Genomic DNA, 113,818 nt, shown 5'->3' with positions numbered 1-113,818 from the left:
GGCTGCGCTTCGTCTGCGAAAACGACCGCACGCCGCCGACCGACGCGCAGATCCGCGCCGCGCGCCGCGCATATTACGGCGCGACGTCGTACGTGGACACGCAGTTCGGCAGCGTGCTGGCCGCGCTCGAGCAATGCGGGTTCGCCGACGACACGATCGTGATCGTCACGTCCGACCACGGCGACATGCTCGGCGAGCGCGGGCTCTGGTACAAGATGACGTTTTTCGAGGGCGGCTGCCGCGTGCCGCTGATCGTGCATGCGCCGGGCCGCTTCGGCGCCGCGCGCGTGCGCGGGCCCGTGTCGCACGTCGACCTGCTGCCGACGCTCGTCGATCTGGCCGGCGCGGCGCCGGCCGGCGGCTGGCCGGACCCGGTCGATGGCGCGAGCCTCGTGCCGCACCTGCAGGGCACGCCCGCGCACGACGTCGCGCTCGGCGAATACCTCGCGGAAGGCGCGCTCGCGCCGGTGGTGATGATTCGGCGCGGCGACTGGAAATATGTGCATTGCCCGGCCGATCCCGACCAGCTCTACCACCTGTCGGACGACCCGCGCGAGCTGACGAACCTGGCCGGGCAGCCGGAAGCCGCCGACGTGCTCGCCGCGTTCCGCGCGGAGGCCGCGCAGCGCTGGAACCTGCCCGAGCTGGACCGGCAGGTGCGCGCGAGCCAGCGACGCCGGCGCTTCCATTACGCGGCGACGACGCAGGGCCGCATCCACGCGTGGGACTGGCAGCCGTTCACCGACGCGAGCCAGCGCTACATGCGCAATCACATCGAACTCGATACGCTCGAAGCGATGGCGCGTTTTCCGCGCGTCGGGCGTTGAACGTCCCGCAGCGATCATTGAAGAACGACGGAGGAAGCGAACCATGAAACGGCAACGCAATGCAGCATTCCGAAGGATCGGCGCGGCGTTCGCCGCCGCCGCGTGCGTGGCGGCGACGCAGCCTGCGTCCGCCGCCGATCCGCAGACCTGCGGCGACGTGAAGATGGCGGCGCCCGGCTGGACCGACATCGACGCGACGAACGCGATGGCGGGCGTCGTGCTGAAGGCGCTCGGCTACCGGCAGGACGTCGCGAACCTGTCGGTGCCGATCACGTACCAGGGGTTGAAGAAAGGGCAGGTCGACGTGTTCCTCGGCAACTGGATGCCCGCGCAGGCGCCGCTCGTGAAGCCGTTCGTCGACGAGAAATCGATCGACGTGCTGCACGCGAACCTGAGCGGTGCGAAGTTCACGCTCGCGGTGCCCGACTATGTGGCCGCGGCCGGCGTGCACACGTTCGCCGATCTCGCGCGCTACGCGGACCGCTTCGGCGGCAAGATCTACGGGATCGAGCCCGGCGCGCCCGCGAACCAGAACATCAAGCGGATGCTGTCCGACCACGCGCTGGGGTCCGCGAACTGGTCGCTCGTCGAATCGAGCGAGACGGGCATGCTCACGCAGGTCGAGCGCGCGGTGCGCGACAAGCGCTGGATCGTGTTTCTCGCGTGGGAACCGCATCTGATGAACACGAAGTTTCATCTGACGTATCTGTCGGGCGGCGATGCGTACTTTGGACCGAACTACGGCGGTGCGACGGTCAACACGGTCACGCGTGCCGGGTTCGCCGGCCAGTGCACGAACCTCGCGCGGCTGTTCCGGCAGATGACGTTCTCCGTCGACGTCGAGAACCGGATGATCGCCGACATGCTCGACCACAAGACGTCGCCCGCGCTCGCGGCGCAGCATGCGCTGAAGGCCGAGCCCGCGCTGCTCGCCGGCTGGCTCGACGGCGTGACGACGGCGACCGGCGCACCGGGCCTGCCGGCCGTGCGCGCGGCCCTCGACGGCCGCTGATTGCCTTCCTCCTGGCGGCCGGTTTTTGCCGTGCCGCCCGTCTACGTGTTTTCCCGACCCGTCGCATCGTGACCATTTAGTGTCGCCTTCAGACGGGTGACCGGAAATATGGGTTTGTATTTTTCGCCAATGGCTGCGTTATTGCGGAAAACGAAATAGCGGAGCCAGCAGACGTACCGAATTCGAATCAGCCGGCGTATTGCGGCACGCGCCAGGCCACGGTTCTTTCCATCGAACGGTTCAGGGAGGGTGGTCGACAATGAAGCAAAAGAAAGTCGCCGTAGCCGCCGCGCTTGCATGCGCGGCCTGTATTCCCGCCATCGGGCATGCGCAGAGCAGCGTGACGCTGTACGGGATTCTCGACGCGGGCATCACGTACGTGAACAACACGGGCGGCTCGCACGTGGTCAAGTTCGACGACGGCATCGCCTACGGAAACCGCTTCGGCCTCAAGGGCACCGAAGACCTGGGCGGCGGCCTGAAGGCCGTGTTCACGCTCGAGAGCGGCTTCCACCTCGGCAACGGGCAACTCGGCTTCGGCGGCGCGGAATTCGGCCGGCAGGCGTATGTCGGCCTGCAGAACGACTGGGGCACGCTGTCGTTCGGCAACCAGCTCGACATCACGAACGAACTCGTGTCGATCTACAACATCTCGGCGTGGGGCAGCGGCTATGCGATCCACCAGGGCGACTTCGACCGCTTCAACGGCGACCGCCTGCCGAACTCGGTGAAGTTCCTGTCGAACGACCTGAGCGGCTTCAAGTTCGGCGCGATGTATTCGTTCGGCAACGTCGCGGGCAACTTCCATCGCAACAGCGCCTGGAGCGCGGGCGCGAGCTTCACGAAGGGCGACTTCTCGATCGGCGCCGCGTACACGCGCCTGAACAACCCGAACGGCATCTACGCGTTCGACCCGTACGCGATGATCGGCACGCATACGTTCCTCGGCCAGCAGACCGTTACCGTCGATCCGGCGACCGGCGCCCGCACCGACCTGTTCTCGAACACCGCGATGGACGTCGACAGCCAGGGCACGTTCGGCATCGGCACCAGCTACACGATCGGCAAGCTGACGCTCGACGCGAACTACTCGTACACGACGATCAAGGGCTTCGGCCAGTCGTCGCACATGCAGGTGTACGAAGGCGGCGGCCTGTACCAGTTCACGCCGGCGCTGAGCTTCATCGCGGGCTACCAGCACACGCGCTTCGAAGGCCATCACTGGAACCAGGGCACGGCCGGCCTGCACTACCTGCTGTCGAAGCGCACCGACATCTACATCTCCGGCGATTACCTGCGTGCGTCGCAGGGCGTCGATGCGGTGATCGGCTACAGCTTCACGCCGTCGACGACGCAGACGCAGGCCGACGTGCGGATCGGGATGCGGCATTCGTTCTAAGCGGCGTGGCAGGATGATGTGACGTCTTCAGCGAGGTCTCTCTTTGGCGCGAACCACGGTTCGCGCTTTTTTTGTTCGATGCGCCGGCTTCATCGGGCGCGCGGCCGACTGCCGGCCGGTTTTTCGTGGTTGGCATATCATCGCGGTTTGGCCGCGTCCGCACCGTCGCCGCGCGCACGCACTCGCGTGTGTCGTCGTTTCCCGAACGGTTGCGGTGCGCAGCGCCAACCGCCGAGATCCCGATGACCACCCCCGTGCCCGATTCCCGTCCTTTATCCCCGTTACCCGCCAATCTGTTCCGCCACGCACCGTTCCAGCGTTTCTGGGGCACGCGCGTGATGTCTTCCCTGGCTTTCCAGATCCTGTCGGTCGCAATCGGCTGGTATGTGTACGCGCTCACGCACAGCGCGTTCGCGCTCGGTCTCGTCGGCCTCGCGCAGTTCGTGCCGATGTTCGCGCTGACGCTCGTCGTCGGGCAGGTGGCCGACCGCTACGACCGCCGGCGCATCGCGACGATCTGCCAGAGCGTCGAGGCGCTGGCCGCCGGCGTGTTCCTGATCGGCGGGGTGCAAGGGTGGCTGGCCGCGCCGGCCGTGTATGCGCTCGCGGCGATCGTCGGCACGGCGCGCGCGTTCGAGTCGCCGTCGGTGTCGTCTTTGTTGCCGGCCGTCGTGCCGCGCACCGACCTGCCGCGCGCGACCGCGCTGTCGACGTCCGCGAACCAGGCCGCGCAGATTCTCGGGCCCGCGTTCGGCGGGCTGCTCTACGGTGTCGGCGCGCCCGTCGCGTTCGGCACGAGCGTCGCGGCCTTCGCGATCGCGGCGATGCTGAGCGGCACGATTCCGCTGCGTACCGCGCCGCCGGCGCGCGAGCCGGTCACGCTGCGCTCGGTGTTTTCGGGCATCGCGTTCATCCGGCGCGAGCCGGCGATCCTCGGCGCGCTGTCGCTCGACCTGTTCGCGGTACTGTTCGGCGGCGCGACCGCGCTGCTGCCGATCTACGCGCGCGACATCCTGCAGGTCGGCCCGTGGGGGCTCGGCGCATTGCGCGCGGCGCCGGCGGTCGGCGCGCTCGCGGGCACGCTGTGGCTCACGCGTTTCCCGTTGACGGGGCGGCCGGGCCGCGCGATGTTCGGCGGCGTGATCGCGTTCGGCATCGCGACGATCGTGTTCGGATTGTCGCGGCACTTCGCGTTGTCGCTCGTGGCGCTGGCCGCGCTCGGCGCATCGGACGTGATCAGCGTCGTCGTACGACTGTCGCTCGTGCAACTGCGCACACCGGACGACATGCTCGGCCGCGTGAGCGCGGTCAACTCGCTGTTCATCGGCACGTCGAACCAGCTCGGCGAATTCGAATCGGGCGTGACGGCTGCGTGGTGGGGCGCGCCGGCCGCGATCGTCGTCGGCGGCGCGGCGACGATCGCCGTCGCGCTCGCATGGATGCGGCTCTTTCCGCAGCTCACGAACATGAAGTCGCTCGAACGCGACGCATGACGCGCATCACGCGTCATGCATCCTGCGTCACGCGCACGGCCGTGCCGTAGCAGATGACTTCGGTCACGCCCGCGCCGATCTCGGTCGAGTCGTAGCGCATCGCGACGATCGCGTTCGCGCCGAGCTTGCGCGCGTCGGCGAGCATCTTGTCGAACGCCTGCTCGCGCGCCTTCTCGCACAGCGACGTATAGAGCGTGATGTTGCCGCCGAAGATCGTCTGCAGCGACGCGCCGAACGAGCCGACGATCGAGCGCGAGCGCACGACGATGCCTTGGGCGACGCCGAGCGAGCGGACGGTCGTATGGCCGGGCAGGTCGAAGGCGGTCGTGACGCGGGCGGGCGACAGGTCGTCGATGGAGCGGATGGGTTCGGTCATGGTGGGCAAGCGTGTGGCGAGTGGTCGAACGACGATTCTAGCCGGACCGAGACAACGCATTCGAACGGGCGCCCCCAAAAGCAGACGGGCGCCCGTGTCGTTGCCGAACGCGAGAGCCGCTCGGCGACGCACGCTCAGCGCTCGATCGTCGCGCCGGCAATGCCGCCGAGATCGACCGCATAGGCGAGCGCGAGCTTGCCGAACTTCAGCGCATGGTTCGCCTGTCGATCCGAGTTCTCCAGCGTGTCGTTCACCGTGTGGATGTATGGGCTGTCGTTCTGGTCGGCTTCGAACGGGAACGATGCCGGGTACCCCTGCGCATTCCACGACGCATGATCGGAGCACGCATAGCCGCACTGCGACGTGCCGATCGCGAGCTCCGGCAGGTAGGTCGCCGCCAGGTTCTTCACATAGGTGTTCTGCGCGGCGTTCGTGTAGTCGGTGATCAGGTAGATGTCCTTCGGATCGCCCTTGTAGTTCGTCATGTCGAGCTGCAGCACGCCGACCACGTTCGCATTCTGCGTGCGGAACTGCTTTGCGATCGCCTTCGAGCCGAGCAGGCCGGCTTCCTCGGCCGCATACCCGACGAACTTGATGGTCCGTTTCGGCCTGTAGTTGTTCGCGAGCAGCACGCGCAGCGCCTCGGTCAGGCTGGCGATGCCCGACGCGTCGTCGTCGGCGCCGGGCGAGCGCGAGTTCTCCGTCGTGCGGCCGACGGTCGAATCGAGGTGGCCGCCGAGCACGACCGTGCCCGCGGCCGGATCGCTGCCGCGGATCGTCAGGATCACGGATTTCTGCGGAAAGCCCGTGTGCGCGAACTGTTCGACGGTGATGTCGGCGCGTGATCCCGCCAGCTGCTTCCACTGCAGCGCGAGCCAGTCGGACGCGGCGACGCCGTGCGACGTCGTGTAGTAGCGGTTCGTGAAGCCGGACAGCGACGTGATCGTGCCGACGATGTTGCTCGCTTGCAGTTGCTGGACCCACGTGCCGATCTGCGGCACGTTGGACACCGTGTACGCGGGGGCGGCTGCCTGTTTCGCGAGCGTCTCCGGTAACGGCTGCAGCGCCTGCCGCGCGTCGTCGAACGAATCGTGCACGACGTAGCCGGGCCCGTGGCCGCGCGTGTGGTGGACGGCGTGGGCCAGCTCGCCGAGCCGGGCATCGTCGATCTCGACGACGTGAACGGTTTCGCGGCGCGCGGCGCCGTCGGCCGCCTTGCCGGCATCGACGGTCGTGCTGTACTGCGCGGTTGCGGTCGCATCGATGCGTTGAAGCTGGCGGAACGCGGTGTCGCCGAGCGTGATCCAGACGGGTGTCGCGTGCGCGGCGGCGCTCAGCAGCATGCCGCCCAGCGCGGCGCTCAGGCAGGTTGGTGTCAGAGTGGGCATGTTCGATCTCGTGAGGATGGCGATGTCGATGAAGGGAGCGCGCCGCAGGTCGTGCGATGCGCTCCCGCCTGCTGCGGTATTACGACTTCTGCGGAACGGTCACGCCGTACGTGCAGCTCTTGTTGTACGCGTTGCCGATCGCGGTGAGCTGCGCGCTGCTGTAGCCGAGCGCGGAGGCAGCCGTCAGCACGGCCTGCGCGGCGGCCTTCTGGTTGGTCGAGCTGTTGGTCATCGACAGCCCCTTCAGGAACGCCTTGTCCATCGCCTGCGCGCCGATCGCGTCGCGCGCGACGAGGTTGCACGACGCCCAGTACTGGCCGGCCGTGTGGATCTCCGCGCCGCGCGCCTGCGCGTAGGTGCGCCCGACGTTCCAGTTGGTCACGCGGCCGCCCCAGAACTCGTTGTGACCGTCCCAGTTGTAGACCCAGTGATACTGCGCATCCGACGGGCTCCACTGGTTGAAGTCGCGGCTGTACGCGGCGGCGAGATAGTCGCCGGTGCCTTCCGACAAGCCTTCCTGTTGCGACAGGCCGCCGTTGGTGACCCAGTCGTGGATGCCGTGGCCGAGTTCGTGGATCACGACGTCCGCGTCTTCCGCGTCGTCGACGCCGCCTTGCCCGAACGTCAGCCGGCCGCTGCTCGACGAATACGACGAGTTGTCGTCGCCCGATTCGCCGTGCGGGTCGTACTGCACGCCGCCCGTGTACTGGTACGGCAGCGCCTTGATGCCGAGCGTCTGGTTCACGTAGCGCAGGAACGTGTCGATGTGGTAGTACACGTTCACGGCTTCGAAATACAGGTTGCCGCGCGTGAACTCGAACGCGGGCGTGGACTGCGACGGGCAGGCCTTGTCGAGCGGCGCATCGAAATCGATGCACGACGCGTACGGGCCCGTCAGCGTGTAGCGCGTGCCCGACTGCGCGAGATCCTTCAGCGTCACGCGCACGCGCGCGGCCGCGAGCTGCGTCGAATCGGCGTCGTTGCTGTCCTTGTAGCCGGTGCTGCCGTAGCTGCTTTTCGTCGGCGACAGCGGATCGGGGCGGAACACGAAGCCGGTGCCGTCGGTCGCGTAGAACGCCTTGTCCTCCGCGCGCAGCACTTCGCCGCTTGCCGAGTCGATCAGCAGTTCCCAGTCGCCTTTCGGGCCGTCCTGCGGACGGCCGCGCACCTTCCACGCGGTGTGCGTGCCGGCCTTGTCGACGAACGCGACGAGCTGCGCGTCGAGATGCGTGAAGCCGCTCACGCCGAGATACGCGCGGGCGCGGTCGAGCGCCTGCTGCTGGTCGACGGCCTGCGACTTGCGCGTCGTCGCGACCACGCCGTTGATCGTGTTGCTCGCGACGTACAGGATGCGGCCGTCCTTCGCGACGGTCACCGCGATGTCGCTGCCGTACACGGGCAGCCCGGCGGCCTGCTGCTGCAGGCGCACGACGGTGAAGTCGGCGTCGTTGCGCTCCGACGTGACGACGAGGCTCGCGAGCGCGGCCGCGTCGAGCCCGAGCTGCGCCGCCTGCGACGCGACGAAGTCGCGCGCGGTGGCGGCGGGCGTCGCGGCAGCTTTCTTGACGCGATAGGCCGGGTTGTACAGCGTGACGGCGACGCCGTCCGCGCGGAATTGCCCGGCGGCCGTGTCGGCCTTCGCGGCCGGCGGCGCGACGCCGCGCGTCAGGCTTTCGCGCAGGCTCGCGGCCTGCGGATTCGGCACTTTCGTATCGGCCTGGGTGCCGCCGACGATGCCGAAACCGAGCACGAGACCCAGGACGAGCGGCAATGCTTTGCGTGATGTCTGCATACGTGATCCTCATCTCAACGGTTGGACACGCCCGCGCGCTCGTGGCGAGCAGGCACGACACGGCCCGCGCGCCGGTTCGATGGGACCGGTGCGGCGAAGCGGTGTGGGAATGTCGACTGACTAAGGAGCGCTAAATGTCAGGTCGAAAAGAAGCGGGCAGGCGAAGCGGAGAAGAAGCGAACGGCAGGCAGGTGCGGCGACGGCGAATCGAGCATCGTCATGTCATACCCCTCGGATCGATCGTGATATCGGTGGGCAGCCTGCGTGGCACGACGCGCGCGAGATGAAGCAGGCGTATCGTTAGGCTGCCTATCTAACTTTTTTTGGTATGTTACAGAATATTTTCAACGACATTCCAGATTATTTTCGACGACCGCTTCGGTTCGTCGACCAGTTGCCGACATTGTTCAGCGAACGGACGGAAACGCCGCCGGAACGCGCAATACCGCGCCGGATTGTGATCAAAAGCCGAGACGATCAGCGCGTCGCCCGCCGGTCGCTGCGCGGGCTCATTCCGAATCGTGCGCGATAGGTGCGCGAGAAATGCGACGGCGATTCGAAGCCGCACGCGACGCACACCGACGTGATGCTCATGTCGGTCTGCTGCAGCAGTTCGCGTGCGCGATCGAGGCGCAGGTTCAGGTAGAAGTGCGTCGGCGTGTCGTTCAGCGTCGCGCTGAACAGCCGTTCGAGCTGGCGCCGCGTGATCGACACCTCCTGCGCGAGCGCGTCGGAGCCGAGCGGGTTCTCCATGTGCCGCTGCATCGTGCCGATCACCTGGATCAGCTTGCGGTTGTGCACGCCGTAGCGCGCGGCGATCTCGAGCCGCTGGCTGTCCGAGCGCTGCCGGATGCGGCTGACGACGAACTGCTCGGAGATTGCGGCCGCGAGATCGGCGCCGTGCCGGCGGCCGATCAGGTCGAGCATCATGTCGATCGACGCGGTGCCGCCCGCGCACGTGATGCGCCGGTCGTCGATCTCGAACAGCTCCTGCGTCGCGTTCAGGCCGGGATAGCGCTCGCGGAACGCGGCCAGCGCTTCCCAGTGCAGCGTGAGCGATTGCGACGCGTCGAACAGCCCGGCCTCCGCGAGCACGAAGCTGCCCGTATCGATGCCGCCGAGCGTGGCGCCGTGCCGGTGCTGGCGGCGCAGCCAGTCGCCGAGCGTGCGCGTGTAGCACACGAGCGGATCGAAGCCGGCGACGACGAACACCGTATCGACCTGCGGGACGTCCGCGCACGCGGCTTCGGCGGCGACCGGAATGCCGTTGCTCGCGGCGACGGGCGCGCCGTCCGCGCTGATCACGTGCCAGCGATACAGCTCGGTGCGAAAGCGGTTCGCGACGCGCAGCGGCTCGACCGCGGACATGAAGCCGAGCGCGGAGAAGCCGGGCAGCAGCAGGAAGTGGAAATCCTCGGGCATCGGGGCGTGGGGTGGAAGCAGGGGGGCGCTGCGCACCGCGCGGGCCGGCGCGCAGTGCGCCGAACGTTCAAGCCGGGATTATCGCGGTTTTTTGCCGGCGCTCAGCGCGTTTTTGCACCACTCACCGTGCGGCGCGCCGTCGTCGACGGCAATTCGCCGAATTGGGCCTTGTACGCGTTCGCGAAATGCCCGAGATGCATGAAGCCCCAGCGTGCGGCCGCTTCGCTGATCGGCAGGTCCGATTGCCGCGTGTCGAGCAGCAGGCGTCGGACCTGCGCGAGGCGCAGCGCGCGCGTGTAGTTGAGCGGGCTCGTCTGGACGACCGACTGAAAGCTGTTCTGCATCGTGCGCCGGCTCACGCGCAGTTGCGTGCACAGGCTCAGGATGTCGACGGGCGCTTCCGGGTGCTCGATCACGTAGTCGTGCACGCGGCGCACGATGTCGGCGTGACAGGCATGCGTGAGCCGGTTCGACGGCTCGGGCATCCGGTACGTGAGGAGATCGACGAGCACGTTGCCGACGTCGGCGCGCAGCGCGTGTTGCGCGGGCGCCGCGTCGAACGCATCGGGCGCCGACAGCACGCGTTCGAGCAGCGTCGCGAGCTGCATGCTCGCACGGTCGCGCGCGGCGACCGGCACCTCGACGACGCCGCGCCGCAGCGCGCGTGCGTCCAGCCGCACGTCGGCCGCATCCTCGATCTGCTGCATCAATTCGGGTTCGACAACCACGCCGATCAGCGACATGTCGTCGGGTGAATGGAGTTCGAACGGCGCGCCGCCGCGCGCCATCACGATCGTGCCGCGCTCGAGGCGCGCATCGCCGAACGCGAAGGTGCCCGAGCCGGTGAGCGGCATGCCGAACACCGTATGGCCGTGCGGCAAACATCCGCGCTGGATGATGCGCACGTTCGCCGCTTCCTGGAACAGTTGCGCGCCGTCGAACACCGCGTTTTTGACCGCGCTGCGATACGCGCCGGACCCGATCTGGTCGTAACGCTGATTCCAGCCGCGCAGCGCCTCGGCATGTCGGTCTGCGTCGTCGAACCTCTGATGAAACGCGAGCACGGCCCCTCCGGCGATCGTTCGAACCGCGCAAGATTAAACCGACCGAATAGTCGGCGCAATACGGGGCAGCGCTATTCCGTGTGCATGTTTCAGAGGGTCGGAAGGGGCGGTACAGCGAGGCTTTCACGCGCATTTCCAATATCCCGAATCGGCACGTACGCGTTGCCGGTCCGGGTGCTGACGGGATTTATTGTCGAACTACAGTCGCCCCACATAACGTGAATTCCCCACTGGAGGCGGCATGAGGACAAGGCGACGAACCGCGGCGCTCGCGGCGACGCTGGCGTTGGCGGCGGCATCGGCCGGCAGCGCGAACGCGACGGAAAAACCCGAAGAGCTGGTCGTGCAGAAGATGCCGCCGTGGCATCCGCACGAGGTCTATGTCGTCGACATCTCGATGCCGTCGATGACCGACGGGCGCATCCACGTGTACGACGCGGATGCGAAGAAGCTGCTCGGCCAGATCGACGGCGGCTTCGCCCCCGGCTTCGCGATCTCGCCCGACCGCAAGACGAGCTTCGTCGCGACGACCTATTTCTCGCGCGGCTCGCACGGCACGCGCACCGACGTCGTCGAGATGATCGACAACACGACGCTCGATCACGCGGGCGAGATCGTGATTCCGGCGAAGCACGGGCAACATGTGCCGTCGCCGTACAACACCGCGTTCAGCGCCGACGGCAAGCGGCTGTACGTCGCGAACGTCACGCCGGCCGCGTCGGTGACGGTGATCGACGCCGTCTCGAAGCAGGTGCTGTCGGAGATCGACATGGCTGCGTGCGTGCTCGCGTATCCGTCGGGCAACGACCGCTTCACCGCGCTGTGCGAAAGCGGCAAGGCGCTGACCGTCACGCTCGACGCGAACGGCAAGGAAACGAAGCGCACGATGTCGGACGCGTTCATCGACGTCGACAAGGATCCGGCGTTCGTGAACGCGTCGCGGTACAACGACGGCTATCTGTTCACCACGTACGGTGGCACCGTGCGCAGCGCCGATTTCAGCGGCGACAAGCCGGCGTTCGGCACGCCGTGGCCACTGCTGACGGACGCCGAGCGCGCCGAAGGCTGGCGTCCGGGCGGCCTGCAGCAGACGGCCGTGCACGCGAAGCAGCACCGTTACTACGTGCTGATGCACAAGGGCGCCGACGGCTCGCACAAGGATCCCGGCACGCAGGTGTGGGTGTACGACCTGAAGACGAAGCAGCGCGTTGCGCGCTGGGATCTCGCGCAGCTGAAGGTCGAGCCGCTCGTGTCGATCCAGATCAGCGAGGACGACAAGCCGCTGTTCTACGGGCTGACGGCGACCTCCGATCTCGTCGTGATGGACGCGCGTACCGGCACGCTGCGGCACGTCGAGAAGCAGATCGGCAATACGTCGTCGCTGCTCGTCAACCCGTGAGGCCGCGATGACCGTCGATCCCGTACTCGCCACCAGCGCGCAGGCCGGCGCGGCCGCCGTCGTGCTGCTCGGCGCCTTCGCGAAGATGCGCCGCCCCGCCGCGTTTCGCCACGCGCTCGCCGGCTACCGGCTGCTGTCCGATGCGCTGACCGCGCCCGTCGCGTTCGCGATTCCGCTCGCGGAAGTCGTCGCCGCCGTGGCGCTGCTGTTTCCCGACACGCGCGCGGCCGGCGCGACCGGCCTGATCGCGTTGCTCCTGGCGTTCGCGGCCGGCCTCGCGATCAACCTGCTGCGCGGCCACACCGACATCGACTGCGGCTGTTCCGGCTTCACCGCCGCCCGTGCGGACGCGCCGCGCGGCATCGGCTGGCTCCATGTCGGCCGCGTGCTGTTGCTCGTCGCGCTGGCCGCGACCGCGTTCGTCGAGCCGGGCACGCGCGCCGTCGTGTGGTTCGACTACCTGACGCTGTTCTTCTCCGTGCTGCTGATCGTCTGCGCGCTGCTTACCGTCGACGTGCTGCTCGCCAACGTCCCGCGCCTTTCTCATCTGAGGAATTCATGATGCAAACCGCTCTTACCGTTTCCACCGCCCTGTTGTGGGTGGCCGTCCTCGCGCTCGGCGCGATCTGCCTCGCGCTGGTGCGCCAGATCGGCATCCTGTACGAACGCATCATGCCGGCCGGCGCGCTGATGATCGACAAGGGGCCGGCGGTCGGCACGATCGCGCCGACGTTCGAACTGACCGACCTTCGCGGCTCGCACGTGAAAGTCGGCGGCATCGATGCAGCGGGCAAGGCGACGCTGCTGTTCTTCCTGTCGCCGACGTGCCCGGTCTGCAAGAAGCTGCTGCCGCTGCTGCCGTCGCTGCAGGCCAGCGAGGCGACGCCGGTGAACATCGTGCTTGCGAGCGACGGCGATGCCGACGAACATGCGCGCTTCGCGCGAAAGCACGACCTCGGGCGCTTCCCGTACGTGCTGTCGCAGGAGCTCGGCCTTGCGTACCAGATCGGCAAGCTGCCGTATGCGGTGCTGCTCGACGAAACGGGCGCCGTGCGCGCGAAGGGGCTCGTCAACACGCGCGAGCACCTCGAGAGCCTGTTCGAGGCGAAGGAGCGCGGCGTCGCGTCGCTGCAGCAGTTCGTGCACGGCGATCACAGCCACGATGCGCACGACGCGCACGCGCAGCACGCATGACCGGCCGGACCTTTTTCAACGTCATTGGAGAACGACGACATGGGCGTGTTTGATTCATGGTTCGAGCGGTCGGCGCGCGGCGTCGCGCAGCATAGTTCGCGGCGCAGCGCGATGGCGAAGCTCGGCAAGGTGCTGGTGGGGTCGGCGCTGCTGCCGCTGCTGCCCGTCGATCGCACCGCGTATGCGGCCGATGCGGCATCCGGGGCATCGGCGGCGCCGGGTGCATCCGGTGCCGCCGCGGCGGGCGCGAGCGACGACCCGACGAGCTGCGACTACTGGAAATACTGCGCGATCGACGGCTGGCTTTGCAGCTGCTGCGGCGGCACGTCGAGCAGTTGCCCGCCGGGCACGACGCCGTCGCCGATCACGTGGATCGGCACCTGCCGCAATCCGCACGACGGTTCGGACTACATCGTGTCGTACAACGACTGCTGCGGCAAGACCTCGTGCGGCAAGTGCTTCTGCAACCGCAACGAGCGCGAGAAGCCGCTGTACAAGCTGTCGCTGAACAACGACATCAACTGGTGCATGGCGAACGGTAATTCGAATTACCACTGTTCGGTTTCGGTTCTGCTAGGGGCGGCTAAGCAATGAAAGTGAAGCAGGCAGGAAGGATCGTCGTTGCATGCATGGCGGCCGTGGGGACCTTCGCATTACCCGGCGCGGCCAGCGCACAGGATGCCGTGCATCACCCGGCCGGAAAAAGCCTGTTCGACGCACAGTGCGCGGTGTGTCATCAGGCGGGCGGAAAAGGGCAGGACGGGCTGGCGCCGCCGCTGACCGAGTACCCGGGCAAGTACGCGGCGGCGGAAGCCGGCCGGGCGCAGCTGATCGCGACGCTGCTGCACGGCATGTTCGGCGAGATCGAGGTGCACGACAAGCGCTACAACTTCAAGATGCCGTCGTTCGCCAGCGCGAGCGACGACGACATCGCGCACGTGCTGAACTACGTCGTGTTCGACCTCAACGCGCAGCACGGCGACGCGAAGCCGTTCACCGCGGCCGATATCCGCGCGGCGCGCGCGAAGCAGATGGACGGCACGGCCGTGCACGCGCAGCGCGCGGTGGTGATCAAGGGGCTCGGCCTGTGAACGGCGTGCGCGCGTCCGTGCACGGCACGCGGTGCGCGTCGTCGTCATCGCGGTTCGGCGGCCTGCCGCGTCGCCTGTCGTGCTGGCTGCTGCTGTCGGGCGCCGCGGCCTGCGCGTTCGTCGTGTCCGCACCCGCACAGGCCGACGGCGCGGCCGACGCCGCGCTTGCCCGGCAACACTGGGTGCTCAACTGCATGGGTTGCCACACGGCGACGGGCGGCGGCATTCCCGGCAAGGTGCCGCCGCTCGCGAATTCGCTCGGCTATTTCACGCATCTGCCGGCCGGGCGCGAGTACGTGATGCGCGTGCCCGGTGCGTCTAACTCGGCGCTGTCGGATCGGGAGCTGGCCGACGTGCTGAACTGGGTGCTCACGACGATGAACCGCGACGCGCTGCCGCGCGACTTCAAGCCGTATACGGCCGCCGAAGTCGCCGCGCATCGCCGCCCCGCGCTGTCCGACGTCGCGACCGTGCGCACCGGGCTCGTCCGCGCGTTGCAGGCGCGCGGGATCGACGGCGTCACGGAGCGCTACTGACCGACTCACTCAACGAATCAGGGAAACAGGAACATGGAGACGAACGAAACCTTTGCGCTGCTCGACGCGACGCGTGCGTTTCTCGCGAAGCCGAAGAAGATGCTGATCGGCGCCGAATGGAGCGACGCCGCGTCGGGCCGCCAGCTCGATGTCGTGAACCCGGCCGACGGCGCCGTGATCGCGCACGTGCCCGAAGCCGACGAGCGCGACGTGCAGCAGGCGGTCGCCGCCGCGCGCCGTGCATTCGATGCTGGCCCGTGGCGCACCGCGAAGACCACCGACCGCGAGCGCCTGATGCTCGTGCTCGCCGACCTGATCGAAGCGAACGCGCGCGAGCTGGCCGAGATCGAATCGCTCGACAACGGCAAGCCGGTGACGGTCGCGCAGGGGCTCGACGTCGCGATGGCCGCGCAGTGCTTCCGCTACATGGCCGGCTGGGCGACGAAGATCGAAGGCAGCGTGATCGACGCCGGCATGCCGTACCTGCCGGACAGCGAAATTTTCGCTTATACGCGCAAGGAACCCGTCGGCGTGGTCGGCGCGATCATCCCGTGGAATTTTCCGTTGCTGATGGCTGCGTGGAAAATCGCGCCGGCGCTCGCGACGGGCTGTACCGTCGTGCTGAAGCCTGCCGAAGACACGCCGCTGAGCGCCTTGCGGCTGGGCGAGCTGATCCAGGCGGCCGGCTTCCCGGACGGCGTCGTCAATATCGTCACCGGCTACGGTCACACGGCCGGCGCGGCGTTGTCGCGCGATCCGCGCATCGACAAGATCGCGTTTACCGGGTCGACGCAGACGGGCAAGACGATCGGCCACGTGGCGCTCGACAACATGACGCGGATGTCGCTGGAACTCGGCGGCAAGTCGCCGGTGATCGTGCTGCCCGACGTCGATCTCGACAAGGCCGCGCAGGGCGTGGCGAACGCGATCTTCTTCAACCAGGGGCAGGTGTGCACGGCCGGCTCGCGCGCGTACATCCACGCGAAAGTGTTCGACGGCGTGATCGAGCGCGTCGCGAAGCTCGCCGCGAGCCTGAAGATCGGCCCGGGGATGGACCCGGCGACGCAGATCGGCCCGCTCGTATCGGCGAAGCAGCGCGAGCGCGTGTGCGGTTACATCGACTCGGGGTTCGGCGAGGGCGCGCGCGCGGCGGCGGGAGGCCGCGCGCTCGACGGCCCCGGCTTCTTCGTCGAACCGACGGTGCTGGTCGATACGACGCAGGCGATGCGCGTGGTGCGCGAGGAAATCTTCGGGCCGGTGCTCGTCGCGATGCCGTTCGACGACGTCGATACGGCCGTGCAGCTCGCGAACGACACGCCGTACGGGCTCGGCGCAAGCATCTGGTCGAACGATCTTGCGGCGATCCACAAGCTGATTCCGCGTATTGCCGCGGGCACCGTGTGGGTCAACTGCCATTCGCTGCTCGACAACGCGTTGCCGTTCGGCGGGATGAAGCAGTCGGGCTTCGGCCGCGAACTCGGCCGCGCGGTGATCGACCAGTACACGGAGAGCAAGTCGGTGATGATGAACTACGCGTGAGCGTCGCGGCGCGTGCGTGCGCGGCCGGCATATCGGCCACGCACGCGCCGCCGTCACGCGCGGATCAGCACGACCCCGACGATGAGGCACGCCGCGCCGGCGATGCGGATCGCGCTCGCCGAATGCTGCGGGATGCCGAGCACGCCGAAGTGGTCGAACACGAGCGCGCCGGTCATCTGCCCGACGACGATCAGCGCGAGCGTCGTCGCCGCGCCCAATCGCGGCACCATCAGGATCGCGACGCCGACGAATACCGCGCCGAAGAATCCGCCCGTCCAGCTGAACCACGACCCGGCGCCGGACAACGTGCCGCTCACGCGCGGGTGAGGCGACAGCAGCGCGACCGCCAGCATCGCGGCGAGGCCGACGACGTAGCTGACCGACCCGGCCCACCACGGTGAACCGATCTGCGTGCGCAGGTTCGCGTTGAGCACCTGCTGCAACGCAACACTGATGCCGGCCGCCGCGACCAGCAAATAAGAGAGGACGGTAGTCACGAAGATGAACGCGCCGAAAGCGTGGCCGCCACGGTGGTGCGGGCACGGAAGGCTTTCATTCTGCGCAGCGCGCCGGTATAACACAAATATCGAATCTGGCGCTCATCCATCTCGTTTCGGCATGCCATCACTCCGGCAAATCCAGTATTTCCTGACCGTGGCGGACCTCGGCGGCTTCACGCCGGCCGCGGGTGCGCTCCATGTCGCGCAGTCGGCGCTCAGCCGGCAGATCGGCCAGCTCGAGGACGAACTCGGGTTCCTGCTGTTCGACCGCGAACCGAGAGGCGTGCGGCTCACGCCGGCCGGCGCGCTCTACCGCGAACGCGTGGCGTCGATCCCGGCCACGCTGACGGCGGCCGCCGACGAAGGCGCGCAGTTCTCGCGCGGGGAGGCCGGCGTGCTGCGGCTGCTGCATTCCAGTACCGTGCCCGTCAGCAGCCTGATGCCGGATCTCGACCGCCTCATGCGCGATTGTCCGGGCGCGCGCATCGATCTCGACCGCGCGTCGTCCGAGGATCAGGTGACGGACATCGCGAACGGCCAGGCCGATGTCGGGATCGTTCGGTTGCCGGTGCTGCGGCGCGATGCACGCGTGCGTTTCGTCGAGCTGGCGGCCGAACGCCTGTGCGTGGCGGTGCCGGCCGATCATCCGCTCGCGCACCGCAAGCGCGTCGCGATCGCGCGGTTGCGGCGCGAGCCGTTCGTCTCGGCCGTGTATCGGGAGCGGGGCGGCCTCGCGCGCGTCGTGATCGATCTGTGCCTGAAGCGCGGCTTCGTGCCGTCGGCCGCGCGGATCGTGTCGCCGAAGACGTCGATGCTGAATCTCGTCGCGGCCGGCCACGGCGTGGCGATCGTGCCGGCGCGGATGGCGAGCATCGGGATCGACGGCGTCGTGTTCGTGCCGATTTCGGACGAGGATGCGAGATCGGTGTGCGCGCTGGTGTTGCCGATCGAGCCTACGGTGCTCGCGGACGCGTTCGTGCGGGTGGTGACGGCGGGCTGAACGCGCCGCATCGCCACCGGGCCCGACGTCGATATTCAGACGCGGTACCCCGCATCGTGCATCAACCGGCGCGACGCGTCTCCGCGCGGGCCTTCCGCATCGAATTGCGCACGAAGTTTCGCATCGGCGCTGCGCATCACGCGGCGGCGCATGGGCACGACGAGGGCGACGAGGGCGACGACGAAGAAAGCGGCAAGCATCATGGTGTTCCTTGGCGGAAAGACCGGAGACGGACATCGCGACGGCCGGCCGTGTCCGTCCGCATCCGTTCGAGCGACGCGCAACGGCCGGACGATACGAGTCGGCACGGCAACGGGCAGGCCGCGCGCGATCGCTCGGCGACTGCCAGCATAGGGCCGGCCCACGGCCTCCGGCGACCTGTCGGAAATCCGTCAGCATGGCCATGGAAGAATCGAAAGGTGCGCGCCGCATCCGGGCAATCCCGCCGCTCCCCGGAGAAACCCGAAACCCCCGTCAGTCAAGCCTCAGACGAAACATAGTGGTTTCCACTCATAGTCGCAAACAGGCAAGAACAGGTCGCCGCCGGTCTTCTCGCGGCGAATATGGCTCGTTACTTTTACTCCCACGATGCAGGCCGGCGCACACTCCGCGCACCGGCTGCCGCGAGACCAACCGGGAGGAATCGAACCATGAAGTCGACGAAGATCGCCGCGCTTGCCGCGGCCGTGCTGGCGACCGGCGCGTTCACGCAAGCCGCGCTGGCCGAGACGGAGGCCGCGACCTGCCGCACCGTGCGCTTCGCGGATATCGGCTGGACCGACATCACGTCGACCACGGCGCTCGCGTCGACCGTGTTCGAGGCGCTCGGCTACAAGCCGACCACGACGATCGCGTCGGTGCCGATCTCGTTCGCCGGTCTCAAGAGCAAGCAGCTCGACGTGTCGCTCGGCTACTGGTGGCCCGTGCAGCAGAAGCAGCTGCAGCCGTTCCTCGACAGCAAGTCGATCAACGTCGTCGAGCCGCCGAACCTGTCCGGTGCGAAGGCGACGCTCGCGGTGCCGAGCTACGCGTACCAGGCCGGCCTGAAGACCTTCGACGACATCGCGAAACACCGTGCGGAACTCGACGGCAAGATCTACGGGATCGAGCCGGGCAGCAGCGCGAACGCGACGATCCAGAAAATGATCGACACGAACCAGTACGGGCTGGGCGGCTTCAAGCTCGTCGAATCGAGCGAGGCCGGGATGCTCGTGACGGTCGAGCGCGCGGCCCGCGAGAAGAAGTGGGTTGTGTTCCTTGGCTGGGAGCCGCATCCGATGAACATCCAGCTCAGCATGAACTACCTGTCCGGCGGCGACGCGGCGTTCGGCCCGAACTACGGCGAAGCGCGCGTGTACACGCTCACCGCGCCCGACTTCATCGCGCGCTGCCCGAACGCGGGCAAGCTCGTGACGAACCTGCGCTTCTCGACGCAGCTCGAGAACCAGCTGATGCAGACGGTGATGAACAAGACCAAGCCGGCCGATGCCGCGAAGGCGTACCTGAAGAAGAACCCGCAGGTGCTCGATCCGTGGCTCGCGGGCGTCAAGACGTTCGACGGCAAGGACGGCCTGCCTGCGGTGAAGGCGTATCTCGGGCTGTAACGGCCCGCGCCCCTATGCCATTAGCAATGCGACACAACCCGAATCAAGCGAGGCACCCATCATGAATCACGAAGTCATCATCACCTGCGCGGTCACCGGCGCGGGCGATACGGTCGGCAAGCATCCGGCGATTCCGGTCACGCCGAAGGAGATCGCGGCCGCCGCGATCGAAGCCGCGAAGGCCGGCGCGACGGTCGCCCACTGCCACGTGCGCGATCCGCAGACGGGGCGCGGCAGCCGCGACCCGAACCTGTATCGCGAAGTGGTCGACCGCATCCGCTCGGCCGACGTCGACGTGATCATCAACCTCACGGCCGGCATGGGCGGCGATCTCGAGATCGGCCCGGGCGAGGACCCGATGCGCTTCGGCAAGGGCACCGACCTCGTCGGCGGCCTCACGCGCCTCGCGCACGTCGAGGAGCTGTTGCCCGAGATCTGCACGCTCGACTGCGGCACGCTGAATTTCGGCGACGGCGACTACATCTACGTGTCGACGCCCGCGCAGTTGCGCGCCGGCGCGAAACGCATCCAGGAACTCGGCGTGAAGCCGGAGCTGGAGATCTTCGATACGGGCCATCTGTGGTTCGCGAAGCAGTTGCTGAAGGAAGGGCTGCTCGACGATCCGCCGCTGTTCCAGCTGTGCCTCGGCATTCCGTGGGGCGCGCCGGCCGACACGGGCACGATGAAGGCGATGGTCGACAACCTGCCGCCGGGCGCGCACTGGGCCGGCTTCGGGATCGGCCGCATGCAAATGCCAATGGTCGCGCAGGCGATGCTGCTCGGCGGCCACGTGCGGGTCGGTCTCGAGGACAACATCTGGCTCGACCGCGGCGTGCATGCGACCAACGGCACGCTCGTCGAGCGCGCCCGCGAGATCGTCGAACGGCTCGGCGGCCGCGTGCTGACGCCGGCCGAAGGCCGCCGCAAGCTCGGCCTGCCGGCGCGCGGCGAACGTCCGCTCGAACGTCGCGCGCTCGCCGAATTCGCGTGAGTTTTTCGCCGACTGACTGACATGACAGGGTGGCCTGCGCGCACGCGAGACCACCCACCGATTTCCCCTGATTCGAAGGATGCGTTGACATGGCATTGAAGACCGACATCAACACGTTTGCCGCGATCGGCACCGGCGTGATCGGCAGCGGATGGATTGCCCGCGCGCTCGCACACGGTCTCGACGTGGTTGTGTGGGACCCGGCGCCGGGCGCCGAAGCGCAGTTGCGCGCGAGCGTCGCGAACGCGTGGCCCGCGCTCGAACGCGTCGGCCTCGCGCCGGGCGCCGATCCCGCGCGGCTGCGGTTCGTGTCGACGATCGAAGCATGCGTCGCCGATGCCGATTTCATCCAGGAAAGCGCGCCCGAGCGCGAGGCGCTAAAGCTCGAGCTGCACGAGCAGATCAGCCGCGCGGCGAAGCCCGACGCGATCATCGCGTCGTCGACGTCGGGGCTGCTGCCGACCGATTTCTACGCGCGGGCGACGCATCCGGAGCGCTGCGTGGTCGGCCACCCGTTCAACCCCGTCTACCTGCTGCCGCTCGTCGAGGTGCTCGGCGGCGCGCGCACGTCGCCGGAAGCGGTCGAAGGCGCGATGGAGGTCTATCGCACCCTCGGCATGCGGCCGCTGCACGTGCGCAAGGAAGTGCCGGGCTTCATCGCGGACCGTCTGCTCGAAGCGTTGTGGCGCGAGGCGCTGCATCTGGTCGACGAAGGCGTCGCGACGACCGGCGAGATCGACGATGCGATCCGCTTCGGCGCGGGCATCCGCTGGTCGTTCATGGGTACGTTCCTGACCTACACGCTGGCCGGCGGCGATGCGGGCATGCGACACTTCATGCAGCAATTCGGCCCTGCGCTCGAACTGCCGTGGACGAAGCTGGTCGCGCCGACGCTGACCGACGCACTGATCGACCGCGTCGTCGAAGGCACGACCGAACAGCAGGGCACGCGCAGCATCAAGGAGCTCGAACGCTATCGCGACGAGTGCATCACCGAGGTGCTGAAATCGATCGCCGCGGTGAAGGCGCGGCACGGGATGCGATTCGACGAATAAAGGACAGGCGATGACGGGCGATACCCCGCTGACGATTTACCGCGACGTGGTGCGGCCCGAATGGGTCGACTACAACGGCCACCTGCGCGATGCGTTCTACTTGCTGATCTTCAGCTTCGCGACCGATGCGTTGCTGGATCGCATCGGCCTCGACGACGCCGCGCGTCGCGAACGAGGGCGCTCGGTCTACACGCTCGAAGCGCACGTGAACTACCTGCGCGAGATCAAGGAGGGCACGCCGGTGCGCGTCGATGCGCGTGTGCTCGCGCACGACGCGAAGCGCATGCACCTGTATCTCGAACTGTTCGCCGACGGGCATGACGACGCGGTATCGGCGAGCGAGCAGATGCTGTTGCACGTCGATACGCGCGACGGTGCGAAATCGGCGCCGTTCGACGACGACGTGGCCGCGCGCGTGGCCGAACTGCATGCGTTGCAGCGCGAGTGCGCGGCGCCCGCTTATGCGGGCCGCGTGATCGGGCTGCCGCCGCGCCGCTAGCGGCGCGCTTCATTTCACGATCTTCTACCTTCGGTCTTCGACCGCGGAGCGCACACGATGCTCGAACCGGAAATCGCGGCGTTCGTCGCGGCCGTCGACGCGTGGTATCCGGCCGATGCGGCGGCGCGTTCGCCCGACGAGCAGCGCCGCCTGTACGACCGCTTCGCGGCCGAATGGACGCCGGCCGCGCTGCCCGCCGGCATCGTGCAGCAGGACGCCGTGTGGCGCGCGCCGGACGGCCGCGCGATCGCGCTGCGGCGCTATACGTCCGCGCACGGCACGCCGCGCGGCACGGTGCTGTTTTTTCATGGCGGCGGTTTCGTCGTCGGCTCGCTCGGCAGCCATGCGCTGATCACCGCGCAACTGGCGGCCGATACGGGCCTCGACGTGATTGCCGTCGACTATCGCCTCGCGCCCGAACACCGCGCGCCGGCCGCGCTCGAGGATTGCGTGGCAGTCACGCGTGCCGCACGCGATGCACGCTGGTCGTTCGGGCCGTGCGTGCATCCGTTGACGCTCGCGGGCGACAGCGCGGGCGGGATGCTCGCGGCGGCGGTGGCGACCGCGCTGCGCGATGCGGGCGAAGGCAGCGTGGACGGCATCGCGCTCGTTTATCCGATGCTCGGTTTCGAACCGCAGTCGCCCGCGCGCGAAACAGACGCGCACGCGCCGATGCTGACGCTCGACGACGTGCATCGCTATCGCGCGCTGTACTGGGGCGGTGACTTGTCCAATGTGCTGCGAAACGGCAACCCGTTGCTGCGCGCGTCGGTGCCGCTCGAAGCCGGGCGGTTCGACGGCTTGCCGCCGGTGCTCGCGATCGGCGCGGAGCACGATCCGCTGCGCGACGATGCGCGCGTGTACGTCGAACGGGTTCGCGCGGCGGGCGGCGTCGCGAACTACTGGATGGGAGAGGGGCTGGTGCACGGCTGCTGGCGCGCGCTCGGGACGAGCCCGCAGGCCGCACGGATGCACCGGATGGTCGGCAGGTTCTTGCTCGCACCACACGCGTAGCGGGCGTTTTCCGGGAGGCAACGATGCAGGCGGCAGCGCAACACCGTATCGAGGACTGGCGGACATTTTCGGCCGACGCGGCGATCGCGGCGGCGACGATTGGCGACGGCAAGGTGGACGTCGAATGGAGCGACGCGCGACGATCGCCGTTCCATTTCGACTGGCTGCGCGACAATTGCGCGTGTTCCGCGTGCGTGCATGCGATCACGCGCGAACAGGTCTTCGAGATCGCCGATGCGCGCGCGGATCTGTCCGCGCTTACCGTGCACGTCGAAACCGACGGCGCGCTGCATGTCGAATGGAACGACGGACACCGCAGCGCGTGGTCGCCGGGCTGGTTGCGTGCGCATGCATATGACGACGCGTCGCGCGCGGAGCGCGTGGCCGCGCACGGGCGGCACATATGGACCGGCGACGATGCGACGGCGATCGGCGTGTTCGCGTGGCGCGACGTGATGGAGGACGATCACGCGTTGCTCGCATGGCTCGGCGCATTGCAGCGCACGGGGCTGACGCTCGTCGAAGGCGTGCCGGCCGAGCGGGGCCGCGTCGACGAGGTCGCGCGCCGCGTCGGCCTGATCCGCGAAAGCAATTTCGGCGTGCTGTTCGACGTCGAATCGAAGCCGCGCCCGGACAGCAATGCGTATACGTCGCTGAATCTTCCGCCGCACACCGACCTGCCGACGCGCGAATTGCAGCCGGGCGTGCAATTCCTGCATTGCCTCGCGAACGACGCGACGGGCGGCGACAGCATCTTCCTCGACGGCTTCGCGCTCGCGGACGCGCTGCGGCGCGAACATCCGGACGATTTCGAGCAGCTCGCATCGACGCCGTTCGAGTTCTGGAACAAGAGCGCGAACAGCGACTACCGCTGTTCGGCGCCGGTGATCGGGCGCGATGCGCGCGGCAACGTGACGGAAGTGCGCGTCGCGAACTTCCTGCGCGGGCCGCTCGATGCGCCGGCCGGCTCGGTCGCGGCCGTCTATCGCGCGTACCGGCGGTTCCTTGCGTTGGCGCGCGAGCCGCGCTTTCGCGTGCAGCGCCGGCTGCGGGCCGGCGACATGTGGGCGTTCGACAACCGGCGCGTGCTGCATGCGCGCACCGGGTTCGATCCGTCGACGGGCCGCCGGCATTTGCAGGGCTGTTACGTCGATCGCGACGAATTGCTGTCGCGGTGGCGCGTGTTGTCGCGGGCGGTGCCGGCCGACGCTGCGCGCTGATCGACACACACGGCGTCTTCACGCACGACCTCTTGGGGAAAAAGCACCCGGACGCTAGGCGTCCGGGCGAAGCCACCCGCTGCCGGGCGGCGGAGGTATGCGTTTCACAAAACAGACGAGCCCCGCGAAGGGGCTCGTCCGGACTGCGTGACTTCATCGCGCGACGCGCGGCGCCCGCCGGGGGCGCATCGGCTTACTGGCCGAAGAAGATCGAGTCGCGTGCGTTCGACGAAGCGGCTGCCGGCGCGCCCGAATGGACGAGCGGAGCCGGTTGTGCGCCGTAGCCGCTGGTGTCGGCGCCATGAACGCGCGCTTCGGCGCTCTGGATGTCGTTCGGGTAGTACGGGCTCGACACGCCCGGCTTGTAGCCGGCTTGTTCGAGCTGGACCAGTTCGTTGCGCACTTGAGCGCGCGTCACGGTGCTTTGAGCGAATGCGCCGAACGAAGCGGACAGGGCGGCAGCGGCAACGACTGCGGAAACGAGCGATTTCATGGTGACCTCCGGTGTTTTATTGGGTTCGCTCCCGACACCATGTCTTGAGCGATTGATCCAATCTTAGTCACCGGCGGGTTCAGGGTAAACGCTGATTTTGACGATAAATTGTTTCCTGACCGGTAACAGTGCGGCGGCGCATCAGTCTTTCAACGGGCTTTCTTTTCGGTCAGCGTAATAAGTATGAGGAATATTGCGATCGCCGGCGCACGACTCAGCGCGCTTCGGCCGCCGTATCGAGCGGCCGACCCGGCGAGCGGCCGGCGGGTGCCCCGGCGCTGAGGAAGCGCACGCCGGTCGCGGCTTCCGATGCTTCCCACAGCAGCGCCGCCGCCGCCACGCTGCGCGCCGCGCGCGGCACGCTCGCCGGCGCCGGCAGCCCGCGCGATTCGAACCAGCCGGACGGGCCGATGTACGCGCCGCCGGCCAGATCGGGCGACGTGGCCGCATGAATCGCCGGCAGCGCGCCCTGGTCGGCCGGTTGCGCGAGATAACGGTTCGCGGCGCGCATCAACGCGGCGCGGGCGGGCGAGCGGTCCATCGCCGGGCCCGCGAACTGCAGGTTGGTCGCCGCATAGCCGGGATGCGCGGCGACGCTGATGCCCGCGAATGCCGCGCGCGCGAAGCGGCGCTGCAACTCGATCGCGAACACGAGGTTCGCGAGCTTGCTGTCGCAATAGGCGAGATAACGGTTGTAGCGCTGCGCGGCGCGCAGGTCGTCCACGCGAATCCGGCCACCGCGGTTGAAGCCGCTCGACATCGTGACGACGCGCGCCCGGTGCGCGGCGCGCAGCGCCGGCAGCAGATGGCCGGTCAGCGCGAAATGGCCGAGGTGGTTGGTGCCGAACTGCATCTCGAAGCCGTCGCGCGTGTGCCGCAGCGGCAGGAACATCACGCCGGCGTTGTTGCAGAGGATGTCGACGCGGCCGTGGCGTTCGCCGACGTCGGCCGCGAAGCGTGCAATCGATGCGAGATCGGCGAGGTCGAGCGGATCGACTTCGACGCGTGCATGAGGATGAAGCCGGCGGATCGCGTTGGCGGCCTGCGCGCCGCGTGCGCCGTCGCGGCAGCCCATCACGACCGTCGCGCCTTTCGCGGCCAGCGTTTCCGCGAGATGCCAGCCGAGGCCGCTGTTGGCGCCGGTCACGACCGCGACCTTGCCGCCTTGTGCCGGGACGTGGCGCGCGCTCCATGCATGCATGTCTGCCTCCATCGGCGCGGCCGGTCGGCCGCGGCACTTAATCGTTACATTGAGTGGTGTAACGATAGTGCGGGCGGACGGAGCAGACAAGCGGAGGAATTAGACCGGCGCTTCTAGGGATTCGGGGCTCAGGGTGTGGCGCCGCGAGTCCGGCGCAGGACCGGCGGGTGTTACCTGCCGCCGGCCAGCGCGAGCACCTCGGCGGCGGAGATCATGGCGGCGGCGTTCGCGGGGGCCGGGCGCTCGGCCGGGCGGAACACTTCGTCGCCGCGGTGGATGACCTGGCGCGACAGCGCGCAGGTGCCGGTGCGTTGCGCGAAGCGGCGGCGCCAGCGTTGTTCGCCGTAATGACAGCGGCCGGGTTCGACCCAGCGGACGACGAGCAGCGTATCGGAACGTTCGAGGATTTCGACGTGGACGTCGGCGGGATCGAGCGCAGGCAGGGATTTGGAGGCCTTCATTTTGCCGTTTCCTAAAGCCCGTGCGGGTTCGGCCATGGCAGTGGGTGTCACTACCCAAGGGGGAATCCGTAGGGGTTTCCATGAGTGGTGCGCTAAATGTAAGCGTCTGTGACCGGAAAAAACATCCTGTCCGGCTCGAATTACCTTTTGCCGATTTAGAAACAATCGACGCTTATTTTCTTGGAAAACCAAAGACAAAAAGCCCCGGACAAGAAGCCCGGGGCGGAAAATCGGCCCGCACACCGTGTCTGCTCGCCCAGTCACGGGATACATCGCCGGGGGACGGAGGTGCCCGCTCGGGATCCGGAGCGGGCGGGGGGCGATGTACCGGAAGCGCGGTCCGGCAACGCCATGATGGCGTGCGGCACCCGTTGGCACCCTGACGCGAACATGACTTTTTTGTCAGTTTCGCCCGTGCGCGGTACGGGACGCGCCTGAAGAATCGGCTGGAACGCCGGTATTGGGTTTGAACGGATCGCGGGGCAGCACTTCAACGCCGGTCGCGCGCCGCATTCTCGTGCGCCGCACGGATTGACCCGCCCCGGGTAAATACTGAATCCCAATTTCGTGACAAACGCGCGATCCGTTCCTATGATTGGTTGGACCTTTAGTCCTTTGTGCCAATCGGCCGACTGGCGGCCGGCTTTTTCGGAGAGAAGCTCATGAGATTGCAGGGCAAACGCGCGCTGGTGACGGCGGCCGGGCAGGGCATCGGCCGCGCGACCGCGCTGCGGTTCGCGAGCGAGGGCGCCGACGTGCTGGCGACCGACATCAACGAAGCCGCGCTGGTGCGGCTCGAAGCCGATGCCGAGCGCGCGGGCGGCCGGCTGGCCACGCGGCGGCTCGACGTGACCGACGCGAACGAGGTGGCCGCGCTCGCCGCGAGCGAACGCGCGTTCGACGTGCTGTTCAACTGCGCGGGCTACGTGCATCACGGCTCGATCCTCGAGTGCGACGAAGACGCGTGGGCGTTCTCGCTGAACCTGAACGTCACGTCGATGTACCGGCTGATCCGCGCGCTGCTGCCCGCGATGCTCGAAGCCGGCGGCGCGTCGATCGTCAACATGGCGTCGGCCGCGTCGAGCGTGAAGGGCGTGCCGAACCGCTTCGTGTACGGCACGACCAAGGCGGCCGTGATCGGGCTGACCAAGTCGGTGGCCGCCGATTTCGTCGAGCGCGGTATCCGCTGCAATGCGATCTGCCCGGGCACGATCGAATCGCCGTCGCTGGCGCAGCGGATCGCCGACCAGGCGCGCACGCGCCACGTGTCCGCCGACGAGGTGCGCCAGGCGTTCGTCGCGCGCCAGCCGATCGGCCGCATCGGCAGCGCGGACGAAGTGGCCGCGCTCGCGCTCTATCTGGCGTCCGACGAAGCGTCGTTCACCACCGGCACGATTCACCTGATCGATGGCGGCTGGTCAAACTGACCGTGTCGAACTGACCGCGCCTTCCTATTTACCTTCCGATTCCATTCAGACAACGCTATGAAACTGCTGAGATTTGGCGACAAACACCATGAAAAGCCGGGCCTGCTCGATGCGCACGGCCAGATTCGCGACCTGTCCGGCGTGATCGACGATATCGCCGGCGACGCGCTGACCCCTGCATCGCTCGCGCGGCTGCGCGACATTCCGCCGTCGTCGCTGCCGCTCGTCGAAGGCATGCCGCGGCTCGGCGCGTGCGTCGGCCGCGTCGGCAAGTTCATCTGCATCGGGCTCAATTATTCGGATCACGCAGCCGAATCCGGGATGGAGGTGCCGAAGGAGCCCGTCGTGTTCGGCAAGTGGACGAGCGCGATCTCGGGCCCGAACGACGACGTCGAAATTCCGCGCGGCTCGGAAAAGACCGACTGGGAAGTCGAACTCGGCGTGGTGATCGGCCAGGGCGGCCGCTATATCGACGAAGCCGATGCGCTGTCGCACGTCGCCGGCTACTGCGTGGTGAACGACGTGTCGGAGCGCGAATACCAGCTCGAACGCGGCGGTACGTGGGACAAGGGCAAGGGCAACGACACGTTCGGCCCGATCGGCCCGTGGCTCGTGACGGCCGACGAAGTGCCCGATCCGCACGCGCTGCGACTGTGGCTGGAAGTGGACGGCCACCGCTACCAGAACGGCACGACCGCGACGATGGTGTTCCGCGTGCCCCACCTGATCAGCTACCTGAGCCGCTTCATGAGCCTGCAGCCGGGCGACGTGATCTCGACCGGCACGCCGCCGGGCGTCGGCCTCGGGCAGAAACCGCCCGTCTACCTGCGCGCCGGACAGGTGATCACGCTCGGCATCGACGGGCTCGGCGAGCAGCGCCAGCGCACCGTGCAGGCCTGATTCCCTTCAACGGACGGTTCGTCATGCCTATCATTCGATCGATGCGCGTCCTCGACGTGCGCTTTCCGACCTCGCGCCAGCTCGACGGTTCCGACGCGATGAATCCGGACCCCGATTATTCGGCGGCCTACGTCATCCTCGAAACCGATCGCGACGGGCTCGCAGGTCACGGGCTCACGTTCACCATCGGGCGCGGCAACGAAATCTGCTGCGCGGCGATCGACGCGATGCGCCACCTCGTCGTCGGCCTCGACCTCGACTGGATTCGCGAGGACATGGGCCGTTTCTGGCGGCACGTCACGTCGGACAGCCAGTTGCGCTGGATCGGCCCCGACAAGGGCGCGATCCACCTGGCGACGGGCGCCGTCGTCAACGCGGTGTGGGATTTGTGGGCGAAGGCCGTCGGCAAGCCACTGTGGCGGCTCGTTGCCGACATGAGCCCGGAGGAGCTGGTGCGGGCGATCGACTTCCGCTACCTGACCGACTGCCTGAGCCCGGACGAAGCGCTCGACCTGCTGCGCCGGCAGGCGCCCGGCAAGGCCGCGCGGATCGCCGCGCTGGAGCGTGACGGCTATCCGTGCTACACGACGTCGGCCGGCTGGCTCGGCTACAGCGACGACAAGCTGCGCCGGCTGTGCCGCGAGGCGGTGGAAGCAGGTTTCGAGTACGTGAAGCTGAAAGTCGGCGCGAACCTCGCCGACGACATCCGCCGCGTGACGATCGCGCGCGAGGTGATCGGCCCCGACCGCAAGCTGATGATCGACGCGAACCAGGTGTGGGAAGTCGACGAGGCGATCGACTGGGTGCGCGCGCTCGCGTTCGCGCGGCCGTGGTTCATCGAGGAGCCGACGAGCCCCGACGACGTCGAAGGGCATCGCAAGATCCGCGAGGCGATCGCGCCGGTGCAGGTCGCGACCGGCGAGATGTGCCAGAACCGCGTGCTGTTCAAGCAGTTCATCGCGCGCGGCGCGATCGACGTCGTGCAGATCGACGCGTGCCGGCTCGGCGGCGTGAACGAGATTCTCGCGGTGATGCTGATGGCCGCGAAGTACGGGCTGCCGGTGTGCCCGCATGCGGGCGGCGTCGGGCTGTGCGAATACGTGCAGCACCTGTCGATGATCGACTACGTGTGCATTTCCGGCACGAAGGAAGGGCGCGTGACCGAATACGTCGATCACCTGCACGAGCATTTCGTCGAACCGTGCGTGGTGCGCGGCGCGGCGTACATGCCGCCGACGGCGCCCGGTTTCTCGATCGAGATGAAGCCCGAATCGCTGGAGCAGTACCGGTTCCGCGGCTGACGCACGGCAACGCACGACGGCGCGCCATTTGCGTGGTGCGCGTGGTGCGCACCGTGCGCGGCGACAACATGAACGACGGAGACGCGAAGTGGATTTGAACCTGCAAGACAAGGTCGTGATCGTGACCGGCGGCGCGTCGGGCATCGGCGCCGCGATCTCGATGCGGCTGGCCGGCGAAGGCGCGATTCCCGTGGTGTTCGCGCGCCACGCGCCCGACGATGCGTTCTGGCGTGCACTTGCACAGAAACAGCCGCGCGCCGCGTGCGTCACTGTCGAACTGCAGGACGACGCGCAGTGCCGCGACGCGGTCGCGCAGACCGTCGCGCGCTTCGGCCGCATCGACGGCCTCGTCAACAACGCGGGCATCAACGACAGCATCGGGCTCGACGCGGGGCGCGACGCGTTCGTTGCGTCGCTCGAACGCAACCTGATCCATTACTACGTGATGGCGCATTACTGCGTGCCGCACCTGAAGGCGACGCGCGGCGCGATCGTCAACATCTCGTCGAAGACGGCCGTGACCGGGCAGGGCAACACGAGCGGCTATTGCGCGTCGAAGGGTGCGCAGCTCGCGCTGACGCGCGAATGGGCGGTCGCGTTGCGTAACGACGGCGTGCGCGTGAACGCGGTGATTCCCGCGGAGGTGATGACGCCGCTCTACCAGAACTGGATCGCCGGCTTCGACGATCCGCAAGCGAAAGTCGCGGCAATCGCCGGCAAGGTGCCGCTCGGCCAGCGTTTCACCACGGCCGGCGAGATCGCCGATACGACCGTGTTCCTGCTGTCGGATCGCGCATCGCACACGACGGGCCAGTGGCTGTTCGTCGACGGCGGATATACGCATCTCGATCGTGCGATCAGCTGAGGGCCGCGTTCCATGCAACCCGACCTGAACCCGAACACCGCGCCGCCGTTGATCGCGCTGACCGGCATCGGCAAGCGCTTTCCGGGCGTGCAGGCGCTCGACGATTGCCGTTTCGACCTGCGTGCGGGCGAAGTGCATGCGCTGATGGGCGAGAACGGCGCCGGCAAGTCGACGCTGATGAAGATTCTCGCGGGCGTCTACCCGCGCGACGCGGGCGAGATCCGGATGGACGGCCGCCCGGTGGAGATCGTCGACCCGCGTGCCGCGCAGGCGCTCGGCATCGGCATCATCCATCAGGAGCTGAACCTGATGAACCACCTGAGCGTCGCGCAGAACATCTTCATCGGTCGCGAGCCGCGCGGCCGCTTCGGCGTGTTCGTCGACGAAGACCGGCTGAATCGGGACGCTGCCGCGATCTTCCAGCGGATGCGGCTCGATCTCGACCCGCGCACGCTCGTGGGCCGGCTGACGGTCGCGAAGCAGCAGATGGTCGAGATCGCGAAGGCGCTGTCGTTCGACTCGCGCGTGCTGATCATGGACGAGCCGACCGCCGCGCTGAACAACGCGGAGATCGCCGAGCTGTTCCGCATCATCGGCGACCTGCGCGCGCACGGCGTCGGCATCGTCTACATCTCGCACAAGATGGACGAGCTGCGCCAGATCGCCGATCGCGTGACCGTGATGCGCGACGGCAAGTACGTCGCGACCGTGCCGATGGCGGGCACGTCGATGGACACGATCATCGCGATGATGGTCGGCCGCCAGCTCGATGCGGACACCCGCACGCCGCCCGATACGTCCGCGAACGAGATTGCGCTCGAAGTGCGCGGGCTGTCGCGCGGCCGCGCGATCCGCGACGTCGGCTTCACGCTGCGGCGCGGCGAGATCCTCGGCTTCGCCGGGCTGATGGGCGCGGGCCGCACCGAGGTCGCGCGCGCGGTGTTCGGCGCGGATCCGGTCGATGCGGGCGAGATCCGCGTGCACGGCCGGGCCGTGACGATCCGCACGCCGGCCGACGCAGTGAAATACGGGATCGGCTACCTGTCCGAGGATCGCAAGCACTTCGGGCTCGCGGTCGGGATGGACGTGCAGAACAACATCGCGCTGTCGAGCATGCGCCGCTTCGTGCGCCGCGGCCTGTTCCTCGACGCGCGCGCGATGCGCGACGCCGCGCAGTCGTACGTGCGCCAGCTCGCGATCCGCACGCCGTCGGTCGCGCAGCCCGCGCGGCTCTTGTCGGGCGGCAACCAGCAGAAGATCGTGATCGCGAAGTGGCTGCTGCGCGACTGCGACATCCTGTTCTTCGACGAGCCGACGCGCGGCATCGACATCGGCGCGAAAAGCGAGATCTACAAGCTGCTCGATGCGCTCGCCGCCGACGGCAAGGCGATCGTGATGATCTCGTCGGAATTGCCCGAGGTGCTGCGCATGAGCCACCGGATTCTCGTGATGTGCGAAGGCCGCGTGACCGGCGAGTTGCGCGCGGCCGACGCCACGCAGGAAAAGATCATGCAGCTCGCGACGCAGCGCGAGTCGACCGTGTTGTCCTGATTGTCCCGATTCAGACGCCTAACGATCATGTCCAACGATACGCATCCCGTTCCGCCCCTTGCCACCGGCGACACGCCGGCGGCCGCATCGAGCCTGAAAGCGCGCTTTTTCAACCCGGCCGCGCGGCAGAAGCTGCTCGCGTTCGCGAGCCTCGTGCTGCTGATCGCGTTCTTCAGCTTCGCGTCGTCGAACTTCCTCGACGTCGACAACCTCGTGTCGATCCTGCAGGCGACTGCCGTGAACGGCGTGCTGGCCGTCGCCTGCACGTACGTGATCATCACGTCCGGCATCGATCTGTCGGTCGGCACGCTGATGACGTTCTGCGCGGTGATGGCCGGCGTCGTGCTGACGAAATGGGGGATGCCGCTGCCGCTCGGCATCCTGGCCGCGTTGTGCTTCGGTGCGCTGTCCGGCTGCGTGTCGGGCTTCGTGATCGCGAAGATGAAGGTGCCGCCGTTCATCGCGACGCTCGGCATGATGATGCTGCTCAAGGGGCTGTCGCTCGTGATCTCGGGCACGCGGCCGATCTACTTCAACGACACGCCGGGCTTCACGTCGATCGCGCAGGATTCGCTGATCGGCAACCTGATTCCCGCGCTGCCGATTCCGAACGCGGTGCTGATCCTGTTCCTCGTGGCGATCGGCGCGTCGATCGTGCTGAACCGGACGATCTTCGGCCGCTACACGTTCGCGCTCGGCAGCAACGAGGAGGCGCTCAGGCTATCCGGCGTGAACGTCGATGCGTGGAAGATCGCGGTCTACACGTTCAGCGGCGCGGTGTGCGGGATCGCCGGGCTGCTGATCGCGTCGCGGCTGAACTCCGCGCAGCCGGCGCTCGGGCAGGGCTACGAGCTCGATGCGATCGCGGCCGTCGTGATCGGCGGCACGTCGCTGTCGGGCGGCGCGGGCAGCATCGTCGGCACCATCATCGGCGCGTTCATCATGAGCGTGCTGACCAACGGCCTGCGCATCATGTCGGTCGCGCAGGAATGGCAGACGGTCGTGACGGGCGTGATCATCATCCTCGCCGTCTACGTGGACATCCTGCGCCGGCGCCGCCGTTGACACACGCAGGCATGCGCTTCACCGCCGGTTTCGGCCGGCATTTCATTCGATACGAAAAAAGGAGACGCGAAGTGATCAGGAGCAAGGTGTTGAACGCGATCGTCGGGCTGACGTTCGCCGTCGGCGTCACGGCCGGCGCGCACGCGCAGGAAACCTACATCCCGCTGATCTCGAAGGGCTTCCAGCATCAGTTCTGGCAGGCCGTGAAATCGGGCGCGACGCAGGCCGCGAAGGACTACAAGGTGAAGGTGACGTTCGAAGGGCCCGAAACCGAGGCGATGGTCGACAAGCAGATCGACATGCTGTCGGCCGCGATCGCGAAGAAGCCGGCCGCGCTCGGCTTCGCGGCGCTCGACAGCAAGGCCGCGCTGCCGCTGCTGAAGAAGGCGCAGGCCGAGAAGATCCCGGTGATCGCGTTCGACTCGGGCGTGGACAGCGACATTCCGGTGACGACGGCCGCGACCAACAACAAGGCGGCCGCCGCGCTCGCCGCCGACAAGCTCGCCGCGCTGATCGGCGACGAAGGGCAGGTGGCCGTGGTCGCGCACGACCAGACGAGCCGCACCGGCATCGACCGCCGCGACGGCTTCCTCGACCGGATGAAGTCGGCGCACCCGAAGGTGCAGGTCGTGACCGTGCAGTACGGCGAAGGCGATCAGCTGAAGTCGACCGAAGTGACGAAGTCGATCCTGCAGGCATATCCGAAGCTCAAGGGGCTGTTCGGCACCAACGAGGGGTCGGCGATCGGCGTGGTCAACGGCGTGCGCGAGATGAAGCGCAAGGTCGTGATCGTCGGCTACGATTCCGGCAAGCAGCAGAAGGACGCGATCCGCAGCGGGCTGATGGCCGGCGCGATCACGCAGAACCCGATCGGCATCGGCTACAAGACGGTTGAGGCGGCCGTGAAGGCGATCAAGGGCGAGAAGCTGCCGAAGGTGATCGATACCGGGTTCTACTGGTACGACAAGACCAATATCGACGATCCGAAGATCGCGGCGGTGTTGTACGACTGAACGTGGCGGACGTGCGGCGGCGGCGATGACCGTCGCCGCCGCGATGATCGAACACGAGGGCATCATGGGCGCAGTGCGTATCGATTCGCATCAGCACTTCTGGCGTTATCGCGCGGCCGACTATCCGTGGATCGGCCCCGGGATGGGCGTGCTCGCGCGCGACTACCTGCCCGACGCACTGTGGCCGCAAATGCATGCGCAGGCGCTCGGCGCGTCGATCGCGGTGCAGGCGCGCGCCGGGCGCGACGAGACGGCGTTCCTGCTCGATCTGGCGCGCGACGACGCACGCATCGCGGCCGTGGTCGGCTGGGAGGATCTCGGTGCGCCGGCGCTGGCCGACCACGTTGCCGAGTGGCGCAGCCCGAAGCTGCGCGGTTTCCGTCATCAGGTGCAGGACGAAGCCGACGTCGGCGCGTTCGTCGCGGATCCCGGCTTCAATCGCGGCGTCGCATGGCTGCAGGCGAACGGCTATGTGTACGACGTGCTCGTGTACGAGCGCCAGTTGCCCGACGTGCGTGCGTTCTGCGCGCGGCACGATGCGCACTGGCTCGTGCTCGATCACGTCGGCAAGCCCGCGCTCGCCGAGTTCGCACGCGACGACACGGCGCTCGCGCGCTGGCGCGCGTCGCTGCGTGAACTCGGCGCGCTGCCGCACGTCGCGTGCAAGCTGTCGGGGCTCGTGACCGAAGCCGACTGGCGGCGCGGCCTGCGCGCGCAGGACATCCGGCATATCGAGCAGTGTCTCGACGCGGCGCTCGACGCGTTCGGCCCGCGGCGGCTGATGTTCGGGTCGGACTGGCCCGTGTGCCTGCTCGCGGCGTCGTATGACGAGGTCGCGTCGCTCGTCGAACGCTGGGCCGAAGCGCGGCTGTCGGCGGCCGAACGCGCCGCGTTGTGGGGCGGCACGGCCGCGCGCTGCTACGCGGTGCCGGGCGATGTGAAGCGCGGCATATAAAATAGGCGCGAACGGTCCATGCGATGCTCGGGCCGTCCGGAACGAAACCGATTACCAGCGTCAACGTATGTCCATCCAGCCGATTCAGAACCGCCGCCTCTACCAGCAGATCGCCGACAAGCTCAGTGCGATGATCGAGTCCGGCGATTTCCCGCCGGGCAGCTATCTGCCGCCCGAGCGCGAACTTGCCGAACGGTTCGGCGTGTCGCGCACGTCGGTGCGCGAGGCGCTGATCGCGCTCGAAGTGAACGGGCTCGTCAGCGTGCGCGTCGGCGACGGCGTGAAGGTGCGCCATCCCGAAACGGCCGCCGCGCCCGAACCCGTGACGGCACCCGACGCGACGGTCGCGCCGTTCTCGATCGTCGAGATCGATCCGGAGCTCGGCATCGCGCTCGACCTCGACACCGAAATCCCGCCGTTCGCGCTGCTGCAGGCGAGGCGGCTGATCGAGCCGGAGGCCGCGTCGCTGGCCGCGAAGCATGGCTCGGATGCGCAGATCGAAGGGATTCACGAAGCATTTCTGCGCAATCAGGACGATAACCGCAGCGGCTCGCTCACGCACCCGGGCGACCGGCTGTTCCATATCCGCATCGCGGAGGCGAGCGACAACGCCGCGTATGCGCTGATGATCAAGCAGCTGCTTGCGCACAAGTACGACCTGATGTTCCAGCGGCTGCAGTCGCTGTACATGCCGAACGACATGCCGCACCGGTCGGAGCGCGAGCATCGCGCGATCCTCGATGCGATCCGCGCGCGCGACCCGGACGCCGCGCGCCGTGCGATGGCCGAGCATCTCGACGAAGTGATCCGCATTTTCGGCCGCGCGCTCGATTGAGCGTGTGAATCGATTTCCTGTATGGTCGGCAGCGGTGTCCGCGATGCGCACCCACCCCGGTGCCGACGCGGCCTCGTACGGGGTGATGACCCGGCCGTCGCCATAGAACGAACGCCGCGATGCGTGCCGGCCCACCGGCATGCCGCTCGTGCGCGGAATGGAGTGTGACGAATGCGCGTGAACGATTGCCACAATTTCCACGATTTCCGCGAGCTGGCGCGACGGCGATTACCGGGACCGATCTTCAATTACATCGACGGTGCGGCCGACGATGAAACCACGTATCGGCGCAACACGAGCGCGTTCGAAAGCTGCGATCTGGTGCCGAACGTGTTGCGTGGCGTGCGCGATGTCGATCTGTCGGTGACGGTCATGGGGCAAAGGCTCGGCATGCCGGTTTACTGTTCGCCGACCGCGCTGCAACGCCTGTTTCATCACGACGGCGAGCGCGCCGTCGCCGCCGCGGCCGCGAAATTCGACACGATGTTCGGCGTGTCGTCGCTCGGCACCGTGAGCCTCGAAGAGGCCCGTGCGATCAGCGCGGGCCCGCAGGTGTACCAGTTCTATTTCCACAAGGACCGCGGTCTCAACCGCGAGATGATGAACCGCTCGCGGGAAGCCGGCGTGAACGTGATGATGCTGACGGTGGACAGCATCACCGGCGGCAATCGCGAGCGCGACAAGCGCACCGGTTTCTCGATTCCGTTCCGGCTGACGCTCGCGGGGATGACCGAGTTCGCGTTGAAGCCGGCCTGGGCGATCAACTACCTGACTCACGAGCGATTCCGTTTGCCGCAACTCGACCGGCATGTCGACATGGGCGGCGGCGCGATGTCGATCAGCCGCTACTTCACGGACATGCTGGATCCGTCGATGACATGGGACGACGTCGCCGCGATGGTGCGGGAGTGGAACGGGCAGTTTTGCCTGAAAGGCGTGATGTCGGTCGACGACGCGCGCCGGGCGGTGGACATCGGTTGCACCGGCATCGTGTTGTCGAATCACGGCGGACGGCAACTGGACGGTTCGCGCGCCGCGTTCGACCAGCTTGCCGAGGTGGTCGACGCGGTGGGCGACCGGATCGACGTGATGATGGACGGCGGCGTGCAACGGGGTTCGCACGTGCTCAAGGCGCTGGCGCTCGGTGCGAAGGCGGTCGGCCTGGGGCGTTATTACCTGTTTCCGCTCGCCGCCGCCGGGCAGCCCGGCGTCGAACGTGCGCTGCAACTGATGCGCACGGAGATCGAACGGGACATGCGGCTAATGGGCTGCGCGTCCGTTGCGCAGCTCGGGCGGAATCAGCTGCGCTTTCGCTGACGACGGGTTTCGGCGCCAGCCGAGCCTTCGTGCCGGCGCCGGTATCGCGCGCTCAGAAGCGATCCGCGCGATACGGCGCCGGATCGGTGAACGGCGCTTCGCCGGTCATCATCTCGGCCAGCAGGCGGCCGGTGACGGGGCCGAGCGTCAGCCCGTGATGGTTGTGTCCGAACGCGAACCACAGCCCGCGATGCGCGGGCGCGGGGCCGATCACCGGGCGCATGTCGGGCGTGCACGGGCGGAAGCCGAGCCACGGATGCGGGTCGAGCCGCTCGCCGAACCCGAACACCGGCCGCGCGACGCGTTCCGCGCGTTCGAGCTGCACACCCGTTGGCGGAAGGCCGCGGCGCGCGATCTCGACGCCGGTCGTCAGCCGCAGCCCGCGCCGCATCGGCGCGATCACGTAGCCGTATTCGCGATCGACGATCGGCGCCGACGGCACGCCGCGCGCGGACGGCGCGTAGTGCATGTGATAGCCGCGTTTCTCGCGCAGCGGGATCTTGTAGCCGAACTTGCCGAACACCGTGTCGGACCACGGGCCGAGCGCGACCACGACGGCCGGCGCGGCCGCCGGGCCGTCGTCGGTCCGGACCTGCCAGCCGGGCGACAGCGCGTCGAGGCTCGCGGCGTCGCCGGTCAGCAGCGTGCCGCCGCCCCGCACGAACAGGTGCGCATACGCTTTGACGAGCGCGGCCGGATCGACGACGCTTTTGGGGTCGAGCCAGTGTAGCGCGCCGCAGAAGCCCGGGGCGAGGCTCGGTTCGTGCGCGCGCAGCGCGGCCGCGTCGAGCGGCGTGATGCCGAGCCCGTGGCGGCGCGCGGTGAGGCTGGCGTCGGCCACGCCCCGTTCGAAGGCGGCCGGCGTGCGGAACGCTTCGAGCCAGCCGCTCGCGCGGATCAGTTCGCCGGCGCCGGCCCGCGCGATCAGCGCATCGTGTTCGACGATGCAGCGTTCGATCAGCGGCAGCATGTCGCGCGACGCCGCCGCGTGACGCAGCGGCGCCGATTCCCACCAGAACCGTGCGAGCCACGGCGCGAACGCGGGCAGCGACGCGCTGTGCCAGTAGAGGTCGGTCGAGCGGTTCAGCGCATAGCGCATCAGTGTGAACGGGCTGCGCGGGAACGGGTACGGTTCGACCGACGAGCGCTCGATCAGCCCGGCATTGCCGAAGCTCGTGCCTTCGCCGGGCGCGCCGCGATCGACGAGGGCAACCTTGCGGCCGCGATCCTGCAGGTGCAGCGCGGCGGAAACGCCGACGATGCCGGCGCCGAGAACGATGACGTCGAAATCCATCGATGGTGAGTGACGGTTGGCGGGGCGCGTGGCCGCGGTACGGTGTGCGCGCCCGGGTTGGGAATCGTTCGAACCGCAAGCATACTCGCGCCGGCGTGGGGGGCCAAGAGGGGGCACGCGGTCGATACGTGGCGGCTGGCCCGTGCGCGACGATCAATCCGCCGATCAATTCGCCGACGCCGAGATCGAATCGACATCGGTCGACGCGTCCGTCCGTCTCATCGGGCAGCCACACGGAATCCGCCTGCTTTCCGATGCTTTCGCGGGTGTTTCCCACTGCTTGGTCATCCGAATTTTTACCTAAGATGGAAGGAATCGTGCGCGTGATACGGTGCCTGCACGCGCATGGCAGGCAGGAGGCAGGGCCGGGAACGACTGCGGCAGATGTTTCCATCATGGATGCAAGTGTGTGCGCGGCGGCTGCGAGTCTCGCAGTCGCATCGACGCCAGCGTGCGCGGCGGCCATCGCCGCGCGAAAGGCGTCCGGCCGGCGGGGCCGAGTCGCCACGGTCCGCCAGGCGTTTGCCGCAATCGTTTGCGTTCTGAGCGCCGTACCGGTCGTCGCCGGCGCGCCTGCCGTGATGGACGAGCACCCGATCGATGCGGTGCAAGTTGCCGCCACCACCACGCCGGCCAGCCCAACGGGTCCCGCCTTTTCGTCACACGACTCCGCCGTGCGTCAGGTGGTGCTCGGCATCATCAGCTTCACGCGCTGGCCGACGACGCCCGTCCGTCTGCATCTGTGCGTGACCGGCAGGCCCGACTACGCGGGCGGCCTGACCGACACGCTGCAGGCCGGCTCGACCGTGCTCGACGTGCAGCGCGTCCGCTTCGACGACCCCGCGCTCGGCGTCGCGTGCGACGTCGTCTATCTCGGCGCCCTCGGCAACGACGAGCGCGCACGGGTCAGGGCCGTGTTGTCCGGCCGCCCGGTGCTGACCATTGCCGAACACGATATGTCCTGCACCGCGGGCGCGATGTTCTGCGTCACGGTCGAAGGTGAACGCGTCACCTTCGACATCAATCTCGATGCCGTCGCGCGCAGCGGCGTGCGCGTGCATCCGAACGTCCTCAACCTTGCACGACGGCCGGTGGCGCCATGACACGATCCGCGCCCCCCGTTCCCGCTTCGCGCCCGCCGCGCCCGACGCTGCAAAGCGTGCTGCGCCGCGCGCATCTGCGCCTCGCGTTCGTCGCCGTGACGATGGCCGCCGTGTCGTTGATCGTCGTCGCCGTGATCGCGTTGCGCGCGTATGCCGGCAACAACCTGAATCTGCTGGCGCGCTCGCTCGGTTATACGGTCGAGGCGGCGCTCGTGTTCGGCGATCGCGTCGCGGCGAACGAGGCGATCGGGATGATCGCCGGCGACGAGGACGTCGCGCAGGTGGTCGTCACCGACAGCAAGGGACAACTGTTCGCGACGTGGCAGTTGCCGGCCGGAAACGGGGTCGCCCGGCTCGAGCGCGCCGTCGCCGATGTGGCGCTGCCCGGGCCGGTCACCGCGCCGGTGATGCATGACGGCATCATCGTCGGCCACGTCGTCGTGCGCGGGCGCGGGCATCAGTTCTTCGGCTTCCTGCTCGGCGGCGTCGGCGGCATTCTCGGCTGCCTCGCCGTCAGCGTGTTCGGCGCGTATGTGAGCTCGAAGCGCCTGCTGCGCAACATCGTTTCGCCGCTGCGCGCGCTGGCGGGCGTCGCGCACGCGGTGCGGCGCGAGCGGGCGTTCGCGCGGCGCGTCGAGCCGACGGCGATCGCCGAACTGAATCAGCTCGGCGACGACTTCAACGCGTTGCTCGACGAATTCGAAGACTGGCAGAACACGCTGCGCGACGAGAACGCGTCGCTCGAGCACAAGGCGACGCACGATGCGCTCACCGGGTTGCCCAACCGCATGCAGTTCGAATCGCGCCTGGCGCTTGCGCTGTGCGATGCCACGTTGACGGGTCATCGGGTCGCGGTGCTCTATCTCGACTGCGACCGCTTCAAGGAGATCAACGATTGTCTCGGTCACGACGCCGGGGACGCGGTGCTGATCGGCATCGCATCGCGGTTGCGCACGCGGGTGCGCGAGACCGATCTCGTCGCGCGCTTGGGCGGCGACGAATTTGCGGTGATGCTGGCGGCGGTGCCCGAAGCGGGCAGCGTGTGCCGGATCGCCGACGAGATTTTGTCCGGCATGGCGCCGTCGATCGAGCTGTCCGACGGCCGCGTGGTGGCCACCATGATGAGTGCCGGCGTTGCGCTGTATCCCGATCACGCGTCGGACGCGAGCGGCCTGCTGCGCGCGGCGGATATCGCGATGTACCGCGCCAAGCGCGCGCGGCCGGGATCGTGGCAGTTGGCGCAGAGCGTGGCAGGGCCGGTGTGATGTCGATCGACTCGCGCCGCGGACGAGGCCGCGGCGGCGGTTAAAAGAAGCGCTTGCGGAGCGGGCGCGATGGAAGGGGATGCGAAATGAACCACTCGTTTCCTGTGAGCATGAGGCGGACGTGCGTCGGGAGTGCGCTGCTGCTGGGCATGCTGCTGGGGGGCTGCCAGACGCCGCCGCTTCATCGCGGGCTGACGCAGACGCAGGTCACGGCGCTGAAGTCGGCCGGGTTCCAGGAGACTGGGCAGGGGTTCGAGTTCGGGGCGGCCGGGCCGATCCTGTTCGATTTCGACCGGTACAACCTCAAGCCGGATGTCCGGCGGATCGTCGAGCGGATCGGGCGGACGTTGCAGTCGGCGGGGATCAACGGGGTGCGGGTGTACGGGTATTCGGATAACGAGGGGACGGAGAAGTACGACGTCGAGCTGTCGAGGCGGCGGGCTGAAGTCGTGGCTGTCGAGTTGGTCGACGCGGGACTCGATGCGAAGCGGATCGCGATCGTCGGGAAAGGGAAGCGCGATCCGGTAGGGGATAACAAGACGCCGGGCGGGCGGGCGCAGAATCGGCGAGCGGCGATCGTGGTTTCGCCGCGGTGACGCGATGCATGGCGCGTGGCCGCCGCGTCGACGAGCACGCTGTGCTGTCTGTTTTAACGGTTCGCCACCATTGGCGAGAAAATTTGCGAGCGGCCATTCACACGCGGCGAGCCCTGATATTCGCCGAAGGCAGGATGGCCATCGACCGAATTCGCCGCCGCCAACATGGTGGCCGTTCAATTCATTGGAAATAAAAAGCGACCTATCCGAATAAGATCGTTCCGCTTTCATGAATGCTGCATCGTCGTAGGCGAATGCAGCGACGGACGGAACGAGTATGGCCATCGAACCCAAGGATCTGCTGCCGCACTTCGAACGCGAGATGACGCTGCTGCGCCATTCGATGCAGACGTTTGCTCAGCGCTTTCCCAAAATAGCCGCTCGGCTGGCGATCACCGGCGAGCATTCGGACGATCCGCACGTCGAACGCCTGTTGCAGTCGTTCGCGTTGATGGCGGCGTGTCACGACATTCGTCTCGAAGATGACGTGCCTGCGTTCACGGGCAGTTTTCTCGATACGCTCGACGGCGCTTTTCTGCGCCCGTTTCCATCGTGCGCGATTGCGCAATTCCATGGCGACGGCAGCAGCGAACTGACTGCGCCGCGCGTCGTTCGTCGCGGCGAGCGGCTGATCGCACCGGTCGGCAAGGAAGTATTCCGCATCGCGGACGATGTCGAGATCGTGCCGCTGACGGTATCGTCGGTGCGCTACACGACCTCGTCGATCGCGCCGCGCGACGTCGCGTTGCCCCCGGAAACGACCGGTTTGCTGACCTTCACGTTCGAACTCACGACGCCGAAGGCGACGTTCGCCATCGTGCCGGACACATTGCGCATGCATTTCACCGGTGCGCGGGAAATCGTCGCGGCGCTCGCCGATGCCGTGTTGCTTCTTGCCGGCCGAAGCTTCGTCGAAGCAGGCGATGCAACGCGCTGGAAGCGTCTGCCGGACGCGACGTTCACGGCTGTCGGCTTCGATCCCGCCGATGCGTTGCTGGACGTGCGGCCCGACGATGCGCTCTGGCCGCTCCACTTGCTGATGACGTATTGCGCGGTGCCAGAGCGTTTCGACTTTGTCGACCTGGACATGCGGGCGATCAAGCGAATCGCCAGCGTCAACCGTCGCGTCGCGCTCCACCTCGCGATCGCGGGCGTGCATCCGGATTCGCATCGCGCGCAACGCCTGGCCGCCGCCACCGCCGACCACGTCCGGCTGTTTTGTGCGCCGGTCATCAACCTGTTTCCGGACGACGCCCAGCCGATCGAGACGCGCGCCGGTTGCGCCCATTACGCGGTGAAGGCGCTTGCGCAGGCCGGCGCGTCGCGCACGGCTATCTGGTCGATCGACACCGTTCGCCATGTTTCCGACTCGGGCGCGTCGATGCTGGCGCCGTTCCGGTCGCTGCAACATGGCGCGGGCATGCGTCCCGGATTGTTCTGGATGACGTTGCGCGACGAGGCACGGCGGGCGCCTAAGGAGCCTGTCGATTCCCGGTCCAAGGAGACGGAGGCGACTCCGCCGCCAGTCCCGGCAGACACTGCCGAGTCGCGCCGCGGCGTCGAACTGGAACTGGTCGACCAGGACGGACGACCTGCCGATCCCGGTCATCGCAAGCTGGAGATACGGCTGTCCTGCACGCAGGGCGATCTGTCCGGGATGCGGGGGCGCGAGCTGGCGTTGCCCAGCGGCGACCCGGTGGGAACGATTTCGCTGCTGAACCGGCCGACACGGAGCCAGCCGCCCGCTTTCCGTTACGGGGAGCTGTGGGATCTGCTGTCGCTCCTCGTGCCGCAGGCGATCCGGCTGGACAAGGGCGGCCTGACCCAGCTCAGGCGGCTTTGCGCACGCTGGGCGGAGGACTCCGTCGACGCCGGCCGGCGCTTCGATGCGCTCGTGTCGCTGTCGACGGCGCGCGTGCGGTGCTGGCTGCCCGGCAAGCCGGCGTCGGCGTTCGTGCACGGGCTGGAGGTGCGGCTGGTCGTCGACGAGCAGCGTTTCGCCGCGTTCAGCCTGAGCGGATTCGCGCAGGTGATGGACCGGTTTTTCGCACCATACGTGCCGGTCACGAGCTTCGTGCAGGTCGTGCTGTTTTCGGCCGCTACCGGCGTGCTGCTTCGGCGTGGGACGCCGCGTCCGGGTACCCAGCCGCTGGTTTAGTTTCTCGCTTTTCAGGGCTCGAACGAAAACGTTTGCGGACGTCTTTCAAGCGCTCGGGTTTTACCCTACATTATCGAAGCCGCGGACCGGCGAGCCGGCCGATGGAACCTGAGATCACACGCAAGGAACAAGAATGAGTTTCGCTCCGAACGGGGGTATTCCCAGTGGATTGGGCGGCAGTGCGCTCGGCTCGTTGAGCGCGCTCGGGGGCCTCGCCGGCCCGGTGGCGTCGAGTGTGGCCGGCAGCCTCGGGCCGCTTGCCGGCCTCGCGGGGCACGTCGACACCGTCCAGCGCGCGCTGCAACTCGCGCAGACCGGCTTCTCGCTGATGGAGAAGACGCCCGGCGCCATCGCCGAAGCGATCAACGGCGCCGCGAACCCCGCGCGCCTGACGCAGCTCAACCGTTACGTCACGCTCGATACGCCGCTCGGCCCGGATGTGCTGCTGGTCAGCGCGGCCGTCGTCGACGAGCACGTGAACCGCTTGCCGGAAATCCATCTCGACCTGCTGTCGCATCGCCACGACCTGAGGCCCGAGGACCTGATCGGCCAGCAGGTCAAAATCCGCTTCGACCAGCAGGCGCGCCTGTCGACGCTCGAACGCGTGGTGGCGTCGGGCACCGGCGACAACGACCGCTATTTCGACGGCTACGTCGCGTCGTTCGACCGCGCCGGCAACCCCGGGAACGTCACGCAATATCACCTGACGGCCGTGCCGTGGTTCTGGTTCCTCACGCGCTCGACCGACTGCCGGATCTTCCAGAACAAGACCGCGCAGGACATCCTCACCGAGATTTTCCAGGAACACGGTTTTTCCGATTTCGTGTTCGACATCCGGACCAGCCAGAAGCCGCTCGAGTACGTCGTGATGTACCAGGAGAGCTACTACAACTTCTGCGCGCGGCTGATGGAGCAGGAGGGGCTCGTGTGGACGCATCGTTACGAGAAGGACAAGCACCTTCTCGTGATCGGCGACACGAACCTGCTGTTCCGCCCGATCGACGGGCTCGCCACCGTGCCGTTCGCCGCGACCGAGGCGAGCGAGGACAGCGGCATCGACCAGTTGCACGAAGGCCGGCGCTTCGGCGTCGGCAAGGTCACGTTCCGCGACTTCAATCACCAGAATCCGTCGTCGCCGCTGATGCTGGTGGAGGTCGGGCCGCAGAATCTCAAGCATGCGCGGCTCGATGCGACCGAGCGGTTCGAGCACCAGTCGCTGTACGACCACGGCGATGACGGCAACCGCTATGCCCGTTTCGCGATGGAGGCCGAGGAGGCGCAAGCCCATCGCTATACCGGCGGCGGCTACGCGTGGCGCATGACCACGGCCGGCGCCGTGGCCGTCGCGAATCATCCCGTCCTCGAAAACAACCAGGAATACGTGATCCTGCACGTGCGTCACGAGGCCGTGAACGACTACACGCAGCACAGCGCGAAGCTGCCGTACCGCAACAGCTTCGCGCTGCTGCCGAAGAAGGTTCCGTACCGTGCGCCGCGCGCGACGCCGAAGCCGGTGATTCACGGCACGCAGTCGGCGATCGTCGTCGGGCCGAAGGGCGAGGAAATCTATACGAACGGCAGCGCGGTGAAAGTGCATTTCCCGTGGGACCGGCGCGGCAAGAAGGACGGCTCCGATTCGATGTGGGTGCGCGTGTCGCAACCGTGGGCGGGCGACGGCTGGGGCGCGGCCGCGATTCCGCGGATCAAGCAGGAAGTGCTGGTGGCGTTCAATCAGGGCGATCCGGATAACCCGGTGATCGTCGGCCGCGTGTTCAACGGCGAGCAGGGCAACCCGTATCACGGCGCGGCCGGGCAGACGATGGGGATCAAGAGCCAGACGCATAAGGGGCAGGGGTCGAACGAAATTCGCATGACCGACACGAACGGCATGCAGGAATTCTTCATGCACGCGCAGAAGGATATGAACACCGTCGTCGAGAACAACGAGACGCACAAGGTGTTCGGGCCGATGCGCACCGTCCTCGTGGCGACGGGCAGCGAAGAAAAGCAGATTCCGCAGGGTAACCTGACCGAGACGATCGCCGAGAAGCGCAGCACCACGGCGACGACCGTCGAGGTCACGACGCCGGCCAAGGATGGCGGCGGCGGTACGCAGGTGTACGTGGCCGAGCGCGGCATCCTGCTGAAGGTGCAAAACAGCTCGATCTCGCTCGCGCCGGAAGGTATTCGGCTGGAGCACAACGGCTCCGTAATCCTGATGACCGACGACGGCGTGACGGTCAACGGCAAGCGCATCGATCTCAACAAATAACTCGAACGACACCAGCCATGCACTACGCAATCCATGAAGGCACCTTCGAATTGCCGGACGCGGCGCTTGACCGCACCGTCAACATGCTGATTCTTCCCGTCGGCCCGGGCGGGCTGAGTCTTGTCGTGTCCCGCGGCCGGTTGCGCGAGCAGGAGTCGATCGATGCGTTCGTCGAGCGTGAATGGGCGCAGGCGTCGCGCACCGCGCAGAATTTGAACGTGCAGTCGCGACGGCCGGTGACGGTTGGGCGGGCGGAATGTCCCGGCGTGCAAACGGAATCGACGCATGAACAGGACGGCCGCATCTTTCATCAGATGCAGACGGCGTTTCGGCTCGATGCCGGCGGGCAGGTCATCGTGATGACGTTGACCAATGCCGCGCCGCTTAACGACGAACAACGTGCGCTGGCCGCGCGCATGCTGGAGAGCTTCCAGCCGCGCCCGGTTGCGCCCACGCTGGTTTCGGATGCCGGCCGCCCATGAGTCAGCCGGCCGCTCGCAAGGACGATCCCTTTACCCACACGACGCTCGCGGGCGACCTGCTCGGCATGGGCGGGTCGCTGCTGGGTGGCTTGGGGATCGGATGGGCTCTGACCACGATAGCGGAAGGCCTCGTGTTCGGTGCATTGGGTGCGCTCGAAATTGGCACCGGCGGGCTGGCGACGCCGATCGTGCTGGCGATCGGCGTCGGCGTGGCCGCCTACATGCAGGGCTCCGGCCTCAACGACAAGATCGACGAGGCCGCGAAGGGGCTCGGCAATGCCATTTCTCCGCCCGAGGAGAAAGGCACGATCCAGAACGGTTCGCCCGATGTGTTCGTCAACGGGAAGCCGGCCGCGCGCGCGGCCGACGGCGCGGACATGGATCCGGTTCTTTGCAGCGATCATCCTGGTCCGCAATTCGTTGCGCAAGGGTCCGACGTGGTGTTCATCAACGACCTGCCTGCGGCACGGGTCGACGACAAGACCACCTGTGACGGCGCGATCTCGAAGGGCTCGCCGGACGTTTTCTTCGGCGGCGGCACGAAGACCGTGCGCGACATCAGTGCGGCACGGCCGTGGGTCGCCGGACTCGGCGCGGCGATCGGTATCGCGCTTGCGTTATGTGGTCGAGGCAAGGGGAACTGGGGCGATTTCGTCAAGGGCAAGCTGCCGTGTCTCGCGATGAACTTCGCGGCCGGCATATTCGGCACATGGCTCGGCAGCAAGATGCAGCCGTCGGCCGGCCATCCCGTCAACGTGATCACCGGCGGCAAGGTTCTAGACGGCAGCGACGACACCGACTTCGTGTTGCCTGGGCCGCTGCCGATCGTCTGGCGGCGTTTTTACAGCAGCCACGACGATCGCGCCGATGGCCTGTTTGGGGTCGGCTGGAGCGTGCCGATCAGTGTCGAGTTGCGGTTGGCGCGGGAGAACGGCGTCGTCACGTCGATCACGTACTGGGACGAACAGGGGCGCGACATCGAGTTTCCGGCGGTGCCGCCGGGTGAGAGTCATTTCAGCGTGCCTGAAGGCATTTACCTGATTTGTACCGCCGGCGGGCACTATGTGGTCGAAACGGTCGATGGTTTGTATCGCGATTTCGGCCCGGCCGGGGCGCCGGCGTCGGATGCTGAAACACTGGATCTTCGGCGGCTCGAGGACCGAAATGGCAACTGGATCGAGGTCGAGCGTGCGAGTGTCGGCGAACGGGTGCGGCCGGTTCGGCTTCACGATAGCGCCGGCCGTTTGCTGACGCTGCATTACGATCCGGAGCATCCGCGACGCGTCGCATCGATCGAACTGGTACGTGGCGTCGATGGTGAGTTGCCCGAGATCCTGGTTCGCTACGGCTATACGCGCGCCGGCGAACTCGCATCGGTCACCGATCGCAGCGGCCATACCGGGCGGCATTTCGGTTACGAACATGGCCTGATGACACGGCATACGCTGCCCGGCGGACTACAGTGCTTTTACGCGTGGAACGGCGTTGGCCGCGACGCGCGTGTCGTGCGCCACTGGACCGACGACGGCGAAGCGTACACGTTCGACGCAGACCTTGTGCAGCGTTCGGTGACGATCACCGATCAGATCGGGCGGGTGACGCAATGGAAGTGGAACGAGGATCAGCAGCCGACGAGCCATACGGATGCCGAAGGCAACGTGTGGCGGCTCGAATGGAACGCGATGCGGCAACTGGTCAGTACGACCGATCCGGCCGGCCATGTCACTCGCTTCGAATATGACGAGCGCGGGCGGCAGACGCAGCGCATCGACGCGCTTGACCAGGTCGAGCGCACCGAGTGGAACGGGCACTACGATCTGCCTGTTGCGGAAATCGATCCGACCAACGCGCGATGGACCTATCGTTACGACGCGCGCGGCAACCTGACGATGACGCGCGATCCGGCGGGCTTCGCGACCGAGTATTACCGCGACGATCGCGGCCTTGTGCATACGATTCGCGATGCGCGTGGCGGGTACAAGTTCCTCGAATGGAATGGCCGGGCGCAGTTGATCGCGTATACCGATTGTTCCGGCAAGGTCACGCGGTTTGCGTATGACGCACGCGGTGCGCTCGCGCGGGTGACGGATGCCGCCGGCCATGCCACCGTGTACGAAACGGACGCGATGGGGCGGGTCACGGGAATCGGGACGGCGGATGGTGCGCGTCAGACGTTTCGGTACGACGCGGCGGGACGTCTCGTCGAGGTCATTGATGCGAATCAGCGCAGCACGCGTTACGAAGTCAATCCGCGTGGGTTGTTGCTGGCACGCACGGATGCGGCTGATCGTGTCGTGCGATTCGGTTATGACGAAGCGTTCCGGTTGGCGAGCTTGACCAACGAGAACCGTGAGACGTATCGCTTTCAGTATGACCGTCGCGATCTCGTTTCCGTACAGGTCGGTCTCGATGGTCACAAGCGTACGTATGAGTACGACGTGTGCGGTCAAGGAACGATGGTACGTGATGGGCAGATCGAGACGCGATACGAGCGCGATGCGATCGGGCGGTTGACTGCGAAGCAAACCGCGCAAGAGCGTTGCGAATACCTGTATGACGAGGCAGGCCGGATCACATCGGCCGAGTTGTACACGCTCGCCGCTCGTGGGCCATCGCTGAAGAATCGGGTTGGCCTGAAGTACGACAAGCGTGGTGAGGTCGTCGAGGAATACACGCCGACCGGCTGGCTCGCACACACCTACGACGAGCTTGGCAATCGCGTCAGCACGACGATTTCCGGCGAGCGCACGATCGATTGGCTGCATTACGGCTCGGGGCATGTGCACCAGATTCGTTTCGATGGTGCGGCGGTTGCTGACATCGAACGGGACGATCTGCATCGCGAGGTGCTACGGACGCAGGGCAAGCTGACGAGTCACTTCGGATATGACGCGGTGGGGCGCCGTGCGCGGCAAATTGTGCAGCGAGGGACGGCGGGCGGGGAGTTGCTTGCGAAGCAGTGGCAATACGATGCCGCAGGCGACGTGATCCAGAAGCGCGATCAGCGTTATGGCACGACGAGCTATCGGTATGACCCGACGGGGCGCATCGAACAGGCGGCGGGGCCGGGGTTGCCGTCGGAAGTGTTTCGCTGGGATGCGGCGGCGAACCTGGTGTCGAGCGATCACCCGGGCGGGTATGTCGAGCACAACCGGCTCAAGATGTTCGAGGACAAGCGCTTCGAGTACGACACGTATGGGCGGCTCGTTCGTAAGGTGAGCGGGCATGGGCCGGCTAAAGAGCTCACGCTTGAATACGACGACTGGAACCAGCTCAAGACCGTGGTGACGAAGGACCGGCTCGGGGTTGCGACGACGCATTTCGAATACGACGCGTTCGGCCGCCGGATCCGGAAGCTCAATGGCAGTTATGCGAGTACGGATTTCCTGTGGGACGGCATGCGGTTGGTGCAGGAGACGTATCACGACCGTCAGGGCGAGGAAGCGCTGACGTACTTGTACGAGTCCAATAGTTATGTGCCGCTTGCCCGGATCGATCAGGGGAAGGCGGCGGCCAATGATGCGGATGTGCGGGATGCGGTTTATTACTTCCACAACGATGTATCGGGATTGCCGGAGGAACTGACTGACGCGGGTGGCGAGCTGGTTTGGCAGGCCCGCTACAAGGTGTGGGGCAATGCGGTGCAGGAGGAGTGGGTTGCGCCGGTGCCGGATCGGCCGGCAGCGGTGTGGGGAAACGTTCAAGCGGCTGCGCCCGTGCCGGCTCACGCACCGCGACCGCAGAACTTGCGCTTTCAAGGGCAGTATCTGGACCGTGAGACGGGGCTGCACTACAACACGTTCCGGTTCTACGATCCGGATATCGGGTGTTTCATCAGCCCGGACCCGATCGGATTAATCGGAGGAGTGAACCTCTACCAGTACGCACCCAATCCGAACACATGGATCGATCCGTGGGGATTGTGCAGGACCAGTCCGAAAATAAATTCTGAACATGTTTTCCACGGGGAAATAAACAGCCGTGGACGTGCTGTTGGCTTCCACCACGAAGGCAGCATCGGTCATGTTGGAAAAGCTCGAGTGGTTGGGGTCACCTCGCCAGCAAATGCCCAAGGGGTTTATAGAGGTAAGGTTGAGATATTCGATCCGAGTACGGGTACATGGGTGGCGAAGGGGCCAGAATCGTCGTTCTTCCCGAAATCGTGGAATCGTCAACAAGTCATGTCTGAGATTAGAAGTGCGTTTGATAACGGAGTGGTCACCCCCAACGGAAAATGGGAAGGTGTTTCAAGAAGTGGTGTGAAGATTGAAGGTTGGTTGAATGGTGGTGGGGATATTAATACTGCATATCCGATATATTGATAGGGGTGCGAATGAAAATTTATGTTGATGAGCGTGGATTTTTACATGCGGAGATGGCTGAGGGGCAGAAAATCGTAGGTGATTTTTTGTCTGGCGATGTTCAGGGGAGCGTTTATGCAGCCGATGAATACATAAATGCTTGTTTGTCTGTTGAAAATGGAGAGGTTGAAAAATGGGAGGGTACGGGGAATGCTCATACAGTGATCATTGAGAAGGGGGGGGTGGAGATATTCAATGAATATACTGAAGAGTCGTTGAGAATAATTGGTATAAAAACCTTTCGATCATACTTGGAAGGGTGGAGGAGGTATTTGCTTGAGGCGGGTGCGACCGGAAAATGATGCGGCTATGCTTTAATTCGAAGTCAGTTGGGTAATGGTCTTTGCGATGATCTGCGTGAAATATATCCAGACTTTGATTGAGCTGCGGCCTGGAACGTAACTTAATCGGCTGCGCGCGAGGTGTTGCTGGCTATCACATGTCGGAGGATGCGTCGTAGATATTTTCCACGCTGCAAAGAGGTATTTGCTAATGAGTAGAGTTCTATCCGAAACGCCGAATGTTGAGGCGCATAAACAAGATCTCAGGTCGTCTCTCGTTGCTGTCGGGCGCCAGGATCGCCTTGCTCGCTTTGGCGTTTGGTGCTGTGTTGGTCTTGCACATGATGAGTCGGTTTTTGAGTTCCTCGCAAAGCACGCGGAGGCTACAAATGTGCAGATTCGGCAACGCGTGGATGACTCCTTGGATCAAGTGTGGAACGGAAACGAAAGCTCCAATCCGCTAGCCGATCTAGAGCAAGTTGACTGGGACCCTGACGCAGTCGAAATGGATGACGATGCTGCTGTCCAGGGTGCGACTGATTTGCTAGCAGGGTTGTCTTTTTTGGCGAAATGGTGTGCTGAACACAATGTGGAACGGTTGGTTGCATGTGCCGAGATTCTGATAAACCGAATCGACTACTTGGAGAGTTTTGAGTTGATTGGAGGACATGTTGCGAATCCAGTCGATCATGAAATGAACGTGCAGAAGGATTTTTCTCGTGAACTCGTTGCAGGTACCTTGACAGATCGTGACAAGATGAAATATCACGAGTGGTTATTCAATCTTGGTTCTCCCTGAATCATAAATTCAAGGGGCAATCATAAAAACGGTTGGCGTGTTGATTTCCCGTAGTCAAATCGTAGTTCGGTCGAGGTCGTACCAACGCATTTCGAGTACGACGCATTCGGCCGGCGGATCCGGAAGCTCAGTGGCAGTTATCTCCCTCAAAAATCCAGAGATCGTTCAGCGGAGGCTGCTATGTTGGAAAGCAACGAAAAAATTGAATTTTCAGAAAGTGAAGCCCTCTCGATTCTTTGTGACCTTGAGTATTTGCTAATTTCTTTAAGAAATATTGGGGCATATTATCACGAACCTGGTAGGGAATTCGATGATAGGAATTTAGAATGCCGTGCGGAAACAACGAAATTTATTGATGAAAATAAAGTAACCAAAAAGATTGCGAAATTGAGGAAAATGATATCGGAAAGTTCGACTCCTCGCTGGGTGATGGTGATATGGACGACATTGAGAGGGCGGTGGAGAAGGTTAAGGTTTGGGAAAACCCTAGGGGCTAGTGTTGGTGTAACTTTGTTGAGAAGTTTTGAGTGATTCGTGATGCCCGATAAACTTGGAATTTACGTGATCGACGCGATCGAAGCGAGGGGCATTGCGGAAGAATGCCGTCGCAGGGGTTGGTTGGTTATTGTTTTACTCGAAAAAATAGCATCTAAAAATCAGTTTTTCGATGCGATTCGTGACAACTGCCCACTAGATCCGTCGTTGCAGAGTAATCGAAGCTGGGACGCATTGGCTGACTCACTTTGGTCTGGTTTGGATGAGGTGGATAACGAACGAATTGTAATATTCTGGCCTGATTCGGATCGAATGGCCGCGGCGGAACCAGATGCTTATGTTATCGCGACAGATATATTCGAAGATTTGTGCGTTTCGTTGGCTGATTCGAATGTGGCGGCATCTGGGGCGAAGACTTTGTTGATTTTTAAAATTAAAGACTAACTTGCGGCGTTTGCGGAGCTGGGGAAATTATCAGCTCATTAATGGCGTCGACGACCCGCCCGTGGGTCTTCGGCCGCCGACGGAGTACGGGAGAATGGAAAAAGCTAATAAAGTATCAGTCTGGGTCGGGAAGTTCACTGACGACGATGATCTTACAGACTACATCGAGAACGCCTACGACGAGAACGGTGACTCTTCCAATCAGTTTCGAGACGATACCGGAATTGATTGGATTGACGATGACTTCCGTGAGGCGGGCATGCTGCAACCGGATCTAAGCCTCCGAAATAATCTTGTAGGATTTTCTTGGATCGATAGTTTTGCGGACGTTCTGATTCCCGAGCTCGAAGCTATGCGCAGTGTTGATGATAATGGTCTGATCCTACTTTATAACTTCGAGTACGAGGACGCAGAAAATGCCCGTCTTGCCTCCCGCATGCGCTTCGTCGGGACGTTTGATTTTCAGAAGTAGACTTAGTGGTGTAGTTCAAAGCGGAGAGGTCGAAGTAAGCTTGCCGCTGGCAAGAATCTCGACGTCAGCATAGTGGATAAAACGGCTCGAGCTCGGTGAGCTATGTGATTGTCTTTTTGCTACTCACAAGCAGGGAAATATAATGGCAATGATGGTTTTCTTGTTTCGCTGGCATGTATCCCGGACGATGCTGGTCTAATTTTTGATGGGGTCTAAGTTGATCCGGCTCGAACAGTATTGTTCTGGTGGCGATGTTTGGGAAAATTTCTCTGATCTATTTGGGAAATATAGGGATTTTCCAGAGGTTCATGATCTTGCCAGAGATCTAAATTATCAACTTGATCTTGCTTATGCAATTTACTGGGTCGCTGGCCCAAATTCTGCCAGAAAGTGGATAAATTCGAATGTTCCGGCACTCGACAATCTTCGCCCCATTGATTGTGCTGGCAACCCGGAGCTGATTAAGCGTCTGCGCGAATTCCTAATACGCATGCCATCTTAAAGATGACGGCAATGGCTCCGTTGGTCTCGCGATAGAGGGGTTCGGGCTTGTCGCACGCACGCGGCGGCTATGCGCGACGCACAATCGCGGTCGAATCGTTTCAAATTGTCACGTTCCGATCAATCGTATTTCGAGGCAATCTGGCCGGCGTCGAATTGCCTACCGTTGGTGTCAACACGCGCAATAACCAGAAAGCTGACCAAGTCGCGTACCTATACCCGATGGCTAACGTGCGCTCAAATGCACACCAATGATGGTTTAATGGGTGATGTTCAACCGATGGTGATCGTGTGCCCGCAGCGCACGCGAACGGAAGTGCCACACGCACTGATCCTCTATCGAAGCATCGCTCCCATTGATTCACCAACAAAGGAGGAATCCGAACCATAAAAACGCCGCGGTAAACGAGCGCGGGCCGCAAGTGCTACCAACACTCACGACCCGCTAACCACAGCCAACTGAACAGGAGTTGCCCATGGCTAAGCCGAATCATAAAGCACGACCACCGAAGACGGAACGTTTCGTCACGATCCAGGAAATGTGGGGTACCCCGAAGACCATGGATCCGAGGCCGGAGACGTTTTATCCGTACATGAAGATTGGTGGAATGTGGCTGATCAACGATGCGTATTTTGTTCCGGGCCGCAAGGCGCGGATCGAGATTGAGCCGGGGAGGCTGATCATCACGCAGCTGTAAGCGCAACGCCGCGGGATGCGGCCGCGCTGCGCGACGTCGCGCAGCGCGCCGGACAGGGTAGAGCAGCCGCAAGCGGCAGCCGCCCAAAACCGCACATCACCAAGCGATATCGCAAGACGACCGCGACGTCCCCGCACCACCGGTAGCCGTGCATTTCGTCCCCGATCCGTTGTCGTAGAACGTCCGCGTCTCTGGTTGCGGCACCGAAGGATCGAACGGATTCGGCGCCCCGTGCGGACCGCGCGGCGCATCGTACGGCCGTTGCGGCGCATACGAGCCGCCACTTCCAGCCGGCCGGGAACCGTTCGCGCGCAGGTATTCGTTCCAGTTCTGCTCGCGCTGCTCATACCCGGGCACTGCGCGCCCAAAACTATCGCTCCCGCCCGCGCCAAGCGCGACACGGTTCGGAGCCGAGACGAAATCGGGTTCGTGTTTAAAAGAAGGCGGCGATGCCACGAGCGCATCGCTTGTCACCCGCACCGGCCGCGTATCCGGCGTATCGAACGGGCTCCGTTCGCCAGGCGCAGCGAATTGCACGCGTCGGCGACTCATCCGCGCCGCATGTCCATTATCCCGAGTGGCCGCATGCCGCTCTGAGCGAAACACATTGGCACCGGCCGACCGATCGGTCAGCGCATCGCGTCCCGAAGCATGGGAGGCAGAAACAGAAAGCGCGCATGCGATCGCGGCGGCGGAAGACAGGCGGATAGGGCAATTCATGGGCGATCAGAAGCAGGTGATGTGCATTGAACAAACGGCAGATCACTGGCTGGCGGGTGGGCGACGAGGGGGCGTCGAAGCGGCCCTGAGGACTGCGTGGCGCGGCGGGCGCGACTGGCAGGGGAGGCTGGCTGGATTGCAGAAGCGAGCCCGCATTATTTCACGAAAATATCAAAAACCTTTCTGATTTGTTGGTTCTGTTGGTAAACAGAAAGATTTACCGCCTCACCGACCGCCCCATCTTGGTGCTCGCCCCCGCGATCATCAGACGATTGATTTCCAGCGACCGAGCCCTCGATAGCCCGAAAAATACGAAACCGAGAACCGCCCATCGCAAAACCCAAGCCCAGCAAGGAACCAACCCCGATCCCCTACCGAATAGCAACCCGATTGCACCCAAAACAACCGCCCCAGCCTCCCGGAAGTTGCACCCCCATCGCCACCCGCCCATCTCAAAAACCTACGTGTTTTCCCTCAATCGACAGGCATTTTTGACAGACGATTGAAAAACGCCCATATAATTTCGGCTGCCTTGCCAATGGCTGTCGGACCATCCCTCCGAACCAGCGATTTGGCAAGCGGGGCAGGCGAAACGCTTGCGCAATGCAAGACGCATCACGATGTCTTTCCGAACCAGACGTCCCCTTCGGGGACTGCAAGAGCCGGGCCCCGCTACGCAACATTCCGCTGGAGTTCCGTCTTCTATGTGTCTCGGGCGTGTCCCCTGTCCTCGCCCCGGGTGCTGTTCGATTGCGCAAGTCATGCCGCCTTTGCCCGTATGACTAAACAACATCGAGGAGCTCCCAGATGACGCTGTCCCGTCTTACGTCCATTTCCGTCGCCGCCGTGCTGTTCGCCGCCGGCGCCGCCGCCGCGCAAGCGGAAACCGTGAAGATCGCCATCGCCGGTCCGATGAGCGGCTCGGTCGCCCAATACGGCGACATGGTGAAGGCCGGCGCGCTGACCGCGATCGAACAGATCAATGCAGCCGGCGGTGCGGGCGGCAACAAGTTCGAAGTCGTGCTGATGGACGACGCGTGCGAACCGAAGCAAGCCGTCGCCGTCGCCAACAAGATCGTCAGCCAGAAGATCAAGTACGTGATCGGCCACGTGTGCTCGGGTTCGACGATTCCGGCGTCGGACATCTACGAGAACGAAGGCATCGTGATGGTCACGCCGTCGGCCACCGCGCCGCAACTGACGGAAGGCAAGAAGCGCCACTTCATCTTCCGCACGATCGGCCGCGACGACCAGCAAGGCCCGGCCGCCGCGCACTACATCATCAACAACGTGAAGCCGAAGAAGGTCGCGGTCCTGCACGACAAGCAGTCGTACGGCCAGGGCATCGCGTCGTCGGTGAAGAAGGACCTCGAAGCCGCGAAGATCCCGGTCGTGCTGTTCGAAGGCGTCAACGCCGGCGATTCGGACTACTCGGCGATCATCACGAAGCTGAAGTCGCAAGGCGTCGATTTCGTCTATTTCGGCGGCTACCACCCGGAAATGGGCCTGCTGATGCGCCAGGCGCGCGAGCAGGGCGTGAAGGCGACGTTCATGGGGCCTGAAGGCGTGGGCAACAAGGACGTGACGGCCATCGCCGGCCCGGCTTCGGAAGGCATGCTCGTGACGCTGCCGGCCGACTTCTCGGCCGATCCGGCCAACGCGGCGCTCGTGAAGGCGTTCGCGGACAAGAAGCGCGACGCGAACGGCCCGTTCCAGATGCCGGCGTACGCAGCGGTGAAGATCATCGCCGACTCGATCGCGGGCGCGAAGACGACCGACCCGACGAAGGTCGCCGCGTACATGCACAAGACGACGTTCGACACGCCGATCGGCAAGGTCGCGTATGACGCACAGGGCGACCTGAAGGCGTTCAAGTTCGTCGTCTACACGTGGCACAAGGACGCGACGAAGACCGCCGCCAAGTAATACGGAGTACCCGCCCGCGCACCCGCCCTGTCCGAAACCCGGACGGGGCGGGTGCGTATTGGTCGCGCCTCTGACCCGTGCGCGCCAAAGGGCGGCCCGAGACGACACCGTGCGTTGCGCGCGGCCGACCGCCGTGATCCGGCGGCGGCACGCGACGCAATGCCAACGGGAGCTTCCCGCACATGACTGACTTCTTTCCTCAATTCGCCCAGCAGCTGGTCAACGGCCTGACGCTGGGTGCGATCTATGCGTTGATCGCCATCGGCTATTCGATGGTCTACGGCATCATCGGCATGATCAACTTCGCCCACGGCGAGATCTACATGATCGGCGCGTACGTGGGCCTCGTGACCCTCACGGCGATCGGCATCTCCGCCGGCTATCCGCTGCCGCTCGTGCTCGGCGCCGCGCTGATCGTGTCGGTGATCGTCACCGGCCTGTACGGCTTCGCGGTCGAGCGCGTCGCGTATCGTCCGCTGCGCGGCGGCCCGCGCCTCGTGCCGCTGATCTCCGCGATCGGCATGTCGATCTTCCTGCAGAACTACGTGCAGATCGGCCAGGGCGCGCGCGACGTGTCCGTGCCCGTGCTGATCTCCGGCGCGTTCGAGATCCATCTTGGCGGCGACTTCGACGTGACGATTCCGTATGCGCGCCTGTTGATCGTCTGCGTGACGCTGGTGCTGATGATCGCGCTCACGCTGTTCATCTCGCATTCCCGGATGGGCCGGGCGTGCCGCGCGTGCGCCGAGGACATGAAGATGGCGAACCTGCTCGGTATCGACACGAACCGCGTGATCTCGTTCACGTTCGTGCTCGGCGCGATGCTGGCGGCCGTCGGCGGCGTGCTGATCGGGCTGACGATCGGCAAGCTGAATCCGTATATCGGCTTCGTCGCGGGCATCAAGGCGTTCACCGCCGCGGTGCTCGGCGGGATCGGCAGCATCCCGGGCGCGATGCTCGGCGGCGTGCTGCTGGGTCTGGCCGAAACCTTCGCCGCAGGCTACATGCCGGCCGAGTACAAGGACGTGGTTGCGTTCGGCCTGCTCGTGCTGATCCTGCTCTTCCGCCCGACCGGCCTGCTCGGCAAGTCGGACATCGAAAAGGTTTGAGGGAGACGCAGATGAGTCAAGTCATTTCCGTTCGCCGCCCGGCCGCCGACGCATCGATCGGCCAGGCGTTGAAAAATGCGGTGGCCGCCGCGATCCTGACGGCGATCCTCACGATTCCGGTGCTCGGGCTGCAACTGAAGCTCGATGGTTACCAGGTGGTGCTGACGCCGCACTGGCGCCCGGTATGGATCGCGGTCGCGGCCGTGTTCCTGTTCCAGTTGTTCAAGCCGTGGCTCGTGCGCGCGAAATCGGCGGTGAAGCTGCCGGCGATGCCCGCGATGGGCGCGCGGCAGCAGCGCGCGATCATCTGGGTGCTGCTCGCCGTTGGCCTCGTGTGGCCGTTCTTCGGCTCGCGCGGCGCGGTGGACGTCGCGACGCTCGCGCTGATCTACGTGATCCTCGGCCTCGGGCTGAACATCGTGGTCGGGTTCGCGGGGCTGCTGGATCTCGGCTATGTCGGCTTCTATGCGGTCGGTGGCTATACGTACGCGATGCTGAACCAGTATTTCGGATTGTCGTTCTGGGCGTGCCTGCCGATCGCGGCGATCGCCGCGGCGACGTTCGGCTTCCTGCTCGGCTTCCCGGTGCTGCGCCTGCGCGGCGACTATCTGGCGATCGTCACGCTCGGCTTCGGCGAAATCATCCGCCTGCTCGCGAACAACCTGACGAGCCTCACCGGCGGTCCGGACGGCATCTCGAGCATTCCGAAGCCGACGGTGTTCGGCTTCGAGATGGCGCGCTCGGCGAGCGTCGAAGGCGCGAAGACCTTCCATGAACTGATCGGGCTGGAATACAGCGGCGAGCACATGGTGATCTTCCTGTACCTGATCGCGCTGGTGCTGGTCGGCTTCACGCTGTTCGTGACGAGCCGCCTGATCCGCATGCCGATGGGCCGCGCGTGGGAAGCGCTGCGCGACGACGAGATCGCATGCCGGTCGCTGGGACTGAACCCGACGCGGATCAAGCTGTCGGCGTTCACGCTCGGCGCGGCGTTCGCGGGGATCGGCGGCGCGTTCTTCGCGGCGCGTCAGGGCCTCGTGAATCCCGAATCGTTCACCTTCATCGAATCGGCGCTGATCCTCGCGATCGTCGTGCTCGGCGGGATGGGCTCGCAGCTCGGCGTGATTCTCGCGGCGATCCTGCTGACCGTGCTGCCGGAAGTCGCGCGCGGGTTCGCCGAATACCGGATGCTGATCTTCGGTCTCGTGATGGTGTTGATGATGATGTGGCGTCCGCAGGGCCTCTTGCCCGCGAGCCGTCCCCACGTGGAGCTGCCGCAATGAGCGCGAATACGGAACTGTTGAAGGTCGCCGGGCTGCAGATGCGCTTCGGCGGGTTGCTCGCGGTGGACGGCATCGATTTCGACGTGCGCCGCGACGAGGTGTTCGCGATCATCGGGCCGAACGGCGCGGGCAAGACCACTGTGTTCAACTGCGTCGGCGGCTTCTACAAGCCGACCGGCGGCGACGTCGTGCTCGACGGTCACGCGATCGCGGGCCTGCCGAGCCATCAGATCGCGTTGAAGGGCCTGGTGCGCACGTTCCAGAACATCCGCCTGTTCAAGTCGCTGACCGTCGTCGAGAACCTGCTCGTCGCGCAGCATCGCAAGGTGAAGGCCGGGTTGCTGCACGGCCTGTTCGCGACGCCTGCGTATCGTCATGCCGAGAAGGAAGCGCTCGAACGCGCGGCCGTGTGGCTCGACCGGATGGGGCTGACGGCGGTCGCCAACCGGCCGGCCGGCACGCTGTCGTACGGGCATCAGCGGCGTCTGGAGATCGCGCGCTGCATGATCACCGAGCCGCGCCTGCTGATGCTCGACGAGCCGGCGGCCGGCCTCAACCCGCAGGAAAAGATCGAGCTGCAGCACCTGATCGACACGCTTCGCCGCGAGTTCGGCGTATCGGTGCTGCTGATCGAACACGACATGAGCCTCGTGATGGGCGTGTCCGACCGCATCCTCGTGATGGAGCACGGCCGGCCGATCGTGATCGGCACACCGGAGGCGGTCCGCAACGACCCGCGCGTGATCAAGGCGTATCTGGGGGAAGAGTGATGCTGAAGCTGGAACAGGTCCATACGCACTACGGCGCGGTCGAGGCGCTCGCGGGCGTGTCGATCGAGGTGAACAAGGGCGAGATCGTCACGCTGATCGGCAGCAACGGCGCCGGCAAGACGACGCTGATGATGACGGTATGCGGCACGCCGCGCGCGTCGTCGGGCCGCGTGCTGTTCGAGGGCAACGACATCACCGCGATGTCGACGCACCAGATCATGCGGCAGGGGATGGCGATCTCGCCGGAAGGGCGGCGCGTGTTTCCGAGCCTCACGGTGCTCGAGAACCTGAAGATGGGCGGCTTCTTCGCGAGCCGTCACGAGATCGACGACGGCATCGAGCACGTGTTCAAGCTGTTTCCGCGCCTGAAGGAACGCGCGGCGCAGCGCGCCGGCACGATGTCGGGCGGCGAGCAGCAGATGCTGGCGATCGGCCGTGCGCTGATGAGCAAGCCGCGGTTGCTGCTGCTCGACGAACCCACGCTCGGCCTCGCGCCGCTCGTGATCGCGCAGATCTTCGACATCATCCGGACGATCCGCGACGAAGGCGTCACGGTGTTCCTCGTCGAACAGAACGCGAACAAGGCGCTCGGCGTGGCCGATCGCGGCTACGTGCTCGAAACGGGGCGCGTGGTGCTGGCCGACACGGGCGCGAACCTGCTCGCGAACGACCGGATCAAGCAGGCGTATCTCGGCGGTTGATCGACGGGACGCCGCCGGCCTGCAACGGGCCGGCGGCGCAGCCGTCGTCTTGCAGGGAACATGTGGCCGGATTGGCTTCGTTCGCTGCAAATTCGGCTACATGGGCCCAAACGCGGATCGAACGAAAGCGGCGGGGTTGCCCGACCCGCTTACGCATGCAACGCCAGCCCTTTCACCGCCTTGTCGACGGCCTTCTTCGGCCCGTGCAACGCCAGGCCGACCAGATCGGGATTGTCCGCATCCTCGGCGCGAAACGCTTCGCGGTTGGCCGTATCGTGCCCGGTCGAGAACATCGCGCGCACGTAGGGCACGATCGTCAGTTCGCGCGACAGCGCCTGCCGGTGCGCGGCCTGCAACCCGTTCAGGTCCGCCGCGAACACCATCATCGGCTGGCCGAGCATCCGGCCATAGCGGCGCCCCGCGGCATCCTCGTAAGGCTCGCCGAGTGCGTCCGGCGCACCGGCCGCGACACCCGTCGCGAGAAACGCGACCACGTTGAGTTTCTGCCACGCGGCGAGATCGTCGCGCACGATCAGCGCTACTTTGGTATCGAACATGCTTGCTCCTGGTTGGAGCGCTCATGATCGGACGTCGTGCGCGATCAGTCTGGAACGTTTGTGCAGAGTTGCCGGTATGCGGCCGGCGTGATCCGGTACGCGCGGCGGAACCAGCGGCCGAGGTGGCTCTGGTCCGCGAAACCGACGTCGGCGGCCGCCTGCGCGGGCGTGCGGCCGGCGGCCAGCAGCCTGCGCGCGGCGCGCAGCCGCAAGCGCACGAGGTACGCGTGCGGCGACGTGCCGAACGCGCGCTGGAACATCCGCGTGAGCCGGAACCGGTCGACGCCGGCGACGCTCGCGAGTTCGTCGAGGCCGATGTTGTCGTCCATGTGTTCGTGCAGCAGGTCGCGCACGCGGACGATCGCGGGCGGCACGACGCCGCTTTCCAGCGCGGGCGGGCGGCCTAGCTGGCTGCCGAGCCGCATCAGCAGGCGGTCGAGCGTCTGGTCGCGCGCGAGCCGGCCTTCGTTGTCGTGGAGCGCGAAGAACGCATTCCGGATCGCGTCGACGAGGCCGCGATCGTCGACGAGCGTATGGCCGAACGTGGCTTCGACGCTGCCCAGGCCCGGCAGGTCGAGCCGGCGCGCGGCGCGCTCGACCCACGCTTGCGGCAGGTACAGCATCCCGTACGTGAAGCCGCCGGCTTCGGGCGCGTGGCCGTCGTGCATCGCGCCCGGCTCGATCAGGATCGCGCGGCCCGGCACGCTCGTATGCAGCGAACGATGGCACTGGAAGCGCTGCACGCCCTGTTCGGTGAAGCCGACGAGCATGTCGTCGTGATCGTGCGCATCGTACGCATGGCCGTTGAAATGCGCGTGCAGGCTTTCGATGCCGGTCTCCGCGTCGCGACGCGCGACGAGCCAGTGGTCGGTCGTGCCGGCGGCCTTGGCGTCTGTCGTCATCGGGGGCCTCGACCGTCGTCGCGGCGTGACGCAACGGGGTTGCAGGTGGCGGAACAGAGAGGGCGGGTGCGGTTCATGATTCGCTCACCGTCGCCTGTTCGTCGCGCGCATATTGCGCGGGCGGCCGGCCGACGTGCCGCGCGAACGCGACGCTGAAGGTGCTTGCCGAGCTGTAGCCGACGCGCGCCGCGATTTCGGCGATGCGGCCTTCGTTGCGGCGGAGCAGATCCTTCGCGAGCGCCATGCGCCACGTCAGCAGGTATTCCATCGGCGCGACGCCGACCGCGCGGCTGAAGCGTTCGAAGAACGTGGAGCGCGACAGCGCGGCTTCCTTCGCGAGTTCGACGATCGTCCACGGGTGCGCGGGGCATTCGTGCATCCGCCGGAGCGCGGCGGCGAGGCGACTGTCGGCGAGCCCGCGCACGAGCCCGGGCGACGCGTGCGTGCCGGTCGTGAACCGCATCGCCTCGATCAGCAGCACTTCCAGCAGACGCGCCAGCACGATCTCGCGGGCCGGCCGTTGCGCGCGCGATTCGTCGCGCACCAGTTGCACGAGGGTAGTCAGCCGCGGCTCGCCGCGTACGTGCACGAAGCGCGGCAGCAGCGACACCAGCAGTGCCGCATCGGGCGAACCGAAGCTGCAGTTGCCGGCCATCATCCGCGTGTCGACCGGGTTCGCGGGGTCGCCGATCCGGTATTCGCCGGGCTCGATCATGACGGGCGGCGCGGTCTCGACACCCGGCGGCGGCGGTTCGAGGCTCGACATCGCGACGCCGTAGGCGGCCGGAATCAGCATGAAATCGCCGGCCAGCAACTCGATCGGCGCGTGCCCGTCGATCGCGATCCGGCAGCCGCCGTCGAGGACCGCGCAATAGAACGGCTCGCCGGCGACCGTGCGGTTGATCGCCCACGGGCTCGCGCCGCGCACGTACTTCGCGTACCGCGCGCCCGGTTGCAGCAGCGTCACGACTTCGGTCAGCGGGTCGATCATCGCCGGACTCTCGCAAAAGAAAAGCGGATTGTCGATTGTAGCGAATACGGCGCCGGCCCTCTATCGTACGAACACATGCTCAACACACCCGAGGAGTTCGCATGAAAACCGTATTGATTACCGGCTGTTCTTCCGGCTTCGGCCTCGAAATCGCCCGCTATTTTCTCGCGCGCGACTGGCAGGTCGTCGCGACGATGCGCACGCCGAGCGACGACGTGCTGCCGCCGGCGGAGCGCCTGCGCGTGCTGCCGCTCGACGTGACGAACGCGGACAGCATTCGCGCCGCGGTCGACGCTGCCGGCCCGATCGACGTGCTCGTCAACAACGCGGGCTTCGGCGCGGCCGCGCCGGCCGAACTCACGCCGCTTGACACGGTGCGCGCGCTGTTCGACACCAACACGATCGGCACGATCGCGGTGACGCAGGCCGTGCTGCCGCAGTTTCGCGCGCGCGGCGCCGGCGTGGTCGTGAACGTCACGTCGAGCGTGACGCTGAAGGCGCTGCCGCTGGTCAGCGCGTACCGGGCGAGCAAGGCGGCGGTCAACGCCTATACCGAATCGATGGCGGTCGAACTCGAGCCATTCGGCGTGCGCACGCATCTCGTGCTGCCGGGCCGCGCGCCCGATACGCGTTTCGCGGACAACGCACGGGGCAACATGCACGGCTTCGAGCACGAAGCGTATGCGGACTTCGTCGGCAAGGCCGTCGCGCGAATGCTCGATGCGTCGGGGCCGATCACCCATGCGCAGGACGTCGCCGAAGCCGTGTGGCGCGCGGCGACCGATCCGTCGAGCCCGATGCGCATTCCGGCTGGCGCCGACGCACAAGCGTGGGCGGCGGAAGCGGGTTGAACGATCGGAACCCGTCGCGCCGGCAGGTTGAGCCGGTGCGACGGACCGAGTGAGGCGGTGAAGAACGTTAAAGCGCGCGCGTGATCGCCTGCTCCAGCAGCGACAGGCCGAGGTCGATCTCGTCTTCGCTGACGGTCAGCGGCGGTGCGATCCGGAACACGCCGCCCATGCCGGGCAACTGCACGATGTTCATGCTGAGCCCGAGCTTCATGCACTCGCGCGTGATCTTCGCGCCGAGGCCGTCCGCCGGCTCCTTCGTGCGGCGATCCTTGACGATCTCGACGCCGAGCAGCAGCCCGCGCCCGCGCACGTCGCCGATGCAGTCGAAGCGCTCCATCAGGTCGAGCAGCCCGCGCCGCAGCCGCTCGCCCATCGTGTTCGCGCGCGCGACGAGACCGTCGCGCTGCACGACGTCGAGCACGCGCAGGCCGACGGCGGCCGGCAGCGGGTCGGACACGTGCGTCGTGTAGAACAGGTAGCCGAGCTCGTGCGCGCGTTCCTCGATGGCCGCGGACGTGACCATCGCCGCGAGCGGCAGCCCGGCGCCGAGCGTCTTCGACAGCGTCAGGATGTCGGGTGTCACGCCGTCGCGCTGGCACGCGAACATCGTGCCGGTGCGGCCGACGCCCGTTTGCGCTTCGTCGAGGATCAGCAGCATCCCGCGTGCGTCGCACTTGCGCTTGAGCGCGGCCATATAGCCTTCCGGCAGCTCGATGATCCCGCCCGAACTGAGAATCGGCTCCGCGATGAACGCGGCGAGGTTGCCGCTCGACTGACGGTCGATCAGGTCGAACGCGTAGTCGAGTTCGGCGAGCGGGTCGTACGCGCCGTTGCGCTCGAAGCGCGGCCGGTACGCGAACGGCGCCGGAATCGCGAACGAGCCGACCGACGCCGGTCCGACGCCCTTGCGGCCGGCGCTGTACGTGGCCGACGCGGCGGCGCCCGTCATCCCGTGCCACGACTGCGCGAAGCCGACGATCTCGTACTTGCCGGTGACGAGCTTCGCCATCCGGATCGCCGCCTCGTTCGATTCCGCGCCGGTGCTGAGCAGCAGTGCGCGGTCGAGTCCGGCGGGCGTGATATCGGCGAGGCGCGTCGCGAGATCGACGACCGGCCGCGACAGCATCCCGCTGAACAGGTGATCGAGCTTGCCCGCGTATTCGCCGATCACGGACACGATCTCCGGATGGCTGTGGCCGAGTACCGCGCTCATCTGGCCCGACGTGAAATCGAGGATCGCGCGGCCGTCGGCGTCGTACACGAAGCTGCCTTTCGCGCGCTCGACGATCATCGGCTCGAACGTGCCGCCGTAGCGGACCAGATGCTGCCTGGCGTTGCGCCAGAAGGTTGCGTCGTCGTTCAGGGACATGGGCGTCTCCGGGCAAAAGGGCAGGGATCGCTTGCAGTCTAGGCGCGCGTCTGGTTTGATGGAAACGAATAGTTCTAATGCAAGCTAGAAAAGGGGCTAATACCTTGGCGCTTTCGCTCGAAATCGACCTGCTGCGCTCGTTCGTCGTGATCGCCGAGGTGCGCGCGTTGAGCCGCGCGGCCGCGCGCGTCGGCCGCACGCAATCCGCGCTCAGCCAGCAGATGAAGCGGCTCGAGGAGGCGGTCGACCAGCCGCTGTTCCAGCGCACCGGCCGCGGCGTCGTGCTCACGCATCCGGGCGAGCGGCTGCTCGTGCATGCGCAGCGCATCCTGCGGCTGCACGACGAGGCGATGGCCGATCTGTGCGGCACGGGGCTGTCGGGGACGATCCGGTTCGGCTGCCCGGACGATTACGCGCAAGTGTGGCTGCCGTCGCTGCTGCGGCAGTTTTCGAGCCAGCATCCGCAGGCGATCGTCGAAGTGGTCTGCGGGCCGACGCCGCGGCTCGTCGAACAGCTGGAGAAGCGCGCGGTCGATCTGGCGATGATTTCCGTGCCGGACGACGGTGCGACCGGCGACATCATTCGCCGCGAGCAACTGGTCTGGATCGGCTATCCGGGGCTCGATCCCGCGCATTTCGATCCGCTGCCGCTGGCGCTGTCCGATCGCGATACGCTCGATCACGTTGCCGCGTGCGACGCGTTGAACCGCGCCGGCCGCGACTATCGCGTCGCGTATGCGAGCAGCAGCCTCGCCGGGCTGATCGCGCTGGTGCGTTCGGGGCAGGCGTTCGCGGTGATGACACAGACGGCCGTGCCGGCCGACGTCGCGATCGTCAACGGCGATCCGCATTTGCCGCCGTTGCCGGCGGTGGGCATTACGCTGCGGTTCGACCGGAAGCGACCGTCGCACCTGACCGCCGCATTCGCCGACCATATCCGGCAAACGCTGCCATTGCTTTGACGGTCGACGCGGATCAGTCGACCATCGACGAGGCCGACATCTGCGTGCGGCCACGCGTCTGCGCGGCCGCATCGCGCACGCGGATTGCCGCCTGCATGCCCGATAGCTTCAGTTCGGTTTCCTGATATTCGTTGCCCGGCTCGGACTCGGCGACGATGCCGCAGCCCGCGAACAGCGCCGAGCGCGATCGTCGTCGGCCGTCGCCTCAAGCACGGCTCAACCGCCGCGCGGCCAGCAATGCGACGGCGAGCAGCACCGCGACATACGCGGCGACGCTCGTCCACGCGCCGCGTTGCCAGAATGTGCCGCCGACCGAGCCGAGCACGCTCGACCCGACATAGTAGGCGAGCAGATACAGCGACGCCGCATGCCCTTTCGCGGCGCCCGCGAGCGCGCCGACCCAGCCGCTCGCGACCGAGTGCGCGACGAAGAAGCCGATCGTCACGAGCACGATGCCGACGACGATCGCGACGAGCGAGTGCGACAGCGTCAGCGCGAGGCCCGCCGCGAACACGACGATGCCGCTGACGAGGACCGGCGCCCGCCCGAGACGATCGGCGAGCGCGCCGGCGCTCGACGACGACACCATCCCGAACAGATAGGCCCCGAAGATCAGCCCGCAGGCGGTCGGGCTCAGGTTGAACGGCGCCGCCATGAGCCGGAACCCGGCGTAGTTGTAGATCGTCACGAACGCGCCCATCACGAGGAAGCCGATCGCGAACACGAACGGCAGGCGTGCGTGACGCAATTGCGCGTGCCACAGCCGCAGGTGGTGACGCAGCGTCAGGTCGGTGCGCTTCACGAAGCGTCGCGACGCCGGCAGCAGCATCACGAACGCGAGCGCCGCGAGCAGATCGACGACGCCGATCGACAGCATCGCCGTGCGCCACGAGAAGTGCTCCTCGAGCGCGCTCATCCCGATCCGTCCGATCATGCCGCCGAACGCGGTGCCGCCGACATAGAGCCCCATCGAGAAGCCGAGCCCGTCCGCGGCGATTTCTTCCGCGAGATAGGCCATCGCCACCGCCGGCACGCCGCCCAGCGCGAAGCCTTCGAGCGCACGGCAGACGAGCAGCAGGTGCCAGTTCGGCGACAGCGCGGCGAGCAGATTGAACAGCGCGGCCAGCGTCATCGACACGAACATCAGCCCGCGCCGCCCGACCCGTTCGGACAGCGCGCCGGCGCACAGGATCGACACCGCGAGCATGCCCGTCGACAGCGATAGCGACAGCGAACTCGACGCCGCGCCGACGTTGAATTCGCGGGCGAACGCGGGAAGCAGCGGCTGCACGCAGTACAGCAGCGAGAAGGTAGAAAAGCCGGCGAGGAACAGCGCGAACGCGATGCGCTTGTACGCGGCCGAGCGCGGGGACACGCCGGCCGGCAGCGCATCGGGCGCGGACGGTTGTGTACCGGGCATGGAGCGGGAAATCGAAGCGGAGGACATGAGGGCACTCGATGTGCGACGGAATACACGAATTCTTGCGCACGGTCATGTATATGTCCAATATATGAAATGAACCGCAGCAATATGTTTTAACACTGGCTCACGCGCCAACCCGACTCACCCCGCGAGGTCACGTCACGCATGGAACTCCGGCATCTCCGCTACTTTCTGGCCGTCGCGGCCGCATCGAATTTCACGAAGGCCGCCGAAACGCTCGGCATCGGCCAGCCGCCATTGAGCCAGCAGATCAAGGCGCTGGAGAACGAGCTCGGCGTGGAGCTGTTCAAGCGGACCGCGCGCGGCGCCGAGCTGACGCTGGCGGGCGAGGTTTTCGCGGAAGAGGCGCGACGCGTGCTCGACGATGCCGAGCGCGCGGCACGGGCGGCGAGACGCGCCGCGCGCGGGGAAACCGGCCATTTGCGGGTTGGCTTCACCGGGACGGCCGCGTTCAATCCGAAGGTGTCGGATCTGATTCGCCGCTTTCGCGAGGCGTTTCCGGATGCGGAACTGACGTTGCAGGAAGCGACGTCGGGTGTGCTGCTGGAGGCGCTGGAGGCCGGGCGCCTCGACGTCGCGATCGTGCGGCCCGAGCGCCGCGTGGCCGCGACGCTGCGGGTAGCCGACTGGGACGAGGAGCCGATGTTCGTCGCGCTGCCCGTCGCGCATCGGCTGGCGCAGCGCCGGCGCATCGAGCTGGCGGAGCTGGCCGACGAGTCGTTCGTGCAGGTGCCGCGCGCGGCCGGCGGCGCGCTGTTCGACGATATCGTCGCCGCGTGCAAGGCCGCCGGGTTCGAGCCGCGCATGGCGCAACCGGCGCCGCAGATCGCGTCCGCGGTGACGCTGGTGGCGGCGGGCCTCGGCGTGTCGGTCGTGCCGAAGGCAATTACGCAGGTGCAGGTTCCCGGGGTCGTATACCGGCCGTTCGCGGGCAACCGGTTTCGCGCGAGGCTGGCCATTGCGTCGCGCTGCGACGAGCCGTCCGCGGTGGTGCGGAATTTTCTGCTGCTCGCGTAGCGGGCAACAAAAAACCCGCGAAGCCATCTGCTGTCGCGGGTTTCTGAAATGCGGGAATGCGAGGAAAGCGCATCTGGTGCCGACGGCGAGACTCGAACTCGCACAGCTTTCGCCACTACCCCCTCAAGATAGCGTGTCTACCAATTTCACCACGTCGGCACTGCAAGGGGCGCAATTCTAACGTCACATTTCGCATTTGTGAAGGGGGGATGACAAGGTCGTGTACGGGCACCTCGTCGATCCCGGTAGAATTCGTCCGATCGACCCGACGGGTCCCCGCAACCGCCTCCCGTTTTCTCCCCGTGACCCACACCCTCGAACAACTGCAGGCCGGCCAACTGTCGGGCGCGCGGCAACTGAAGCTCGCGTGCGGACTGACCGAATTTCCGCGCGAGATCTTCGATCTGGCCGACACGCTCGAAGTGCTCGACCTGACCGGCAATGCGCTGTCCGCGTTGCCCGACGATCTGCCGCGGCTGCATCGCCTGCGCATCCTGTTCGCGTCGGGCAACCGCTTCACCGCGTTCCCCGACGTGCTCGGCGCGTGCGAACGACTCGACATGATCGGCTTCAAGGCGAACCGGATCCGCACGGTGCCGCGCGGCGCGCTGCCGCGTGCGCTGCGCTGGCTGATCCTGACCGACAATGCGATCGACGAACTGCCGGCCGACATCGGCGACTGCGCGCGGTTGCAGAAGCTCATGCTGGCCGGCAATCGGCTGCGGGCGCTGCCCGCGGAAATGGCCGCATGCCGCGCGCTGGAGCTGGTGCGCCTGTCGGCGAACCGGCTGCCCGCGTTGCCCGACTGGCTGCTGCGCCTGCCGCGTCTCGCGTGGCTCGCCGTGGCCGGCAACCCGTTCGGCGCGGCGCCGGAGGCCGCGGCGTCCGCCGGGCCGGACGTCGCGGAGATCGACTGGGCCGCGCTGTCATGTGAACGGAAACTGGGCGAGGGCGCGTCGGGTGTCATTTATCGCGCGCAATGGCGGGCGGACGGCCATCCGCCGCGGACGGTCGCGCTCAAGCTGTTCAAGGGCGCGGTGACGAGCGACGGCCTGCCCGATTGCGAAATGGCCGCATGCCTGCATGCCGGCCGTCACCCGCACCTGATCCCGGTGATCGGCAAGGTGCGCGGGCATCCGGACGGCACGCACGGCCTCGTGATGGAGCAGGTCGATCCCGCGCTGACGAACCTCGCCGGGCCACCGAGCTTCGCGTCCTGCACGCGCGACGTCTATGTCGCCGATACCAAATTCGATCCGGCGCACGCGTTGCGGATCGCGCACGGCATCGCGTCGGTCGCCGCCCATCTGCATGCGCGCGGCATCATGCATGGCGACCTGTATGCGCACAACATCCTGCACGACGGCGCAGGCGGCGCGTTGCTCGGCGATTTCGGGGCGGCGTCGCTGTACGACGTGAACGAGCGCACGCGCGGTGCGAGGTTCGAGCGGCTCGAAGTGCGCGCGTTCGGCTATCTGCTCGGCGAATTGCTCGAGCGCTGCGAACCGCACGCCGGCGCGCTCGATGCGCTGGCGGCGGCGTGCATGAACGAGGACGTCGACGCGCGGCCGTCGTTCGACGAGATCACGGCCGCGCTGGCCGCTCGCATGGGCTGATGGGGGCGGCTTACGCCTGCCGCGCGGTCAGCAGCTTGATGCCGAGCCCGACGAACAGCAACCCGCTCGCACGCTTGAGCGCGCGCACCGCGCGGCTCATGCCGACGCCGCGATGCAGGCGGCGCACGCCGGCCGAATAGACGCTGTGAACGACCACGACCGTGCACGCGATCGTCGCGTACATCACGACGAACTGCAGCGCGAGCGGGCGATCGTGCACGACGAACTGCGGCATGAACGCGGACAGGAAGATCATCGTCTTCGGATTGCTGCCCGACACGAACAGCGCTTCGCGGAACAGCTTCCGGCGATCGGGCACGGCGAGTTCCGCCGCGCCGCTCGATGCGACGCCGGCCTGGCGGTCGCCGCGCAACTGCCGGACCCCCAGAACCATCAGGTACGCTGCGCCGATCACCTTCATCGCGACGAACAGCGGCGGCATCGCCGCCAGCACCGCGCCGACGCCGAGCGCGACCAGCAGCACGACCACGCCCTGCGCGACGAGGTTGCCGGCGATCGTCGCGGCGGTGCCGTGCGCGCCGTAGCGCACCGTGTTGCGAATCACGAGCAGCACGTTGGGGCCCGGCGACAGCGTCGTGGCGAGATAGGCTGCGGCAAACAGCATCCAGGTCTGAATGGACATGCGGCGCTCCGAAAGGCGGTTCCGGCGGTCGGGATGAAGCGATGATCGCACGCCAATAATGGCGCGGACCGCTACCGCCGGAACCGTGCGGTAGCGGCGCGTCAGCGCGCGTCGCGCATGCAGTACGCGGGAATCGACGGCGGCGTATCGATGGCGGCAGGCCGCGTCATCCACGCGATCCACGCGGCCCATAATCCGCAGGCGATCAGTACCGCGACGTTCAGCGGGGTCCGGTAGCGGACGATCAGGTCGGCCAGCGGCAGGCGGTTTTTCATGTGCCTCTCCTTCGGTCGTGAGGTCGGCGGCGTTACTGACCGGCGTAGGTCGGCGCCTTCGCGTCGCAGGTCACGGACACGGTCGAGCCGTCCGCGAAATGCAGCCGGAGCGGCACCTTCGTGCCGGGCGCGACGGCCTGGCGCGGTTCCTCCAGCATCACGTGATAGCTCTTCGGCTTGAACGTCAGCGTGCCGTGCGCCGGCACGACGACCGAGTCGACGTGCACCATCTTCGCGGTGCTGCCGCTCGTCTGCGTTTCATGCACCATCGCCATCCCGTAGGCGGGCGTGTCGATACCGGTCAGCGTCGCGGGCGCGTCGCCGCCGTTCTTCAGCGTGAAGTAGCCGGACGACGGCACCGTCGCCGGCATCGTGCGGATCCAGCACGCATCGGCCTGGATGGCCGGCGCGGCGAAGGTGGCGGACGCGTGCAGCGCCAGCGCGATGAGCAGGGCAGTCGGAAGAGGGCGTTTCATCATTTGTTCTCCTTATCGGGTGCGATGCCGACGGCATCGATGCGAATGCGGTCGGCACGGGGCGCCGATGCGCATTCCCGGCGTGACGTGCGTTACTTCAGCGTGAATGCATAGCGGCCGTGCGTGCGATGGCCGTCGCTGGCCACCGCGATCCACGCGACGGTATAGGCGCCGGGCTTCAGGCTCGCCAGTGCGACGTGCATCCGCTTCCGGTTGCCGGCGTCGACGGCCGACTTCCCGTCGACGACCGATTGCCCTTGGCTGTCGGTCACGGCGATCGAGCTGAACGCGGGCTCGAGCGCTTCGCCGAAATCGATCGTGACCGCGTGCGGCGCGCTCGACAGCGTGGCGTTGGGCGCCGGGTCCTGCATTTTCGGGAGCGCGTGCGCATGCGCGGCGTGGAGGGCGACGAAGCCGAGTGCGGCGAGTGCGCCGCGAACGAAAGTAGCGGTTTTCATGGCTGGGTGTGCGAGTAACGAATCGGATGGAAAAAGACGGATTCGACGGACGGCTGCGCGAGCGGCATCGATGTCGGCGGCGCTTAGCGCGGACGTGCGAGGGCGCGCATTCGCATGCGGGCGAATGCAGGCACGGCAATCCGAACCGGTGGCGGCCAACCGCGCACCCGGCACGACGCCGCGCGCAGCAGGGTGAGACATGATCGTCCTTCGAAACGTGACACGTCGGGCACGCGGGCGGCGTGCGCGGGCGACGCGATGCACGACGGCATCACGCGCAATGGCGACGGATCAGGACGTGAACGGCGGCGCGCGCGGTTGCGCGGCCGTGAGCGGCAGCGCGCGGCGCAGGCTTTCGAAGCGGGTTGCCGCGCGATGCTCGATCGCGTGCACGCGGGCCGCGAACGTCAGTTCGGGAGCGGGTAGCGCGGGCGTATGGGCAAGCAGGCTGCAGTAGCCGCATGCCTGCAGATGGGCCTGCAGGCTTTTCGTCGACGCATCGGCGGAGCGGTCGCCGGCGGCCGGCGCGGCCGAACAGTAGCCGGCCAGCAGCGCGTCGATGCGCCCCTGCGTGGTCAGCGCCTGCGAGATTGTCGGCGCGAGCGCCGTCATCAGGATGGCGAACATCCCGATCAGACTGCCGATCTTCCGGAGGCGACGACTCAGCATGCGATGCACGGCGGCGGGTGGACTGACGATGCGGGCGATTATGCCACGCACGTCGGTTCGCCGGTCGGCACCCACCTGCGGCATCGCGGCGCGCTATGCGTGCAGCGCCAGATACTTCGCGATCAGTGTCATCTGCGCGGCCCAGCCCTGGTCGTTCATGTCGCGCGCCGTCGCGCGACGCGCTTCGATCAACTGGTCGAAACCTGTTTCGGTGACCGTGAGCAGCGTGCCGCCGGCCTGTGCCGCGAGCGTGAACGTGACGAGCGTCATCGGTTCCGACGCGTAATCGACATTCGGATCGATCGCGAACGGATGCCAGCGAAACGAGAACAGTTGCTTGGGTTCGATACGGTCGACGACGATTTCGAACACGGTGCCCGCATAGGGCTCCTGCGCCTTGGCGACGTCGTCGTCGACGCGGGTCGGCGTGATGCGACCGAACAGCGACTGGCCGGCCTCGAACGGGCCGTCGAACGACACGCCGAACCACTGGCCGAATTCGCCGGAGTTGCTGACGGCTGCCCACACGCGGTCGGGCGACGCGGCGAGCAGCGTCTGTTTTTCGATGCGATCGGTTTGCTGGACCATCATGTTCTCCATGCAGGATCGAGCGTTGCAGAACGACGCGCGCGGCCGCGCGCCGCGTCTAGTCGAGCATGGCTGCGTCGGGCACGTCGAGCACGAGGTCCGACGTCGCGACGGCCACGCACGGCAGCGTATAGCCGTCGGCCTTTTCGTCGCGGGAGAGCCCCGGCCATTCGATCGTGTAGCGTACGCTGCCGCTGACGATCCGGCAAAGGCAGCTTCGGCACGTGCCGTTGCGGCACGAGCGCGGCAGCGACACGCGTGCGAACGCGGCGGCTTCGAGCACGGTCAGCGTATCGGGTGCGTCGAAGCTTGCGCCGAGCGGCTCGATGCGCACGACGGGCGGATGTTCTGGATCGGTCATGAGTGAAGCGGGCGGCGGTTCGGCGGCAACGCGCCAAGCATACCCGAAGCCGCCGGCGGCCGACGGCCGCCAGCCGCCAGCCGCCAGCCGCCAGCCGCCAGCCGCGTGCGTCAGTGCCGCCGCAGATACCGGTACACGGTGTTGCGGGCGAGGCCGAGCTCGCGCGCGGCCGCCGATACGTTGCCGCCATGCCGCGCGAGCACCGCATCGATCATCGCGGCCTGGTGGCTGTGCAACGTCGTGCCTTCGCGTTTGCCGGCCGATGGGATCGATGCGACCGGTATGGCTGCCGCCGACGTAGTGGCCGCATCATCGCAGTCGAGCCAGAAATCGTCGGGCAAATGCGCGAGCGTGATCTCGGCTTCGTCTTCGGCGAGCATGCCGGCCGTGCGCAGCACGTTGGTCATCTGCCGCAGGTTGCCGGGCCAGCGGTGGCGCGCGAACGCGTCGAGCACGTCGGCCGCGAGGCGGCGCGGCATCGGCTCGCTGCGCGCGAGCCGCGCGAGGATCCGCTCGACGAGCGCCGGCAGGTCGGTGCGTGCGGCGAGCGCCGGCAGCGTGACCGCAAGCCCGTTGATCCGGTAGAACAGATCCTCGCGGAACGTGCCGTCCGCGATCATCGCGCGCAGGTCGCGGTGGGTCGCGCATACCACGCGCACGTCGACCGGCACCGCGCGTGCGCCGCCGAGCGGCATCACCGCGCGTTCCTGCAGCACGCGCATCAGCCGAACCTGCTGCGCGAGCGGCATGTCGCCGATTTCGTCGAGAAACAGCGTGCCGCCGTCGGCCTGCGCGATCTTGCCGGGGCTGCCGCGCTTGCGCGCGCCGGTGAACGCGCCGTCCTCATAGCCGAACAGTTCGGCCTCGATCAGCGAATCGGGCAGCGCCGCGCAGTTGACCGCGACGAACGGGCCGTCCGCGCGCGGCGACGCCTGGTGCAGCGCGCGGGCGAGCCATTCCTTGCCGGTGCCGGTCTGGCCGAGGATCAGCAGCGGCAGGTCGCGCCCGCGGATCTTCGCGACGCGTTCGAGCACGGCGGCCATGCGCGCGTCGCCGGTGTCGAGCGTCGCGAACGTGATCGCATCGGGGTCCGGCGCCCGCACGCGTGCGGCCGGTGCCGGCGGGGTGACGGCGACGGTCGTTTTCTGCGCTTCAGGGAATTCGCAGCGGGCGAGCACGCGCACGCCGGTCGACAGCGTGAGACGGAACGTGGCGCCCGGCGCGCGCGCGGCCTGCTGCGCGAGCTGGGCGAAGCGCATGCCGAACAACGCGTCGCTGGCCTGATGCTGCAGCGCGTCGAACGACGCGCCGAGCTGGAATTGGGCGCTGCGGTTCGCGGCGATCAGCCCGCCGTCGGGGCCGAACGCGACGAGCCCGGCGAACAGCGAATCGACGCAATCCTCGTGGGCGTGAAAGCGCAGCCGCAGCGCTTCGCCGCACTGGTTCGCGAACAGGTGGTTCTCGATCAGCTGCGCGGACATCCGCACGAGCGCGAGCGTATGCGGGCTGGAGCCGCGCGGGTCGCCGCTCACGTCCAGCGTGCCGAGCGTGCGGCCGAACGGATCGACGATCGGCGCGCACGCGCAGGTGAGGATGTGGTTCGCGCGCAGGAAGTGTTCGGCACCGTGCACGACGACGGCCTGGCCCGACGCGAGCGCGGTGCCGATCGCGTTGGTGCCGCGTGCGCCTTCGGCCCACGACACGCCGTTGCACAGCGCGACGCGGTTGGCTTTCTCGATGAAGTCGGCATCGCCGATGCTGTGCAGGATCACGCCGTCGGCGTCGGTCAGCAGCACGAGGCTTTGGGTCTCGGCGATCTGCGCATGGAGATCCTCCATCACCGGGCGGGCGTGCGAGAACAGCGTGTGGTTCGTGTCGAGCAGTTCGCGCAGCGCGACGCGCGACAGCGGCGCGAAATCGGGACGCTCGTGCGCGCGCAGGCCGACCGCGGTCGAACGCGCATGCGCCTGCGCGAGCAGGTCGGTACGCCCCGCGGTGGCGGGCAGCACGAAGGGTTGCGGCATGATGTGTCTCCTGTTCCCCGGAGCCGCCGGGGCCGACCGGATCGGAAGCGGCGGCGGAGTGCGTCTCCGCTCGCGGCGCACCATGGGGCGCGACAGCCGTTCGTCCGGGTACGCATCATCATACAAGCGCCACGTGCGATGCGCGACTGCCGATAAAATCCCCTTGCTTTCAAGCGCCCGCCTGCAATGATGGAAATGGAGCACGCACGCGCCGTGTTCCGCACTGCAACATGCATGCGACGCGACATGCATCCGTTCGGGAGACGCATCATGGTTCGGACGGAACTGAGAGTCGTGCTGGCGGCCATCGCCACCTTCATCATGCTGGGCGGCATTGCCGTGGCGATCCACGGATTGCTGTTCGATCTGACCGATGCGGTGAGATACGGGGCGGCCGCGATTGCGGTGGGCGTCACGACCGCCGCGATCGCGCTCAACATCTGGCCGACCGATCCGCACTGACGCCGTTTTCCGAAACGGTGCCGGATGCCGCGCAGATCAGACGAAATGCGCGTCGGAACGACGCACACCGAAATTTTTGTGTCCCGCGCGAAACCGTCTAAAGTGGAATTCAACCGGCATGCAGCGACCGCGCCACACTCCGCGGTCGGGGCCTCCGCCGGCGAGCCCGCGTACATTTCGTCCGGCCGGTAGCGGACGACGGACGCGGTCATTCGTTTTCTACCGGTCGAGGCGGCTCCCATGCAGATCCATTTCACGAACGAGAAGCCGGAGTATTCGGGGCGTGACCTGATGCTGGGGTTCACGGCGCTGGTCAATGGCGAGCGGGTCCAATGCCAGATCACCGCCGAGGCGCTGGAAGACCACTTCGGCGCGGCATCGCCGCGCTTCGAGGACATGGTCGGCGCATTCGACCAGCACCGCGAGCGTATCGAGGCGGCCGCACGGCGCCTGCTGTCGGAAACGCGCGCGCAATGCGTGACGCTGCGCAGCGGCTACGTGCGTTTCTACGAGGCGAACTGGCGCTGACGGCACGACGCCCGTCTCGCGGCGCGCCCGGGCGCGGCGCACGCGAAGACGCCGCCTTTCACGCAATGCCGTTCGGTGGGGCCGGGCGGCATTTTCGTATGTGGGCCGGCGGGCAGGATTGCCCGAGCGTCGGCAGGGGCATGCGCGTCGATTCGTGCAGCTCGCGAAAGCATCGTGCGAAAACGAAAACGCCACCCGAAGGTGGCGTTTGCATCGTGCGTCGCGTCGGTGCGCGCCGCGCTCCGCACTTACTCGCTGCCGAGATAGAAGAAGCGGAACAGGAACACGGCCGCGATGATCCACACGATCGGCTTGACCGTGCGCGCCTGGCCCGTCAGCAGCTTGAGGCCGCCGTATGCGATGAAGCCGAACGCGACGCCGTTCGCGATCGAGTACGTGAACGGCATCAGCAGCGCGGTCAGCGCCGCCGGCACGGCTTCCGTGGCATCGTCCCACGGTACTTCGACCATCTCGCGCAGCATCAGGCACGACACGTACAGCAGCGCCGGCGCCGTTGCGTAGGCCGGCACGACGCCGGCGAGCGGGGCGATGAACAGGCACGCGAGGAACAGCACCGCGACGGTGATCGCCGTCACGCCCGTGCGGCCGCCGGCCTGCACGCCCGACGCGCTCTCGATGTACGCGGTGGTCGACGACGTGCCGAGCACCGAGCCCGCGACGATTGCCGTGCTGTCGGCGAGCAGCGCCTTGTTCAGGCGGTTCATCTTGCCCTCGACGAGCAGGCCCGCGCGGTTCGCGACACCCATCAGCGTACCCGTCGCATCGAACAGCTCGACGAGGAAGAACACGAGGATCACGTTGATGATGCCGGTCGACAGTGCGGCGCCGATGTCGAGCTTGAACAGCGTTGCATCGATCGACGGCGGCGCGGAGAACACGCCGTGGAACTGGTTGTCGCCGAAGAAGAACGACAGCACCGTGACGCCGATGATGCCGATCAGGATCGCGCCGCGCACGCGCAGGTGGTCGAGCGTGACGATCGTGAAGAAGCCGACGATCGCGAGGATCGTCGTGGGCTTGTGCAGATCGCCGAGCGTGACGAGCGTGGCCGGGTTGCCGACGATCACGCCCGACGTCTTCAGCGAGATGATGCCGAGGAACAGGCCGATACCGGCGGTGATCGAGATCCGCAGCGATTTCGGAATGCCGTTGACGATCGCCTCGCGCACGCGGAACAGCGTGACGAGCAGGAACAGGCAGCCGGAGATGAACACCGCGCCGAGCGCGGCCTGCCACGTGAAGCCCATCCCCTTGACGACCGTGTACGCGAAATACGCGTTCAGGCCCATGCCGGGCGCGCATGCGATCGGGTAGTTCGCGTACAGCCCCATGATGATCGACGCCAGCGCCGCGACGAGGCAGGTCGCGACGAACACGGATTCCTTCGGCATGCCGGCATCGCCGAGGATCGCGGGGTTGACGAAGATGATGTAGGCCATCGTCAGGAACGTGGTGACGCCCGCGAGTATTTCGGTGCGGAAGTCGGTGCCGGCTTCAGCGAAGCCGAAATACCGCTTGATGGATTCCATGAAGGCGTTTCTCCGGTCGGATCGTGTTGATTGTTGTGCCGAATTGTTCTACAGGCAGCGCGCGGCGGGCTTAATGTAACCAGCCACTATTGCGCGGCTATCGGCGGATTGTAATAGCGCGGATAGCTCGGACGATATAGTTGGAGGGCACGATCGGTTGCCTGCGCGCGAACGGTCTGGCAGCCCGGCCGCGCGACGAAGGCGCGCATTTTACCGGTTCGCGCGGCGCGGACCGGCAGAAATGGCGGAAACGGGCGAAACGAAGGAAGCGGAAGCGGGAGGAATGCGGAAAACCGGCCGATGCGTGCGCAACGGCACGGCGGCCGCGTCGCGCATGGCGAGTGTGCGACGGTTTGCGACTGAAACCGCGCGCCCGCACGTGCGCGCGGCCGTACGAATGCCCGGCCGCGGCGTGCCATTCGTCAGCCCAGGCGGCTGCAGATATCGGGCTATCCTGCGCCGAAGCCGTCCCGTCCGCAACTGTCATTTCGCGATGCGGGCGCGACTGTGGTTTCTGTGTAAAAGATTGCAAGACCCCATCGCATAAACCGGCAAGTCTTTCTAGGATAGATACACCGCGCATGCACACGCCGGCCGGTAATTGCCGACGCGGGGGAGTCGCAGTCCGTGCAGGCCAGGCGGTGAATGGCGGTCAAGGCCGTTGCGCGTTTGGGCAGGCACGGCCGGTCAGGCACGGCCGGTCAGGCGCGGCAGATTGCGATTGCCCGATGCGGGTTCGTCCGTAAATCACGGAGGTCAGCATGTTGAACTGGATCAGCCGTTGGGCGATGCGACACGCCCCCACGCCGGAAAAAACCGCTGCGTCGATGCTCGTGACGGCGCGCATGGAACTGTTCGCAGCCGAACAGCGCGTCATCGATGCGAAATTACAAGCGGATTACTGGCGTACACGAGTGTCATTCCTCGAAGAGGTGCAGAAGCAGGGCATCGATCCGTGGGTGACCTCGCAGGCAGCGCAACGTCCCGACCTCGATTCCACTCCACGGAGCACGGGCCCGCGCCTCGCCGCCAGCACCTGATGCGCACACTGCATCCGGTCGTTGCGCACGGCGTGCGATCGCTCGCGGCACGCACTGGTGTGCCGCGGCATTCGATGCGCACCTGCGGCGTGCTGCGCCGCGGGTGCGTCCGTTTCCGGTCGCGGCCGTTCCGCGTCTCGCGTGCTTGACGGCACGTCGCTCATCCGCTGCTTCTCCCTATCCCGACGAGCAAACGTTGCACTTGCGCGAGCGCGCGCCTGAAGCGCTCGCCGCGGCGCACGTACGCGGTCGTGATCGTCGCTTCGGCCGATCGGTCGGCGTCGGTGCCGATCCAGATGCGCTCGCCGCGCGCGATGCGCAGCATGTCGCCGGGCCGCACCCAGTCGTCGTCGACGCTCGGCGGGCGCGTGACCCACAGCGCCGCGCCATGCGCGCGGAGCTCCGCATCCTGCGGCGCGCGCCAGGTCATCGTCGTGCGCGGCGCGATCGCGAAACGGATCACGACAGTCGGTAGTGCGATCGTGCCGGTGCGGCGCCGATCGGGACGATCAAACAGCTGGCTTGCCTGGTCCATCGTCTTCTCCATTCAGTGAGCCGGACGGATGACGCGCACCAGAACAAAAAGGCCTCATCCGTTTCCGGCGAGGCCTTGTGTGACATGCGGTACTGCTCGATTGCTAACGCACAAGCGCCTCCCGTGAATCATTCTTTCGAATGTTCATCGAGCAATGAATCGCGACGGCGTTGGGCTTGAGCATAGGCATGCGAACAAGTGTGTCGTGGCAGCGCGGCGCTGTCAACGTCAATTTCGAGATACGTGGCGGTTACGCGTCGCGTTGTGCAAGGCCGTTCACGAGCAGCTCGGACAGCAGGCCCGTCATCGATGCGAAATTACAGGCGGATTACTGGCGCACACGGGTGTCATTTCCCGAGGAGGTGCAAAAGCAAGGCATCGACTCGTGGGTGATCTCGCAGGCGGCGCAACGCCCCGACCTCGATTCCACTCCTCGGAGCACGGGCCCGCGTCTCGCCGCCAGCACCTGATGCGCGCATTTCTTCGAGCAGGTTCAGTCGTTCAGCAACGTTTCGATGGCGGGTGCGGAAACCGCACCGGACATCATGCGGCCGTTCGCGTTGAACAGCGTCGGCGTGCCGCGCAGGCCCAACGCAAGGCCGAGCGAGCGGATCTGCGCGAGCGGTGCGGCACACGTGCCGGCGGCAGGTTGCGCGTTGTCGATCATCCACGCTTTCCACGCCGCATTCCGGTCATTCGCGCACCAGACGCCACGCGCATGCACGGCGGCCTGCGGATGGAGTCCCTCGAGCGGATAGAGGAAGGTGTGAATGGTGACGTTGTCGATCCGTTCAAGCGTGCGCTCCAGTCTTTTGCAATGGGAACAATCCGGATCGGAGAAGACATAGAGCGTGCGCTTGCCGTTGCCGCGAACCGTCTTGATCGCGTGGTCGCGCGCCATCGACGCGAGAACTCGGCCGGTGTCGCGCTCCGCAATGCGGGTGCCGGAGGGCAGCGCGATCGCGCCGGAAGACGCCGCAGGCGCGCCGTGACTTGCCGGTGCGGGCGCCGCGTTCAGGATGGAGGGGAGGCTTGCGAGCAGGCTCGCAAGCACGGTCAACTGGAGCAGTGTTCGTTTGGTTATATTGATACGGTATGCGAATAATGTGGAAGGTCCGCACACCAGATGACAAACGAGTGCGAGCCCGGTTCAGTGCATGCCGTGAACGAGTCGGCGATGCCCGGGCGACCGGGCATCGTGCCGGCTTGCTCGGGCAACGCGCGCGGCGCTCAGCGGCTGGCTGCTTCCTCCGTGCTCGCCTGGTCGCTGGTCTGTTGCTGGGCAGCGGGCGCGTCGTGGTCAGGATCGTCGCAGGCCACGGCGTTGCCGCTGACGGCGAATGCTGCGGCGAGAGCAAGTATCACTCGGGATGCGTTCATCAGATAATCTCCGGTTTCGATGGGTGGGAACGCCTTTTGGGGTGACACAAGGCGTTCGGGATTCGTATTGTGTCCACGCGGCATCGATGCGACCAACTTCCTGAAAAGAATCTCAATACGCGAGTGCTTTCGGTCCCTTGTTCCCGCTGGCGCGCAAGCTCGAAAAAAAGCCTCGGCCGTTTCCGGCGAGGCCTTGTGCGAGGGGCGGCGGTACTGATCGGCGCGATCACGCACCAGCGCCACCGATGACGCGCCGATTCGTGCATGTGCCCGGCGATGGAGCGCGATGGCGATGAGCGCGAACACCGGCACGCGAGCGAGCGCGTCGCCGCGCAGCGGCGGCGTCAATGACAGTTTTCGATGCGGGCGGGGTTACGCGTCGCGTTGCGCGAGGCCGTTCACGAGCAGCTCGGACAGCAGGCCCGTCATCCCTTCCGGGTGCGTGGCCGCGCGGGCCTTCAGTTGTTCGACCAGCTCGGCGTTGAGCTTGCACGCGAACGGCACGAGGCCCTGTTCCTGGTCGAGCTTGCGCTGCGCGCGACGGTCCAGCTTGGCCGCTTCGTCGGCGCCCTTGCCGAAACGCGCGGAGCTCGACTGTTTCATCGCATGCGTCAGCTTGAGCGCCTTGTTCTTTTCGAGATCGGTTTTCTTCATGGCCATCGCGGCACCTCCGGGAAATTGAAGCCGCGATTGTACGCATTTCGGCGGGCGCCGCCCCCCGAACCGGCCGGAAGCCCGCTTATGCGCCTTTCGTCGTGCCCCAGTTGCCGCCGTGCGCGGCCGCCTGCGCGGCCGGCGAGCGCGCGAGGTACGCGAGCGCCTGCTCGGTCGAGCCTTCGCGGTGCGGCGTATAGCCCGGCTTGAAATAGCGCAGCGCCGCGCCGATCACCTTCCAGAACGACGGCAGGTGCCCGCGCCGCGAACCCTGCCACCACGCGAGCACGAAGCCCGGGTAGCGGCCGGCGTCCGGGTCGCGCCGGTACATGAATTTCGCCCCGGTCGTGATGTAGTAGAGCAGCAGCAGGATCACGAACGCCATGTGCACGCAGCGCTCCGGATAGGTGCCGCCCAGGTGCCGGTAGATGTCGAACGCGACGGTGCGGTGCTCGACTTCCTCGGCGCCGTGCCAGCGCAGCAGGTCGACCATCGTCGGGTCCGCACGGCCTTCGTCGAGCCCGTGCGCGTTCAGCACCCAGTTGCCGAGATAGCCGAAGAAATGCTCGAGCGACGCGATCACCGCGAGTTGTTGCCGCAGCCAGAAGCGCGTATGGCCGATCTTCAGCCCGAGCGGGGCTTCGCCGAGCACGCGCGTGAACAGCCGGTTGAGCTTCTGCGTGAACGGCTTCGTGTCGATGCCGTGGCGGTCGTAGTAGTGCTTCAGTACGCCGCCGTGCGAGCGCGAATGCACGGCTTCCTGCCGCAGGAAGCCTTCGGCTTCGTCGCGCAGGCGTGCATCGGCGATCAGCGGCAGCGCCTTGTTGTACACGCGGCAGAACCACAGCTCGCCTTCCGGGAACAGCAGGTTCAGCGTGTTGATGATGTGCGTGCTGCCCGGATCGTTCGGCACCCAGGTGACCGGCGTGTCGCTGAAGTCGAACTTCACGTGCCGGGCCTTGATCTTGTGATAGTCGGCGGTATCGGTCATGTTGTCTCCCTGTCCTTGTGCGGCGTCGTGCGCCGTCAATGCGATGCCATGCTGATGCGCGCGATCATCCGGCCCAGCCACGGCATGAAGCGGCCGACGAAGCGCAGCGCGTGCGCTTCGCCGCCGACCGCGACGACGGGGCGGTTGCGCAGCACGCCGTCGACCATCGCCTGCGCGACAGTTTCGGGTTTCAGGCCGCGCATCTGGTACAGCCTGGTCGCGCGCTTGCGCAGCCGCGCTTCGTCCTGCGCGTCGGCGCCCGCGTAGTGCGTCGACGCCATGATTCCCGTCTCCGCGAAACCGGGGCACACGGCCGTCACGCCGATGCCTTTGTCCGCGAGCTCCGCGCGCATGCATTCGCTGAGCATCAGCACCGCGGCCTTCGTCGTCGCATACGCGGGCAGGTCGCGCGACGGCCCGAACGCGGCGGCCGATGCGGTATTGACGATGTGCCCGCCGGTGCCGCGCGCGGCCATCTGCTGCGCGAACAACCGCGAGCCGTGGATCACGCCCCACAGATTCACGTGCAGGATGCGCTCCCAGTGCCGCGTGCTCGTGTCGAGGATGCCGCCGGCCATGCCGATGCCCGCGTTGTTGATCACGACGTCCGCGCCGCCGAGTTCGCTGCCGACCCATGCCGCGAGCGTTTCCATTTCGTCGGCGGACCCGACGTCGACGCGCTTCGCATGCGCGTGCGCGCCGGTCAGCCCGATGAGCAGCGCGGTGCGTTCGGCGCTCGCGAAATCGATGTCGCATGCGACGACCGTCGCGCCTTCGCGGGCGAAGGCCAGCGCCGCGCAGCGGCCGATCCCGCTGCCCGCGCCGGTGACGACCGCGACCTCGCCGCCGAAGCGCCCGCTGGTGGCGCGGCGGCGCGCGTTCGCGAGCGCGGGCGGTTCGTTGCCGGATTCGACCGCGTCGATCAATTGCCCGGCGAGATCCGCGAAGCGCGCGGGATCGGCGAGCGGCAGCCAGTGGCCGGCCGCGACTTCGCGGCGGTAGTACTGCGGCACCCAGCGCGACAGGTTTTCGGACAGCGCGGGGCTCACGTATTTGTCGCCGAGCGGCACGATCGTCTGCACCGGTGCGTGCGCATAGCGTTCGCGCGGCGCGAACAGGCAGCGGATGAAGTTCGCGCGATACAGGCGCACGCCGCGCGCGCCGTCGTCGGCCTGGGTCGGGCGCGGCGCGACAGGCGTTTTCTCGAGCCGGCGCAGCAGGCCCGGCCACGCGCGGCCCAGCCACAGCCGCCAGCCGAGTTCGGGAAGAAACGGCAGGTGGAACAGATACACGTACCACGAGCGCACGAGCTGGCCGCCGAGCCTGGCGAGCGATGCGGGCGTCGGGTGCAGCACGCGTTCGCGCAGCCAGAAGCCGACGTGGTCGAGGCACGGCCCCGAGCACGACGTATACGACGCGATACGGCCGGCCAGGCGCGGATCGGTGACGAATTCCCAGCCCTGGATCGACCCCCAGTCGTGTGCGACCAGGTGCACGGCCCGGCCGGGGCAGAGCGCATCGATCACCGCGACGAAATCGTCGGTCAGCTTCGCGAGATGGTAGTCGGCCGTGCGCGTCGGCACGCCGGACAGGCCCGCGCCGCGCACGTCGTACGCGATCACGTAGTGTCGGCGCGCGAGCAGCGGCGCGACGTGCTGCCAGACGCTGCTGTCGTCGGGATAGCCGTGCACGAGCACGACCGGCGAGCGGGCCGGGTCGCCCCAGGTCCGGACCGCGAGCGTCAGGTCGCCGGAGGCGACCGCCGTTTCGCCGTGAACCGATTCGAACAGGGCCAGCGGCGCTTCGTCGGAAAGAGGCTGCATCGTGAGTCCGTCGTTCAGGGAGTCGAGGGAGAGGTGCGGGCGCGTCAGGCGGCGGCCGGAACGTTCGCCGCGGCCTGCGCGCGTTCAGCCTGGCGGCACTGCCAGCGGCGCACGTGCGGCAGGTCGTCGTCGAGCCAGTACGCGTCGTCGTCGGTGATCACGAGCAGTTCCTCGAATTTCGCGCCGACGCCGGCGAAGCCGAGATGCGGCTCGACGGCCCACAGGCCCGGCACCGGCGCATGCTCGGAGCGGCGGTCGATCGACCACAGCGGCGACCAGCCCTGCCGTTTCGCCGCGCGGCCCTGGTCGAGCAGCAGGTTGCGCGTCGCATTCAGCCCGAAGCGCGCGACGAAGCGCGGCTTCGACAGCTTGTGGATCTTCGCGACGCGATGCGCGAGCACCTTGAACGGATACGCCTTGTGACGCGGCTCGACGCCCTGGCGGCGGCACAGCGCGTCGACTTCCTGTGCGACTTCCGCCATTGGCCGGCGCGCCTTCACGAGCCGCACGATCAGGTCGCGATGGTCCATCAGGTCGTCCTGCAACTGCTCGAGAATCGGGTTGCGGCCGAGACAGTGCGCGTAGCCGACGTCGGCGACGATGCCGTCGAGCACCGGCGCGACGTCGAGGATTACCGGCATGTCGGTTTCGAGCTGGCGGTTGCTCGGGAAGAACGCGAGATTGAAGCCGCCCATGTGCTTGAGGCCGGAGAAGCCGTCGAACGCGGTGCGGTCGCCGAACCATGCGAACGGCTTGTGCAGCCAGTCGTGCACGCCGTGATCCTGCAGCCATTCGGTCAGCAGGCGCGCGGCTTCCTTTTCGGTGATGCCCGGATAGAGCATCGCGCCGACGGTCTCGACGCAGCGGTAGGCAAGCTGCTGAACCGCGCGGAATTGCGGCAGTTCGTCGAGGTGGACTTCCGGCAGCGGATGGTGGGCGGTCATGATGCGTCTCCATGTGTCGGCCCGCGTTTGCGTCTCGGCGCGACGCGGGTCCAGTGCGAGGCTGGGGCGCTGATCCGGAACGCCTCCGCCGATGATCCCGAGCGGATTATTCAGTCAGCACTTAATGTGCCATTGTTTGATGTAACAATCATAGCCGGTTTGGTCTCATACGCCAGCCCTTGGGGATGAGGGCTTCTCCTAATGAACGGTCGAAATGGAGGGGAAGCTCTAGGTTTGCGGCGGTCGGGGCCGGAGGGTTGGGGCGTGCTCACGCGTCCTAGGCGGGGGAGCGCCGGCCGGGAGCCCCACGCGAGGCTCCGGCGCCCGCCCGGCATGTCGCGCCGGATCAACCCCCCGTCGCGTCGCGGCACGACGCTGTCAAATTGCCGAAATAATTTCGTCACATCATCCGCCCCGATTCGAAGCCTTTTCGGCTTCGCGAGGCCGGTGTGCCGCGCGTCGCGCGGGGCAGCGACCGAGCCGATTCGACATTTCCACGGAGAGAGACCATGCAACGCCGCCGGTTCATGAACACCCTTGCCGCGGCGACCGCCGCGACGCCGCTGATGCTCAAGGCCGGCATCGCCGGCGCGAAGAGCGCCACCGCGCCGGATGCGCTGGACCCGGGCCGCTGGTCGCCGTTCAACGCCGCGCGCCTGCAGGCGGTGCTCGACCGGCATGGCGTCAAGAGCGCGCGCTACGACGCGAAGCGCCGCCCGTATGCGGTGTTCGACTGGGACAACACGTGCATCATGAACGACTGCGAAGAAGCGCTGCTGATGTACCAGATCAACCATCTGCAGTACAAGCTGACGCCGGACGAGTTCGTCGCCGTGATGTGGAAGGACGTGCCGAAGGGCGCGTTCATGAAGGACTACACGACCGTCGACGGCAAGCCGGTGACGATGGAGGACCTCGCCGCCGACGTGGAGTCCGACTACCGCTGGCTCCATGCGAATTACAAGGGCCTCGGCGGCGACAAGAGCCTCGACGAGATTCGCGAGACCGATCCGTTCAAGGATTTCCGCGCGAAGCTGTACTTCATGTACGACGCGATCTGCGACACGCACCCGCTCGAAGTCGGCTACAAGTGGATCATCTACTTCTACAAGAACATGACGACCGCTGAATTGCAGGCGATGGCGGAAGCGTCGAACAACCACGGGATCGGCGACGCGCTGCGCAAGGTCCGCTACGAAAGCCCGAAAGCGCTGCCGGGCAAGGCAGGCGTGGTGGCCGATACGCATTTCCACGGCATCCGCATTCACGAGGAAATCCGCGCGGTGATGCATACGCTGCGTGCGAACGGCATCGACGTGTACGTGAGCACCGCGTCGCTCGACGACGTCGTGCGCGTATTCGCCGGCAATCCGAACTACGGCTACGGCGTGCCGCCCGAGAACGTGATCGGCCTGCGTCTCGACATGCAGGACGGCAAGTACACGAGCACCTATCCGGCCGGCTGGCATTTCAACTGGGGGCCGGGCAAGACGGTGGGCATTCGCAACGTGCTCGCGTCGAAGAAGGGCTACGGCCCGCTGCTGGTGTTCGGCGACAGCGACGGCGACGCGTGGATGCTGCGCGATTTCAAGGACACCGCGGCCGGCGTGATCGTCAACCGGATGAAGAAGGGCGAGATCGGCGCGGACAGCAAGCTCGCGGCCGAACAGATCGGCAACCCGGACGCGCGCTTCCTGCTGCAGGGCCGCGACGAGCACACGGGGCTGATGATCCCGGACGAGAAGTCGATCAAGTACGGCAAGGCCGAACGCAAGCTGCTGGCCTGACGCGGGCGCGGCGGCGCAGCCCACGCGCCCGCGCTTATCGGTATCGGCCCGCGGCGCCGTGCGGGCCGGCCCACGCGCGTCTCAAGGCTCGCGCTTCGTCCCCAACCGATCCAGCAACGCGCCCAGCAGATCGACCGGCAGCGGAAACACGATCGTCGAATTCTTGTCCGCCGCGATCGTCGTCAGCGTCTGCAGATAGCGCAGCTGCATCGCCTGCGGCTGCAGCGCGAGCCGCTGCGCGGCCTGCAGCAGCTTCTCCGACGCCTGCAATTCGCCTTCCGCATGAATCACCTTCGCGCGCCGCTCGCGCTCGGCTTCGGCCTGCCGCGCGATCGCGCGGATCATCGTCTCGTTCAGGTCGACGTGCTTGATCTCCACCGTCGACACCTTGATCCCCCACGCATCGGTCTGCGCGTCGAGCGTCTTCTGGATGTCGGCGTTCAGTTGTTCGCGCTCGGCGAGCAGCGCGTCGAGTTCGTGCTTGCCGAGCACCGCGCGCAGCGTCGTCTGCGCGAGCTGGCTCGTCGCCTCGAAGAAGCGCGCGACCTGGATCACGGCCTTTTCGGGATCGACGACGCGGAAATACACGACCGCATTGACCTTCACCGACACGTTGTCGCGCGTGATCACGTCCTGCGCCGGCACGTCGAACACGACGGTGCGCAGGTCGATCCGCACGACCTGCTGGACGATCGGGATGATCAGCACGAGCCCCGGCCCCTTCACCTTCCAGAACCGGCCGAGCATGAACACGACACCGCGCTCGTACTCGCGAAAGATGCGGATCGACGACGCGACGAGCACCACGACGAAGACGACCAGGACGCTGCTGAAGCCGAACGTGTAACCGATCATGAAGGTTCTCCCTGGGGATGGGCGGGGCCGGGCACGTCGTAGAGCGGCGCGACCGTCAGCGTCAGCCCGTGGCGGCCGGTCACGCGCACGCGGCAGCCGGCTGCCAGCGGCGTGCTGCTCGCCACGCGCCAGCGCTCGCCGTGCACGCGCGCCCAGCCGGCGGCCGACGGTGGCGTGCCGGCCGCGCCCTGCGGCTGGTCCGGCTGCAGGCCGTCGTCGAGCACTTCGCCGATGCTGCCGAGCATCGCCTCGGCGCCGGTCACGACCGGGCGGCGCCGCGCGCGCAGCGCGACGCTCGACACGCCCGCGACGAGCAGCGCGCCGCCGAGCGCGAGGCTCGCGATCACGGGCCACGGAATCCCGTAGCCGGGCACGTCGGTATCGATCAGCATCAGCGCGCCGATCGTGAACGCGACGATTCCACCGAACCCGAGCACGCCGAAGGTCGGCAGGAACGCCTCGGCGACGAGGCAGCCGAGCCCGAGCAATACGAGGCCGAGGCCCGCATAGCTGACCGGCAGCAACTGCATCGCGAACAGGCCGACCAGCAGGCAGATCGTGCCGGCGACGCCCGGCAGCACGAAGCCCGGGTTCGCGAATTCGAAGAAGAGCCCGTAGATGCCGATCGTCAGCAGGATCAGCGCGACGTTCGGATCGGCGATGATCGCCAGGAAGCGGCTGCGCCAGTCGGGCGCGAGCACGACGAGCGGCGCGTGCGCGGTCGCGAGATGCAGCGTGCCGGCGGTCGTCGTCACCGTGCGGCCCTCGAGCTGGCGCGCGAGGTCGGCCGGGTCCTGCGCGATCAGGTCGACGACGTGCTGCGCGCGCGCTTCGTTCGCCGACAGGCTCACGGCCTCGCGCACCGCGCGCTCGGCCCATTCGGCATTGCGTCCGCGCAATTGCGCGAGGCCGCGGATGTATGCGGAAGCGTCCTGGATCGCCTTGCGGATCTCGGTCGATTGCGTATCGGTCGGCAGCACGGCAGCCGCGTCCGACACACCGGACGCGCCCGATGCACCGGTCGGTCGCGGCGCGGCGGGATTCGCACCCGGCGGCGCGGCGCCGCCGATGCCGATCTGCACGGGCGACGCCGCGCCGAGGTTGGTGCCCGGCGCCATCGCCGCGAAGTGGCTCGCATAGACGATGTAGGTGCCCGCGCTCGCCGCCCGCGCACCGCCCGGCGCGACGAACGCGGCGACCGGCACTGGCGAGCCGAGGATGGCCTTGATGATCTGCCGCATCGACGTATCGAGGCCGCCGGGCGTGTCGAGCTGGAGGATCGCGAGCGGCGCGCGCTCGCGGGCCGCGCGGTCGAGCGAACGCACGATGAAATCGGCGCTGGCCGGGCCGATCGCGCCGTTGACGGGAATCACGACGACCGGATGCGCGGCGGGCGCGTCGGCCGATGGCGGCGCGGCGACCGCGGCGCATACGACGAGCAGCGCCGCGAACAGCGCGGCGCGCGCGACCCGCGCGGACAGCGGGTGACGGGAGCGGCCGGCCGGCGCGGCAGGCGCCGGCGGCGGCTCATGACGGTGAAAACGCATCGGGGCGTCCGGGCGGCGCACGGCCGCGTGCCGTCCGGCTCGCGAAAAGGGCGTGGGCCCGATGCTTGAAGATTAGGCGGTTTCGGCCGAAAGCGCGAAGGTGCGGCCGCACCGGCCGGCGTCAGCTTGCGCCGCCGCCGCGCGCGAGCACTTCGTCGCGATAGTCGGCCGGGCTGCGCCCGCTCCATTTACGGAACGCGCGGTAGAACGCGCTCGGCTCCGCGAACCCGGTCGCGGCCGCGACGTCGGCAATCGTGCGGGCCGGGTCGGCCAGCGCCTCGAACGCGAGATCGCGCCGCAGCGTGTCCTTGATCGACTGGTACGCGTGGCCTTCCTGGTGCAGCTTGCGGCGCAGCGTGGCCTCGGCCACGTGCAGCCGCGCGGCCATCCCGCCCGCGCCGGGCCACGCGGCCGGCGGCATCCCGCGCAGCACCGCGCGCACGCGCTGCGCGAGCGCGTTCGGGTTGCGGTACTTGACGATGAAGCTGGCCGGCGCGTTGCGCAGAAACGTTTTCAGCGTCTTCGCGTTCTGCACGACCGGCAGCGTCGCGAATTCGGGATCGAAATCGACATACGAATCGGGCTCGTTGAACCGCATGTCGTCGCAGAACATCGACGGGTATTCGTGGTCGGCGGGCGGCGTGTCGCAGCGGAAGCTCGCATGCAGCAGCGGAATGCGCCGGCCGATCAGCCAGCAGGTGAGCCCGTACACGATGATGAAATAGGTCGCGTACGTGAACATCGCGGGCGTCGCGCCGTTGTTGCGGTGCACGAAACGCAGCCGCACGCGCTGCGGATTCGCGTCGAGTTCCGCATGCAGGTCGTCGAGCACGCAGTGCATGAAGTTCACGGCGCGCGCCATCGCGTGCAGCCCGTCGCGCGCGGACAGCGCGGCCTGGCTCATCGCGATGAAGCTGCCGCTGCGCATCGGGTGGCGATCCTGCCCGAAAAACTCGTCGTCGAGCGTGCGTGCGATCGCGTTCCACAGTGCGCCGTATTGCTGCGCGGACACGCGGGCGCGCGGCTGCGCGAGCAGCGCCGGCGCGATGCCGGCCTGCGCGAGCAGCGGCTCGGCCGCGACGCCGCGTCGCGTGGCGAGCGCGACGCTGTACGCGACGAGGCTGATCGCGACGGTTCCCTTGTCTTCCTGCTTCATCGGTGTCGCCGGTGTGGCAAAAACGCTCAGTGTAAATGAGCGACGCGAGCATCGAACAGTCGCGCGCGCTTGCCTACACTTGTTGCATCGAAACGCAAGGACGGTCGCGCCCGGCGGCCGCGGGAGACAGCAGCACCATGGACGAGCTTTACACCGAAGACCAGCGGATGATCCGCGACGCCGCGCGCGCTTTCGCCACCGAGATGCTTGCGCCGAACGCCGCGCAGTGGGACCACGACGCGCACCTGCCCGACGCGATCGTCGCGCAGCTCGGCGAGCTCGGCCTGCTCGGGATGATCGTGCCGCAGGAACTGGGCGGCTCGTATACGGACTACGTCGCCTACGCGCTCGCGATGGAGGAAGTCGCGGCCGGCGACGCCGCGTGCGCGACGATGATGAGCGTGCACAACTCGGTCGGCTGCGGGCCGATCCTCGGCTTCGGCACGCCCGCGCAGAAGGATCGCTGGCTGGCCGACATGGCGGCCGGCCGCGTGATCGGCGCATTCTGCCTCACCGAGCCGCATGCCGGTTCCGAGGCGAACAACCTGCGCACGCGCGCCGAATTGCGCGACGGCCAATGGGTGCTGAACGGCGCGAAGCAGTTCGTGACCAACGGCCAGCGCGCGGGTGTCGCGATCGTTTTTGCCATGACGGACCCGGAAGCCGGCAAGCGCGGCATTTCCGCATTCCTGGTGCCGACCGACACGCCGGGCTTCATCGTCGGCAAGCCCGAGAAGAAGATGGGCATCCGCGCGTCGGACACGTGCCCGATCACGTTCGAAAACTGCGCGATTCCGGAAGAAAACCTGCTCGGCAATCGCGGCGAAGGGCTGAAGATCGCGCTGTCGAACCTCGAAGGCGGGCGCATCGGCATCGCCGCGCAGGCGCTCGGCATCGCGCGCGCCGCATTCGACAAGGCGCGCCGCTATGCGGGCGAGCGCGTGCAGTTCGGCAAACCGATCGCCGAGCACCAGGCGATCCAGCAGAAGCTCGCCGACATGGCCGTGCAGATCAACGCCGCGCGCCTGCTCGTGCATCACGCGGCGAAACTGCGCACGGCCGGGCTGCCGTGCCTGTCGGAAGCGTCGCAGGCGAAGCTGTTCGCGTCCGAGATGGCCGAGCGCGTCTGCTCGGATGCGATCCAGATTCATGGCGGCTACGGCTACCTGGTCGATTACGAAGTCGAGCGTCACTATCGCGACGCACGTATCACGCAGATTTACGAAGGCACCAGCGAAGTGCAGCGGATGGTGATCGCGCGGCAGCTTTGAGCCGCGGCGCTCCGATCCGGCATCACGCAATCGAACGAGCAGGCGCACGACGCAGGCACGAGGGCAGCGCGGCGAACGCGGCACGCAACGACGTGACCGTGCGCCGTGCAACACGGAACGGTTCAGGTGCCGCGGCACCTGTGCCGGTTGACCGCTGGGCATGGAGACTGGACGGAGACGACACATGACGGTACAGGCATTCCTGGACGCACGCGACTTCCTGCTGCGCCATCGCACCGACTACGACACCGCGTACCGCGATTTCGCATGGCCGGTGCTCGATGCGTTCAACTGGGCGCTCGACTACTTCGACCCGATGGCGCGCGGCAACGACCAGCCCGCGCTGTGGATCGTCGACGCGGCGACCGGCACCGGCGATCCGTACTCGTTCGCGCAAATGTCCGAGCGTTCGTCGCGGATCGCGAACTGGCTGCGTTCGATCGGCGTCGTGCGCGGCGATCGCATTCTGCTGATGCTGCCGAACCGGGTCGAGCTGTGGGACGCGATGCTGGCCGCGATGAAGCTCGGCGCGATCGTGCTGCCCGCCACCACGCAACTGTCGCCCGACGACGTGCGCGATCGCGTGCAGATCGGCGGCGCGACCTACGCGATCGTCGACGAAAACGAAACCGCGAAGTTCGAGCAGGCCGGCCTCGGCCTGAAGCAGAAGATCGTCGCCGGCGCGCCGCGCGAAGGCTGGCTCGCGATGAACGACGGCTATGCGGCGAGCGCTGCGTTCGAGCCGGACGCCGTCACGCACGCGAACGATCCGATGCTGCTGTACTTCACGTCGGGCACGACGTCGAAGCCGAAGCTCGTCGAGCATACGCACCGCACCTATCCGGTCGGCCATCTGTCGACGATGTACTGGGTCGGCCTGCAGCCGGGCGACATCCACTGGAACATCAGCTCGCCGGGCTGGGCGAAGCACGCGTGGAGCTGCTTCTTCGCGCCGTGGAATGCGCAGGCGTGCGTGTTCGCGTTCAACTATGCGCGCTTCGAGCCGAAGGTCGTGCTCGATGCGCTCGTCAAATACCGGGTGACGACGCTATGCGCGCCGCCGACCGTGTGGCGCATGCTGGTGCAGCAGCCGCTCGCGTCGTTCGACGTGAAGCTGCGCGAGATCGTCGGTGCGGGCGAGCCGCTGAATCCCGAGATCATCGAGCGCGTGAAGAAGGCATGGAACATCTCGATTCGCGACGGCTACGGCCAGACCGAGACGACCTGCCTGATCGGCAATTCGCCGGGCCAGCCGGTGGTCGCGGGCTCGATGGGCCGGCCGCTGCCCGGCTACCGGATCGCGCTGCTCGACCCGGACGGCGCGCCGGTGACCGAAGGCGAAGTCGCGCTGCCGATCGGCGACGGCGTCACGCGCCCGGTCGGGCTGATGACTGGCTATGCGAACAATCCCGACGCGACGGCCCACGCGATGCGCGACGGCCACTACCGCACGTCGGACATCGCGATGCGTCGCGACGACGGCTATTACGTGTACATCGGCCGCGCGGACGACGTGTTCAAGTCGTCCGACTACCGGCTGAGCCCGTTCGAACTCGAAAGCGTGCTGATCGAGCACCCGGCGATCGCCGAGGCGGCCGTCGTGCCGAGCCCGGACCCGGTGCGGCTGTCGGTGCCGAAGACGTTCATCACGCTGCGCCAGGGCTATGAAGAAAGCCCCGCGCTTGCGCTGGAGATTTTCCGTTTCTCGCGCGAGAAGCTCGCGCCGTACAAGCGCATCCGCCGGCTGCAATTCGCGGAGCTGCCGAAGACGATCTCGGGGAAGATCCGCCGCGTCGAGCTGCGCCGCCGCGAGATCGAGCGCGGCGACGATGCAACCGCGCGCATGCCCGGCGAATACTGGGAAGAAGATTTCGCCAACGAACTGAAATGACCGGAAACGGGCCGAGCGCGTCGCATTTCACGGCGCGCCGCCCGCAGCCTGACTGAACCGAACCGGCCGCGTGTCGCCTGACGCCACGCGGCTCACTGCAAGGAGAGTGCACTGATGAACGCGAATCCGACGCCCCGTACGGGGCAAGACGTGCCGACGGTCAAGCTGCTGATCGACGGCGCTTTCGTCGAGTCCGCCACCCACGAGTGGCGCGACGTCGTCAACCCGGCGACGCAGCAGGTACTCGCGCGCGTGCCGTTCGCGACCGTCGCGGAAGTCGACGCGGCCGTGCGGGCCGCGCACGCCGCGTATGCGACGTGGAAGAACACGCCGATTTCCGCACGCATGCGCATCATGCTGAAGTTCCAGGATCGGGTGCGCGCGAACCAGCAGCGCATCGCGAAGACGCTGACGGCCGAGCAGGGCAAGACGCTTCCCGATGCCGAAGGCGACATCTTCCGCGGCCTCGAGGTGGTCGAGCACGCGTGTTCGATCGGCACGCTGCAGCTCGGCGAATTCGCGGAGAACGTCGCGGGCGGCGTCGACACCTACACGCTGCGCCAGCCCATCGGCGTGTGCGCCGGCATCACGCCGTTCAATTTCCCCGCGATGATTCCGCTGTGGATGTTCCCGATGGCGATCGTGTGCGGCAACACGTTCGTGCTGAAGCCGTCCGAGCAGGACCCGATGTCGACGATGGAACTCGTCGAGCTCGCGCTCGAGGCCGGCGTACCGAAGGGTGTGCTGAACGTCGTGCACGGCGGCAAGGAAGTCGTCGACGCGATCTGCACGCATCCGCTCGTGAAGGCGATCTCGTTCGTCGGATCGACGGCCGTCGGCACCCACGTGTACAACCTCGGCAGCCAGCACGGCAAGCGCGTGCAGTCGATGATGGGCGCGAAGAACCACGCGATCGTGCTGCCCGACGCGAACCGCGAGCAGGCGATCAACGCGCTGGTCGGCGCGGGCTTCGGCGCGGCCGGCCAGCGCTGCATGGCGACGTCCGTCGCGGTGCTCGTCGGCAGCGCGCGCGAATGGCTGCCCGATCTCGTCGCGAAGGCGAGGACGCTGAAGGTCAACGCGGGCTCGGAAGCGGGCACCGACGTCGGGCCGGTCGTATCGCGCGGCGCGAAGGCGCGGATTCTGTCGCTGATCGACATGGGTATCAAGGAAGGCGCGACGCTCGAACTCGACGGCCGCGACGTGAAGGTCGCGGGCTTCGAGGACGGCAACTTCATCGGCCCGACGATCTTCTCCGGCGTGAAAACCGACATGTCGATCTACACGCATGAAATCTTCGGGCCGGTGCTGGTCGTGATGGAGGTCGACACGCTCGACGACGCGATCGCGCTGGTCAACGCGAACCCGATGGGCAACGGCGTGGGCATCTTCACGCAGAGCGGCGCGGCCGCACGCAAGTTCCAGAGCGAGATCGACGTCGGCCAGGTCGGCATCAACATCCCGATCCCGGTGCCCGTGCCGTTCTTCAGCTTCACCGGTTCGCGCGGCTCGAAGCTCGGCGATCTCGGCCCGTACGGCAAGCAGGTCGTGCAGTTCTACACGCAGACGAAGACGGTCACCGCGCGCTGGTTCGACGACGACACGACGGCCGGCCCGGTGAACACGACGATCCGGCTGCATTGAGCGGCGAAGGAAACGAACATGAAAATCGGATTTATCGGCCTCGGCCACATGGGCGCGCCGATGGCGCTGAACCTGCTGAAAGCCGGCCATGACGTGCATGCGTTCGACCTGAGCGCCGACGCGTTGCGCGCATTGCAGGACGCCGGCGCGCAAGTGGCCGCGTCGCCGCGCGATGCGGCATCGGGCGCGACGTTCGTGATCACGATGCTGCCGGCCGCGCCGCACGTGCGCTCGGTGCTCGCCGGCGAGAACGGCGTGCTGGCCGGCCTCGGCGCGGGCGCGACCGTGATCGATTCGAGCACGATCGACCCGGCGAGCGCGCAGGCGTTCGGCGCGCTGGTGCGCGAGCACGGCGGCGCGTTCGTCGATGCGCCGGTGTCGGGCGGCACCGGCGGCGCGGCGGCCGGCACCTTGACCTTCATGGTCGGCGGCAGCGACGCGGACTTCGAGCGCGTGAAGCCGGTGCTCGCCGGGATGGGCAAGAACATCGTCCACTGCGGCGCGACGGGAATGGGGCAGGTCGCGAAGGTCTGCAACAACCTCGTGCTCGGCATCTCGATGGCGGCGGTGTCGGAGGCGATGTCGCTCGGCGTCGCGCTCGGCATCGACCCGAAGGTGCTGGCCGGCATCGTCAACACGTCGACGGGCCGCTGCTGGAGTTCGGATACCTACAACCCGTATCCGGGCGTGATCGATACCGCGCCGTCGTCGCGCGGCTACACGGGCGGCTTCGGCACCGACCTGATGCTGAAGGATCTCGGCCTCGCGAACGATGCGGCGAAGCAGGCGCGCCAGCCCGTCTATCTCGGTGCGCTCGCGCAGCAGCTGTACCAGACGATGAGCAGCCGCGGCGACGGCCAGCTCGATTTCTCGGCGGTGATCCGCCTGTACCAACCGGTCACGAAGAAGGACGCCTCATGATCGAACTCGACTTCGTCGACGACGGCGCGATCGCGTGCGCGACGCTCAAGCGTCCGCCCGCGAACGCCTTTACAGCCGACGGGCTGCAGCAATTGCAGCAGACCGTTGCCGAACTGAATGTGAACCCGCACGTGCGCGCGCTGGTGATCACCGGCGACGGCCCGAAGTTCTTCAGCGCGGGCGCCGACCTCAACACGTTCGCCGACGGCGATCGCGCGGTCGCGCGCGCGATGGCGGCGCGCTTCGGCGCGGCGTTCGAGGCGCTGCACGACGCGCGCGTCGTGACGATCGCGGCGATCAACGGCTATGCGATGGGCGGCGGCCTCGAATGCGCGCTCGCGTGCGATCTGCGGATCGCCGAAACGCATGCGCAGATGGCGCTGCCCGAGCCGTCGGTTGGCCTGCTGCCGTGCGGGCTTGGCACGCAGACGCTGCCCTGGCTCGTCGGCGAAGGCTGGGCGAAGAAGATCATCCTGACCGGCGCGCGCGTCGATGCGGCCACCGCGCTGCGGATCGGCCTCGTCGAGGACGTGGTGGAAAGCGGCGCGGCGCGCGATGCGGCGCTCGCGCTGGCGCGCAACGTCGCGCGGCAAAGCCCGCATGCGGTCGCCTACAGCAAGGAGCTGATCGGCCTCGCGCGTCGCGGCGTGCCGCGCAGCGCGGCGCTCGCGGTCGAGCGCGAACGCTTCGTCGACCTGTTCGACACGGCCGATCCGCGCGAAGGCGTGGCGGCGTTCCTGGGCAAGCGCGCGCCGCAATGGCATACCGATGGAGAGCCGCAACGATGAGCACGCCGGTGACGAATCACGACGCATTCGCGGAGCATGCGCCCGAGGTGTTGTTTCGCGTGGTGAACCGCGTGGCGCTGATCACGCTGAACCGGCCGGCCGCGCTCAACGCGCTGTCGTACGCGATGATCGGCGAACTCGCGGCGCTGTTCGAGCGCTGCCGCCACGACGACCAGATCGTCGCGGTCGTGCTGCGCGGCGCGGGCGAGAAGGGCTTCTGCGCGGGCGGCGACGTGCGTGCGTTGTACAGGATGGTCGCGCAGCGCGAAACCTGGCTGCCGTTCTTCGTCGACGAATACCGGCTCGACTACGCGATCCACACGTTCCCGAAGCCGGTGGTCGCACTGATGGACGGCGTGACGATGGGCGGCGGCATGGGCCTCGCGCAGGGCGCGGCGCTGCGCGTCGCGACCGAGCGCAGCAAGATCGCGATGCCGGAAACGCGCATCGGCCTCGTGCCCGACGTGGGCGCGACGCATTTCCTGTCGCGCATGCCGGTCGAACTCGAACTGTACGTGGGGCTGACCGGCGCGATGCTGTCGGGCGCCGACGCGCTGAGCGCGAAGCTCGCGGACCTGTGCGTGCCGTCCGCGTGGCTCGACACGTTCGAGACGCGGATCGAAAGCGTCAAGTGGGACGGCGACGCGCTGCCGTTGCTGCGCAAGGTGTTCGAGCCGCCGTGCAACGTGGTGCCGCATGCGGCGCTCGACAGCCAGATGCCGTGGATCGTCCGCCACTTCGACAAGCGCTCGACCGTCGAGCGGATCGTCGCGACGCTCACGCAGGATCTGGCGCGCGACGAGCTGGCGCGCGAGCACCGCCAATGGCTGCAGGCGACGCTCGATGCGCTCGCGAGCCATTCGCCGACGATGCTCGCCGTGACGCGCGAGGCATTGCTGCGCGGCCGGCAGATGACGCTCGCGGAATCGTTCCGGATGGAGCTCGGCATCGTCGCACGCGCGATCGAGGAAGGCGATTTCTGCGAAGGCGTGCGCGCGCATCTCGTCGACAAGGATCGCAAGCCGCGCTGGGCGCCCGCGTCGCTCGTCGAGCTGCGCGCCGAGCGCGTGCGGCATTTCCTGACGTCGCCGTGGAAGCTGTTCGCGCATCCGCTCGCCGATCTCGGCGCGGCGTGATCGCTGCGTGAGGGCCCGACGCGCCGCACGGCGCGTCGGCTTCCACTCATCTCAGCGCGCGTCGTCCGGGCGCTCGATCATCGGCGGAATCGCCTGCGCGAGCGCGTCGATCACGCAGCGCGTCTTGCGCGGCAGGTAGCGCGTCTTCGGCCAGATCGCGTGAATGTCGCCTTCGCAGACGAAGCAGCGATCGAGCACGACCACCATCTCCCCGCGCTTCACGTAATGGTCGAGCAGCCAGCTCGGCACCCACGCGATCCCGAACCCCGACGCACCGGCCGCGGCGATCGCCTGCACGTCGTCGAAACTCAGTTGATGCGGCATGTCGATCCGCACTGTCGAGCCGTCCGGCGCGCGCAAATCCCACGGCTGCACCACGCCCGAACGCGAATACGCGATCGTCCGGTGGTGCTTCAGGTCGTCGAGCGTCTTCGGTGTCCCGTAGCGCGCGAGATACGACGGCGCCGCGCCGAGGCTGCCGTATTGCGTGCCGAGCCGCCGCACCGCGAGGCTCGTGCTGTCCGCGAGCGTGCCGATCCGGACCGCGAGATCGATTCCTTCCTCGACGAGATCGACGAAGCGGTCGGTGATCGACACGTCGATCCGCAGATGCGGGTATTGGCGCGCGAGGTCGAGCACGATCGGCGTCACGCAGTGGTGCCCGAACGCGAGCGGCACGCTCAGCCGCAGCTTGCCGCGCGCCTCGTGGCGGCCGCAGTCGAGATCGGCTTCCGCCGCTTCCAGCTCCGCCAGCGCGCGCACGCAGCGGTCGTAGTACGCCTGGCCGTCGTCGGTCAGGCTCTGGCTGCGCGTCGTGCGCTGCAGCAGCCGTGCGCCGAGCCGCTTCTCGAGCCGCGCGATCGTCTTGCCGACCGCCGAGCGCGTGATGTCGAGCCGCTCCGCGGCCAGCGCGAAGCTGCCCGATTCCACGACCTGGACGAAGGTCGTGACGCCGTCGAGTCTGTCGGTCATCGTGGGTGAGGTGTTGCGTCGATTGGGTCCTGATATTCCCCAGTGCATGGAAAGGCGTGCGTCAATGGGGAGATGAATTCTCACTATAGTACCGATTCCCGCTCAGCGTGCGTTGCCGGCCGCACGCGGCGAATCCTACTGACCTGGAGGCGCGCGGCCTGTCGCCGGGCCGCCGCGCAATACGCATGACGCTATCCGACTCCCGCAGGAATGCGGTCGCGCTCGCGGCCGTCTGTCTCACGTCGCTGATGTTCGGCCTCGAGATATCGAGCGTGCCGGTGATCCTGCCGACGCTCGAACACGTGCTGCATGGCGATTTCAACGGCATGCAGTGGATCATGAACGCGTACACGATCGCCTGTACGACGGTGCTGATGGCGGCCGGCACGCTCGCGGACCGGTTCGGCCGCAAGCGCGTGTACGTGATCGGCACCGTGCTGTTCGGCGCGACGTCACTGCTGTGCGGGCTCGCGCCGAACGTGCCGGTGCTCGTCGCGGGCCGGCTGCTGCAGGGCGCGAGCGGCGGCGCGATGCTGATCTGCCAGATCGCCGTGCTGTCGCACCAGTTTCGCGAAGGGCGCGAGCGCGGCCGCGCGTTCGGGATCTGGGGGATCGTGTTCGGCATCGGGCTCGGGTTCGGGCCGATCGTCGGCGGCGCGATCGTCGCGCTCGCGAGCTGGCCGTGGGTGTTCCTCGTCCATGCGCCGCTCGCGGCCGTCGCGCTCGTGCTGATCGGCGGCGCGGTGCGGGAATCGCGCGATCCGCATGCGGGCACGCTCGACGTCGCGGGCATCGTCACGCTGTCGCTCGCGGTGCTCGGGCTTGCGTTCTACATCACCCAAAGCGCTGAGCTCGGGCTGACGAGCGCGGCCGGCCTCGGCGTGCTCGGTGCGACCGTGCTCGCGCTGGCCGGTTTCGTCATCGCGGAGCGCGCCAGCGCGCGGCCGATGTTCGACTTCTCGGTGTTCCGGATCCGCGCGTTCACCGGCGCGATCTTCGGCTCGATGGGGATGAACTTCAGCTTCTGGCCGTTCATGATCTACTTGCCGATCTGGTTCCAGGTCGCGCTCGGCTACGACAGCGTGACGGCCGGCCTCGCGTTGCTCGCGTACACGCTGCCGACGCTGATCGTGCCGCCGGTCGGGGAACGGCTCGCGCTGCGCTACGGGCCGGGCGTCGTGATTCCCGCCGGCCTGTTCACGATCGCGGCCGGCTTCGTGCTGATGCGGCTCGGCAGCGCGGCCGACCCTGCGAGCTGGCTGACGATGCTGCCGGGTTGCGCGATCGCCGGCATCGGGCTCGGCTTGACCAACACGCCCGTCACCAACACGACGACGGGCGCGGTGCCGAGTGCGCGGGCCGGGATGGCGTCGGGCATCGACATGAGCGCACGGATGATCTCGCTCGCGCTGAACATCGCGACGATGGGCTTCGTGCTGGTGGCGGGGATCGTCGCGAGCCTGAAGGGCGGCCCGGCGGGCGCGATTGGCGACGCGGCGCTGCGCCGGCTCGCGCAGGAAATCGCATCGGGCCGCACCGACGGGCTGCAGGCGCTTGCGCCGGCGCTCGCGCAGGCCGACCCGAGCGGCGCGGCGTTGCACGCGGCGCTCGTGCATGGCTTCGGCTGGGTGATGGTGTATGGCGCGGCGGGCGTGGCCGTGCTCGCGACCGCGAGCGCGGTGGCGTTCGCGCCGGCGCGGCGCGGGGCGGCCGTGTGCGAGTGACGCGGCCGGCGTGTGGCGCGTGACGTGTGGCGTGTGGTGTGTGACGGCCGGTCAGGAAGTCCCGCCGCCGAGCGCGCGGTACAGCTTCATCTGGTTGTTGAGCCGGTTCAGGCGTGTCAGTTCGTCGGCGCTTTGCGCACTCCTCAGCACCTGCTGCTGGTCGAGCCACGGCTGCACGGCGGTCGCGCCGGCCACGAAGCGCGCGGCGGCCAGCCGTTCGGCGCGCTGCGCCTGCGCGAGCGACAGCGCGCGCTGTTCGGCTTCGCGTTCGAGCTGCACGCGCGCCGACAGCGCGTTCTCCACTTCCGCGAGCGCCGTGTAGAGCCGCTGGCGGAACCCGACCACCGCCTCCTCGTACTGCGTCTTCGACACCCTGATCTGCAACTGCATCGTGTTCCACTGGATGAACGGCAGCGCGAGGCCGAGCCCGAGCGTGCCGACCGGGTTCGTCAGCACGCGCTCGAGGCTCGTGCTCGTCGTGCCGGCGCTGCCGGTCAGCGTGAAGGTCGGATAGAAGCTCGTGCGCGTCGCATCGACCTGCGCGAGCGACTCGCGCAACCGGAATTCCGCCGCCCGCAGGTCGGGGCGCCGGCCGAGCAGGCTGGCCGGCAAGCCGGCCGCCACGTCGGGCGGTGCCGCGTCGGGCAGCGCCGCCGGTTCGGCCGCGCGCTGCTGCGGCGGCCGGTCGAACAGGATCGCGAGCGCGTGGCGGTTCTCGGTGCGCTGCTGGATCAGCTGCGTTTGCGCCGCGCGCTGCGCGGCGAGGCTCTGTTCGGCCTGCGCGAGGTCGAGCCCCGACACGGCGCCAGCCGTGTGCCGCGACCGGACCAGCGCGAGCGTACGCTCCGCATACGCGATGTTCGCGTCGCCGAGCGCGATCTGCCGGTTCAGATAGCCGATCTGCCAGTACAGCGCCGCGGTCGTGCCGATCAGCGACAGCCGCGCGGCCTCGAGATCGGCGGCCGTCGCGTCGGCTTCCCAGTGCGCGGCATCGCGCAGCGCGGCCAGCCGGCCCCACAGGTCGATTTCGTAGCTGAGCGAACCATTGACGCCGCTCGAGCGGCTCATCCGATGCGTATCGAGCGTACGCGACACGGCGCCGTTCGCGCCGAGCGTCACGTTGGGCGTCAGGTTCGTATCGGCGAGCCCGGCCTGCAACTGCGCGCGATACACGCGGATCGCCGCGATCGCGAGGTCGCTGTTGGCGCGCAGCGCGTCGTCGATCAACGCGTCGAGTTGCGGATCGCCGAAACTGCGCCACCAGTCGCGCGTGGCGGCCGGCGCGTCGGACGCGACCGGCGCGGCCCAGTTCGCCGGCATCGCGACGGCCGGCAGCGGATCGTGGCGCGCGCCCGCGCAGCCGGCGAGCAGCGCGGCCGCGCACGCGAATGCGCCGAGACGGTGAAGCGGGGAGGAATGCGTGAGGGCCATGTTTCGTCAGTCGCGCGCGAGCGCATCGATCGGATCGAGCCGCGACGCGTTGCGCGCGGGCATGAACCCGAAAATCACACCGGTGAGCGTCGAGCACACGAACGCGGTCACGATCGCGCCGACCGAGAACACCATCTTCCACTGCGCGACGAACATCGAGAACAGCGCGCCGAGCCCGAACGACAGCGCGATGCCGATCGTGCCGCCGAGCAGGCATACGAGCACGGCCTCGACGAGGAACTGCTGCAGGATGTCGGACTGGCGCGCGCCGACCGCCATCCGGATGCCGATCTCGCGCGTGCGCTCGGTGACCGACACCAGCATGATGTTCATCACGCCGATCCCGCCGACCACGAGCGAGATCACCGCGATCAGCGACAGCAGCAACGTCAGCGACTGGCCGGTTTTCTCGACGGTCTTGACCACGCTGTCCATGTTGTACGTGAAGAAATCCTTGCGGCCGTGGCGCTGGATCATCAGCTTCTCGAGGCTTTTCTCGGCCGCGGCGCTCGGCTGCCCGTCGCGCACGCGCACGGTGATGCTGTCGAGATGGCGCTGGCCGAACAGGCGCCCGCTCGCGGTCGTGTACGGCACCCATACGTTCAGGCTCTTCACGCTGCCGAATGCGCTTTTCTTGTCGGCGGTCACGCCGATCACCACGCACGGCACGTTGTCGACCAGGATCGCCTCGCCGACCGGATTGCGCGTCGCGCCGAACAGCTTGCGGCGCGTGTTCTGGTCGATCACCGCGACCTGCGCCTGGCGGCGCACCGCATCGTCGTCGAACGGGACGCCGAGCGCGAAACGCATCCCGCGCGTTTGGAAATAGCTGTCGCCGACGCCGCTCACGAGCGCGTGGACGTCGACGTTGCGGTAGCGCAGCAGCAGCGTGCGCGACGTTTCGGGCGTCGCGCTGTCGACGTACGGCTGCTCGGCGAGCGCGGCGACGTCGGCGGGCACGAGCGTCTGGATCGTGTCCGCGCGGCTGTCGCCCCAGTCGGTACCCGGATAGAGGCTGATCGTATTGGTGCCGATGCTGCCGATCTCTTCGAGCATGTAGCGCTTCGCGCCTTCGCCGACCGCGACGATCGACACGACCGATGTAATGCCGATGATGATGCCGAGCATCGTCAGCAGCGTGCGCAGCCGGTGCGATACGAGCGCGATCCACGCCATCCGGCACGCTTCGGCGAAGCGGCCGGTGCCGGCGGCGAAGCGGCGGGTGCGCGGGGCGATGTCGGTGTCAGCGCTGGCGGGCGGCGGTGCATCTTCGGAAGGCGGTGCGGGCGGCGTGTCGGTTACCGTTTCGGGCGTTGCTGGCGTTGCGTCCGCGCCGACGCTAGATTCCGCGAGCGCTTCCGCGTAGTGGCGGTTCGGCCGGTCGGCGACGATCTCGCCGTCGCTGATCTCGATGATGCGCCGCGCATGGCGCGCCACGGCCTTGTCGTGCGTGACGATCACGATCGTATGGCCGAGCGCGTTCAGCTCGTGCAGGATGCGGATCACGTCCTGGCCGCTTTTCGTGTCGAGCGCGCCGGTCGGTTCGTCCGCGAGGATCACCTGGCCGCCGTTCATCAGCGCGCGCGCGATGCTCACGCGCTGCTGCTGGCCGCCGGATAGTTGCCCGGGCCGGTGATGCGCGCGATCCGCGAGGCCGAGGCGCGCGAGCAGCGCGCGGGCGCGGGCGTGCCGCTCGGCGCGCGGGGTGCCCGCATAGATCGCCGGCATTTCGAGGTTCGCGACCGCGTCGACGTGCGGCAGCAGGTGATAGCGCTGGAACACGAAGCCGAAGTGCTCGCGGCGCAGCTGCGCGAGCTCGTCGCTGTCGAGCATGTGCGTGTCGCGTCCGCCGACCGTGTACGTGCCTTCGCTCGGATGATCGAGGCAGCCGAGGATGTTCATCAGCGTCGACTTGCCGGACCCCGACGCGCCGACGATCGCGACGATCTCGCCCGCATCGATCGACAGGTTGACGTTGTTCAGCACGACGACGTCCTTGTCGCCAGCCGGAAAGCGACGCGTGACGGCAGCGAGTTTGAGCAGGGGCTGGCGCATCGTTACACCACGTCCGACAGCGGTACGCGTTCGTCCGCCGATGCTTCGCCGATCACCACGCGCTCGCCGTCCTTCAGGCCGGCCAGCACTTCGACGCGCACGTTGTTGTTGATGCCGATGCGGACATGGCGCGTTTCCGTGCTGCCGTCGGCGCGCAGCACGCGTACCGCGACGGTGCCGTCCTTACGCTTCTCGCCGAGCGCGGCGGCCGGAATGATCAGCGCGTTGCGCGCGTCGCCGAGCACGATGTTGACCTGCGCGGTCATCGCGATGCGCAGCCGGTGCTCGGGATTCGGCACGTCGAACAGCGCGTTGTAGAACACCGCGGCGTTCGGCTTCGCGCCGCCGCCGCCGAGCGGGCTTTGCGCGTCGGCGTAGTTCTGCGGCGCCGGTTCGATCGCGCGCAGCTTGCCGTAGTGCCGCTTGTCCGGTTCGCCGAGGCTCGTGAAATACGCGGTCTGGCCGGCGCTCACGCGAATCACGTCGGCTTCCGACACCTGCGCCTTCACGGTCATCGTGTCGAGATTCGCGAGCTTCAGGATCACCGGCGCCTGCTGCTGCGCGATCACGGTCTGGCCTTCCTGCGTGACGATCGCGACGACCTGGCCGTCGATCGGCGCGACGATGCGCGTGTAGCCGAGGTTGGCCTGCGCGGTCTCGATCTGGATGCGCGCCGAACGGATCTGCGCGGCGAGCGACGCAACGGTGGCTCGCTGCACGTCGAGCGTCGCCTTCGCGGCCTCGAACGATTCGCGCGACGTCGCGTCGTCGGGCAGCATCGCCTGCTGGCGGCGGAATGCGAGTTCGGCCTGCGTCAGCTGCGCGGCCGCCGATTGCTGCTGCGCGCGCAGGCTTTCTTCGCTGGCGCGCGCCTGGCGCAGCGCGTTTTCCGAGATCACGGGATCGATCTCGGCAAGCCACTGGCCTTTCGTGACCTTGTCGCCGAGCTTGACCTTCAGCGTCTTCAACTGCCCCGACACCTGTGCGCCGACGTCGACCTGCCTGAACGCCTGCAGCGCGCCGGTCGCGAGCACCGCGTTTTCGAGATCGCCGCGCGTGACGGGCGCGGACAGGTATTGCGGGTGCTTGTTTGGTGTGGCTATCGTTATTGCTACAACAGCGGTGGCAATGGCGGCACCGCTGATGGCCAGCACGGTGAGCCGGCGGCGGATCTTCTTATTCATGAGAATACATACGGCATGGATGAGTCGGGCGTCGGCGGCGTGGGCGGCCAATCAGGGTGGTCCTGCAATCGTGGCATGCAGTGCAGATCGATACAGGAGTCGGATGGATACCGCGCGGCGGTGCAGGTTCGGGTCAGGCGGCCATGATAATTGAGGTAATTTCGTGAATTCGTGTAGGAATTGTGCTGAATTGTGCCGGCAGTTCTACGGGGGCTGCCGAGCTCTGTCGGTGTTTCAATTCATGGAATGGCAGGTCAATACAAGGGTACGGAGAGGATCGTCATCCGGGCTCAATCCACGCTACCGTGATCGCGGAATGACCCTTCAAACTTCAGGGGCGGGATGGGGTTCTAGGCTCAACGTGGTTATTGCGATCAATCTTGTCAGCCAAGTCTTTCCCGGAAATAAATCCCGTGACTCTTTCCCCGGAAGGCAGGAACGTGGTGGGTGTTCCCTTGATGTTGAGCTTCTTTCCCAGTGAAAGGAGTTCTTTCGTGATGATGGACTGGCAACGCTTGCGGGGGACGGTGGTTTTCCCTCTTTCGACCCATTGCTTCCATGCTTGGAGTCGGTTGTCGGCGCACAGAATGACTTCGGATTTGATGATGGAGTCGGTAGAAAGAATTGGATACAGAAAAATGTATACGGTTGCGTTGGGAACCTTGCCTAGCTCGGGACTCATTTTCTTGCAAAACGAGCAGTTCGGATCGAAGAATGTAGCAATCACGCGCTCTCCGGTTCCATTTTTCTGTTTGATGGCGTATTGAAATGGAAGGTCATTGATGTTTATGCTGTTAATCTTGTTGAGTTGTGTTTCTGTTATGTTTTCCTGGCTGTTGGTGTCGAACAGGCTGCCGATAATAATGTGCGATGCCGATGAATTGCTGTAGAAAATTTGGGAATTTGCAGTGACCTCATACAGTCCGTCGATTTTTGACCGGACAACGTGCTCTATCTTCAGTTCGGGGAGCTTGGCTTGCAATTTTCGTTGCAAGTTCGCTTCTACATCGGCGGCAGCTGCTTCGGTGTGCGCTGTTGCGAGCGCAATTGTAAATAGTGATGTCAGGAGGAGCTGTAGATTATTCGGCATGACGTGTGGAAGATGAAATTTTCACATCTGAGGAATGGCGATGTCAGGAACTTGCAATTCGTATCTGTGTTTGCGTGATGCTGACTTCAGCTTGTTTCTCGATGATGCCATTCAAGAAGAATTTCTCGAGTCGATGATAGAGAAAAATGTCTCCCGGAAAATCATGTCCTTCCGAGTGGATTGTTTCTATTATGCGCAATACTACTATCGGCGTGGGCTCCCACTTCCTGGTCATGGAATTGATGATGTATTCATCGAAATCTGTAGATCGGAATGATTGAATTTTTCCAATTTCGTTGATCATTCTGAAATCGGCATTTTCCTCAACCAGGGAACCCCATTCTGTGATATAGGGACTGACATCGTTCGATTTTATTTCAACTGCATTGCCGAGAAGCTCGGCGAGATCGAAGAAATTCTCCGCAGCCGAATGGATGCACTTTTCTGAGACCGAAATCAACAGGAAATCGTGTGGAGTATCATGACTTATCCAGTGTATGAAATTCGCGTATTCGATTGATGATAAGGGACTTACCCATGCGCATATTTTGATCGACTCGTGGGTGGGGATGATTGGGGTGTCGATAGTCAAGTCGTTTGGGATATATCCAAAAATATCGGAAAACCACGCCGACAGTGTCGAGATGTTGCGTTCTTTGAGAGGGCCGAGGTGCCAGTTTCCGCCAATAAGAACATGTGACCCCATCAACTGCCCTTCCGAAATTGCGGATGCGATGACGTTGGACGTGATGTCCGAGAATGATGCGTGGATCAAATTTTGGTAATCGTTGTTTCGGAGCATTGGTATGCCTTGATTTCGGGTAGAAATTTCAACCTCGTCGCGAGCGAACGGTGGATTTTGGCTCGGTTGACCGCCATCGACATAACTACTCGCGACGAAGCACATCACTGTCGTTATACGGCACAACCGCTGATCATCGGCCACCATCCATTCGAGCGATTGCAGTTATTCAAGCAATCTGCGCATCGTGTCATGCCAGCCGTGCCACCGGGTCTGCTGCCGTATCGCTGAATGCACATTGTGTAGAAAACAGAGCAACTTGTGAATGCTCGTTGATTGGAAGTGTTCGGGCCCTCGAGGATTTTGCTCGCAAGCCCATCGGCTGCAGCACTGCCAGGATGAAGCAAGGCAATGACGATGCCAAAGGTGACTGCAGCCGACCTGGTGGCCTTTCGAGTGAAGAAGCGTTGCTTGGAATGCATCGAAGCCTCCTTTGTGGCGGGTTGAGGAAAGACAATGACTGCTTGATGCAACGGGTATGTTTTTGAGATTTATTTGCCGATTTCAATTTAGTATTCCTGTGTTTGATAGATTAATTTTTCGATCGGTGGTTTTTCAGGGATTTATTTTTTTAGATAATCAAATTGTTGCCGATTGTCATTTTTGTTAAATTTGTCAAATCGGACTGGTTGGCGTTTGCCAATTGCAATCCGAGTTGACTCGGAATTCTCGCGAGCGGCAGGGCCAAGGGGTTTTGCTTATCCGGGGCAGGAAATTGGAGTGCCGTTGGGGAATGGCGTGGATGTTGTGTCCGGTCCGGTAACAGCAGCGGGCGGACTGCCCGGAGGAGGCGAAGGCATCGAACAGATGGCGTTCGCGTAGGGGTGTATGGTAGGGAAGGCGGGCAGATATGTAGCCCGTCCGTGCTGGTGCCGAATGCGACGCGCGGCGGCTTTGCCAGTCGTGTCAGTCGAACATGGCTTCCGGGTGGAGGGGTTCGCGCGCCGCTAGTGACTACGGATGTACCGAACAGTCGGCGACGGGTACGACAACAGGATGCCTCGCGCTAGCGCCGTGCCGCACGCTTACGCGCGGCGTCCGCCCGTGTCGATCCTGCGCTGCGTGTCGGCGTCGACGATCTCGCGGATCGCGCTGAACAGCGGTGTAGCGTCGGTGTAGCGCCGGCCGTAGCCGAGGTTGAACGCATAGTCGAAACCGGGCGGATTGCTGCCCTGGTTGTGCTGCAGGATCGTTTCGAGCTTGTCGAGCGCCTTCGCCGCGCGGGCCTCCGGCGACGCGGCCGCCTCGTATTCGTCCCACAGCGCGACGATCTCGTCGCGCAGCGTGCGGTCGAGCGACGCGGTCAGCGTCAGCAGATCGTCGCGTTCGTGTGCGCTCTTGTCGGGGTGCGCGGCCTGCTCGATCGCGGGGATGTCGCCGTGCAGCGCCTCGCCGAGGTCGTGGACGACGCACAGCTTCAGCAGCTTCAGCGTGTCGACGCCGGGCAACGCGTCGGCGAACACGAGCGCCATCAGGCCCAGCCGCCAGCTGTGCTCGGCCGTGCTTTCCGCGCGTCCGGCGGATGTGTAGCCGCTGCGCAGCACGTTCTTCAGGCGTTCGGCTTCGCGCAGGAAAGCGAGCCGCGCGTGGATCGTGTCGGGATTCATGGTCGGCGTCTTTGCGATGAGCCACCAAGCGTAAGCGGGCCGGCCACGCTGCGTCCACGCATGAAATATGCGCGGCGCGTCAGAGGGCGTCGAGCGTTTCCACGAGCCGCACGGCCGAGCCGTCCGACAGCGTCATCCGCGTCCACCGGCAGCGGCTGCCGCGAATCGGCACGACGCGCGACGCATTCGCGCCGGTATCGAACTCGACGCTCGGCGGCCCCGCGCGATCGTGCCAGCCGAGCGGGTCGAGCGCGGCTTCCATGCGGACGATTTCCGGCGTCGCGTAGCGCCACAGCGACGTGCCGAGCAGCATCGAAAGCGGCTGCGAGAATTCGGCCGCGCGCGCCGGCGAACTGGCCAGCAGCCGGTGCGTGAGATCGCAGACGAGATGCATGCGGCCCGCGCTGCCGGCGATCAGCCGCGCGAGCGCGCGGTCGCCCGCCGAATCGATGCGCGCGGCGAGCAGCCGTTCGGCCGTCGCGCGCTCGTCGGGCGACATCTGCTGGAGGCCCGCCTCCCAGCGCGAAATCGTCGATTGCGCGACGCCGAACAGTTCGGCCGCGTGACTTTGCTTCACGCGGTGCAGCGCGCGCCAGCGCTTCAGTGGCGGGCCGAGCGAGAACGAATGAAGCGGTGAGGCGGTCATGGCGATGCTCCTGTTGCGGTCGTGCCAGGCGCGTGGTTACCGCACCGTTACATGATCCGGATGCCGCCGCTTGCCTGGATCGCGATGGCCGCGAACGGCACGAGCACGATGCCGCCCAGCACGAGTACGCCGTCGGCGGCCACCGTGATCGGCGTCGCGAGAATCCGCAGACCCATGCCGACGACGGACGGCGATTCCACGATGTAGACCGAGTACGGGCGGTTGAAGGGTTGCGCGGCCGCGTTGTCCTTCTGGACGAAGCCTTCCGTCGAGTAGCGCTTGCCGTCGATGTCGCCTTCGAGCACGAGGCCGGCTGGCTCGCTGACGAAGCCGTCGGCGGAGGCGGCTTGTCGATCGTCGTCCGATGCGTCTTTCGGCAGCACGATCCGGTAATGCCCGGTGACGCTGCCGCCGCTCGCATGAAAGTCCGCGAACGTCGTGCGTACCGATTTGCGGTAGCCGGACAGCAGGACGGGCCGCAAGCGGGCCGGCAGATCGAAGATGTAATGGTAGCGCGTGCCGAGGACGACCAGTTTCTTGCCGTCTTCGGTCATCATGAACGCGGATACGCGTTCGCTGTACGCGTCGTTCTTGTACAGCTTCGGCGTGAAACACCCCGACAGCGCAACGCTGCTCGCGGCGACGCCGGCGGCCAGCAGGCGCCGGCGCGTGATGGATAGGCTCATTTCTTGTTGTCCCGTCTGTGCGGTTCGGTTCAGTTCAGTGGCTTTCGCCCTCGGAAGCCGGATTCTCGCGTATCCACCGCACGTTGTCGAACCGGAAAGCTGCCGCGGCAGCGGGCCGCCGTGCGCATCCGCGCCATCGACAACGTTTCCGCGACGCTTTCAACCTATCCCGCCATATCTTATTATTCGGCCAGAGCGGCGCGTGCCGGCCGCCATCGATCATGTCGACGACATGATGCGCCGGCAACGATGACCGTCTTCCGGCCGGCGCGTCGCCCGATGCGCGGTCGACACGACAGGGCGCGCGAGGCCGCGCGTGTCCCGAAAAAGATACGAGGGCGCGATGGTACGACTGGTGTTGCTGCTGCTGGGCATCGAATATCTGCGAACCCGCTGGCGCGGGTTGACCGTGCTCGGCTGGCTGTGGGTCGTCGCGGGCGTCGGCATTTTCGTCGACGCGCTCGACGGCGCGCTGCATTTCCCGATCGAGCTGTTCGCGTGGCTGTTCCTGATCGAAGGGCTCGCGACGCTCGCGGTGGCCGGCAGCGGGGTCGGCGGGCAGCGCATCCTGCGCTACGTGAAGGGCATCGCGGTCGTCGTGGCCGCGGGGCTCGTGTTTGCCGGCCATCATCACGGCCACTTCCTGCTGTCGATGATCTTCGGCACGCTGTTTCTCGTCGACGGGCTGCTGCAGTGCACATCCGCATGGATGGTGCGCTATCGCCGCTGGCACGTCGCGTTTTCGTGGGGCGTCGTCGAGATACTCCTGGCGATCTTCTTCTTCCAGCCGTACCCGACACACTACGCGGGCACCGTGCCGTACTGCCTGGGCCTGCTGCTGATGTTCGGCGGCATGCACCTGCTGAGCCTCGCCGCACGCGTGCGGCGGCTGACGCGCAACCCGGCGTTCGCGACGTCGCCCGCGCCGGCGCTCGCGCCGGATCTCGACGATGCCCAGGGCCTGCCGCAGTTCGCGCAATCCGAATGGGACGGCCCGCCGGCCGACGGCGAGCGGGCGCTCACCGTGCACGTATGGACACCGACCGGCACGTCGAAGGCCGAGGCGCAGCGCTATCCGCTGATCGACCGCTATATCGCGGCGGTGGACGTCAACGGCGTGATCTCGACCGGGCATGCGGCGCTGGAATCGCCGGAGGGCATCTACATCAGCCTGTATCCGGGCGTTGAAATCGATCGCTCTCCGGACGAATTCACGCGCATCCTGCGCGCAACGCGCGAGAACGACGTGCCCGGCCTGTTCCAGCCCGACTACGCGACCGAGTCGAAAGCGTGGTGCCCGTCGACCGTGCGCGTGCGTATCCGCAACTACGATCCGGCCAAGCTCGATGCGTTCTGGTCGTCGTACCGGCAGAACACGACGTACAACCTCACGCACCGCAACTGCTCGAGCACCGTGTCGAATGCGCTCGAGGCCGCGCTCGACGGCGCCGTGTGGCGGCTGAAGGGCGCGCGGGCCGGGTGGGGCGCGTTCGTGCGGCTGCTGCTCACGCCCGAGCTGTGGGTGGCCGCCCAGATCCGCAAGCGCGCGGTGACGATGGCGTGGACGCCGGGGCTCACGCTCGACTATGCGCGCGCGCTCAGCATGCTCGCCGATCCGCGTCCGTTCGCGTGGTGGAAGGTCGCGCGCTCGGCGGTGAGCGCGATCATGGCGTCGCGCCGCGCGTGGCGCGAGCAGGACAGTGCGGCGCTGTCGCCCGGCGGATCGGAGGCGGCGTCGATGAAGTGAACGCGTGGCGCCGGATGAGGGCCCGGCATCACAAGGGGCGCCACCGTGCGGCCCGGCGAGATTGCCCGCGATAAAAACCCACGGACGACAACGATGAACGAGACGAGAGCGTTGCGCATCCAGACTCCCGCCGCGCTGACGCTGGTGCTAGCAGGCTGTTGAAATTCGGAACGGTGTAAACGGGCGTTGCGAGCGGTGCGTTAGAGATATCGTGTTCATGACCTTGGGCAGATAAGAGC

107 protein-coding genes, 1 tRNA gene and 1 pseudogene (1 of these 109 cut by a window edge) are annotated in these 113,818 nt (G+C 66.6%); 63 read left to right on the top strand and 46 right to left on the bottom strand.

The features are described from left to right. The 4 genes from betC to HWX76_RS22270 all read left to right on the top strand — a co-directional run. On the top strand, positions 1-827 hold the 3' portion of the coding sequence (betC, locus tag HWX76_RS22285; RefSeq protein ID WP_050012306.1) for a choline-sulfatase. It extends 709 nt beyond the left edge of the window; 827 of the gene's 1,536 nt are visible here — the last part of the coding sequence; its start codon lies off the left edge, out of view; the stop codon is at positions 825-827. Between the two features lie 43 nt (positions 828-870). Continuing rightward, positions 871-1,839 (top strand): choline ABC transporter substrate-binding protein, encoded by a 969-nt coding sequence (gene choX / locus HWX76_RS22280; protein ID WP_089489633.1) that lies wholly within the window; start codon positions 871-873, stop codon positions 1,837-1,839. A 259-nt stretch (positions 1,840-2,098) separates the two neighbouring features. Further along, positions 2,099-3,238 (top strand): porin, encoded by a 1,140-nt coding sequence (locus HWX76_RS22275; protein ID WP_050012308.1) that lies wholly within the window; start codon positions 2,099-2,101, stop codon positions 3,236-3,238. Between the two features lie 242 nt (positions 3,239-3,480). Further along, the gene (locus tag HWX76_RS22270) at positions 3,481-4,731 is read left to right on the top strand and encodes an MFS transporter (protein WP_124652911.1); all 1,251 of its coding nucleotides are present in this window, start codon (positions 3,481-3,483) and stop codon (positions 4,729-4,731) included. 13 nt (positions 4,732-4,744) lie between these two features. Here HWX76_RS22270 and HWX76_RS22265 read toward each other — a convergent pair whose 3' ends face one another. From HWX76_RS22265 to HWX76_RS22245, 5 genes are all read right to left on the bottom strand, one after another. Next, a complete protein-coding gene (locus HWX76_RS22265; RefSeq protein WP_050012310.1) occupies positions 4,745-5,107 on the bottom strand; it encodes a YbjQ family protein in 363 nt (120 codons plus the stop codon). 134 nt (positions 5,108-5,241) lie between these two features. Further along, positions 5,242-6,495: a M20/M25/M40 family metallo-hydrolase gene (locus tag HWX76_RS22260; protein ID WP_176016346.1), complete on the bottom strand. Its 1,254-nt coding sequence runs from the start codon at positions 6,493-6,495 to the stop codon at positions 5,242-5,244. A 79-nt stretch (positions 6,496-6,574) separates the two neighbouring features. Then, positions 6,575-8,287 carry a M36 family metallopeptidase gene (locus HWX76_RS22255; protein WP_176016345.1) on the bottom strand — a complete coding sequence of 571 codons (1,713 nt, stop codon included), beginning with the start codon at positions 8,285-8,287 and terminating at the stop codon, positions 6,575-6,577. A 477-nt stretch (positions 8,288-8,764) separates the two neighbouring features. Continuing rightward, entirely contained in the window at positions 8,765-9,709 is a 945-nt protein-coding gene (locus HWX76_RS22250) for a GlxA family transcriptional regulator (protein WP_050012313.1), read from the bottom strand. A gap of 101 nt (positions 9,710-9,810) precedes the next feature. Then, on the bottom strand, positions 9,811-10,773 hold the full coding sequence (locus HWX76_RS22245) for a helix-turn-helix domain-containing protein (protein ID WP_089489630.1): 963 nt from the start codon (positions 10,771-10,773) through the stop codon (positions 9,811-9,813). A 241-nt stretch (positions 10,774-11,014) separates the two neighbouring features. On the opposite strand from HWX76_RS22245, the gene HWX76_RS22240 reads away from it, so the two are divergent. From HWX76_RS22240 to HWX76_RS22210, 7 genes are read left to right on the top strand one after another with little or no spacing between them, the layout of a single operon-like run. Next, on the top strand, positions 11,015-12,172 hold the full coding sequence (locus HWX76_RS22240; protein ID WP_176016344.1) for an amine dehydrogenase large subunit: 1,158 nt from the start codon (positions 11,015-11,017) through the stop codon (positions 12,170-12,172). Positions 12,173-12,179: 7 nt separating this feature from the next. Continuing rightward, positions 12,180-12,734, top strand: coding sequence for a MauE/DoxX family redox-associated membrane protein (locus HWX76_RS22235; protein WP_050012316.1), 555 nt, complete (start codon positions 12,180-12,182; stop codon positions 12,732-12,734). Then, on the top strand, positions 12,731-13,366 hold the full coding sequence (mauD, locus tag HWX76_RS22230; protein ID WP_050012317.1) for a methylamine dehydrogenase accessory protein MauD: 636 nt from the start codon (positions 12,731-12,733) through the stop codon (positions 13,364-13,366). Before HWX76_RS22235 ends, mauD begins: the two co-directional genes overlap by 4 nt. Positions 13,367-13,405: 39 nt before the next feature. Continuing rightward, positions 13,406-13,960: a methylamine dehydrogenase light chain gene (locus HWX76_RS22225; protein WP_050012318.1), complete on the top strand. Its 555-nt coding sequence runs from the start codon at positions 13,406-13,408 to the stop codon at positions 13,958-13,960. Further along, positions 13,957-14,457, top strand: coding sequence for a cytochrome c (locus HWX76_RS22220; protein WP_089489628.1), 501 nt, complete (start codon positions 13,957-13,959; stop codon positions 14,455-14,457). The genes HWX76_RS22225 and HWX76_RS22220 overlap by 4 nt, the downstream gene beginning before the upstream one ends. Beyond that, positions 14,454-14,993 carry a cytochrome c gene (locus HWX76_RS22215; protein WP_050012320.1) on the top strand — a complete coding sequence of 180 codons (540 nt, stop codon included), beginning with the start codon at positions 14,454-14,456 and terminating at the stop codon, positions 14,991-14,993. The genes HWX76_RS22220 and HWX76_RS22215 overlap by 4 nt, the downstream gene beginning before the upstream one ends. Positions 14,994-15,026: 33 nt before the next feature. Further along, positions 15,027-16,532 carry an aldehyde dehydrogenase family protein gene (locus tag HWX76_RS22210; RefSeq protein ID WP_089489627.1) on the top strand — a complete coding sequence of 502 codons (1,506 nt, stop codon included), beginning with the start codon at positions 15,027-15,029 and terminating at the stop codon, positions 16,530-16,532. A 53-nt stretch (positions 16,533-16,585) separates the two neighbouring features. Here the strand turns inward: HWX76_RS22210 and HWX76_RS22205 are convergent, their stop codons facing one another. After that, positions 16,586-17,029, bottom strand: a complete 444-nt coding sequence (locus tag HWX76_RS22205; protein WP_089489789.1) for a DMT family transporter — start codon at positions 17,027-17,029, stop codon at positions 16,586-16,588. A gap of 121 nt (positions 17,030-17,150) precedes the next feature. Here HWX76_RS22205 and HWX76_RS22200 point away from each other — a divergent pair, with 121 nt between their 5' ends. Then, positions 17,151-18,032, top strand: coding sequence for a LysR family transcriptional regulator (locus HWX76_RS22200; protein ID WP_089489626.1), 882 nt, complete (start codon positions 17,151-17,153; stop codon positions 18,030-18,032). 35 nt (positions 18,033-18,067) lie between these two features. Here the strand turns inward: HWX76_RS22200 and HWX76_RS22195 are convergent, their stop codons facing one another. Next, positions 18,068-18,235, bottom strand: coding sequence for a hypothetical protein (locus tag HWX76_RS22195; RefSeq protein WP_160300498.1), 168 nt, complete (start codon positions 18,233-18,235; stop codon positions 18,068-18,070). A 447-nt stretch (positions 18,236-18,682) separates the two neighbouring features. Here HWX76_RS22195 and HWX76_RS22190 point away from each other — a divergent pair, with 447 nt between their 5' ends. The 6 genes from HWX76_RS22190 (at position 18,683) to HWX76_RS22165 (ending at position 24,415) form a co-directional block, all read left to right on the top strand. Then, the gene (locus HWX76_RS22190) at positions 18,683-19,636 is read left to right on the top strand and encodes a choline ABC transporter substrate-binding protein (protein ID WP_069617412.1); all 954 of its coding nucleotides are present in this window, start codon (positions 18,683-18,685) and stop codon (positions 19,634-19,636) included. 61 nt (positions 19,637-19,697) lie between these two features. After that, a complete protein-coding gene (locus HWX76_RS22185) occupies positions 19,698-20,627 on the top strand; it encodes a 3-keto-5-aminohexanoate cleavage protein (RefSeq protein WP_050012324.1) in 930 nt (309 codons plus the stop codon). 89 nt (positions 20,628-20,716) lie between these two features. Then, positions 20,717-21,682, top strand: coding sequence for an L-carnitine dehydrogenase (locus tag HWX76_RS22180; RefSeq protein ID WP_176016343.1), 966 nt, complete (start codon positions 20,717-20,719; stop codon positions 21,680-21,682). 10 nt (positions 21,683-21,692) lie between these two features. Beyond that, positions 21,693-22,181: a thioesterase family protein gene (locus HWX76_RS22175; RefSeq protein WP_050012326.1), complete on the top strand. Its 489-nt coding sequence runs from the start codon at positions 21,693-21,695 to the stop codon at positions 22,179-22,181. Between the two features lie 57 nt (positions 22,182-22,238). After that, a complete protein-coding gene (locus HWX76_RS22170) occupies positions 22,239-23,195 on the top strand; it encodes an alpha/beta hydrolase (protein ID WP_124631555.1) in 957 nt (318 codons plus the stop codon). A 23-nt stretch (positions 23,196-23,218) separates the two neighbouring features. Then, positions 23,219-24,415, top strand: a complete 1,197-nt coding sequence (locus tag HWX76_RS22165) for a TauD/TfdA family dioxygenase (protein ID WP_124631554.1) — start codon at positions 23,219-23,221, stop codon at positions 24,413-24,415. A gap of 193 nt (positions 24,416-24,608) precedes the next feature. Here the strand turns inward: HWX76_RS22165 and HWX76_RS22160 are convergent, their stop codons facing one another. The 3 genes from HWX76_RS22160 to HWX76_RS22150 form a co-directional block, all read right to left on the bottom strand. Continuing rightward, complete coding sequence (locus tag HWX76_RS22160) at positions 24,609-24,908, bottom strand: DUF4148 domain-containing protein (protein WP_050012329.1); 300 nt, start codon at positions 24,906-24,908, stop codon at positions 24,609-24,611. Positions 24,909-25,122: 214 nt separating this feature from the next. Beyond that, positions 25,123-26,109 carry an oxidoreductase gene (locus HWX76_RS22155; RefSeq protein WP_089489788.1) on the bottom strand — a complete coding sequence of 329 codons (987 nt, stop codon included), beginning with the start codon at positions 26,107-26,109 and terminating at the stop codon, positions 25,123-25,125. 170 nt (positions 26,110-26,279) lie between these two features. Beyond that, positions 26,280-26,570, bottom strand: a complete 291-nt coding sequence (locus tag HWX76_RS22150; protein WP_039366241.1) for a DUF3331 domain-containing protein — start codon at positions 26,568-26,570, stop codon at positions 26,280-26,282. 662 nt (positions 26,571-27,232) lie between these two features. On the opposite strand from HWX76_RS22150, the gene HWX76_RS22145 reads away from it, so the two are divergent. The 10 genes from HWX76_RS22145 (at position 27,233) to HWX76_RS22100 (ending at position 37,799) form a co-directional block, all read left to right on the top strand. Continuing rightward, positions 27,233-27,997 carry an SDR family oxidoreductase gene (locus HWX76_RS22145; protein WP_050012331.1) on the top strand — a complete coding sequence of 255 codons (765 nt, stop codon included), beginning with the start codon at positions 27,233-27,235 and terminating at the stop codon, positions 27,995-27,997. A gap of 57 nt (positions 27,998-28,054) precedes the next feature. After that, positions 28,055-28,897 (top strand): ureidoglycolate lyase, encoded by an 843-nt coding sequence (locus HWX76_RS22140; RefSeq protein ID WP_050012332.1) that lies wholly within the window; start codon positions 28,055-28,057, stop codon positions 28,895-28,897. 23 nt (positions 28,898-28,920) lie between these two features. Next, positions 28,921-30,198 carry an L-fuconate dehydratase gene (locus tag HWX76_RS22135; protein ID WP_050012333.1) on the top strand — a complete coding sequence of 426 codons (1,278 nt, stop codon included), beginning with the start codon at positions 28,921-28,923 and terminating at the stop codon, positions 30,196-30,198. A gap of 88 nt (positions 30,199-30,286) precedes the next feature. Beyond that, positions 30,287-31,063 (top strand): SDR family oxidoreductase, encoded by a 777-nt coding sequence (locus HWX76_RS22130; RefSeq protein ID WP_176016342.1) that lies wholly within the window; start codon positions 30,287-30,289, stop codon positions 31,061-31,063. Positions 31,064-31,075: 12 nt separating this feature from the next. After that, positions 31,076-32,614 carry a sugar ABC transporter ATP-binding protein gene (locus HWX76_RS22125; RefSeq protein WP_176016341.1) on the top strand — a complete coding sequence of 513 codons (1,539 nt, stop codon included), beginning with the start codon at positions 31,076-31,078 and terminating at the stop codon, positions 32,612-32,614. A gap of 27 nt (positions 32,615-32,641) precedes the next feature. Then, entirely contained in the window at positions 32,642-33,679 is a 1,038-nt protein-coding gene (locus HWX76_RS22120) for an ABC transporter permease (RefSeq protein ID WP_050012336.1), read from the top strand. 71 nt (positions 33,680-33,750) lie between these two features. Then, on the top strand, positions 33,751-34,692 hold the full coding sequence (locus HWX76_RS22115; protein WP_050012448.1) for an ABC transporter substrate-binding protein: 942 nt from the start codon (positions 33,751-33,753) through the stop codon (positions 34,690-34,692). Positions 34,693-34,756: 64 nt separating this feature from the next. Then, a complete protein-coding gene (locus HWX76_RS22110) occupies positions 34,757-35,647 on the top strand; it encodes an amidohydrolase family protein (protein ID WP_089489787.1) in 891 nt (296 codons plus the stop codon). Positions 35,648-35,714: 67 nt separating this feature from the next. Beyond that, positions 35,715-36,482 carry a FadR/GntR family transcriptional regulator gene (locus HWX76_RS22105; protein ID WP_050012337.1) on the top strand — a complete coding sequence of 256 codons (768 nt, stop codon included), beginning with the start codon at positions 35,715-35,717 and terminating at the stop codon, positions 36,480-36,482. 171 nt (positions 36,483-36,653) lie between these two features. Then, on the top strand, positions 36,654-37,799 hold the full coding sequence (locus HWX76_RS22100; RefSeq protein WP_050012338.1) for an alpha-hydroxy acid oxidase: 1,146 nt from the start codon (positions 36,654-36,656) through the stop codon (positions 37,797-37,799). A gap of 52 nt (positions 37,800-37,851) precedes the next feature. Here HWX76_RS22100 and HWX76_RS22095 read toward each other — a convergent pair whose 3' ends face one another. After that, positions 37,852-39,093, bottom strand: coding sequence for an FAD-binding oxidoreductase (locus HWX76_RS22095; RefSeq protein ID WP_124594778.1), 1,242 nt, complete (start codon positions 39,091-39,093; stop codon positions 37,852-37,854). Between the two features lie 395 nt (positions 39,094-39,488). On the opposite strand from HWX76_RS22095, the gene HWX76_RS22090 reads away from it, so the two are divergent. From HWX76_RS22090 to HWX76_RS21995, 19 genes are all read left to right on the top strand, one after another. After that, entirely contained in the window at positions 39,489-40,196 is a 708-nt protein-coding gene (locus HWX76_RS22090; protein WP_089489623.1) for a YfiR family protein, read from the top strand. Continuing rightward, positions 40,193-41,461 carry a diguanylate cyclase gene (locus HWX76_RS22085; RefSeq protein WP_176016340.1) on the top strand — a complete coding sequence of 423 codons (1,269 nt, stop codon included), beginning with the start codon at positions 40,193-40,195 and terminating at the stop codon, positions 41,459-41,461. Before HWX76_RS22090 ends, HWX76_RS22085 begins: the two co-directional genes overlap by 4 nt. An 86-nt stretch (positions 41,462-41,547) precedes the next feature. Beyond that, a complete protein-coding gene (locus HWX76_RS22080) occupies positions 41,548-42,057 on the top strand; it encodes an OmpA family protein (RefSeq protein ID WP_050012342.1) in 510 nt (169 codons plus the stop codon). A 277-nt stretch (positions 42,058-42,334) separates the two neighbouring features. Further along, complete coding sequence (gene tssF / locus HWX76_RS22075) at positions 42,335-44,215, top strand: type VI secretion system baseplate subunit TssF (protein WP_176016339.1); 1,881 nt, start codon at positions 42,335-42,337, stop codon at positions 44,213-44,215. A 133-nt stretch (positions 44,216-44,348) separates the two neighbouring features. Beyond that, the gene (tssI, locus tag HWX76_RS22070; protein ID WP_050012344.1) at positions 44,349-46,487 is read left to right on the top strand and encodes a type VI secretion system tip protein TssI/VgrG; all 2,139 of its coding nucleotides are present in this window, start codon (positions 44,349-44,351) and stop codon (positions 46,485-46,487) included. A gap of 17 nt (positions 46,488-46,504) precedes the next feature. Further along, on the top strand, positions 46,505-46,969 hold the full coding sequence (locus HWX76_RS22065; RefSeq protein ID WP_176016338.1) for a DcrB-related protein: 465 nt from the start codon (positions 46,505-46,507) through the stop codon (positions 46,967-46,969). Continuing rightward, positions 46,966-51,291: an EndoU domain-containing protein gene (locus HWX76_RS22060; protein ID WP_176016337.1), complete on the top strand. Its 4,326-nt coding sequence runs from the start codon at positions 46,966-46,968 to the stop codon at positions 51,289-51,291. The genes HWX76_RS22065 and HWX76_RS22060 overlap by 4 nt, the downstream gene beginning before the upstream one ends. An 11-nt stretch (positions 51,292-51,302) precedes the next feature. Continuing rightward, positions 51,303-51,632: a hypothetical protein gene (locus tag HWX76_RS22055; RefSeq protein WP_080334172.1), complete on the top strand. Its 330-nt coding sequence runs from the start codon at positions 51,303-51,305 to the stop codon at positions 51,630-51,632. Positions 51,633-51,822: 190 nt separating this feature from the next. Then, positions 51,823-52,410, top strand: a complete 588-nt coding sequence (locus tag HWX76_RS22050) for a hypothetical protein (protein WP_176016336.1) — start codon at positions 51,823-51,825, stop codon at positions 52,408-52,410. Positions 52,411-52,590: 180 nt separating this feature from the next. After that, the gene (locus HWX76_RS22045; protein WP_200891620.1) at positions 52,591-52,941 is read left to right on the top strand and encodes a hypothetical protein; all 351 of its coding nucleotides are present in this window, start codon (positions 52,591-52,593) and stop codon (positions 52,939-52,941) included. A gap of 6 nt (positions 52,942-52,947) precedes the next feature. Then, positions 52,948-53,349: a barstar family protein gene (locus HWX76_RS22040; RefSeq protein WP_080334173.1), complete on the top strand. Its 402-nt coding sequence runs from the start codon at positions 52,948-52,950 to the stop codon at positions 53,347-53,349. A gap of 94 nt (positions 53,350-53,443) precedes the next feature. After that, positions 53,444-53,821 (top strand): immunity 22 family protein, encoded by a 378-nt coding sequence (locus HWX76_RS22035; protein ID WP_050012346.1) that lies wholly within the window; start codon positions 53,444-53,446, stop codon positions 53,819-53,821. A 977-nt stretch (positions 53,822-54,798) separates the two neighbouring features. Next, on the top strand, positions 54,799-55,020 hold the full coding sequence (locus tag HWX76_RS22025) for a hypothetical protein (RefSeq protein WP_050012347.1): 222 nt from the start codon (positions 54,799-54,801) through the stop codon (positions 55,018-55,020). A gap of 718 nt (positions 55,021-55,738) precedes the next feature. After that, positions 55,739-55,927, top strand: coding sequence for a hypothetical protein (locus HWX76_RS22020; protein WP_124631614.1), 189 nt, complete (start codon positions 55,739-55,741; stop codon positions 55,925-55,927). A 620-nt stretch (positions 55,928-56,547) separates the two neighbouring features. After that, positions 56,548-57,666, top strand: coding sequence for a branched-chain amino acid ABC transporter substrate-binding protein (locus HWX76_RS22015; protein WP_050012348.1), 1,119 nt, complete (start codon positions 56,548-56,550; stop codon positions 57,664-57,666). 182 nt (positions 57,667-57,848) lie between these two features. Continuing rightward, positions 57,849-58,775: a high-affinity branched-chain amino acid ABC transporter permease LivH gene (gene livH / locus HWX76_RS22010; RefSeq protein ID WP_006749488.1), complete on the top strand. Its 927-nt coding sequence runs from the start codon at positions 57,849-57,851 to the stop codon at positions 58,773-58,775. 11 nt (positions 58,776-58,786) lie between these two features. Next, on the top strand, positions 58,787-60,058 hold the full coding sequence (locus HWX76_RS22005) for a high-affinity branched-chain amino acid ABC transporter permease LivM (RefSeq protein WP_089489614.1): 1,272 nt from the start codon (positions 58,787-58,789) through the stop codon (positions 60,056-60,058). Continuing rightward, positions 60,055-60,828, top strand: a complete 774-nt coding sequence (gene livG, locus HWX76_RS22000; protein WP_089489613.1) for a high-affinity branched-chain amino acid ABC transporter ATP-binding protein LivG — start codon at positions 60,055-60,057, stop codon at positions 60,826-60,828. Before HWX76_RS22005 ends, livG begins: the two co-directional genes overlap by 4 nt. Next, positions 60,828-61,529 carry an ABC transporter ATP-binding protein gene (locus HWX76_RS21995; protein WP_006484776.1) on the top strand — a complete coding sequence of 234 codons (702 nt, stop codon included), beginning with the start codon at positions 60,828-60,830 and terminating at the stop codon, positions 61,527-61,529. The genes livG and HWX76_RS21995 overlap by 1 nt, the downstream gene beginning before the upstream one ends. A 149-nt stretch (positions 61,530-61,678) precedes the next feature. Here the strand turns inward: HWX76_RS21995 and HWX76_RS21990 are convergent, their stop codons facing one another. The 3 genes from HWX76_RS21990 to HWX76_RS21980 form a co-directional block, all read right to left on the bottom strand. Continuing rightward, on the bottom strand, positions 61,679-62,086 hold the full coding sequence (locus HWX76_RS21990; protein ID WP_176016334.1) for a DUF2000 domain-containing protein: 408 nt from the start codon (positions 62,084-62,086) through the stop codon (positions 61,679-61,681). Positions 62,087-62,130: 44 nt separating this feature from the next. After that, positions 62,131-62,988, bottom strand: a complete 858-nt coding sequence (locus HWX76_RS21985; protein WP_124631613.1) for an AraC family transcriptional regulator — start codon at positions 62,986-62,988, stop codon at positions 62,131-62,133. 73 nt (positions 62,989-63,061) lie between these two features. Beyond that, positions 63,062-63,979, bottom strand: coding sequence for an AraC family transcriptional regulator (locus HWX76_RS21980; protein ID WP_050012353.1), 918 nt, complete (start codon positions 63,977-63,979; stop codon positions 63,062-63,064). Between the two features lie 101 nt (positions 63,980-64,080). On the opposite strand from HWX76_RS21980, the gene HWX76_RS21975 reads away from it, so the two are divergent. Beyond that, complete coding sequence (locus HWX76_RS21975) at positions 64,081-64,830, top strand: SDR family oxidoreductase (RefSeq protein WP_050012354.1); 750 nt, start codon at positions 64,081-64,083, stop codon at positions 64,828-64,830. A gap of 67 nt (positions 64,831-64,897) precedes the next feature. Here HWX76_RS21975 and HWX76_RS21970 read toward each other — a convergent pair whose 3' ends face one another. Next, complete coding sequence (locus tag HWX76_RS21970) at positions 64,898-66,199, bottom strand: aspartate aminotransferase family protein (RefSeq protein ID WP_050012355.1); 1,302 nt, start codon at positions 66,197-66,199, stop codon at positions 64,898-64,900. A gap of 77 nt (positions 66,200-66,276) precedes the next feature. Between HWX76_RS21970 and HWX76_RS21965 the strand changes: the two genes are divergently transcribed. After that, entirely contained in the window at positions 66,277-67,161 is an 885-nt protein-coding gene (locus HWX76_RS21965) for a LysR family transcriptional regulator (protein WP_050012356.1), read from the top strand. A 13-nt stretch (positions 67,162-67,174) separates the two neighbouring features. On the opposite strand, the pseudogene HWX76_RS21960 reads toward HWX76_RS21965, so the two are convergent. Continuing rightward, positions 67,175-67,336 (bottom strand): annotated as a pseudogene (locus tag HWX76_RS21960) (salicylate biosynthesis isochorismate synthase); the annotation flags it as partial. A gap of 30 nt (positions 67,337-67,366) precedes the next feature. After that, complete coding sequence (locus tag HWX76_RS21955; RefSeq protein ID WP_089489601.1) at positions 67,367-68,608, bottom strand: MFS transporter; 1,242 nt, start codon at positions 68,606-68,608, stop codon at positions 67,367-67,369. A gap of 141 nt (positions 68,609-68,749) precedes the next feature. Between HWX76_RS21955 and HWX76_RS21950 the strand changes: the two genes are divergently transcribed. After that, positions 68,750-69,622 (top strand): LysR family transcriptional regulator, encoded by an 873-nt coding sequence (locus HWX76_RS21950; protein ID WP_050012372.1) that lies wholly within the window; start codon positions 68,750-68,752, stop codon positions 69,620-69,622. 74 nt (positions 69,623-69,696) lie between these two features. On the opposite strand, the gene HWX76_RS21945 is transcribed toward HWX76_RS21950, so the two are convergent. Further along, positions 69,697-69,781 (bottom strand) — tRNA-Leu (locus tag HWX76_RS21945). A gap of 143 nt (positions 69,782-69,924) precedes the next feature. Between HWX76_RS21945 and HWX76_RS21940 the strand changes: the two genes are divergently transcribed. Continuing rightward, on the top strand, positions 69,925-71,238 hold the full coding sequence (locus HWX76_RS21940) for a leucine-rich repeat-containing protein kinase family protein (protein ID WP_176016333.1): 1,314 nt from the start codon (positions 69,925-69,927) through the stop codon (positions 71,236-71,238). 10 nt (positions 71,239-71,248) lie between these two features. Here the strand turns inward: HWX76_RS21940 and HWX76_RS21935 are convergent, their stop codons facing one another. From HWX76_RS21935 to HWX76_RS21900, 8 genes are all read right to left on the bottom strand, one after another. Next, a complete protein-coding gene (locus tag HWX76_RS21935) occupies positions 71,249-71,881 on the bottom strand; it encodes a LysE family translocator (protein WP_124639157.1) in 633 nt (210 codons plus the stop codon). A 101-nt stretch (positions 71,882-71,982) separates the two neighbouring features. Next, entirely contained in the window at positions 71,983-72,156 is a 174-nt protein-coding gene (locus HWX76_RS21930) for a hypothetical protein (protein WP_165948044.1), read from the bottom strand. A 32-nt stretch (positions 72,157-72,188) separates the two neighbouring features. Continuing rightward, on the bottom strand, positions 72,189-72,632 hold the full coding sequence (locus HWX76_RS21925; RefSeq protein ID WP_050012450.1) for a copper chaperone PCu(A)C: 444 nt from the start codon (positions 72,630-72,632) through the stop codon (positions 72,189-72,191). Between the two features lie 92 nt (positions 72,633-72,724). Continuing rightward, a complete protein-coding gene (locus tag HWX76_RS21920) occupies positions 72,725-73,090 on the bottom strand; it encodes a copper resistance CopC family protein (protein WP_050012375.1) in 366 nt (121 codons plus the stop codon). 291 nt (positions 73,091-73,381) lie between these two features. Then, positions 73,382-73,759 carry a DUF2946 domain-containing protein gene (locus tag HWX76_RS21915; RefSeq protein ID WP_124594976.1) on the bottom strand — a complete coding sequence of 126 codons (378 nt, stop codon included), beginning with the start codon at positions 73,757-73,759 and terminating at the stop codon, positions 73,382-73,384. Positions 73,760-73,852: 93 nt separating this feature from the next. Further along, positions 73,853-74,347, bottom strand: a complete 495-nt coding sequence (locus tag HWX76_RS21910; RefSeq protein WP_050012452.1) for an SRPBCC family protein — start codon at positions 74,345-74,347, stop codon at positions 73,853-73,855. Positions 74,348-74,405: 58 nt separating this feature from the next. Continuing rightward, complete coding sequence (locus HWX76_RS21905; protein WP_050012376.1) at positions 74,406-74,708, bottom strand: 2Fe-2S iron-sulfur cluster-binding protein; 303 nt, start codon at positions 74,706-74,708, stop codon at positions 74,406-74,408. Positions 74,709-74,818: 110 nt separating this feature from the next. Further along, the gene (locus HWX76_RS21900) at positions 74,819-76,732 is read right to left on the bottom strand and encodes a sigma-54-dependent Fis family transcriptional regulator (RefSeq protein WP_176016332.1); all 1,914 of its coding nucleotides are present in this window, start codon (positions 76,730-76,732) and stop codon (positions 74,819-74,821) included. Between the two features lie 186 nt (positions 76,733-76,918). Here HWX76_RS21900 and HWX76_RS37025 point away from each other — a divergent pair, with 186 nt between their 5' ends. Then, entirely contained in the window at positions 76,919-77,194 is a 276-nt protein-coding gene (locus tag HWX76_RS37025; protein WP_235356163.1) for a DUF2964 family protein, read from the top strand. 240 nt (positions 77,195-77,434) lie between these two features. After that, complete coding sequence (locus HWX76_RS21890) at positions 77,435-77,722, top strand: DUF1488 domain-containing protein (RefSeq protein ID WP_006486743.1); 288 nt, start codon at positions 77,435-77,437, stop codon at positions 77,720-77,722. Positions 77,723-77,970: 248 nt separating this feature from the next. Here HWX76_RS21890 and HWX76_RS21885 read toward each other — a convergent pair whose 3' ends face one another. Beyond that, positions 77,971-79,272 carry an NCS2 family permease gene (locus HWX76_RS21885; RefSeq protein ID WP_050012378.1) on the bottom strand — a complete coding sequence of 434 codons (1,302 nt, stop codon included), beginning with the start codon at positions 79,270-79,272 and terminating at the stop codon, positions 77,971-77,973. A 761-nt stretch (positions 79,273-80,033) separates the two neighbouring features. Here HWX76_RS21885 and HWX76_RS21880 point away from each other — a divergent pair. Further along, positions 80,034-80,312, top strand: coding sequence for a hypothetical protein (locus HWX76_RS21880; protein WP_006480752.1), 279 nt, complete (start codon positions 80,034-80,036; stop codon positions 80,310-80,312). A gap of 160 nt (positions 80,313-80,472) precedes the next feature. Here the strand turns inward: HWX76_RS21880 and HWX76_RS21875 are convergent, their stop codons facing one another. The 7 genes from HWX76_RS21875 to HWX76_RS21845 form a co-directional block, all read right to left on the bottom strand. Beyond that, positions 80,473-80,847, bottom strand: coding sequence for a DUF2917 domain-containing protein (locus tag HWX76_RS21875; protein ID WP_176016331.1), 375 nt, complete (start codon positions 80,845-80,847; stop codon positions 80,473-80,475). A gap of 493 nt (positions 80,848-81,340) precedes the next feature. Then, positions 81,341-81,901 carry a DsbC family protein gene (locus tag HWX76_RS21870; protein WP_235356169.1) on the bottom strand — a complete coding sequence of 187 codons (561 nt, stop codon included), beginning with the start codon at positions 81,899-81,901 and terminating at the stop codon, positions 81,341-81,343. 176 nt (positions 81,902-82,077) lie between these two features. Next, complete coding sequence (locus tag HWX76_RS21865; RefSeq protein ID WP_176016330.1) at positions 82,078-82,575, bottom strand: hypothetical protein; 498 nt, start codon at positions 82,573-82,575, stop codon at positions 82,078-82,080. 24 nt (positions 82,576-82,599) lie between these two features. Further along, positions 82,600-82,887: a hypothetical protein gene (locus HWX76_RS21860; protein WP_006480754.1), complete on the bottom strand. Its 288-nt coding sequence runs from the start codon at positions 82,885-82,887 to the stop codon at positions 82,600-82,602. Between the two features lie 79 nt (positions 82,888-82,966). After that, positions 82,967-83,872: a metal-dependent hydrolase gene (locus tag HWX76_RS21855; protein WP_050012384.1), complete on the bottom strand. Its 906-nt coding sequence runs from the start codon at positions 83,870-83,872 to the stop codon at positions 82,967-82,969. A 35-nt stretch (positions 83,873-83,907) separates the two neighbouring features. Beyond that, positions 83,908-85,695, bottom strand: a complete 1,788-nt coding sequence (locus tag HWX76_RS21850) for an SDR family oxidoreductase (protein WP_176016329.1) — start codon at positions 85,693-85,695, stop codon at positions 83,908-83,910. Between the two features lie 44 nt (positions 85,696-85,739). Beyond that, positions 85,740-86,639, bottom strand: a complete 900-nt coding sequence (locus HWX76_RS21845) for a M24 family metallopeptidase (protein ID WP_176016328.1) — start codon at positions 86,637-86,639, stop codon at positions 85,740-85,742. A gap of 509 nt (positions 86,640-87,148) precedes the next feature. Here HWX76_RS21845 and HWX76_RS21840 point away from each other — a divergent pair. Continuing rightward, positions 87,149-88,426, top strand: coding sequence for a haloacid dehalogenase-like hydrolase (locus HWX76_RS21840; RefSeq protein WP_050012387.1), 1,278 nt, complete (start codon positions 87,149-87,151; stop codon positions 88,424-88,426). A gap of 81 nt (positions 88,427-88,507) precedes the next feature. On the opposite strand, the gene HWX76_RS21835 is transcribed toward HWX76_RS21840, so the two are convergent. The 3 genes from HWX76_RS21835 to HWX76_RS21825 form a co-directional block, all read right to left on the bottom strand. Beyond that, positions 88,508-89,281 (bottom strand): slipin family protein, encoded by a 774-nt coding sequence (locus HWX76_RS21835; protein WP_050012388.1) that lies wholly within the window; start codon positions 89,279-89,281, stop codon positions 88,508-88,510. Continuing rightward, complete coding sequence (locus HWX76_RS21830) at positions 89,278-90,828, bottom strand: nodulation protein NfeD (RefSeq protein WP_050012389.1); 1,551 nt, start codon at positions 90,826-90,828, stop codon at positions 89,278-89,280. The genes HWX76_RS21835 and HWX76_RS21830 overlap by 4 nt, the downstream gene beginning before the upstream one ends. A 121-nt stretch (positions 90,829-90,949) precedes the next feature. Next, entirely contained in the window at positions 90,950-91,984 is a 1,035-nt protein-coding gene (locus HWX76_RS21825) for an AraC family transcriptional regulator (protein ID WP_050012390.1), read from the bottom strand. Positions 91,985-92,121: 137 nt separating this feature from the next. Between HWX76_RS21825 and HWX76_RS21820 the strand changes: the two genes are divergently transcribed. From HWX76_RS21820 to HWX76_RS21795, 6 genes are all read left to right on the top strand, one after another. Continuing rightward, positions 92,122-93,255: an acyl-CoA dehydrogenase family protein gene (locus HWX76_RS21820; RefSeq protein WP_011547202.1), complete on the top strand. Its 1,134-nt coding sequence runs from the start codon at positions 92,122-92,124 to the stop codon at positions 93,253-93,255. 184 nt (positions 93,256-93,439) lie between these two features. Beyond that, on the top strand, positions 93,440-95,146 hold the full coding sequence (locus HWX76_RS21815) for an AMP-binding protein (protein WP_089489594.1): 1,707 nt from the start codon (positions 93,440-93,442) through the stop codon (positions 95,144-95,146). Between the two features lie 114 nt (positions 95,147-95,260). Next, positions 95,261-96,790, top strand: a complete 1,530-nt coding sequence (locus HWX76_RS21810) for a CoA-acylating methylmalonate-semialdehyde dehydrogenase (RefSeq protein ID WP_124631604.1) — start codon at positions 95,261-95,263, stop codon at positions 96,788-96,790. A gap of 18 nt (positions 96,791-96,808) precedes the next feature. Then, on the top strand, positions 96,809-97,711 hold the full coding sequence (mmsB, locus tag HWX76_RS21805) for a 3-hydroxyisobutyrate dehydrogenase (protein ID WP_050012393.1): 903 nt from the start codon (positions 96,809-96,811) through the stop codon (positions 97,709-97,711). Further along, positions 97,708-98,499, top strand: a complete 792-nt coding sequence (locus HWX76_RS21800; RefSeq protein ID WP_050012394.1) for an enoyl-CoA hydratase — start codon at positions 97,708-97,710, stop codon at positions 98,497-98,499. Before mmsB ends, HWX76_RS21800 begins: the two co-directional genes overlap by 4 nt. Further along, positions 98,496-99,635 carry an enoyl-CoA hydratase/isomerase family protein gene (locus HWX76_RS21795; protein WP_050012395.1) on the top strand — a complete coding sequence of 380 codons (1,140 nt, stop codon included), beginning with the start codon at positions 98,496-98,498 and terminating at the stop codon, positions 99,633-99,635. Before HWX76_RS21800 ends, HWX76_RS21795 begins: the two co-directional genes overlap by 4 nt. 51 nt (positions 99,636-99,686) lie before the next feature. On the opposite strand, the gene HWX76_RS21790 is transcribed toward HWX76_RS21795, so the two are convergent. Continuing rightward, positions 99,687-100,607, bottom strand: coding sequence for a LysR family transcriptional regulator (locus tag HWX76_RS21790; RefSeq protein ID WP_050012396.1), 921 nt, complete (start codon positions 100,605-100,607; stop codon positions 99,687-99,689). Positions 100,608-100,792: 185 nt separating this feature from the next. Between HWX76_RS21790 and HWX76_RS21785 the strand changes: the two genes are divergently transcribed. Continuing rightward, positions 100,793-102,331 carry an MFS transporter gene (locus HWX76_RS21785; protein ID WP_176016327.1) on the top strand — a complete coding sequence of 513 codons (1,539 nt, stop codon included), beginning with the start codon at positions 100,793-100,795 and terminating at the stop codon, positions 102,329-102,331. 51 nt (positions 102,332-102,382) lie between these two features. On the opposite strand, the gene HWX76_RS21780 is transcribed toward HWX76_RS21785, so the two are convergent. The 8 genes from HWX76_RS21780 to HWX76_RS21745 all read right to left on the bottom strand — a co-directional run bounded on the left by HWX76_RS21780 (position 102,383) and on the right by HWX76_RS21745 (position 111,832). Beyond that, positions 102,383-103,762 (bottom strand): efflux transporter outer membrane subunit, encoded by a 1,380-nt coding sequence (locus tag HWX76_RS21780; protein ID WP_050012398.1) that lies wholly within the window; start codon positions 103,760-103,762, stop codon positions 102,383-102,385. 6 nt (positions 103,763-103,768) lie between these two features. Next, positions 103,769-105,817 (bottom strand): MacB family efflux pump subunit, encoded by a 2,049-nt coding sequence (locus HWX76_RS21775; protein WP_089489590.1) that lies wholly within the window; start codon positions 105,815-105,817, stop codon positions 103,769-103,771. A 2-nt stretch (positions 105,818-105,819) separates the two neighbouring features. Continuing rightward, complete coding sequence (gene macA, locus HWX76_RS21770) at positions 105,820-107,001, bottom strand: macrolide transporter subunit MacA (protein ID WP_050012400.1); 1,182 nt, start codon at positions 106,999-107,001, stop codon at positions 105,820-105,822. 331 nt (positions 107,002-107,332) lie between these two features. Further along, complete coding sequence (locus HWX76_RS21765) at positions 107,333-108,091, bottom strand: DsbC family protein (RefSeq protein WP_176016326.1); 759 nt, start codon at positions 108,089-108,091, stop codon at positions 107,333-107,335. Between the two features lie 43 nt (positions 108,092-108,134). Beyond that, positions 108,135-109,037, bottom strand: a complete 903-nt coding sequence (locus tag HWX76_RS21760; RefSeq protein ID WP_235356164.1) for a DUF3658 domain-containing protein — start codon at positions 109,035-109,037, stop codon at positions 108,135-108,137. Positions 109,038-109,918: 881 nt separating this feature from the next. Next, positions 109,919-110,500, bottom strand: a complete 582-nt coding sequence (locus tag HWX76_RS21755) for an HD domain-containing protein (RefSeq protein ID WP_050012402.1) — start codon at positions 110,498-110,500, stop codon at positions 109,919-109,921. Between the two features lie 79 nt (positions 110,501-110,579). Further along, entirely contained in the window at positions 110,580-111,146 is a 567-nt protein-coding gene (locus tag HWX76_RS21750) for a helix-turn-helix transcriptional regulator (protein WP_050012403.1), read from the bottom strand. Positions 111,147-111,193: 47 nt separating this feature from the next. Continuing rightward, on the bottom strand, positions 111,194-111,832 hold the full coding sequence (locus HWX76_RS21745; protein WP_050012404.1) for a hypothetical protein: 639 nt from the start codon (positions 111,830-111,832) through the stop codon (positions 111,194-111,196). A gap of 343 nt (positions 111,833-112,175) precedes the next feature. Here HWX76_RS21745 and HWX76_RS21740 point away from each other — a divergent pair, with 343 nt between their 5' ends. Next, positions 112,176-113,579 (top strand): hypothetical protein, encoded by a 1,404-nt coding sequence (locus tag HWX76_RS21740; protein WP_050012405.1) that lies wholly within the window; start codon positions 112,176-112,178, stop codon positions 113,577-113,579. Positions 113,580-113,818 lie beyond the last annotated feature (239 nt).

The sequence above is a fragment of the Burkholderia sp. BCC0398 genome (assembly GCF_902833245.1).
Lineage (GTDB): Bacteria > Pseudomonadota > Gammaproteobacteria > Burkholderiales > Burkholderiaceae > Burkholderia > Burkholderia sola.
Note: the sequence above shows the minus strand (reverse complement) of the source record. Positions and strands in the feature narration are given on the sequence as shown.

Excerpts from the sequence above, each read along its gene's own strand:
- choX (WP_089489633.1), top strand. The coding sequence starts at position 871 with ATGAAACGGCAACGCAATGCAGCATTCCGAAGGATCGGCGCGGCGTTC.
- HWX76_RS22275 (WP_050012308.1), top strand. The coding sequence starts at position 2,099 with ATGAAGCAAAAGAAAGTCGCCGTAGCCGCCGCGCTTGCATGCGCGGCC.
- HWX76_RS22270 (WP_124652911.1), top strand. The coding sequence starts at position 3,481 with ATGACCACCCCCGTGCCCGATTCCCGTCCTTTATCCCCGTTACCCGCC.
- HWX76_RS22265 (WP_050012310.1), bottom strand. The coding sequence starts at position 5,107 with ATGACCGAACCCATCCGCTCCATCGACGACCTGTCGCCCGCCCGCGTC.
- HWX76_RS22260 (WP_176016346.1), bottom strand. The coding sequence starts at position 6,495 with ATGCCCACTCTGACACCAACCTGCCTGAGCGCCGCGCTGGGCGGCATG.
- HWX76_RS22255 (WP_176016345.1), bottom strand. The coding sequence starts at position 8,287 with ATGCAGACATCACGCAAAGCATTGCCGCTCGTCCTGGGTCTCGTGCTC.
- HWX76_RS22250 (WP_050012313.1), bottom strand. The coding sequence starts at position 9,709 with ATGCCCGAGGATTTCCACTTCCTGCTGCTGCCCGGCTTCTCCGCGCTC.
- HWX76_RS22240 (WP_176016344.1), top strand. The coding sequence starts at position 11,015 with ATGAGGACAAGGCGACGAACCGCGGCGCTCGCGGCGACGCTGGCGTTG.
- HWX76_RS22235 (WP_050012316.1), top strand. The coding sequence starts at position 12,180 with ATGACCGTCGATCCCGTACTCGCCACCAGCGCGCAGGCCGGCGCGGCC.
- mauD (WP_050012317.1), top strand. The coding sequence starts at position 12,731 with ATGATGCAAACCGCTCTTACCGTTTCCACCGCCCTGTTGTGGGTGGCC.
- HWX76_RS22225 (WP_050012318.1), top strand. The coding sequence starts at position 13,406 with ATGGGCGTGTTTGATTCATGGTTCGAGCGGTCGGCGCGCGGCGTCGCG.
- HWX76_RS22220 (WP_089489628.1), top strand. The coding sequence starts at position 13,957 with ATGAAAGTGAAGCAGGCAGGAAGGATCGTCGTTGCATGCATGGCGGCC.
- HWX76_RS22210 (WP_089489627.1), top strand. The coding sequence starts at position 15,027 with ATGGAGACGAACGAAACCTTTGCGCTGCTCGACGCGACGCGTGCGTTT.
- HWX76_RS22200 (WP_089489626.1), top strand. The coding sequence starts at position 17,151 with ATGCCATCACTCCGGCAAATCCAGTATTTCCTGACCGTGGCGGACCTC.
- HWX76_RS22195 (WP_160300498.1), bottom strand. The coding sequence starts at position 18,235 with ATGATGCTTGCCGCTTTCTTCGTCGTCGCCCTCGTCGCCCTCGTCGTG.
- HWX76_RS22190 (WP_069617412.1), top strand. The coding sequence starts at position 18,683 with ATGAAGTCGACGAAGATCGCCGCGCTTGCCGCGGCCGTGCTGGCGACC.
- HWX76_RS22185 (WP_050012324.1), top strand. The coding sequence starts at position 19,698 with ATGAATCACGAAGTCATCATCACCTGCGCGGTCACCGGCGCGGGCGAT.
- HWX76_RS22180 (WP_176016343.1), top strand. The coding sequence starts at position 20,717 with ATGGCATTGAAGACCGACATCAACACGTTTGCCGCGATCGGCACCGGC.
- HWX76_RS22175 (WP_050012326.1), top strand. The coding sequence starts at position 21,693 with ATGACGGGCGATACCCCGCTGACGATTTACCGCGACGTGGTGCGGCCC.
- HWX76_RS22170 (WP_124631555.1), top strand. The coding sequence starts at position 22,239 with ATGCTCGAACCGGAAATCGCGGCGTTCGTCGCGGCCGTCGACGCGTGG.
- HWX76_RS22165 (WP_124631554.1), top strand. The coding sequence starts at position 23,219 with ATGCAGGCGGCAGCGCAACACCGTATCGAGGACTGGCGGACATTTTCG.
- HWX76_RS22160 (WP_050012329.1), bottom strand. The coding sequence starts at position 24,908 with ATGAAATCGCTCGTTTCCGCAGTCGTTGCCGCTGCCGCCCTGTCCGCT.
- HWX76_RS22155 (WP_089489788.1), bottom strand. The coding sequence starts at position 26,109 with ATGCATGCATGGAGCGCGCGCCACGTCCCGGCACAAGGCGGCAAGGTC.
- HWX76_RS22150 (WP_039366241.1), bottom strand. The coding sequence starts at position 26,570 with ATGAAGGCCTCCAAATCCCTGCCTGCGCTCGATCCCGCCGACGTCCAC.
- HWX76_RS22145 (WP_050012331.1), top strand. The coding sequence starts at position 27,233 with ATGAGATTGCAGGGCAAACGCGCGCTGGTGACGGCGGCCGGGCAGGGC.
- HWX76_RS22140 (WP_050012332.1), top strand. The coding sequence starts at position 28,055 with ATGAAACTGCTGAGATTTGGCGACAAACACCATGAAAAGCCGGGCCTG.
- HWX76_RS22135 (WP_050012333.1), top strand. The coding sequence starts at position 28,921 with ATGCCTATCATTCGATCGATGCGCGTCCTCGACGTGCGCTTTCCGACC.
- HWX76_RS22125 (WP_176016341.1), top strand. The coding sequence starts at position 31,076 with ATGCAACCCGACCTGAACCCGAACACCGCGCCGCCGTTGATCGCGCTG.
- HWX76_RS22120 (WP_050012336.1), top strand. The coding sequence starts at position 32,642 with ATGTCCAACGATACGCATCCCGTTCCGCCCCTTGCCACCGGCGACACG.
- HWX76_RS22110 (WP_089489787.1), top strand. The coding sequence starts at position 34,757 with ATGGGCGCAGTGCGTATCGATTCGCATCAGCACTTCTGGCGTTATCGC.
- HWX76_RS22105 (WP_050012337.1), top strand. The coding sequence starts at position 35,715 with ATGTCCATCCAGCCGATTCAGAACCGCCGCCTCTACCAGCAGATCGCC.
- HWX76_RS22100 (WP_050012338.1), top strand. The coding sequence starts at position 36,654 with ATGCGCGTGAACGATTGCCACAATTTCCACGATTTCCGCGAGCTGGCG.
- HWX76_RS22095 (WP_124594778.1), bottom strand. The coding sequence starts at position 39,093 with ATGGATTTCGACGTCATCGTTCTCGGCGCCGGCATCGTCGGCGTTTCC.
- HWX76_RS22090 (WP_089489623.1), top strand. The coding sequence starts at position 39,489 with ATGGATGCAAGTGTGTGCGCGGCGGCTGCGAGTCTCGCAGTCGCATCG.
- HWX76_RS22085 (WP_176016340.1), top strand. The coding sequence starts at position 40,193 with ATGACACGATCCGCGCCCCCCGTTCCCGCTTCGCGCCCGCCGCGCCCG.
- HWX76_RS22080 (WP_050012342.1), top strand. The coding sequence starts at position 41,548 with ATGAACCACTCGTTTCCTGTGAGCATGAGGCGGACGTGCGTCGGGAGT.
- tssF (WP_176016339.1), top strand. The coding sequence starts at position 42,335 with ATGGCCATCGAACCCAAGGATCTGCTGCCGCACTTCGAACGCGAGATG.
- tssI (WP_050012344.1), top strand. The coding sequence starts at position 44,349 with ATGAGTTTCGCTCCGAACGGGGGTATTCCCAGTGGATTGGGCGGCAGT.
- HWX76_RS22065 (WP_176016338.1), top strand. The coding sequence starts at position 46,505 with ATGCACTACGCAATCCATGAAGGCACCTTCGAATTGCCGGACGCGGCG.
- HWX76_RS22060 (WP_176016337.1), top strand. The coding sequence starts at position 46,966 with ATGAGTCAGCCGGCCGCTCGCAAGGACGATCCCTTTACCCACACGACG.
- HWX76_RS22055 (WP_080334172.1), top strand. The coding sequence starts at position 51,303 with ATGAAAATTTATGTTGATGAGCGTGGATTTTTACATGCGGAGATGGCT.
- HWX76_RS22050 (WP_176016336.1), top strand. The coding sequence starts at position 51,823 with ATGAGTAGAGTTCTATCCGAAACGCCGAATGTTGAGGCGCATAAACAA.
- HWX76_RS22045 (WP_200891620.1), top strand. The coding sequence starts at position 52,591 with ATGTTGGAAAGCAACGAAAAAATTGAATTTTCAGAAAGTGAAGCCCTC.
- HWX76_RS22040 (WP_080334173.1), top strand. The coding sequence starts at position 52,948 with ATGCCCGATAAACTTGGAATTTACGTGATCGACGCGATCGAAGCGAGG.
- HWX76_RS22035 (WP_050012346.1), top strand. The coding sequence starts at position 53,444 with ATGGAAAAAGCTAATAAAGTATCAGTCTGGGTCGGGAAGTTCACTGAC.
- HWX76_RS22025 (WP_050012347.1), top strand. The coding sequence starts at position 54,799 with ATGGCTAAGCCGAATCATAAAGCACGACCACCGAAGACGGAACGTTTC.
- HWX76_RS22020 (WP_124631614.1), top strand. The coding sequence starts at position 55,739 with ATGGGCGATCAGAAGCAGGTGATGTGCATTGAACAAACGGCAGATCAC.
- HWX76_RS22015 (WP_050012348.1), top strand. The coding sequence starts at position 56,548 with ATGACGCTGTCCCGTCTTACGTCCATTTCCGTCGCCGCCGTGCTGTTC.
- livH (WP_006749488.1), top strand. The coding sequence starts at position 57,849 with ATGACTGACTTCTTTCCTCAATTCGCCCAGCAGCTGGTCAACGGCCTG.
- HWX76_RS22005 (WP_089489614.1), top strand. The coding sequence starts at position 58,787 with ATGAGTCAAGTCATTTCCGTTCGCCGCCCGGCCGCCGACGCATCGATC.
- livG (WP_089489613.1), top strand. The coding sequence starts at position 60,055 with ATGAGCGCGAATACGGAACTGTTGAAGGTCGCCGGGCTGCAGATGCGC.
- HWX76_RS21995 (WP_006484776.1), top strand. The coding sequence starts at position 60,828 with ATGCTGAAGCTGGAACAGGTCCATACGCACTACGGCGCGGTCGAGGCG.
- HWX76_RS21990 (WP_176016334.1), bottom strand. The coding sequence starts at position 62,086 with ATGTTCGATACCAAAGTAGCGCTGATCGTGCGCGACGATCTCGCCGCG.
- HWX76_RS21985 (WP_124631613.1), bottom strand. The coding sequence starts at position 62,988 with ATGACGACAGACGCCAAGGCCGCCGGCACGACCGACCACTGGCTCGTC.
- HWX76_RS21980 (WP_050012353.1), bottom strand. The coding sequence starts at position 63,979 with ATGATCGACCCGCTGACCGAAGTCGTGACGCTGCTGCAACCGGGCGCG.
- HWX76_RS21975 (WP_050012354.1), top strand. The coding sequence starts at position 64,081 with ATGAAAACCGTATTGATTACCGGCTGTTCTTCCGGCTTCGGCCTCGAA.
- HWX76_RS21970 (WP_050012355.1), bottom strand. The coding sequence starts at position 66,199 with ATGTCCCTGAACGACGACGCAACCTTCTGGCGCAACGCCAGGCAGCAT.
- HWX76_RS21965 (WP_050012356.1), top strand. The coding sequence starts at position 66,277 with ATGCAAGCTAGAAAAGGGGCTAATACCTTGGCGCTTTCGCTCGAAATC.
- HWX76_RS21955 (WP_089489601.1), bottom strand. The coding sequence starts at position 68,608 with ATGTCCTCCGCTTCGATTTCCCGCTCCATGCCCGGTACACAACCGTCC.
- HWX76_RS21950 (WP_050012372.1), top strand. The coding sequence starts at position 68,750 with ATGGAACTCCGGCATCTCCGCTACTTTCTGGCCGTCGCGGCCGCATCG.
- HWX76_RS21935 (WP_124639157.1), bottom strand. The coding sequence starts at position 71,881 with ATGTCCATTCAGACCTGGATGCTGTTTGCCGCAGCCTATCTCGCCACG.
- HWX76_RS21930 (WP_165948044.1), bottom strand. The coding sequence starts at position 72,156 with ATGAAAAACCGCCTGCCGCTGGCCGACCTGATCGTCCGCTACCGGACC.
- HWX76_RS21925 (WP_050012450.1), bottom strand. The coding sequence starts at position 72,632 with ATGAAACGCCCTCTTCCGACTGCCCTGCTCATCGCGCTGGCGCTGCAC.
- HWX76_RS21920 (WP_050012375.1), bottom strand. The coding sequence starts at position 73,090 with ATGAAAACCGCTACTTTCGTTCGCGGCGCACTCGCCGCACTCGGCTTC.
- HWX76_RS21915 (WP_124594976.1), bottom strand. The coding sequence starts at position 73,759 with ATGCTGAGTCGTCGCCTCCGGAAGATCGGCAGTCTGATCGGGATGTTC.
- HWX76_RS21910 (WP_050012452.1), bottom strand. The coding sequence starts at position 74,347 with ATGGTCCAGCAAACCGATCGCATCGAAAAACAGACGCTGCTCGCCGCG.
- HWX76_RS21905 (WP_050012376.1), bottom strand. The coding sequence starts at position 74,708 with ATGACCGATCCAGAACATCCGCCCGTCGTGCGCATCGAGCCGCTCGGC.
- HWX76_RS21900 (WP_176016332.1), bottom strand. The coding sequence starts at position 76,732 with ATGCCGCAACCCTTCGTGCTGCCCGCCACCGCGGGGCGTACCGACCTG.
- HWX76_RS37025 (WP_235356163.1), top strand. The coding sequence starts at position 76,919 with ATGATGGAAATGGAGCACGCACGCGCCGTGTTCCGCACTGCAACATGC.
- HWX76_RS21890 (WP_006486743.1), top strand. The coding sequence starts at position 77,435 with ATGCAGATCCATTTCACGAACGAGAAGCCGGAGTATTCGGGGCGTGAC.
- HWX76_RS21885 (WP_050012378.1), bottom strand. The coding sequence starts at position 79,272 with ATGGAATCCATCAAGCGGTATTTCGGCTTCGCTGAAGCCGGCACCGAC.
- HWX76_RS21880 (WP_006480752.1), top strand. The coding sequence starts at position 80,034 with ATGTTGAACTGGATCAGCCGTTGGGCGATGCGACACGCCCCCACGCCG.
- HWX76_RS21875 (WP_176016331.1), bottom strand. The coding sequence starts at position 80,847 with ATGGACCAGGCAAGCCAGCTGTTTGATCGTCCCGATCGGCGCCGCACC.
- HWX76_RS21860 (WP_006480754.1), bottom strand. The coding sequence starts at position 82,887 with ATGGCCATGAAGAAAACCGATCTCGAAAAGAACAAGGCGCTCAAGCTG.
- HWX76_RS21855 (WP_050012384.1), bottom strand. The coding sequence starts at position 83,872 with ATGACCGATACCGCCGACTATCACAAGATCAAGGCCCGGCACGTGAAG.
- HWX76_RS21850 (WP_176016329.1), bottom strand. The coding sequence starts at position 85,695 with ATGCAGCCTCTTTCCGACGAAGCGCCGCTGGCCCTGTTCGAATCGGTT.
- HWX76_RS21845 (WP_176016328.1), bottom strand. The coding sequence starts at position 86,639 with ATGACCGCCCACCATCCGCTGCCGGAAGTCCACCTCGACGAACTGCCG.
- HWX76_RS21840 (WP_050012387.1), top strand. The coding sequence starts at position 87,149 with ATGCAACGCCGCCGGTTCATGAACACCCTTGCCGCGGCGACCGCCGCG.
- HWX76_RS21835 (WP_050012388.1), bottom strand. The coding sequence starts at position 89,281 with ATGATCGGTTACACGTTCGGCTTCAGCAGCGTCCTGGTCGTCTTCGTC.
- HWX76_RS21830 (WP_050012389.1), bottom strand. The coding sequence starts at position 90,828 with ATGCGTTTTCACCGTCATGAGCCGCCGCCGGCGCCTGCCGCGCCGGCC.
- HWX76_RS21825 (WP_050012390.1), bottom strand. The coding sequence starts at position 91,984 with ATGAAGCAGGAAGACAAGGGAACCGTCGCGATCAGCCTCGTCGCGTAC.
- HWX76_RS21820 (WP_011547202.1), top strand. The coding sequence starts at position 92,122 with ATGGACGAGCTTTACACCGAAGACCAGCGGATGATCCGCGACGCCGCG.
- HWX76_RS21815 (WP_089489594.1), top strand. The coding sequence starts at position 93,440 with ATGACGGTACAGGCATTCCTGGACGCACGCGACTTCCTGCTGCGCCAT.
- HWX76_RS21810 (WP_124631604.1), top strand. The coding sequence starts at position 95,261 with ATGAACGCGAATCCGACGCCCCGTACGGGGCAAGACGTGCCGACGGTC.
- mmsB (WP_050012393.1), top strand. The coding sequence starts at position 96,809 with ATGAAAATCGGATTTATCGGCCTCGGCCACATGGGCGCGCCGATGGCG.
- HWX76_RS21800 (WP_050012394.1), top strand. The coding sequence starts at position 97,708 with ATGATCGAACTCGACTTCGTCGACGACGGCGCGATCGCGTGCGCGACG.
- HWX76_RS21795 (WP_050012395.1), top strand. The coding sequence starts at position 98,496 with ATGAGCACGCCGGTGACGAATCACGACGCATTCGCGGAGCATGCGCCC.
- HWX76_RS21790 (WP_050012396.1), bottom strand. The coding sequence starts at position 100,607 with ATGACCGACAGACTCGACGGCGTCACGACCTTCGTCCAGGTCGTGGAA.
- HWX76_RS21785 (WP_176016327.1), top strand. The coding sequence starts at position 100,793 with ATGACGCTATCCGACTCCCGCAGGAATGCGGTCGCGCTCGCGGCCGTC.
- HWX76_RS21780 (WP_050012398.1), bottom strand. The coding sequence starts at position 103,762 with ATGGCCCTCACGCATTCCTCCCCGCTTCACCGTCTCGGCGCATTCGCG.
- HWX76_RS21775 (WP_089489590.1), bottom strand. The coding sequence starts at position 105,817 with ATGCGCCAGCCCCTGCTCAAACTCGCTGCCGTCACGCGTCGCTTTCCG.
- macA (WP_050012400.1), bottom strand. The coding sequence starts at position 107,001 with ATGAATAAGAAGATCCGCCGCCGGCTCACCGTGCTGGCCATCAGCGGT.
- HWX76_RS21765 (WP_176016326.1), bottom strand. The coding sequence starts at position 108,091 with ATGCCGAATAATCTACAGCTCCTCCTGACATCACTATTTACAATTGCG.
- HWX76_RS21755 (WP_050012402.1), bottom strand. The coding sequence starts at position 110,500 with ATGAATCCCGACACGATCCACGCGCGGCTCGCTTTCCTGCGCGAAGCC.
- HWX76_RS21750 (WP_050012403.1), bottom strand. The coding sequence starts at position 111,146 with ATGACCGCCTCACCGCTTCATTCGTTCTCGCTCGGCCCGCCACTGAAG.
- HWX76_RS21745 (WP_050012404.1), bottom strand. The coding sequence starts at position 111,832 with ATGAGCCTATCCATCACGCGCCGGCGCCTGCTGGCCGCCGGCGTCGCC.
- HWX76_RS21740 (WP_050012405.1), top strand. The coding sequence starts at position 112,176 with ATGGTACGACTGGTGTTGCTGCTGCTGGGCATCGAATATCTGCGAACC.